This window comes from Pseudomonas sp. FP1762 (assembly GCF_030687105.1).
Classification (GTDB): domain Bacteria; phylum Pseudomonadota; class Gammaproteobacteria; order Pseudomonadales; family Pseudomonadaceae; genus Aquipseudomonas; species Aquipseudomonas siliginis.
This window is the reverse complement of sequence record NZ_CP117458.1, coordinates 2,575,833-2,691,175: the sequence shown is the minus strand read 5'-3', so window position 1 is coordinate 2,691,175 and position 115,343 is coordinate 2,575,833. Positions and strand designations below refer to the sequence as shown.

Sequence of the window (115,343 nt, the reverse complement as noted above, 5' to 3'; positions counted from 1 at the left end):
CCATCTGCCCGCGCGGCAGGGCTTGCAAGGCGCCACGGACGATTTCGGCGACGTGCGAGCCGCAGAACAGCGTCAGGCCCAAGGCTCCGGCCTGAAACGCGCTGATCTGCCAACCGAGCGCCGGCGCCATATAAAAGCAGGCCAGCACCAATACAAACACCGGCGTGCCGCGAATCAGATCGACGTACAGCCGAAACGGCGCGCGCATCCAGAATCTGCCGTAAGTCAGGACCAGGCCGGCAACCACGCCGAGCATGGTGCCCAAGACGATGGCCAGCGCCGAGACCTGCACACTGGTCAGAAAGCCCTGCCACAAAGGCTCGCGCGCGAGCCACAATTCATGCAACCAACTGGGGGATTGGTACATCGCAGCCTCCTATCGGCGGATCGCCAGACGCTGCTCGAGGTAACGCAGCAGCATGGCAATGAGGTAACAGGCCGCGACATACAACGCCGTGGTCACCAGCCAGGTTTCGATCACCCGGTAGCTCTCGACGTTGATCTTGCGCGCGTAATAGGTCAGCTCCGGCACCGCAATCGCAGCCGCCAGCGAGGTGTCCTTGAACAGCGAAATGAAGTTGTTCGACAGCGCCGGCAGCACATTGCGCAGCATCACCGGCACGGTGACGTAAGCCTTGACCTGCCATTCACCGAGACCGATTGCCAGCCCGGCTTCGCGCTGGCCTTTGGGAATGCTCAACAAGCCGCCACGGAAGACTTCGGTCAGGTACGCGCCGGCATACAGCGACAGCGTGATGATGAACGAAGGAATCTTGTCCAGACGAATGCCAAGGCTGGGCAGTGCGAAGTAGATCAACAGAATCAACACCAGGATTGGCGTGTTGCGCACCACCGTGACGTACACCGAGGCCAGCACCCGCAAGGCGCGATGTTTGGAGAGCAATGCAAACGCCATCAGCAGGCCGATCACGCAGCCGATGGCGATCGACACCAGCGCCAGCTGCAAGCCCAGCCCGAGCCCTGCCAGCAAGGTGTCGAAATCGCGCCACACGGCGGCAAAGTTCAACTGATAATTCATGGTCAGCAGTACCTTGAGCGGGGCGACTGAAATCGCCCCACTCTCACGGGATCATTTGAATTCGACTGGGAAACCGATCGCGGGCGACGGCAGATCGACACCGAACCATTGCTTGAAGGAGGCGGCGTAGGTCGGGAACTCAACCCCGGTCATGGCCTCATGCAGCGCGGTGTTGACGAAGTTCAGCCAGTCCTGATCGCCGCGTTTCACCGCACACGCGTAGGTTTGCGGGCTCCAGGCGTAGCTTGGGCTGCGGTAGCGGCCCGGGTTCTGCACCATCAGGTATTTGACCGACGACTGATCGGTTGCGGCGGCATCGGCACGGCCAGAGTTCACTGCCTGATACATCAGGTCGACGCTGTCGTACTGATCGACCTTGGCCTTGGGCAATGCCTGATGCACCAATTCTTCGGCGTAGACGTTTTGCAGCACCGCAACGGTAACGTCATCGCCTGCCCCTTGCAGGTCTTCGATTTCCTTGTACTTGCTGTTGTTCGGCAACAGCAGGCCGACGCCTTCGCGGTAGTACGGCAGAGTGAATGCCACTTGCTGGGCACGGCTGGCGGTGACGGTGATGAACTGGCAGCTCATGTCGACCTTGTCGGTCAGCAGATTGGGAATCCGCGCATCGGACGACTGCACCACGAACTCGACTTTACTCGGGTCGTTGAACAGTCCCTTAGCCACCATCCTGGCGATGTCGATATCAAAACCCTGCAACTTGCCGTCCGCGCCCTGAAAGTGCCACGGCGCATTGGTGCTGCCGGTGCCCACGATCAACTTGCCACGGGCGAGAACACTGTCGAGCTTGCTGTCGGCCGCCTGGGCCAGACCCATGACCGAGGAAGAAGCCGCAAGGACAAAAACACACGCTTGGAACAACGAAGGATGGCGACGCATGGTAAGCACTCCAGAATTGTGTTTATTCCGCTATACCGGAACACGGTTTGTTACTACGGAATAGACAGCAGAAAGTGTGCCACAGGAATCTCGCGAAATCTGTAACTGCGTTGAACGCTTTTGGAATCAACAAGATATGTTTCGTGGACCAAAGGGTTTGGCCCGACCAGGAGCGAAGGAAACACCTGACAAAGCCAGGAAAGGGGTAATGCGTTCCCAACTTGGGTCAGATCGCGCCGTTGTGGTGCGAATCAGGGTGACAGTTGAGCAAAACCCGGTATCAGCGCTTTAGCGCCTGCCTGTAGACATCACCACCCTGCCGTTTCGCGACGGCTATCACCGTGACGACAGCACTTCTCGTGGTTACGCAGTCCACCTGTAATTTCTGACAGTAGACCCCGACATGCCTACTCCTTTAACGTCAAGCAACCTATCCGCTCGTTGAAAAGGACCCTTCGATGAACGTCACCAACACAACTTCCGCGCTGGCCCCGGTTTACCGCAAAGCCCTGAAAACCTGGCGTCCGGTCATTCTTTATTTCGCCAATGAACACTGCCCCGCCTGCGAATGGGCGGGGCCGATCTTTCGGCAGATTGCCGAGCCTTACCGACTGCGCGCCAACATCTATATGCTCAACACCAGCCAATCGCCCAAGCACCCGAATGTCACGGGCACGCCAACCGTGCTGTTCTATAAAAACGGCAGGCTGCTGAAAAAACTCAAAGGTATCGGCACTGAAGAAACCCTCGCACAGGATTTCGCCGTGCACATCGGCAAGACCAAAGCCCGCTTTGCCGCGCGTAAACGGAAGCATGATCTGCCTTGGCTGCGTCAGACACTTCGTACTTTGCGTACCGTCCCACATGGGCGACTACGGAGGATGTACTGAACGAGCCTCCTCAGAGGTATGGAGTGCCTGCCAAATTGCCTTCGCGAGCAGGCTAGCTGCCACATTGAACCGCGTTGCAATGTGGCAGCTAGCCCGCTCGCAAAAAGGCCGGCACAGCTTTTAGAAAACGCAAGTATTACGCGGCAGCGCGCTCCAGCAACACCCGCGTCACCCGCCGCTCTTCCACCGCTTTGACAGTCAGTTGCCAGCCCTCGTATTCCAGTTGATCGCCGGTCATCGGCAAGCGATCCAGCAGACTCATCACCAACCCGGCCATGGTCTGATAGTCCTCCGTCGGCTCGGCATCGAAGCCGGTACGCTGGCGAACGCGAGCCAAGGGCAGCGCGCCGCTGACCAGAAACCCGCCACGCTCTTCGACCACGTCCGGGCCTTCGATTTCGCTGGCATCGGGTAGTTCGCCAGCGATCGATTCGAGGATGTCGGTCATGGTCAATACGCCGACGAAATCGCCAAACTCGTTGACCACGAAAGCGATGTGGGTCGAGGCCGCGCGCATCTGCTCCAGGGCATTGAGGATTGAGTAACTGTCGAGCAGATTGACGGTCTTGCGAGCCAGATGCTCCAGGTTCGGCTCGTTGCCCGCCAGATATTCCTTGAGCAGTTCCTTCTTGTGTACGAAGCCCAGCGGCTCGTCCACCGCGCCATCGCGAATCAGCGGCAAGCGCGAGTAGGACGAATGCATCAACTTCGTGCGAATGGTTTCGGCGTCATCCGCAAGATCAATCAGGTCAACGTCGGCGCGCACCGTCATCAGGTTGCGAATCGGCCGTTCCGCCAGTTGCAGCACACCGCTGATCATCACCCGCTCACGACGGTCGAACAGCTCGGCCACCGGCGCTTCACCGTTGTCCAGCAAGTCGGAGATTTCCTCGCCAACCTCCTCCGCCGCCAGCTTGCGCCCGCCGAGCAGACGCATCACCGCATGTGCCGTGCGCTCACGCATCGGCCGCACGCCCTGCATCGAACGTTTGCGCCGAGCCCGGGCGATCTGGTTGAACACCTCAATCAGGATCGAGAAACCGATGGCCGCGTACAGGTAACCTTTCGGGATATGGAAGCCCAGACCTTCGGCGGTCAGGGCAAAACCGATCATCATCAGGAAGCCCAGGCACAGCATGATCACGGTCGGGTGCGCGTTGACGAAGCGGGTCAGCGGCTTGCTGGCGACGATCATCAGGCCGATGGAAATGATCACGGCGATCATCATCACCGCCAGTTCATCGACCATGCCCACGGCGGTAATCACCGCGTCGAGCGAGAACACCGCGTCAAGCACCACGATCTGCGCCACGATCGGCCAGAACAGCGCGTAGGTCGTGTTGGTCGAGCGCTCGCCGACGTGGCCTTCGAGGCGTTCATGCAACTCCATCGTCGCTTTGAACAGCAGGAACACGCCACCGAACAGCATGATCAGATCACGACCGGAGAAGCTCTTGTCGAACACCTCGAACAACGGTTGCGTGAGCGTAACCAGCCAGGAAATGCTCGCCAACAGGCCCAGGCGCATGATCAACGCCAACGACAACCCGATGATGCGCGCGCGATCACGCTGATGCGGCGGCAGTTTGTCGGCAAGAATTGCGATGAACACCAGGTTGTCGATACCCAGTACCAGTTCCAGCACGATCAGAGTCAACAGGCCTAACCAGGCCGTGGGATCCGCTAACCATTCCATAAAACGTCTCGATCTCTCTACAGTGAATTCAGGCGGCCGGACACGGCGAAGTGCAACGCGAAGGCTCAAGGGCCGCGTTATCAACCATAGTCGGGAGTCGGAAGACGGGATGCTGCGAATGGATCAAGACCGCGCAATATTGCGCTGGAGAATGCTGACTGGGAGGCTCCGAGAGGGTGTTCATGTAGATCCTGAATGAAAAATGGCCTTCGAGCGTACAGGGTCGACTGGTCCGCTCCACAGCGGTAAATCATTTCAAGATCTGTATGAATCAATGTAACCGAAGATTTTCAGCGTTGCCGAAAAAGCCTTCGCGAGCAGGCTCGCTCCCACAGGGTGCGAGCGGTGCGGCGGATTTCAGCGTAGACCCAGCTCATCGATATGCTGATACTGCGCTTGCAGCGCGGTCGCCAGTTCCTTCGCCCGGCCCAGTCGAATCGGCCCGCGTTCGATGTCGATCAGCAATCCCGGGCACGCCAGCACCGGCAACCCCGACAGCTCTTTCAAGCGACCATCGGTCACGATCAGGCAGCGTTGCTGTTCGGCGGGAAAGCGCTTGCGTCTAACCGTCAGCCATTGCTGCGCCTGCTCCAGCGCCGCGAGCAACGGCGTGCCGCCACCAGCGCCCAGACCATCAAGCCAGGTGCTCAGGCCGCTTGAGGCCTTCAAGCCTTGCACCTGCCATTTCGGCGCAGAACCACTGGCGGTCAGCAACGCCAGCCGCGCCCGCTGGCGGTAAGCATCGTCGAACAACTGAGCGAGCAGGCCCTTGGCATCGCTCAAGGCCTGATGGCGACGGGTCGAAGCCGACGCGTCGACGATCACCAGCCAGATTTCATGGGGTGAGCGGGTGCGCTGTTGAAACAGCAAATCGGCGCGGCGCTGAGGGCGGCCGTTGAGCAGCGTGCCCGGCCAGTTCACCGAACCGCTGCTGGCGCTCTGGCGTTGGCCCTGACGACCATTGTCGAGTTGTCCGGCACGGGGTTTGGCATTCGCCCCCGCGTCGGATCGGGGGCGAATGCCTAGGGCTTTTTTGCCTGTGGCGGCCAGCTCGGAACTTCGCGGCGGGCACCGGTGGCTTGCGCCGTTGCCGGCATCTCGCCCCACTGGCCCTGGCCTTCGCCGGATTTGCTGTCTGTGCCTGACGGAGATTGCGCTTGTGATTGGGCGCTGGATGAAGGTTGTTCGCGACGGCGATGGCGCAGGGCAAATTCGGCCACCGCGTCGATATCCTCTTCAGCAATCGCATCGGCCCCACGCCACGCCGCATGGGCGCGAGCCGCGCGCAACCAGACCAGATCAGCGCGCAAGCCATCGACGCCGGCGGCGAAACAACGCTCGGTAATCAACGCCAATGCCGCATCATCCAGCGGGATGGCTGCCAAGCGCTCGCGGGCGCTTTCACAGCGCGAACGCAGGATGTGTTGCTCGCTCGCCCACTGCGCGCAGAACCCTTGTGGATCGCTGTCGAAATCCAGCCGCCGGCGAATGATCTGTCCACGTTCGGCGGGCGCGGTGTGGCCACTGAGGGCAACGTTCAAGCCGAAGCGGTCAAGCAGTTGTGGCCGCAGTTCGCCCTCTTCCGGGTTCATGGTGCCGATCAGGACGAATTTCGCCGAATGTCGATGGGAGATGCCGTCACGTTCGATCAGGTTGGTGCCGCTGGCGGCGACATCGAGCAGCAGGTCGACCAGATGATCGGGCAGCAGATTGACTTCATCGACGTACAGCACGCCACCGTCAGCCTTGGCCAGGACACCGGGCGAAAACTGCGCGCGAGCGCCGCTCAGGGCAGCGTCGAGATCGAGGGTGCCGACCAGGCGCTCTTCAGTTGCGCCCAATGGCAACGTGACAAATTGGCCGCTGGCGAGCAGGTCCGCCAGGCCCCGGGCCAGGGTCGACTTGGCCATGCCGCGCGGGCCTTCTATAAGTACGCCGCCGATTTTCGGGTCGATGGCGGTCAGGCACAGGGCGAGTTTCAAGTCATCGGCGCCGACCACGGCGGAGAGCGGGAAATGCGGGGTGTCGGTCATGGGTTTCTCTTTCGTGGTCGTGGATGGTCGTGACGTTGTGGTGTGTCAGTTGTTGCCCTCACCCTAGCCTCTCCCAGAGGGAGAGGGAACAGACCGTGATGGCCTCTCGAGTTCTGTCGACGTGATGCATCGGGTCGACGCAAATTTCGACAGCGCTAAAAATCGGCCACTTCTCCCTCCGGGAGAGGGCTGGGGTGAGGGTAGCTTTTTAGCGGCTACATATCTTCCTCGATATCCAACAGCAAATTCTCCAGCGCTTCTTTATAAGCCCCCGGCTCCTGCCACATCCCGCGCTGCTGCGCTTCGAGCATGCGTTCGGTCATGTCGCGCAGCGCATGGGGATTATGCTCACGAACAAAATCCCGGGTCGCCGGATCGAGCAAATATGCCTCCGCCAGCAACGCGTACTGATGGTCGTCGATCAACTGCGTCGTCGCATCGAAGGCGAACAGATTATCAACCGTCGCCGCCAGTTCGAACGCGCCTTTGTAGCCGTGACGCTTGATTCCGTCGATCCACTTCGGATTCGCCGCGCGCGAGCGCACCACGCGGTTCAATTCTTCCTTTAAGGTACGAATCTTCGGCAGATCCGGCTGGCTGTGATCGCCGTGATAGCTGGCCGCCGCTTCGCCGCGCAGAGTCTCCACCGCCGCGAGCATGCCGCCCTGGAACTGGTAGTAATCGTTGGAATCGAGCAAGTCATGCTCGCGGTTGTCCTGGTTCTGCAGAACTGCCTGTACCTGGCTCAGGCGCTGGCTGAACTGCTCGCGGGCAGCCGTGCCCTCGTCGGCGCCGCCGTAAGCGTAGGCGCCCCAGTTCAGGTAAACCTCGGCGAGGTCTTCGCGGCTCTGCCACAAACGCCCGTCGATGGCGCCTTGCACCCCGGCGCCGTACGCTCCCGGTTTTGCGCCGAAGATGCGCCACCCGGCCTGACGCCGCGCGGTGTCTTCATCGACGCCCGACTGCAACAGCGCCTGGCGTTCGGCGCGCACCTTGGCGGCGAGTGGATTCAAATCGTCCGGCTCGTCCAGCGCGGCCACCGCTTGCACGGCGGCGTCGAACAGGCGGATGAGATTGGCAAACGCATCACGGAAAAACCCCGAAACCCGCAGCGTCACGTCGACCCGCGGACGATCGAGCAGACTCAGCGGCAGAATCTCGAAATCATCCACGCGCTGACTGCCCGTGGCCCAGACCGGACGCACGCCCATCAACGCCATGGCCTGAGCGATGTCATCGCCGCCGGTGCGCATGGTTGCGGTGCCCCAGACCGACAGGCCGAGCTGGCGCAAGTGATCGCCGTGATCCTGCAAGTGTCGTTCGAGAATCAGCGTTGCCGACTGGAATCCGATGCGCCACGCGGTAGTCGTGGGCAGATTGCGCACGTCGACCGAGTAAAAGTTGCGCCCGGTGGGCAACACGTCGAGGCGGCCACGGCTGGGCGCGCCGCTGGGGCCGGCGGGGACGAAACGACCGCTGAGGGCGTCAAGCAGACCGCGTATTTCGGCCGGGCCGCAAGCATCGAGGCGTGGGGCGACGACTTCGCGCAGATGCTCGAGTATCGAATCAACCTCAGCCCACCCCGCCCCTTGTGGGAGCGAGCCTGCTCGCGAACTCGGTGTGTCATTCAACAATGATTTACCTGACGCACCGCTTTCGCGAGCAGGCTCGCTCCCACAGGGGACATTCAGTGCTTGGCAGATCAGATCTGCGGCAAACAATTCGAGGCGTTCGCGGGTGTCGCCGGCGGTGCGCCAGACTTCTTCGCTGATGGCCTGCAACTCGGTCGGACGCGGGCCGCTCCAGGCATCGGCCAACGCGCAATCCAGCGGATCAAAACCAAGATCAAACGCTTTGGCCAGTGCTCGCAGCAGACTCGACTGCGCGCCCTTGCCGTCACCGCGCGGGATGCGCAGCAACGCCAGCAAGGTGTTGATACGCAAGCGCCCGCTCGGCGATTCGCCAAAAATGTGCAACCCATCGCGAATCTGCGATTCCTTCAAATCGCACAGATAAGTGTCCAGACGCGGCAACCAGATCGCCGCATCGGCATCGCTGTCCAGCGCGGCATCCAGTTGCAATTCGCGGTCGATCTGCGTGTCCCGCACCAGTTGCAGAATGTCGCGTTGCAACTCGCGGGCACGGCGCGGATCGAGCAGTTGCGCCTCGTAATATTCGTCGGCCAGCAGCTCCAGATTGCGCAGCGGCCCGTAGGTTTCGGCGCGGGTGAGCGGTGGCATCAGGTGGTCGATGATCACCGCCTGCGTGCGCCGTTTGGCCTGAGCGCCCTCGCCCGGATCGTTGACGATAAACGGATAGATATTTGGCAGCGGGCCGAGCAACGCATCCGGCCAGCAGTTTTCCGATAGCCCAACGCCCTTGCCCGGCAGCCATTCGAGATTGCCATGCTTGCCGACGTGGATCACGCCGTGGGCGCCGTAGGTGTTGCGCAACCAGAAATAGAACGCCAGATAGCCGTGCGGCGGCACCAGATCCGGGTCGTGGTACACCGCGCTCGGATCGACCTGATAACCCCGGGCCGGCTGGATGCCGACAAAGGTCAGACCGAAACGCAGACCGGCGATCATCAGGCGACCGTCGCGGCACATCGGATCGTTTTGCGGCGCCCCCCAACGCTCGACTACCGCCGCGCGATTCGCCTCCGGCAACGCGTTGAACATTGCCAGGTAATCGTCCATCGCCAGGCTCTGCTGGCACGGGCGCAAGTCGAGACTATCGAGGTCGTTGCTGACGCCGCCGAGCAGTTGCTGGATCAGTTCGGTGCCGCTGGCGGGCAACTCGGCCGTGATCGGATAACCTTCGGCACGCAATGCGCGGAGGATATTCAGCGCCGCCGCCGGCGTATCGAGGCCTACGCCATTGCCGATGCGGCCGTCGCGGGTCGGGTAGTTGGCAAGGATCAACGCGATGCGTTTTTCGCCGTTCGGCACGCGTGCCAAAGATACCCAGCGCCGCGCCAGTTCGGCGACGAATTCCATGCGTTCGGGCTGGGCGCGGTAGCAGACCACATCGGACTGGCTGCGCTCGCTGCGCCAGGCCAGATCCTTGAAGCTGATCGGGCGGCTGATGATGCGCCCGTCAAGCTCCGGCAAAGCAATGTGCATCGCCAGATCACGCGGCCCGAGGCCCTGTTCGCTGTCGCGCCAGCCGGGTTCGTTGTCCTGAGCGCAGATGGCTTGAATCACCGGGATGTTGCGGCGAAACGGGCGCAGATGCGGCGCTTCGGGGCTGGACTGGGCAAAACCGGTGGTGTTGAGAATCACCCCCGCCTCGACTTCATCCAGCCAGTCCTCGACCACCGACAGACAACCTGGTTCTTTCAGACTGGCCACTGCGATCGGCAGCGGATTGAGCCCGGCTGCCTGCAAACGCTGACAGAACACATCGATGAACGCCGTGTTCGCCGCCTGCAAATGCGAGCGATAAAACAACAGCGCCGCCACGGGTTGACCATGCAGCCATTCGGCTTGCCAGTCACTCAGGGCAGCGCTGTTTTTCTGTGGGTGATAAATCGCCGTGCGCGGCAGGGTTTGCGGCTCGCCCCACGAATAATCCCGGGCAAACCATTGGTTGCCCAAGCAGCGGAAGAAATCCAGCGCATTGCCCATGCCGCCTTGACGCAGGAATTGCCAGAGTCGATCGCGCATTTCGGCGCTGACCGTGCTCAAGTCACTGAGCTCGGGGTCCGGGCGGTCATCGCCGGGCACCAGAATCAGTTGCACGCCGCGCTCGGACAACTCGACCAGCCGCTCGACACCGTAGCGCCAATAGGCAATGCCGCCATGCAGGGAGATCAGGATGACCTTGGCGTGGCGCAGCACTTCGTCGACATACAGGTCGACCGAGGAATGATTCTGCACCTGCATCGGATTGGCCAGGCGCAGGCTCGGATAATCATCGGGCAATTGCTGCGCAGCCTCGGCGAGCAGCGCCAGGCTGGAATCGCCGCTGCACAGGATTACCAGCTCGGCGGGGGTTTGTCCGAGGTCGGCAATGTTGTCGTCCGAGACGAATCCGCCGGGCTGAGTCCTGAGCAGGTGCATGGCTTAAACGCTGAGCGCAGCGCGCAACTGCGCTTCGAGTTGCGCGGCATCGAGCTCCTGACCGATCAGCACCAGACGCGTGACGCGCGCTTCTTCGGCGCCCCACTGGCGGTCGAAATGCTTGTCGAAACGCGTGCCCACGCCCTGGATCAACAGGCGCATCGGCTTGTGCGGAATCGCCGCGAAGCCTTTTACCCGCAGGATGCCGTGCTGCACCACCAGTTGCGTCAGCGCATCGAGCAGCAGGCTCTCGTCAGCTTGCGGCAGTTCGATTGAGATCGAATCGAAGGCGTCGTGATCGTGATCGTCGTCATCACCGTCATGGTGGTGATCGTGGTGACTGTGGCGGCTGTCGATGTGCTCCTCGGAGCCGGCACCGAGACCGATCAGCACGTCGAGCGGCAGGCGGCCGTTGCTGGCTTCGATGATTTTTACCGCTGGCGGCAGCTCTTCGGCGACTTCAGCGCGCACCCGAGCCAGATCTTCCGCGCTGGTCTGGTCGGCTTTGTTGAGGATGACCAGGTCAGCACTGGCCAGTTGATCAGCGAACAATTCGTGCAGCGGCGACTCGTGATCAAGGTTCGGATCGAGTTTGCGCTGGGCATCGACCTGATCCGGGAACGCTGCGAAGGTGCCAGCAGCGACGGCCGGGCTGTCGACCACGGTGATCACCGCGTCAACGGTGCAGGCGCTACGGATTTCCGGCCACTGGAAGGCTTGCACCAGCGGTTTTGGCAGGGCCAGGCCCGAGGTTTCAATAAGGATGTGGTCGAGATCGCCGCGACGGGCAACCAGTTCGCGCATTACCGGGAAGAATTCTTCCTGCACGGTGCAGCACAGGCAGCCGTTGGCCAGCTCATAAACGCGGCCGGTGGCCTCTTCTTCGGTGCAGCCGATGGTGCATTGCTTGAGGATTTCACCGTCGATGCCCAACTCGCCAAACTCATTGACGATCACCGCGATGCGCCGGCCCTGAGCGTTGTCAAGCATGTGCCGCAGCAGCGTGGTTTTGCCCGAACCGAGGAAACCGGTGACGATGGTGACGGGGAGTTTGGCCAGTGTTTTCATCGGTATGCCCTTTGGCAAGCGGCGGGCATACGGGACGAGAACCGGCAGCGCGCGTGCACGCCGGAAGCATTCGCCACCGGATCACCCCGCCCGGTTGTAGTGAGAATCTGTGACGAGGCAGGTCTCCTGGCTGACGGCGTTCAGGCGCTGGGCCTGGCGTCCATTGCGCCTTCCCGCTGGCTCATCGGTTGAGCTGGCAGTGGCGTGGCAACGAACATCACCGTTCACAGTTGCGGGGGCAGCCGCGGCTTTGACCGCGTTCCCTTCTTAGCTTCGGCGAGTGCCGAAGAACCTCGAAAGCGCAAGGCTACGCATGGGTCCGTCGTGGGTCAATGGTCGGTGAGTCTGAAACTGGGGGTATATCCGTTGCTGCGGTAACGGCTTCTTATGGTTTCGCTCTTACAGCGAGTCCCTTTTTCAAACGCCAAAAAGGAACCAAAAGGCTTTGCCCCGGCGTACGGCCCGCTCGCTGGGGCTCGGGGTACCTTCGTTACGGGACCGATCCGGGCGCAGCGGCTACGGTTTGCTTCGCTGCACCTCCTTCCGCTGTGTACGACTGCGTCGTACGGTCGCTGCGCTCCCACCCCCGGATCGATCCCGTAACGAAGCCTGCCGAAGGGGCAAAAGATCAAAAGCCAGAGCAAAAGCAAAGGCAAAGGCAAAAGCAAAAGATCGCAGCCTTCGGCAGCTCCTACAGTTGGATCGCGCACCAGCTCAAGAACAGGTCGGCTGTCAGGCCGCCTTCGCGAGCAGGCTCGCTCCCACAAAAGCAAAAGTAAAGCAGCGCAGCCGCCCCACTCAACAATGAGCGCAAGCTCGAGTGCTCTTGATCTTGATCCACCGGCGACGTCGGAAGGCTGAGTGGAGGGATTGATCCGGGCGTGGGAGCGCAGCGACCGTACGACGCAGTCGTACACAGCGAGTGTAGGTGCAGCGAAGCAAACCGGAGCCGCTGCGCCCGGATCAGTCCCGGAGCGAAGGAACCCGAGCCTGCGAGGGCCGAACGTAGGAGCAAGCCTTTTTGGGTACTTTTTCGGCGTTTGGAAAAAGTGCCTCGCCGTAAGGGCGAAACCGTAATCAGCAACACCCGCAGCAACGGATATACACACAAAAACATCAGAAAAATACCCCCACTGCAGTACCGAAAACTCCCGGAAATTGACTAAAAACCCAAACCCATGTTCTCCTGCACACCTTGTTACGGGTGCCCCTCACAGGGTGAAACGGGAAACCGGTGAATCATGTGCTTTACTCAAAGCCATGTCAGTCCGGTGCTGCCCCCGCAACGGTAAGCGAGCGAAGCGTCAGATCCACTGTGCCCCGGCATGGGAAGGTGATGCTTGCAGGTCGGCGACCAGCCAACCCCTCGCGAGCCCGGAGACCGGCCCGCAACACCCAGCACGCGCAAGCGCCGCTGAACACAAACAAACCCGCGGTGGGCGGGCGCTGTTCGAAATCCCTGCGTGCCCGGCCCGCAGGGATTTTCATGCGCTCTGTTTACCCGCTGACATTTCAGAGGGAAGCGCTATGTCGATCATCAGTAACACCGTCAGCCACACTGACCACATCTCCAGCAGCACCACACTCGGCCAACGCGTCGCCGCCGCCCTCTTCGCCTCGATCCTCGGTGCCAGCCTGGTCTGGTTCGCCGGTTTCTCGCACATCGAAGCGGTGCACAACGCCGCCCACGATACCCGCCACAGCGCCGCGTTCCCGTGCCACTGAGGCCTGCCGAAATGATCAAGCGTATCGCGCAAACCGCAGGCTTCACCGGCTTGCTGGCCGCCCTGCTGCTGACCCTGCTGCAGAGTTTCTGGGTATCACCGTTGATTCTGCAGGCCGAATCCTTCGAGAAATCCGAACCGGTCGCGCAAGTCCACGAACACGCCGCCGGCACCGCCGCCCACAGCCATGATGGCGAAGCCTGGGAGCCGGAAGACGGCTGGCAGCGCGTGGTCTCGACCACTGGCGGTAATCTGGTGGTGGCAGTGGGTTTCGCCTTGATGCTCGCCGGCCTGTACACCTTGCGCGCGCCGACCAAGACCTCGCAAGGGCTGCTCTGGGGTCTGGCCGGTTACGCCACGTTCGTTCTCGCGCCGACCTTGGGCCTGCCACCTGAATTGCCGGGCACTGCGGCTGCCGATCTGGCATCGCGGCAGATCTGGTGGATCGGCACCGCCGCTTCGACCGCGGTCGGTCTGGCACTGATTGCCTTCAGTCGTCACTGGCTGATGAAGCTTCTCGGTGTGGCGATTCTCGCCGTGCCGCATGTGATCGGCGCGCCGCAACCGCAGGTGCATTCGATGCTCGCTCCAGAGGCACTGGAAACCCAGTTCAAAATCGCTTCGCAGCTGACCAACGTCGCGTTCTGGCTGGCCTTGGGCCTGATCAGTGCATGGTTGTTCCGCCGCAAAAGCGCAGGCCCATATCAGGCATGACCGATGACCGCGCAGCGCCGACCCTCGTGGTCGGCCTCGGCTGCCAGCGGGGCTGCCCGGCCAGTACGTTGCGTGCGTTACTCGATCAAGCGTTGCAGGCGCACCGCATCGAGCTGCGAGCGGTCAAGGCTTTGGCGAGTATCGACCTCAAGCGCGACGAACCGGGGTTGCTGGAACTGGCCACACAATTGAACCTGCCGCTGCAGTATTTCAACAGTGCCGAACTGGCGCCCTATCAGCAGCGCCTCAGCCATCAATCGCAGATCGCCTTTGAGCGCACCGGCTGCTACGGCGTGGCGGAAAGCGCCGCGCTGGCGCTCGCCGAGCAACTGATTCAGGCGCCGGCGAAACTGCTGATCCACCGGCAGAAATATGCGCAGGCCACACTGGCATTGGCCGGCGCTGCATAAAATCCCGATAATCCCCGCCATTGATCATGAGCACGCTTCATCTGCAGTGTGCCTGCGCCTCTTCACAAGGATTCAACGATGACTGTCTACTTCATCGGCGCCGGCCCCGGCGACCCGGAACTCATCACCGTCAAAGGCCAACGGCTGATTCGCAGCTGCCCGGTGATTATCTACGCCGGTTCGCTGGTACCCGCCGCGGTGCTGGAAGGTCATCAGGCCGAAATCGTGGTCAATAGCGCTGAACTGCACTTGGAACAGATCATCGATCAGATCAAGACTGCCCATGCCCAAGGCCAGGATGTGGCCCGTGTGCATTCCGGGGATCCAGGTCTGTACGGCGCGATTGGTGAGCAGATTCGCTACTTGCGTGAGCTGAGCATTCCTTTCGAGATCATCCCTGGCGTGACCGCCACAGCGGCATGCGCAGCACTGCTGGGCGCCGAGTTGACCCTGCCGGACATTTCGCAAAGCGTGATCCTGACCCGTTACGCCGACAAGACCGCGATGCCCGCCGGCGAAGAACTGGCGAGCCTGGCGCAGCACGGCGCGACCATGGCCATTCATCTGGGGGTCAATCATCTGGAAAAGATACTGGTCGAACTGCTGCCGCATTACGGCGCGGACTGCCCGATTGCCGTTATTCACCGCGCGACATGGCCGGATCAGGACTGGGTGGTAGGTACATTGGCGGACATTGCCGACAAGGTCGAGGCCAAAGGCTTTCGGCGTACGGCGCTGATTCTGGTCGGACGGGTGCTGGGCAGCGAGGTGTTCAGCGAATCATCGTTGTATCGCGCCGGGCATGCGCATCTTTATCGGCCTTGAAGACGCCTTCGCGAGCAGGCTCGCTCCCACAGGTCATTGCATTTCAATGTGGCAGCGAGCCTGCTCGCGAATGGGGCGGCAAAAGTTGCCCATAAAAAAACGGCGCTCACGGGGCGCCGTTTTTCATGTTCGCAGCGAACGCCTTAGTAGTAGGCGTTTTCTTTCTGCGTGTGGTCGGTCACGTCGCGAACGCCCTTGAGCTCCGGAATGCGCTCGAGCAGGGTGCGCTCGATGCCTTCCTTCAAGGTTACGTCGGCCTGGCCGCAGCCCTGGCAACCGCCACCGAACTGCAATACGGCGATGCCGTCCTCGACCACATCGATCAGGCTGACCTGACCGCCGTGGCTGGCCAGCCCCGGGTTGATCTCGGTTTGCAGGTAGTAGTTGATGCGCTCGTTGACCGGGCTGTCGGCATTGACCATCGGCACTTTGGCATTTGGCGCCTTGATGGTCAGCTGGCCGCCCATGCGGTCGGTGGCGTAATCAACGACCGCGTCATCGAGAAACGCTTCGCTGAACGAATCGATGTAGGCGGTGAAGCTTTTCAGCCCCAGCGCGGTATCTTCAGGTTTCTCTTCGCCCGGCTTGCAGTAGGCAATGCAGGTTTCGGCGTACTGGGTACCAGGCTGGGTAATGAAAACGCGGATGCCGATGCCCGGGGTGTTCTGCTTGGAGAGCAGATCGGCCAGGTAATCATGGGCGGCGTCAGTAATGGTAATAGCGGTCATAAAAACTCCTCGCAGGCGTGGGCGCAGTTTACGCCAATCGGCGCGGCTGACAAAGTCCTAGTATTTTTGTCGGGAAAGAATCTCGTAACACGCCTGCGAATCATCAAAGGTTCTCGTACCGATTCATATCCAGCACGCCCTCTTCCACCGGGTCGGTTTCGTGGATGTATTGGCTCAGATCGTAGAAATACAGCCAGAACTGCGGATGACTGCGCCGAATGCCCCAGCGTTCGACGATCTTTTCGAACCGACTGGCATCCCTGGCGTTTTCCATGGCATCGACAAACGCCGGCACCTGCTCGGCCGGTACGTTGAACATGAAGTTCGGGTAACTGCTGAGCACGCCCGGATAGATCGTCAGGGTGTCGAGCCCTGGCTGATAGCGCAGCGACTCACCGAGCAAAAACGCCACGTTGCTGTGGGCGCGGTTGCGCAGCACGCTGTAGACCTCGCGCTTGCCACTGGCGGTTTCAACGCGCAGCAAGGTCGCTTCGGGCAACTGGTCGATGACTTTCAACCCTGCGGCCGGTCGCGAGGCCAGACGGCTCAGGGCCTGCTCGGCGTTCTGCAACGCCGGATCGATATTCGGTCGCGAGCAATAAGCGCCGTCGCAGCGATTGATCGGGTCCGGCCGTGCATTCAGATCGCCGTAGCGCGCCAGCAACTGCATGGCGAAATCGTGTTTCGGGTCTTTTTCGTCGAGTTTCAGCGCGGTCGTTTTGTCGTCATCGATGGCCTCGTAATCGAGCCACATCTTGAATTGGCCGCCGTCCTGGTACCAATCGTTGAGGTAATCCTCACGTGAGTCGGCGGGCATCAGGCGCAGGAAGTTCTGCTCGGCGCCGTTACGGATCAGGTCGAAATACAGACGGGTCTGCGCCTGATGGGAGACGTTGCCGAACACATCGAAGTTGACCGCGAGCTGATAGTAGGTGCGCTCGAGCAGTGGATAGTCGAACAGCCACATGGTTTGCGGCACCTCACCGATAAGCCCCTTGGTCACCGAAGCACTGTCGAAGTGGCGGAAAATGCTCAGCAAGGCGTTGTCGTTGCCGGCCCACAGCGTCGACCAGCTCGGCGCCGGCAGATCGGCATAGCTGTCACGGCGCAGTGCCTCGTATTCGTTGCGCTTGTCGCGATAGTTGCGCCACAGACTCAGCACGCTGCCGACATCGTCGTTCTGCCCCGGCATCGCCAGCAGCGGCGTGGCCTGGCCGCGGTAGTTCGGGTCGGTGATATAGAGATCATGTTCCGGCGCCTGGAACAGCGCCCAGAAGTTGTCGCGGATCACGTCGGTCGCGATCTGCCCACGGCACACCGGCCCGCGAATGAAGGTGCGGACGAAGTATTCAGCGTTATCGAGCATGAACTGATAGCGCGCCTGCGCCGGAATTGCCTCGAAAGTGGCAAACGGATTAGCACGGCTCTGCGGGCCGTAACCCGGCAGCGCATTGACCTGCCAGTTGCCGCTGTAGAACAGGCTTTTGATCCGGGCCATTTTCGCCGCGCTCAGCGGATAAGTGATGTGCGTCTTGTGCACGATCACCCCTTGCACCGGCCACAAGCGGTAATACACCTGCGTGCCCGGGTCGTCGTTGGGGCGGCGCGTGGCGATCAGGTCGATCGGCTGGCCGCTCGGCGTACGCGAACGTACCCACTGGAAATAATGCCCCGGCTCGCCGTCCTTGAAATAGATGTGCGCCAGATACCAGTGCTCGAACAGCCAGCGCCCGACCAGACTTTGCCGAGCACCGGGAGCATTGAGCAGGTTCTCCCACTGCTGGATCTGCATGGCCTCTTTGGCAGTCGGCGCCAGGCTCTGCTCATCAATCGGCGCGCCAGACGCCAGCCAGCGCTGCAAGGTCTGGTATTGCTGGTCGGTCAGACCGGTGACGGCCAGCGGCATACCCTCTTTCGGGTGCGCGCCGGCATATCCGTCGAACTCCGCAGGCATTGCGCATAGATTGTTGCGATTGAGCCCAAGAACAATCTCTTCTGGCAGCTTGGCGTTCGGCGTCAGCGGCGTCTTGTGGCCGAGTTCAAGCATCCGCGCCATCAGCGCGGCCTGACTGCCCTGGGCGTCGAGTACCGAATAGAAGTCTTTCTGCTGCCAGGCGCGCTTGCCGAAGGCGTCGTAAAACAATCGCGTGGTCGGTGCAGCCTGGGTACGTTCGCCGTCATATACCGGCATCTTGCTCGCGCCACGGGCGGCGCCTTCGCCACTGCCGAGATTGAGCTGACAGGCCGAGTCATAGCAGGCATGGCAGGCTACGCACTTTTCGGTGAAGATCGGTTGGATGTCTCGGCTGTAGGAGATGGAAGAAGAAATGGCGGGATCTTGCGCCGCAACGCTCCCGCTCAGGACCAGCAACCATAAACTGATGAAGCGGTGCGGCATGCTGCTGATCTCGATGATAAAAAAAGGCTGCGATTCTACCGTTATGACGCTCGTACCAACATGAGCGATATTCATGCAAAAGCTGCACATGCTCCAAAAGCGCACAGGTTTGCTATGATCGCGCTCCTTCGTAATGGTCTTTCCGAGTAGTCCACATGTCCGATCGCAGCGTCCGCCTTCAAGCTCTCAAGCAAGCCCTCAAAGAGCGCATCCTGATTCTCGACGGCGGGATGGGCACGATGATCCAGAGCTACAAGCTCGAAGAACAGGATTATCGCGGCAAGCGCTTCGCGGACTGGCCGAGCGACGTCAAGGGCAACAACGACCTGCTGGTGATCACCCGTCCGGACGTGATCGGCGGTATCGAAAAAGCCTATCTGGACGCCGGCGCCGACATTCTCGAAACCAACACCTTCAACGCCACGCGCATTTCCATGGCCGATTACGGTATGGAAGAGCTGGCGTACGAGTTAAACGTAGAAGGCGCACGTCTGGCGCGCAAGATTGCCGACGCCAAGACCGCCGAAAACCCGGCCAAACCGCGCTTCGTGGCCGGCGTGCTCGGCCCGACCAGCCGCACCTGCTCACTGTCGCCCGACGTCAACAACCCCGGCTACCGCAACGTCACCTTCGATGAGCTGGTGGAAAACTACACCGAAGCCACCAAAGGCCTGATCGAGGGCGGCGCCGACCTGATCCTGATCGAAACCATTTTCGACACCCTCAACGCCAAAGCGGCGATCTTCGCCGTACAAGGTGTGTTCGAAGAGCTGCACGTCGAATTGCCGATCATGATTTCCGGGACCATCACCGACGCCTCCGGCCGAACCCTGTCGGGGCAGACTACCGAAGCGTTCTGGAACTCGGTAGCGCACGCCAAGCCGATCTCCGTGGGTTTGAACTGCGCCCTCGGCGCCAGCGAACTGCGTCCGTACCTGGAAGAGCTGTCGAACAAGGCCAGCACCCACGTATCCGCGCACCCGAACGCCGGCCTGCCGAATGAATTCGGCGAGTACGACGAACTGCCCTCGCAAACCGCGAAAGTCATCGAAGAGTTCGCCCAGAGCGGTTTCCTCAACATCGTCGGCGGCTGCTGCGGCACCACCCCGGGGCACATCGAAGCGATTGCCAAAGCTGTGGCCGGTTATGCGCCGCGGCAGATTCCGGACATCCCCAAGGCCTGCCGCCTTTCGGGTCTGGAGCCGTTCACCATTGATCGCAGCTCGCTGTTCGTCAACGTCGGCGAGCGCACCAACATCACCGGCTCGGCAAAATTCGCCCGCCTGATCCGTGAAGACAACTACACCGAAGCCCTCGAAGTCGCGCTGCAGCAGGTCGAGGCCGGCGCGCAGATCATCGACATCAACATGGACGAGGGCATGCTCGATTCGAAGAAGGCCATGGTGACCTTCCTCAATCTGATCGCCGGCGAACCGGATATCTCGCGCGTGCCGATCATGATCGACTCGTCGAAATGGGAAGTCATCGAAGCCGGCCTCAAGTGCATCCAGGGCAAGGGCATCGTCAACTCGATCAGCATGAAAGAAGGCGTCGAGCAGTTCATCCACCACGCCAAGCTGTGCAAGCGCTACGGCGCTGCGGTGGTGGTGATGGCCTTCGACGAAGCCGGCCAGGCCGACACCGAAGCGCGCAAGAAAGAGATCTGCAAACGCTCCTACGACATTCTGGTCAACGAAGTCGGCTTCCCGCCGGAAGACATCATCTTCGACCCGAACATCTTCGCCGTCGCTACAGGCATCGAAGAGCACAACAACTACGCCGTCGACTTCATCAATGCCTGCGCCTACATCCGCGACGAGCTGCCGTATGCGTTGAGCTCCGGCGGCGTGTCCAACGTGTCGTTCTCGTTCCGTGGCAACAACCCGGTGCGTGAGGCGATTCACTCGGTGTTCCTGCTCTACGCGATCCGCGCCGGGCTGACCATGGGCATCGTCAACGCCGGTCAACTGGAGATCTACGATCAGATCCCGGTGGAGCTGCGCGACGCGGTCGAAGACGTGATCCTCAATCGCACCCCGGACGGCACCGACGCCCTCCTCGCCATCGCTGACAAGTACAAGGGCGACGGCAGCGTCAAGGAAGCCGAGACCGAAGAATGGCGCAACTGGGACGTCAACAAACGTCTGGAGCACGCGCTGGTCAAGGGCATCACCACGCACATCGTTGAAGACACCGAAGAATCCCGCCAGTCGTTTGCGCGGCCGATCGAAGTGATCGAAGGCCCGTTGATGTCCGGCATGAACATCGTCGGCGACCTGTTCGGCGCCGGCAAAATGTTCCTCCCGCAAGTGGTGAAATCCGCGCGCGTGATGAAGCAGGCCGTGGCGCACTTGATCCCGTTCATCGAACTGGAGAAAGGCGACAAGCCGGAAGCCAAGGGCAAGATCCTCATGGCCACAGTCAAGGGCGACGTGCACGACATCGGCAAGAACATTGTCGGCGTGGTGCTCGGTTGCAACGGCTATGACATCGTCGACCTCGGCGTGATGGTCCCGGCCGAGAAGATTCTGCAGGTCGCCAAAGAAGAAAAGTGCGACATCATCGGCCTTTCCGGCCTGATCACCCCGTCGCTGGACGAGATGGTTCACGTTGCCCGCGAAATGCAGCGTCAGGATTTCCATCTGCCGCTGATGATCGGTGGCGCGACCACCTCCAAGGCGCACACTGCGGTGAAGATCGAGCCGAAGTACAGCAACGATGCCGTGGTCTACGTGACCGACGCCTCGCGCGCCGTCGGCGTGGCAACCCAGTTGCTGTCCAAGGAACTCAAGGCCGGTTTCGTCGAGAAGACCCGCCTGGAATACATCGACGTGCGCGAGCGTACGTCCAATCGCAGCGCACGCACCGAACGCCTGAGCTATGCCGCCGCCATCGCCAAGAAGCCGCAATTCGACTGGGCCAATTATCAGCCAGTGGTACCGACCTTCACCGGCAGCAAGGTGCTCGACAATATCGATTTGAACGTGCTGGCCGAGTACATCGACTGGACGCCTTTCTTCATTTCCTGGGACCTGGCCGGCAAGTTCCCGCGCATCCTCGAAGACGAAGTGGTCGGTGAAGCCGCCACTGCGCTGTACAAGGACGCCCGGGAAATGCTCACCAAACTGGTCGACGAAAAGCTGATCAGCGCCCGTGCGGTGTTCGGTTTCTGGCCAGCCAATCAGGTCAACGAAGACGACATCGAGCTGTACGACGATAACGGCAAGCCATTGGCCAAGCTGCATCACTTGCGCCAGCAGATCATCAAGACCGACGGCAAACCGAACTTCTGCCTCGCCGACTTCGTTGCGCCCAAAGACAGCGAAGTCACCGACTACGTCGGCGGCTTCATTACCACCGCCGGTATCGGCGCCGAAGAAGTGGCCAAGGCTTATCAGGACGCTGGCGACGACTACAACTCGATCATGGTCAAGGCCCTCGCCGACCGCTTGGCCGAGGCCTGCGCCGAATGGCTGCACCAGCAAGTGCGTAAAGAACATTGGGGTTACGCCAAGGATGAAACCCTCGACAACGATGCACTGATCAAAGAGCAATACCGTGGCATCCGCCCCGCTCCCGGCTACCCGGCCTGCCCGGATCACACCGAGAAAGCGGCACTGTTCACCCTACTCGATCCAGAGGCTGCGGAAATGCGCGCCGGGCGCAGTGGCGTGTTCCTCACCGAACACTACGCAATGTTCCCCGCCGCTGCGGTCAGCGGCTGGTACTTCGCCCATCCGCAAGCGCAATACTTTGCGGTGGGCAAGATCGACAAGGATCAGGTGCAAAGCTACACCGCACGCAAGGGACAGGATCTGAGCGTGACCGAGCGTTGGCTGGCGCCGAATCTGGGTTACGACAGCTGAGGCTTGTTGCAAAGCCGATCCGGGAGTTTGCGATTCCCGGATCGGGTCAGCTCCTCAGTCCCGACGCGAGGATGGCCCCGGTTGCGGTGACGCCGGGCGTGTCTGCGAATCCCCTGCTGCGACCCGCGCAAGGTTTACCAGTTCCTGGCGAGACAGCTCCTTGAGTTTGTCGGTGCGTGCCTGCGCCAGCTCGATCTCCAACTGGCTCATCGCTTCCACGTACAGTCTTCGCGAGTCCTCGTCGTTCCACTTGTCTGGATGCGCATCCTCGACTTCTTCCTGACGATGTGTGGCGCTGCGTTCAAGCTCATCGAAGATGGCGGCGTGTCGGTCGCGCATGTAGCGAATCCAGTAATCGCGGGCAATCAAATCCTCGAGGAACAGGTCTGACGCTTCGTCGGCCAGCACAGAAGCGCGTGCCTCGCTCAGCAGTTGTCCCTCGATCGGGGTCCTGTACAACATGTGATCCGGTTGCGCAGGCAGCTCTAACCCGTCGGGCCAGCCGCGCGTCATGCCGATTCGGTACTGCAGACGGATTTCGGCCCGGTCCTGGAACCTGCCAGCTGCTTCCGCCAGCCTGTCGACCCTTTCCAGTCGGAACAGGCGCCGCGTCAGCTCGACCAACGCCATGCCGCGCTGATCAGGCAGATGGCGTGGGATGTCGCGCAATGCGGTGTATTCATAGACCCGCGTTTCCAGCTCACTGAACGACAGTATTCGGCCATCGGGGCAGGTGCCGTGAGTCGCGGAGTTGAAGAAGAGCAACTCGCGCAACTCCGTGTTTTCGCTTGCCGCTTCTATCACCCGCCATACCCGTTGCGTCAGATCAGCGCCCGACACGCTGAAATCGGCAGTGTCGCGCAACATCGACAGCAGGTGAAAGAACGCCTCATGGTTGGGTTCCCGCGCCAATTGCAGCCATAGCGCTTGCCGCGTTTCGCGCGTCTGGGTCCGGGTGTAATTGAGCCAGGTGTTCATTGCCTGCTCATCTGCGTCTTGCTGCGGATTGGCGATGATTTCGTCTGCTTCCACGGCTTCATGCCTGTCCACGCGTCCGGCACCGCCGGCATTACTGTCATCGCTATCGCTACTGTCGGAATCAAAAGGCGTATCGGGCTCGCTTTCGGACGTCGTTTCATACTCGGTAATTGCGCGCTCGAGAGAGGCAAACGAATACCCCATGACGCCACGGTTCGCGTTAGCCGCACTGTAGTCCCTGAGCTGTTCCAGACTCTCGAGAGGCAGTCGGTTTCCGCGCAAGTCGGTGCCTGCCACCAGTCGCTCATGGTTGCCATCCAGCAGCATGTCGGGCAACACGGAAATACGGTTGCCAAGAAGATTGAGAGTTTGCAAATGCTCCAGTGCCTGTACCCCATCAGGCCAGTGGCTTATCGAATTGAGAGACAGATTCAGGCGCTCGATCCGGGTGAGTGCGCTGGCGTTGAATTGGCTCAGTTGGTTATGACTCAGATCCAGCGAACGCAGGCGATTGCCCATTTGCTGCAAAACGCCAGGCGCTTCAGCAAAATAGTTAATGCGTAGCTCCAGATGCTCCAGCCTCTGCAATGTACCGACAGCCTCCGGTAGCCCCTCCAGATTGTTGGAGTTAAGCACCAGCGTGGTCAGTTCAGGGAAAGCGCTGCAAAAATCATTCAGGCTCTGCAAGGAAAACCCTACCGAAGTCAGGTCGAGCGTTCGTACTTGCGTAAACGCGTTCGACAGAGGCGGCAACTCAACAATGTGCAAGCCGCTGAGGTCGAGCTTGCGACCCGCTTCTTCGGTATGACGGGTCAGTCCATCGACCCAGCAATCACGGATTCTCATCGCCGTGAAGACTCTGTCTTGCGTCGAAACCCTCGCGGCCGCCGGCTTGAAGATCCAACCGTTCAACTGACGCGTCAGCGCCTCGTCACTCTCTCGCCAGTCCTTGATCCGGGCATCAATCTGCGCTTCATCCAACCCTGCGCCGCCCAACCGCGCAATACAGTGCTGGGCCTGTTCCTGGGAAAGGTCCGGATTCAATTCCCGCAACCGCCTGACCAGACCTGCGCTACCTTCAGCCGCAGATGACGCAGTACGCAGCGGTAACAGAAACTCGTGGATCCGGGAAAACGCGGTGCCTGGCACCGAGGTGTTCGCAGCGACCAGGTAGCCGGCCGGCTGACTTTCATAGCTTTTCAATGCACCTCGAGGCAAACCGTTGCTCGCCTCGATACGCCCGCGCGCCGTCGTCAGAGCTGCCTCTGCCTCAGCGCTGAACGGGTTCCCGGTCAGATGGCTCTTGAGCAATACGCTGTCGATGGCAAGAACACGCTCGGGCAGCGAATCGAGGCTGTTGTCTCGCAGATCCAGCCACTTCAACCCGGACAGATTTTCCGCCCCCGCTGGCCACGTTTGAAGGCTATTGCCACTCAAATCCAGCACTTCAAGCTTCGGCATGGCCGTCACGTCCAGCGCCGTCAAACGGTTGCGCCGCAAGTTCAGAAACTCAAGCGCCTTGAGCTCGGCGAACTGGCTTTGAATTTCCCCCGTAGAGGTGATCTGGTTGCTGGACAGGTCCAGCCGCGTCAGCTGCGCAAAATCCGCCGGTTTCACCGGCAACTCGGTCAATCCGCAGCCTGTGATTTGCAGCGTCTGCACGCCGCTGAACGCTTGCAGAAAAGCCTGAATCTGTCCAGCCGGCACGTTCAACCGATCCAGACGTAAGGTCTGCACATGGGAAAATGTACCGGCCGGCAATGGCACAAGCTCGCTGATGGCCGCGCCATGGTTCAAACCGTCTGTGTCAGACAGCTCGAATACCAGAGAATCGTCCCCCAGGTCGAGCAGGCGATAGCGTTTGCGTACGCTCGCGCGCCAGTTTTCCTCAAGCTCACGCACCACCGCGCTGTTCGGCGGCGACTGCCAGCGCGGCTCGCGTGCAGCGCCACGCAGGCCATCGGACGTCGTCGGTTGATAAAACCGGCGGAAGATCCCGGCGTGTTCCAGGCGCAGCAGTTCGATCGCTTTCAACCGGGTTTCCGGGGTATTCCAGACAGTCATGATGTGCTCAGGCAACGGATCGAGAAAGCGGCCTTCACCCGTCAGGAATTTCAGTTCACCGAGGCAGTACTGGCGGACCATCAAGTTCAGGTCCATCAGATGCCCCATGGACCCCGAATAATTTTTGACGTACTCGAATGCAGGTTTGAATGCCTCATGGGAGAAGTTCGACCAATTCAGTGACAGGCCCGCCCACAGTTTTTCATGGCCGGTATAGAGCGCTGGAGGAATGGAAGCGATTGACGTCCGAAACAGATCCAGCCTCTGCAGCTCGGGAAGCGCTTGTACCGATGCTGGCCATTGCGTCATGCCGGGTGCTTCGATCTTGAGTCGTTTCAGGTGTTTGAGCGCGGCCAGTTCCAGTGCCGGCGGGTTCTCGTCAATGAATCCTTGAAAATCGAGTTCAAGGGCTTCGAGCGAGGTCAACATTTTCACCCGCTGAGGGAAATCTGTGGCCATTGCCGGGGCCGAGGTCCTCAGCTTGAGCGTTTTCAATGCAGGCATCCTGGCTAAGCTTGCGGGCAGAGAGGACAGCGACTGCTGGTGCATACCCAAATCAAAATAACTCTCGCGCTCACCCAGCGAGAGTTTTTCCAGGCCGGGAAACAGGGCAAGAAAAGCGTCGGCATTGCCATCAGTAATGCCATCTCCGCGAAGGGACAATTTACGCACGTGGGAAAAGTCTGCTGTCAGCGCGGGCAAAGCATCGTAAGTCACCAGGCGCAGTTGATCCGCATTGGGCACTTCATCGACCAAAAGGGCATTGCGCCAACTGGTTTTAAGCGCTTGCGCGACCAGCAGATTCTGAACAGTACCGGAAGGTTCCCAGGGAGCCATCGCGTTGGTCCCCGCCCACTCGTCCAGTGTTGCCTCAAGTTGTTGCCACTCTTCGCGTCGCGATTGCAACCACCGAAAAATCTCCCGGTTGTTTCTGCCCGCACGCACCTGCTCAAGGATCAATCCACTGGCCTGCTGATCGGTGAGGCCCGGGTAGAGGTTGCGCAGGTCGGCAACCAGATTGCGCTCCAGCCAACCCGCTCTTCCGCTGGCGGGATAGCCGATCAACGCTTCGTTTACCCGTACCGGCGGTCTCATCCACTGCGCTGGCTGTTCCAGCAATGCGGCCGCCATGCCGTGGTGCTGGTCAGCGTGGGCGATGATTTTCTTTTGCAGTTCGGCCGACTGACTGACCTCGGGCACCCCCAGGGCGCGCCGCGCGTGATCCGGCAGAGCGTGCATGAGAGAGGCATAAAAGTTGTCGCCGTGGCGTGGCAGGCTGTTGAGCGTTTCGCCTCGGTCGTTGAATGCCTGAAATTGCTGGCCGCTTTTGATCAGGTACTTTCTCTCGAAGGCCGTCTGGCTGCCAATGCTCTCAAGCAACGGACCGCTGTCGCTGCCCTCGCGTATTTCAAGGCGCAAGTTGTCCGGCCAGCCGGGCAACCGTTCAAGCGTGTGCAACGCCAGGCATCGACTGTCCGCCGAGGCAATATTCTCGCTGCGCAGCCCCGCATATGCCCGCACCTGCCGGCTGCGGCGCGCATACCAGCGAGCTTCCTCCAGCATGCGCAGCGGTATGGGACGAGTTGAGCCGAGCCGTTGCAGTTCATCCGGCCGCGCCTGCGCCAGCACTTGCTGTGCAGCTGACTCACTGAGTCCCGGACAGGCGTTCTGCAATTGCCTGACCTGATCGGCGACAGGCTCGGTGCCCTGATAAATACTGTCGTAAATGGCCGATTGGCGGGTTTGGGCATAGGCCGCAATTTGCTTGGCGAGTTCTGCAGGTCTCGCTTCTCGAACCCGCGCACCTTCACCTCCGAGCAGGTGGACGATTTCCGATTCATCCAGTCCGCCCAGAACAAGCTGCGGCAGGTTGCCGCTGAGGACGTCCGCCCGGGAAATCCGGATCGGCGCCTTGACCCCGACACCCCGCACCCGATATCCGCCGCCATACTTGACGGATCTGCCGGTCAGTTGCGTCCCCTCAAAGACTTCCAGTACGCGATTGGCCGGCCAGCGCGGCATGTCAGTGACCAGTGGCAGGGCATACAGATACTTGTCATCGACCGGCGCCCCACCCTCCAGTTGCTCAATGACTTGCGCGGCTTGTGCATCGGTTTTCAACAAGCGCATGGCCTGAATCAGCTCCGGTGGCGGCACTCCATGGTCGAGGTGCATCTTGCGCAACATATCGTCGCTGACGCCGCTGATATCCATCGCGTTGAGCAGCTCCGTATCGGATAGCGACTCGCAGATGTGGCCCATGCGCCGCAACAGCGTCAGACGATCCCATTCCAGAGGACGTTCCAGGGTATGGCGCCACGCTCCATGGCCATTACTTTGCAGAACAGGTTGATAGGCTGCAGGATCGGTCGGGTGCTTGATGCGCCACTGGTTGATCGAGTCGTCGAAGACCTGCTCATACACCTTGTTGTCCTGACGGATCCAGGTTTTGCCATCCACCGCATACTGCCCGGAAGGATTCGGGGTCAGGTGTGCGTCAAGGACAACAGCGGCCTCGTAGCCGCTGAGATCAGGTTTCCACAGGCGGGTTTCGCCATTGGGTAACGTGACCGGACTCAACTGTTCGATGACCGGTACAGCCCTGGCGGCCGAGAACTTCCTTACACCTGCTCCAACACCCGCCATCACGGCAACCTGAGCGAGATTCTCGGCCACGTCGACCAGGTGATCCCTGGCGGCCCTGCGATCACCTTCACTCCACTCGATAGCGCCTTCAAGGGTTTCATACAGCAGTTGTCCCGCCATCACGACCATCATTGTTTCGCCCAGCACAGGCACGAACATCGACACCAGATTCAAGCCCAGCATGCCGATCTGCATCAGATGGGCCAGTTTGGCATCTCGTGCGTTCGCATCGACATCGGCAGTGGGTACCGCGTGGCTTCGCGCGTCGGCCAACACCTTGGCGCGATTCTGCGCATAAAGGTATTGCCACAAGTCCTCGTTGGGCGCCCAAAGCCCCCTGCCCTTGCGTTCGACTGTCGAAGGCGCGATGTACGGATCAACCGCCGGCTCCCACTTGACCGTGCGTTCGGGCGGAATCTGTTCGATGGTGGTGAATGTAGAACCACTGGTAAAACCCTGTACGAAGGCCAGCCAAGGGGAACGCAGAACGTCCCAGGCATCGCCAGGTGAGTCGGCTGCCTTTTGCCTGAACTGGCTGAAATAATAGGGGCGCTGATCATAGGGCAGGAACTGACTGAAAAAACGCTGGTAGGCGGTGGGCTCTGCGCTGGTCTGTTGCGACGCATCACGTGCGGTGAGCAAGCGCTCGAGCTCTTCGCGCATTTGCTCGAACGTGTAGCGCTTGAGCGGATGTTCCGGGTCGTTGGGGATGTAAAGGATCAGTTCATCGGTGTAACGATATTTTTCGCAGATGACGAAAGCCACGCACCCGGTCAGCCTTTTTTTCATCAGGCCGAGGTCCTGGAACCAGACTTGCTTGCGCCCCATCCACGGGTGCATTTCGCCGTCGATGACCGAGAGGATCATCGCGTGATCTGCCGCCTCGATGTCATTGCGCAATAGCGCCTGTTCGGCTGCAGCGCGCATCGCTGCCTTCTGGCTGGCGATGAAGCGTTCGCTGAGCACCGCCGCTGCCACCGCTTCCCCCGGATGGAAAAATCCCTGCAGGTATGTCTGGTATTGCTGGCCGATATCCAGATTGCGGCAAAGGTGCAAAAACTGGCTGACCGTGAGGCCTGTGTCGACGTGCTTGAATGTGTCCGCAGCAGGCGTCGCCACAACAAAACCGGAGCTCGAATGATAAGTATCTTCACATTCGTCAGCTTCGAAGTTGTGCAGCGAGGCTTCCAGCAGCGTGATCTTGAGAACCTCGAACGAGGCCAATACGGTTCTCTGAATACCCATTTCGACCGGGCGCCGCAGACATAACAGGGTTTTGTCTACATCGATTTCCAGCGCGTATTGGTCCTTCAAGGCTTTGATCAATAACGGCCTGGCGAATGTTTCGACATCCACGAATTTCGCCATGCTTTTGTCGAGACTGTTCTGGGCAATGACGCTGGCCTTGAAAGTCTCGTCGAGGGTTTTGCGCTGGGCCGGCGTCGCATTCTGATACCAGGACGGTAACGCGGTCGGAACCGCCTTGAGCGCCTCGCGCCGATGCGGCAAAGCGCTGGTCAACCATTGCGGGATCGATGTCTCGAGAAACTCGCCGTGCAGGCTTTGTGTTGCGATGAGTTTTGCAGACCGGTTGGGGGCTGCCTGCTGAGCGGTGGACGCAGGCTGCGTCGACACTGGTTCGGGGGGGATAACGTTCATGGTCACTCCTTTTTCATGGAGCGGTCAGCAAACCATGTCGCGTTATCGCTTCTGCGTTATCCGGGTATCGCTCAAACTTGTCCGGGCTGCTTCGATGGCATCCCGGACCCAGCGGATTGGCTATGCTTCAGGAGGATGACTTTTCGCAGAGGGATTTATGGACGATCCAATCGACAACAAACCGCCGAGTTTCTGGCAGATGCTGCACAGCGTCATGGCGGCGGCGTTCGGGGTGCAGAGCGGCAAGAACCGGGAAAGGGATTTTACCCACGGCAAACCCAGTCACTTTGTGATTCTGGGAGTTTTGTTCACGGCGGTGTTCGGCCTGACGCTGTTTGCCATCGTCAAGCTGGTGCTGTATCTGGCCGGGGTGTGATGGCACTGAACAGGCATCTGCCACAGGTTATCCGGGCCTTGGGAGAACGGCCCGGAAGCGCGGATGTTACTGGTGACTGACCCAGAAGACCGCTGTTCCTACTACGAGAATGATCAGGAACAAAATGGCCCACGCGTCGACACTGCTGTCGCTTTTTCTGGCTTTGGTCGGGTTGCTCATTGCATCGCCTCTTGTCGGTTTTATCGGTGATTGCACAAAGACTCGATCACAGTTAAGACGATGATTGTCCGCACGACAAATGTGGATTAGATGACCGGCATTCGCGTTAGGCGATTTGGTTCTTTACATATACTCAAACATCACTTTTGCGCATAACTGCAAACGGGTATATTGCCCCGGCTCCGTGACGGAGTGCGCGGCCGTGCGCGCAGAATTGCAGAGGCAACATCGGACTCCAGCAAGCGAAAACGCAGCGTTTTCCGAGAAGCCCAAGCCTGAGAACAGGACTTATATGTACGTATACGACGAGTACGATCAGCGGATCATCGAGGACCGCGTCAAGCAGTTCCGTGATCAGACCCGACGCTATCTGGCAGGTGAGCTGAGCGAAGAAGAATTCCGCCCCCTGCGCCTGCAAAATGGCCTGTATATCCAGCGTTTCGCGCCGATGTTGCGCGTGGCCGTGCCTTACGGCCAGCTGACTTCGCGTCAGGTGCGCATGATGGCGAAGATCGCCCGCGACTACGACAAGGGCTATGCCCACATCAGTACGCGGCAGAACGTGCAGTTCAACTGGCCGGCGGTTGAAGACATCCCGGACATCCTTGCTGAACTCGCGACCGTGCAGATGCACGCCATCCAGACCAGCGGCAACTGCCTGCGCAACGTCACCACCGACCAGTTTGCCGGCGTCGCCGCCGATGAAGTGATCGACCCGCGTCCATGGTGCGAAATCGTCCGTCAGTGGACCACGTTCCACCCGGAATTCGCCTACCTGCCGCGCAAATTCAAGATCGCCGTCAACGGTTCGACCAGTGACCGCGCAGCCATTGAAGTCCACGATATCGGTCTGGAACCTGTCTATAACGCTGCCGGCGAGCTGGGCTTCCGAGTGCTGGTCGGCGGTGGCCTCGGTCGTACGCCGGTGGTTGGCGCATTCATCAATGAATTCCTGCCGTGGCAAGACCTGCTGAGCTATCTCGACGCCATCCTGCGGGTGTACAACCGCTACGGCCGTCGCGACAACAAATACAAGGCGCGGATCAAGATCCTCGTCAAGGCGCTCACGCCTGAGGTGTTCGCGCAGAAAGTCGACGCGGAAATGGAGCACCTGCGCGGTGGCCAGACCACGCTGACCGAGGCCGAACTGCATCGCGTCGCCAAGCACTTCGTCGATCCGGACTACAAGACCCTCGACAACCAGACCGCGCAACTGGCCGATCTGGACAAAGAGCATCCGGGTTTCGCCCGCTGGCGCAGCCGCAACACCCTGGCGCACAAAAAACCGGGCTATGTCGCTGTGACGCTGTCGTTGAAGCCGACCGGCGTTGCCCCGGGCGACATTACCGACAAGCAGCTCGACGCCGTCGCCGATCTGGCCGAGCGCTACAGCTTCGGTCAACTGCGCACCTCCCACGAGCAGAACATCATTCTCGCCGATGTCGAGCAGAGCCAGTTGTTCACCCTGTGGGGTGAGTTGCGTGAAAGCGGTTTCGCCACGCCGAACATCGGCCTGCTGACTGACATCATCTGCTGCCCCGGTGGTGACTTCTGCTCGCTGGCCAACGCCAAATCGATTCCGATTGCCGAATCGATCCAGCGCCGTTTCGATGACCTGGATTACCTGTTCGACATTGGCGAACTGGACCTGAACATCTCCGGCTGCATGAACGCCTGCGGTCACCACCACGTTGGCCACATCGGCATCCTCGGTGTGGACAAGAAAGGCGAAGAGTTCTACCAGGTTTCCCTCGGCGGCAGCGCCAGCCGTGATGCGAGCCTGGGCAAGATCCTCGGCCCGTCCTTCGCACAGGAAGCCATGCCTGACGTGATCTCGAAGCTGATCGACGTGTACGTTGAACAACGTACCGAAGACGAGCGCTTCATCGACACTTATCAGCGTATTGGCATCGACCTCTTCAAGGAACGCGTCTATGCAGCGAATCATTAAGAACAACGAAGTCGTCGACGAAACCTGGCACCTGTTGCCGAAGGATTTCAACATCGATGAGATCAGCAACTGCGACGATCTGATCGTTCCTCTGCAGTTGTGGCGCGAGCACAGCCGCATGCTCAAGGCCCGCGACGGCGGTCTGGGCGTGTGGCTGGATGCTGACGAGGAAGCCGAAGAAATCGGTGAAGACGTCGGTGAGTTCCAGGTAATCGCGCTGAATTTCCCGGCGTTCACCGATGGCCGCAGTTACTCCAATGCCCGTCTGCTGCGTGACCGTTATGGTTTCAAAGGCGAGCTGCGCGCGATTGGCGACGTGCTGCGGGACCAGCTGTTCTACATGCACCGCTGTGGCTTCGACGCCTTTGCCATTCGCGCGGATAAAGACCCGTACGAAGCACTGGAAGGTCTCAAGGACTTCTCGGTGACCTACCAGGCCGCCAGTGACGAACCGCTGCCGCTGTTCCGTCGGCGCTAAGCCAGCGGGTTTATTGCGGACACAAAAACGCCGGTCATTGACCGGCGTTTTTTTATGCCTGGTGTTTACCAGAAACGTTGCTGAGTAAGACGACTCCACCAGCTCAACAGCACGCGGTCTACCGAACCGCTGGCGGCCATGCCGATGCGTTCCTGCAGGCTTTTTCGCTCGGCGTAGTGCAGGTGATAAACCTCAGCCTGTTTGGCTTTCTGCGCCAGGTATTCATCGCTGGTCTTGAGCTCATCCACCAGTTGGTTTTCCAGCGCAGCGATACCGAGCCACACCTCACCGGTAGCCACCTCATCGATCGCCAGTTGCGGGCGATAACGGGCTACGAAGTTTTTGAACAAGCGATGGGTGATGTCGAGGTCTTCCTGGAACTTCTCGCGGCCCTTTTCGGTGTTTTCGCCAAACACGGTCAGGGTGCGCTTGTACTCACCAGCGGTCAGCACTTCGAAATCGATATCGTGCTTTTTCAGCAGGCGATTGACGTTAGGCAATTGCGCGACCACGCCGATCGAACCGAGGATGGCGAACGGTGCACTGATGATCTTGTCGCCGATGCAGGCCATCATGTAACCGCCGCTGGCCGCGACCTTGTCGATACAAACTGTCAGTGGCACGCCCGCATCACGGATTCGCGCAAGTTGAGACGACGCCAGACCGTAGCTGTGCACCATGCCGCCGCCACTTTCCAGACGCAGGACTACTTCGTCCTTCGGCGTGGCCAGGGTCAGCAGTGCGGTGATCTCGTGGCGCAGGCTCTCGGTGGCGGAAGCCTTGATATCGCCGTCGAAGTCGAGCACGAACACCCGGGCTTTGGTCTCAGGCTTGTTCTTCTGTTTTTTCGCGCTTTTTTCCGTTTTCGCTTCGCCCTTGCGCAATGCCTTGAGCTGATCCTTGTCGAGCAAGGTCTGCTCCAGGCGTTCACGCAGCCCCTTGTAGAAATCGTTGAGCTTGCTGACCTGCAACTGCCCTGCCGATTTGCGCCGGCCTTTGCTGCGCAACGCGGCGAAACTGGCGAGCACCACCAGTATGGCGATCACCAGTGTGACGGTCTTGGCCAGAAAGCTGGCGTATTCGGTGAAAAAATCCACAGAGACTCCTCAAAGCAATGCGTGACGGTGTATTACACGCGGAATGGCTCCAGCATACCCATGCGTCGGCTCGTCGGCCAGCCGTGAAACCTCTGGCAACACGCCTGTAACGGGCATTTCAAACAAGCGTATGTTTTTTCATTGACAGCCTTACGCCATCCTCATAACCTCGCCTGACCTTCAACGTACCGGGACGACGCGGACGTGGGCAGCATCTACTTGATACGACATGGCCAGGCCTCCTTTGGTGCAGACGATTACGACGTGCTGTCGCCGACCGGTGTGCGTCAGGCAGAAATCCTCGGCCAGCACCTCGCCGACCTCGGTATCAGCTTTGATCGTTGCCTTGCCGGTGATCTGCGCCGCCAACAGCACACCGCCAGCAGTGCACTGGAGCAATTCAGCGCCAGAGGCCTGCCGGTTCCAGTCCTCGAAACCGATTCCGCTTTCAACGAATTCGATGCCGACGCGGTGATCCGCGCCCTGCTCCCGGCCATGCTGCCGGAAGAGCCGGAAGCCCTCGACATCCTGCGCAACGCCGCGCAGAACCGTGGTGAATTCCAGCGCATCTTCGCCCTGATCGTCGAGCGCTGGCTTGCTGGCACCTACGACACACCCGGACTGGAAAGCTGGCTGGGCTTCGTCGAGAGGGTTCAGGCCGGTTTGCACCGCATCCTCGATCTGGCGGAAAAGAACCAGAAAATTGCCGTGTTCACCTCCGGCGGCACCATCACTGCCCTGCTCCACCTGATTACGCAAATGCCTGCCAGACAGGCCTTTGAATTGAACTGGCAAATCGTCAACACCTCGCTCAACCAACTGAAGTTTCGTGGTCGCGAGGTGGCTCTGGCTTCCTTCAACAGTCACGCACACCTGCAACTGCTGAAGGCCCCGGAACTCATCACTTTTCGCTGAGTCCGGCTTACTGTGACCCTGGCTGTAACCACCCAGCTCCCATGACCAAGAAAGGATCGAACCATGACCTCCGTAGCTGATGCCGTAAAAGCAATGCAAGCCAAGTTCAACCCAGCCGCCGCTGCCGGTCTGGACCTGGTCTTCGGTTTCAACATCACCGACGAAGACAAGCAATACGCACTGATCGTCAAAGACGGCACCTGCAACATTCAGGAAGGCGAAAACCCGGACGCCAACTGCACGCTGGTGCTGGATAGCGAAACCCTGAAAGGTATCGTCAGCGGCGAGACCGACGGCATGCAGGCCTTCATGAGCGGCAAGCTGCGCGTTGAAGGCGACATGATGCTGTCGATGAAACTGTCCGAGCTGTTCCCTTCGTAAGAAGCTTCTTGGTAAAACACAAATCCCGCTTATTGGCGGGATTTGTCGTTTCAACCATTGAAGACATGGCAACGTGAGTTAACGCTTGGCTGAAGCCGTCCCATCAAGCTCTTTTTTTACCTGGAGGTATGCCGCCTCTTCATCACTTTTTTCGATCAGATTCGAAGCCATCGAGCGGGGCAGGAGTTTCTTTTCTGTCACGTCCCAATCGATCGTAACGACCACGGTCTTGTTTGCAAACGTGATGAAAAGCCAATAGGAATCCACCGGCCTGTCAGGCTCGGCAAATGAACTATAGGCATACCGTATCTGGCGGTGCAGGTCCGGCGTATTCAGAATGAGGTCTTCGGTGTCCAACTTCGGAAACTGTCGCCCTACAGCGAATAACGCTTCGGTCAAGAGAACATCATTCTCAATATGTCGCAAACTTTCAGGCTTATTGCGCAGCATGGTCACTGGGCTCTCTTCAGGCGGAGTACCCATGAGACGCGGGCGATACATACCTGAACTGAACCACCGGCTGGCGTCGAAACGGTTTTCTTCCGGACTCCACGGGCCGTAATACATCATTACTTTGGCTGGCATCTGGGCTTCCTTGGCGTAAATAAATAGTCCTGCAAAGCTGACAGCAATCAACAAGACACATAAGACGTGACGTTTGCCTATAAACTTCAGGAGCGTCATAGCGGTTTATAGGCAAGCAGGTGTTTGGGTACGCCGTCCGGTGTATCACCTGATCGAACGTCACGATGTGCGCCTAAGGCATCCAGCGGAAATCCAATCTTTCGTTCATACAATGCTCGGCTGTCATCGTGCGCCAGCAAATTGCGCTCTTCTTCAGAGACTGTTGGCGTCGGCGCCTGCGGCGCCTGTTCATCAGGTAATTGCGCCGTTGGGTCTTTGAGGGTCTTGCGATGTTCGATCAGCTTTCGTTCATAAGCGGTTTTTCGACTCAAATAATTCCGCATCGCTCGCCCATCAGCTGCTTCTCTTTCACGAATTCCCGGCACAGATCCCCGTTCCGCGGCAGTACCATAAGTCGTGTCGTAGTTGCTGCGTCTTGGAAATGCCCACACGGTGGTCCGGGTAGCATTAGCAAGAATCTGCGCCAGGCTGCGCTCGTAATGAGGATCTTCTGTTTCATTGACCTTGAAGTCGGCATCGATACCCAAACCTGTGCGACAAGCGTAGGAGTGAATTTTCGCACCATAGGCAAACGCTTCGGGTTTGAACATATACGCCTGTGCATCACGCAGACGGTAGCTATCGTTTTTATCCAGCTCGTAGCCCAACTCGATACTGCCCACCACACCATGGGAAAAAAAGTCGAGCTGTTTGATCTCGCGCCCGCGGCGTTGCCGAGCTGCGATGAAATCCACAAGACCGGATATCGAGTCCATCTCTCGGTACTGGGCCCCGTGCTGATTTTCGACAACGTCCTTCAAAGCCGTCAGCAAGTTCTCCGGATAGTCATTTTTGAAAATCAGAAATACACGCTGGATCGTGAAGTTTGGAGTGCCGGTTGGATACTTTGTGAGTTGGCGGATACCCTGATTGATAAAGCGCATCTTGTTGCCCTTCTGGCCACGAACCTTTTCATAAAGGGACATGTAAGACGCACCCACAACCGTTACGTAATCCTGTGCCAGCGTACCTTTCACTTGGGTCGTTGTATGTCGATCGCTTGTTCGAGCTTGATTCTTTTTGGGGGCTGCCACCTGCCACCTCCCTTAGTAATCTAGGCCGAGCGCATCGAGATGGGCGGCGGCTTCCTTACCCCACTGCACAACTATCGAAGTCGGGTTGGCCGTAAACACTCGCGCGGCGTTACCATGACTGTCGGTATGGCCTACGAGACGCTGCCCGTCACCCGTTTCGATGCAATAGAGCATGTCGGGAATAGCTTCGCCAGTGGCCTCATCAACCAGTTGGAAGCGCTCGCTGTGTTTAGGAACAGTGATAATCGGGGAGAAAGGTGCGGAACCGACCTGGGTGCCGACAAAAACGTCGCCAGAGCCCGTGATTATCATGCCTCCGTGGGCCGTCGCACTGCCCAAGAAAGCAATAGGCTTGCCATTGATCAAAATATTGCTGATGCCTTCGGTGACAGTGTCTCCGCACGCTGTGGTGTCTCCGACACGCAAAACTGGCATTCCATTGATGTTTACATCACCGGAACCGCTGTTACTGGGATTGGTGCCATGGCCTGTGATCGGGCATGCATTAAGATCGCTGAGTCGAGCGGCAGGCTTTGCCATCTTTAACTTCCTTGTAGTAAGCGTGGGCGCGAAATGTACCGGATCTTTATATTGGTTGAAAGCTTCAATCCAGACGTAGAATGCGAGCCGCCGCGAATGTAGCTGGCAGCGACTCATCGGCCCTTGATCGCTCCCGGAACCTGGAAATTGTCGTGTCGGATTCGCAGGCCCACACAAATCCGATCAACCCTCCTGCAACAACCGCGTATCCAGCCCAAACCGCTCTTGCGAAACCATCCTGAACTGACCTTCCGCCAGATCGCAACTCACCAGCAAATTCCACGAGTGTCGGGTGGCCACCGATGGCACCAGAACAAATGGATGTTCAGCCAGCAGTGCGTCGGCAAACTTTCGCTGGTTGGGCGAGGTTTTGATCGGCGTGAGCCAATGCGGATTGGGCACATCTTCCGGTTGCACGATTCTGACGCTGGCGTCGTGGGTGATTTCAAAACAGGTCAACACATAGGGTTCCTGATCAAGCGCATCGAAGCTGCCATGGGCGGCCACCTCCAGTATCGCCGTGGAGGGGTCGACCGACGCATAAACGACTCTGCGGCCGGGCGTATTCCAGCGGCCGCCGTCCCGTTTCGATCCGAGGCCGCTATCCCAGGTCTCGCTGTACACCTCGCGATCCAGCCGCCAGGCGTACCAGCGATCATCCCAGGGCAAGGGATTCATTGATAAACCCCGTATTTGATCTGGTTCAGATACTCCTCCACCATCCTGAAGCCCAACGCATGTCCAACCAGATCGAGCGGCACATATCCGTAGAAGTAAGTGGCGCGGTGTTCCAGCCATGATTCGGCCTTGGCCTGACGCCCGAACACCTCGATGGCCAGTTCCAGCGCAGCGGCATATTGGTAGGCGATCACGCTCTGCGGCGTGTCCAGGCGCACCGACGCGCCTTCCTTGAGCAGGCGTCGCACGGTTCTCACGGATTTGCCGGTGATACGTTTGACCATCTCTCCCTGTTGGTACAGCTCGGAGGTTGCGATCATGTTCACCACATCAAGCAGCTCAAATCCTTCGCTTGTGCAGCGCAGGATGAGCATCGGATCGTCGCCGGTGTCCTGCCCACGCAACAGCAACTCCAGAGGTTTGCCCTCGAGCTTCTTCAAGCCCGTGAGCCGGGGCACTTTGGCGCTCGGCATGGCAACGTCCTCCGAGGGACACCTGGCGCGATCGTCGCGCCAGTAATGGCGAGGCGAGTAAGCAGGCGTATGGCTTTCAATCAGTGGGATTCGCATAGTCCATCCTTTGTCCGGGTCCAGAGCGATCTGTGCGCTCGATGACTTCAATGTCAGGACTGATCCTATAGACCCGGCGTCCGACGACCAACCTGAAAAAGTCGTCAGAAATATCCCCAAACCTGATCAAAACGCTCCTGTTTCCGTAGGACTGAAACGCAATTTTCAGCGGTTCAGTCCATTGCTGCTTTCAAGTTGGGGAGAGGGACTTTTGACTTACAATGCGCTCCACCTCCAGACACCGGCCCTGCCCCATGGACATCGACCTCGCCCGCACTTTCCTCGAAATCGTCCGCCACGGCAGTCTTGCCGCCGCCGCGCAGAAGCTGTTCGTCACACAAACGGCGATCACCGCACGGGTGCAGAAACTCGAAGGCCAGCTGGGCAGTACGCTGTTCGTGCGCAATCGCGCCGGGGCGAAGTTGACGGCCAATGGCGAAGCGTTCGTGGTCTACGCCAATCAACTGGTGCAGACCTGGGAAGCCGCGCGCCGCGACTTGCCGCTGCCCGAGGGTTATCACAACGTTCTGCACATTGGCGGTGAGGTCAGCCTGTGCAACCCGTTGATGCTCAGTTGGGCGGCGGAACTGCGCGAGAAAATCCCCGGCCACGCACTGCGCATGGAAATTCGCGACGGCGAAAATCTTTTGCGTCAGCTCGAACTCGGTGTGCTCGATGCGGCGCTGGTTTATCAACCGGAATACTGGCCGGGATTGCAGGTCGAGCAAGTGCTGGAGGAAAAACTGATTCTGGTGCGCGCGCCCGAGCGTCCGGAGCCTTACGTCTACATCGATTGGGGACCGGACTTTCGTCGTCAGCACGACGCCGCCCTGCCGGAAAAAGCCAAAGCCGCGCTGAGCTTCAACCTTGGCCCACTGGCCCTGCAATACATCCTCGAACATGGTGGCAGCGGTTATTTCCGTACCCGGGTCGTGCGCACTTATCTGGAGACCGGCGCGCTGGAAGCCGTCACCAAAGCCCCGGAATTCGGTTATCCGACCTATCTGGTGTATTCCCGCGATCGCGACTCGGCAGTGCTGCAACAGGCCTTCGATCTGTTGCGCGAGGTGATCCGCACCGATGATGACTGGTCGCAGCGCTGGAACCCGTTGAGCTGACGGGCGGCTTCAGTCCAGAGCATGGCGCTTAAGGCCGCAAGGTTCGCCCTGCACAAGTCAGCGGATCGGCTAATCTGCCGGGTATAACAACAATACCCGCAGGTGAAAGCGTTGAGGCAGACCACCGAGGCATTCCGCAGCCGCTACCGTGCGGCCATTCATCCTTTATACAATCCGTGGTTGCATGGCGCGTTCGTGTTGCTGTTCGGCATTTTCACCGTCGCTGCGTTCTGGCGCACGGTGCATTCAGTGAGCTGGCTGGAATGGCTGACAGTGCCGCTGAGCCTGTTGTTGTTCAACTTCGGCGTGTACATGGTCCATCGTCATTTAGGCCATCACAAAAAAGCTTTCGCAAAGATGTTCTACGCACGACATGCCGGGGACCATCACAGCTTTTTCACCCCCGGCCATATGACCTACGACAGCGCGCGGGACTGGCGAGTGATTCTGTTTCCAGCCTGGCTGATCGTCATTCATACGCTATTGATCACCCTGCCCCTCTGGTGGCTGCTCGCGCAGGTCAACGCCAATGTCGCCGGGCTGTTTGCCGGGTGCATGGTGTTCGGTTATCTGCTCTATGAGGTATTCCATGCCTGTGAGCATCTGCCGCCGCAGAATCCGTTGACTCGTTTGCCGTGGATTCGCCAGATGCGCCGTCTGCACGAACTGCATCACCGCCGCGAGCGCATGCAGGAGCGCAATTTCAACATCGTTCTGCCCTTGATGGACTACCTGTTCGGCACGCTGTACCGCGAGCCGGAACCCGCCCCTTTGAGTTATTCGAAAATGCCCATGACGCGCATGCAGCACCAGATCGATATCGCCGGCGAACCGGTCGCCGTGCTGGCTTATGCCGCCAGCGTCAGTCATTGGCCGGACTGGCATCCCTCCTCATTGAAGATTGACGGTCCGCAAGGTCCACTGCATGCCGGTGCACGTTTCGAAGAGGACATCCATGCCGGCGGACGTGCCGGTCACTTGCGCTGGGAGGTTACTGAATATCTGCCGGGCCGGCGCTGGTGCGCACGCGCGCAAAGTGATCAGGGCTTGTCCCTGCGGTTGACTTACGAGTGCTCAGCGGAGGCTGGCGGCACGCGTTTCGTGCGCACGCTGGAATATCGCTTTGACGGTTTGCTCATGCGTCTTGCCAATCGCCTGCTGCTCAAGCGGCGCATCGAGCGCGAATCTGCCGCATCCATGCTCGCCCTGCGCGACATGGCTGCGCAGTTTATCGGCGCGGCGAGGGCCAGCGCGTGAAATTACGTTATGTGCTGTGCCTGCTGATCGTTCTCGTCATCGCCTTCTTGTTGTTGCTGCCGACCAAGGTCGAACCGGTCGCCTGGACGCCGCCACCGGCGCCCTCGCTGAAAGACGGGATCTACGCGGACAACCAGCGCCTCAAAGCTGTGGCGAAGGTCGGGCCGAGCGACATCGAAGGGCCTGAGGCGTTGCTACTGGAAGACGAATTCCTCATCACCGGATTGCATGACGGCAGGCTCATCCGTAACAGCCTCGACGGTACGCAGCGCAAGGTCCTGGCCGACACCGGTGGCCGTCCACTGGGCCTGGCCCGTCATCCGAACGGCATGCTGGTAGTTGCCGATGCGGTCAAAGGCTTGCTGTCGCTGGATGCGCAGGGCCGCGTGATTCCGTTGACCACGGAGGCCAACGGCGTGCCATTTGGATTTACCGATGATGTAGCGGTCGACAAGTCAGGCCACTACGCCTACTTCAGCGATGCCTCGAGCCGTTGGGGCTATGGTCATGACGGCGAGGCGATCATTGAGCACGGCGCCGACGGACGTCTGCTGCGCTACGACTTTCAAACCGGCAAGACCAGCGTCTTGCTCGACAAGTTGCAGTTTGCCAATGGCGTCACTCTTGGTCCGGACGAGGCCTATGTGCTGGTCAATGAAACCGGCGCTTATCGCATCAGCCGCTACTGGCTGAGCGGGCCGAAGGCCGGTACCCATGATGTGTTCATCGACAACTTGCCAGGGCTTCCGGACAACCTCTCGTTCAATGGCAGCAATCGCTTTTGGGTAGCGCTGTATGCGCCGCGCAATGCCTTGCTCGATGGCACCGCTGAACACCCGTTCGTGCGCAAGATGATCGTGCGGGCGTTGACGGTTTTGCCCAAGCCTGTCGAAAAGCGCGGGTTTGTGCTGGGACTGGACCTGGACGGCAAGGTGATTGCCAATCTGCAGGACGCGAGCGAAGGCAATTATTCGCCGATTACCACGGTGCGCGAATATGGGCAGTGGTTGTATTTCGGCTCGTTGAAGGCGAGGCATATGGGGCGGATGGGGTTGGATGCGGCGCTTAAGTGAGCCAGCGGGATTTGCGGGGGAATGGACTTGCGCCTTCGCGAGCAGGCTCGCTCCCACAGGGGAAACGAATTCCAAATGTGGGAGCGAGCCTGCTCGCGAAGGCGGTCTGTCAGTTGCCGGACCGGTCGAACTTCTCCGGATCTTCATCCTCCGGCAGTTCTTTCACGGTTTTTTCCGGATGCGCTGTGGTATGCGCCGGGCTGTTCGGTTCAGGGCGGGTAGGAATCGGGTCGAAACCACCCTGCTCTTCACTGGGGAATTTGGGGTCGTTCATATGGCACCTCGCAACGAGTCGATGGTTTGCAGACTCTGCACATTGGAGGTGCCATTGGCCGTAGCCGTTCCCTTTAGAAAATGACCACGGGTCGGGGGACTACTGTCCCGTCAGCGGCTGCCCGGCGAGTTGAGCAACGATCTGTTCCTTGACGATCACGCGCTTCTCTTTGAGCTTTTTCAATTCGTCGTCAGTGGGGGCGTCTGACTGGGCGTTCTCGGCCTCGACCACTTCAGCATCCACCTCGAAATACTTGTTGAGCAGCGAATCCAGCTTCGCATCCTCGGAGCGTTTTTGCTCGATCTCTTCCTTTTTGCAGCCCAGGTCCTGATACAGATCATGTGAAACCGGCATGAAACACCTCCATCAAATTGATCGACAACCAGCGCGATCGATGCGCTGACTCGTTATCAGCATGGCCTTGCGCAATGGCTTCTGTCGACACCCTGTCAGACCAGCGGTTGCCGTTCGTCGCCCTGTCGTAAATGCGATAAAACCTTTGGCGTTTGCGTTCGCTCCATTGGATAACGCTCACAAAAACCTGCGTGGAGATACCCAATGGACGGATTCAACCTGCGTCATCTCGCTCTGGCTGTTGCACTGTCTGCCGGCATGGGCAGCGCCTTTGCCGCAACCGACAACGACTTTGTCGACAATGCCGCCGCTGGTGGCATCGCCGAAATCGAAACCAGCAAGCTGGCACTGGAAAAAAGCCAGTCAGCTGACATCAAAGCCTTTGCCAATCAGATGATCACCGATCACAGCAAAGCCAACGATGAGCTGGCAGCAATTGCCAAGGCCAACGACATCGAAGTCCCGGACACCACCACCCTGGTCAAGCAGGCCAAGGAAAAAATTCTCGACATGCGCGATGAATCCTTCGATGCGGCCTACGCCAACAACCAGGTCAAGGCTCACGAAGAGACCATCGAGCTGTTCAAGAAGCAGGCGAACACCGTGACCGATGACAAGGCCAAGGGCGCTACTGAGCTGAAAGCGTTCGCGCAGAAGATGCTGCCAGCGCTGGAAAAACACCTGGCCCACGCCAAAGAGCTGCAAGCCAAACATCCGAGCAAGTAACCGGCCGGCAATAAAAAGGCCGCATCCTTCGATGCGGCCTTTTTGCGTTTCAGCGATCAACCGCCATCGGTGTCGATATCGGCGTCAGTGCTTTCGCCCGGTTCAGGACGGTCCGGGTCAGGCTTGAAGCCGGGGCTGAAATCGTTGCTGTTGTCGTTGTGATGCTGCTTTTGATCGACCTCGGCAGCCGCGCTGTCCGCCTGCCCTTCTTCAGCCGGCGCGGGAGTATTTTGCCCCGGTGTTTGCGGGTCGATGGCCGGGTCGTTGCGGTTAATTGACTCTGAGGACTGATTTTGCTGTTGCGGAGCTTGCTCGTTCATATCCACCTCATTCATAGTCCTGCCTCCTTCTTCCAGCACGACTGGAAAACGTCGGGCATGCAGATTCGAAGCCTGACGCCGCAGATTCGTTCAAAAGATCGTTGCCTGCCGCCACGCCGACTAGAGTTACCGGGGCGTTCGACGCGGCAGGCAGAAAAATTCATCGCTAGCTGAACAACTATTTCAAGCGGTAAATGTCAGTCAAATCGCGCCGGTCATTTCGCCGAGCCGGCCCATATACGTAACGGAGCGACACGCACATGGCAGCACTGCAGAACAGCACAGTTGAAGCAATCAAGAACAACCAGACTCAGCTGTTGAGCGAGTGGACCAAACGCCTCGAAGCCAGCGGCGCCACACGCAACCTCAAGGAACACGACCTCGCTCAGCAAACCCGCGACTTGCTGGGCCTGCTCTTGGCGGGTCTGGAAAACGGCAACGGCAGCAAGATTGCCGCTGCGGGTTGGGAGGATACCCGTCAGTTCCTTGAAAAACTGTCGCAGAGCCGCGCCCTGCTCGGCCAGGATTCCCAGCAAACCGCCAATTTCATCTTTGCCCTGAAAGGCCCGTTGTTCGCCCTGCTGCAAAACCATTATCAGGACCAGCCGGCACTGCTTGCCGAGCAATTGCTGGAAGTCTCCGAATTGCTCGACACCGTCGGTATGCACACCATCGGCACCTTCCAGAAATCCCGTGAAGCGGTGATCAAGCGTCAGCAGGAAGAGCTGCTGGAACTGTCGACTCCGGTGGTCAAGCTGTGGGATGGCGTCCTCGCCCTGCCAATGATCGGCACCCTCGATTCGCAGCGCACCCAAGTAGTCATGGAATCGCTGCTGCAACGCATCGTCGACACCGGTTCGGAAATCGCCATCATCGACATCACCGGCGTGCCGACCGTTGACACCCTGGTCGCCCAGCACCTGCTGAAAACCGTGACCGCAATCCGTCTGATGGGCGCCGATTGCATCATCAGCGGCGTGCGTCCGCAGATTGCGCAAACCATCGTGCACCTGGGTCTGGATCTGCAAGGCGTAGTGACCAAGGCCAACCTGGCCGACGCATTGAAACTGGCCCTGACCCGCTTGGGTGTCAGCCTCGTCAAGACGGCTTGACCATGGAACGTATTCCGATTCTTCAAATGGGCGATATCTTGCTGGTGACCATTCAGGTCGACATGCATGACCAACTCGCCCTGACCCTGCAGGACGATCTGTCCGAGCGCATCAGCCGGACATCCGCCCGGGGCGTGCTGATCGACATCACGGCGCTGGACATGGTCGATTCGTTCATCGGGCGCATGATCGGCGACATTTCCGGGCTGTCGAAAATCATGGACGCCAAAACCGTGCTGGTCGGCATGCAGCCGGCAGTGGCGATCACGCTCGTTGAGCTGGGCATGACTTTGCCAGACGTGAGCACCGCCCTGAACGTCGAACGCGGGATGAAACTGCTGCGGGAACGAGTACTTGCACAATGACCGTGCGCAGTAGCGGTACGCAACCCATTCTCATTGAACAGGACGTAGTGCTGGCCCGCCAGACCACGCGCAAACTCGCCACCGAATGTGGCATGCGCCTGATCGACCTGACCAAACTGGTGACCGCTGTCAGTGAGCTGGCGCGTAACACCATGGTCTATGGCGGCGGCGGCGACATGGACTGGCAGATTCTCGAGGAAAACGGCCGGGTCGGTTTGCGCATCACCTTCCGCGACGAAGGCCCTGGCATCCCCGACATCAAACTGGCGATGACCGACGGCTGGACCTCCGGCAGCGGGTTGGGCCTTGGCCTGACTGGCGCCAAGCGCCTGGTCAATGAATTCGAACTCGACACTGAGCCCGGCAAAGGCACGCGCATTACGATCACACGATGGACATGAATATCACCGGGTCGTTGACCCAGGTTCTGCCGATCGAGGACAGCAGCCAGATCGGCCACGCGCGGCGCACCGCGCAGAAACTCGCCGAGCAGCATGGCTTCGACGAAAACGATGCCGGCCGCGTGGCGCTGGTCGCGACCGAACTGGCCAGCAACGTACTCAAGCACGCCCAGCGTGGTGAATTTCACCTGCGTGTACTGGCTCGGCCGGATAACGGCTTCGGCATCGAAATGCAGACCGTGGATCGGGCGCAGGGTTTTGACCTGGATGCCTGTCTGGCCGATGGCTTTTCCACTGGCGGCACACAAGGCATCGGCCTCGGCGCCGTATCGCGGCAGACCAATGTCTTCGATGTCTACGCCGATCACCGTGGCGCGGTGTTGCTGGCGCGGATCTTTGCGCGCAGCGACCGTCAAGCTGATATCCGCTTCGGAGCCAGCCAGCATTCGCTGCATGCCGACCCAGCCTGCGGTGATGTCTGGCATCTGGCGTATGAAGGTTCACGGATCAGCGCGCTGGTGGTCGATGGCCTCGGCCATGGCGAAGACGCCGAACGTGCCGGCCTGGCCGGTGCCCGGGCATTCGCCCGGGCACCGTTTGCCGATCCTGTGGTATTGATGGAAGACCTGCATCAGGAAATGCTCGGCACGCGCGGTGGCGCCGTCGCTTTCGCGCAGTTTGACAGCCAGCGCGACGGCCTGACGTTCGCCGGTGTCGGTAACATCGGCGCCAGTCTGCTGGAGCCTGGCAAATCCCGCGGTCTGGCCTCACACCCCGGTATCGTTGGTGGCCAGTACCGTAAAGCCAAACCCTTTGACTATGCTCACGTGAACGGACATTTATTGATCATGTACAGCGACGGCCTACAGTCCCGTTGGAATCTTGCAGACTACCCCGGCCTGGTGCATCGCCATCCTGCCGTGATAGCCAGCGTCCTGCACCGCGACTTTTGCCGTGGTCGCGATGACGTGACGGTGCTGGTCGTGGCTCTGGAGGCCGACCATGGCTGAATCGACTCACTTGAGCCACGCCGAACAGGCGGCGCTCATCGCTCAGTTGCAGCGCGAAACCACTGCCCTGCGCGAAGAACTCGATGAAACCAACCAGGGTGTTCTGGCGCTGTACGCCGAGCTCGACAATCAGGCCGAAGAACTGCGTCAGGCATCGGACCTCAAGAGCCGTTTCCTGTCGTACATGAGCCATGAATTCCGCACGCCGCTGGGCTCGATACTGAGCATCAACAGTCTGCTCGCTGACGAACTCGACGGTCCGCTCAGCCCTGAACAGCACAAGCAGGTAGCCTTCGTCAGCACCGCTGCCCGCGAGCTCAGCGACATGGTTGATGACCTGCTCGATCTGGCGAAGATCGAAGCCGGGCGCATCAGCATTTCCCCGGCCTGGTTCGACATGTTCGACCTGTTCTCCGCCCTGCGCGGGATGTTCCGGCCAATCGTCGACGCCTCGGCGGTGGATCTGATCTTCGAAGAGCCACTGGGCCTGCCGCGCCTGTATACCGATGACAAGAAGCTCGGGCAGATCCTGCGCAACTTCATTTCCAACTCACTGAAATTCACCACCCGTGGCGAAGTGCGGGTATCGGCGCGAATGGAAGGTGAAGACAAAGTGCGCTTTGCCGTCAGCGACACCGGCATCGGCATCGCGGCCGAACTGCATGACACGCTGTTCGAAGACTTCTCCCAAGTCGATTCGCCATTGCAGAAACGTCTGCGCGGCACCGGTCTGGGTCTGTCACTGTGCAAGCGTTTCGCCGCCCTGCTCGGCGGTGAAGTCGGGGTAGACAGTACGCCGGGCGTCGGCTCGACGTTCTTTGTCATCATCCCGCTGGCAATCGCTCTGGAGAACGTCGATGAATCGTGACATCCGCCTGTTGATCGTCGATGACAACGTCGCCACCCGTTACGCCCTGCGCCGGCGCCTGGAGAACCATGGCTACACGGTGCTCGAAGCCGGCACCGGCAGCGACGGACTGGCCCTGATCGAGAGCGAAGCCCTCGATGCGTTGATCCTCGACGTCAACCTGCCGGACATGAGCGGTTTCGACATCGTCCGCCTGCTGCGCGCCGACCCGGGCACCGCGCTGCTGCCAGTGATTCATGTGTCAGCGGCGTCGATCCAGACCGGCGATATCATCACTGGTCTCAACGCGGGTGCCGATGCTTATCTGATTCACCCGGTCGACCCCGATGTGCTCTTGGCGACCCTGCGTACCCTGCTGCGGGTGCGTGACACGGAAAATGCCCTGCGCGAAAGCGAGGCGCGTTTCCGCGAGATTTTCGCCAACGTCTCGGCACCGATCGCCGTGCTCGACACCAATCTGAAAGTGCATGAGTGCAATCACGCCTTTGCCCAACTGATCGTCGATAACCGCGACCCGCAGGCGCTGCGTGAATGCTTTGCCGAAGATCAATGCTCGATCCTCGATGAACTGCGTCTGCGTCTGGTCGACGGCGAGCGCTGGAAAGGCACGCTGAACATGCGTGTGCAGGGCGAGATTCGCGAGACGCAATGGCAGATTTCGCCATATCGCACGCCAGAGCTGAGCCTGGTGTTTGTTGAAGACGTCACCGAGCACCGCCATCGCGAGCGCTCGCATCTGGCGCGGCTGGATGACACCACCACGCAGCTGGCCAAGGAAGTCGCCGAGCGCGTGCACGCCGAAGCGCAATTGCTGCAAGTGCAGAAAATGGATGCGCTGGGCAAGCTCACCGGCGGTATCGCCCACGACTTCAACAACCTGCTGACCGGGATCATCACCAGCCTGGAACTGATCCAGAAACGCGTGGCCGATGAGCGTCTGGACAAGGTGCAGTTCTATACCGAAGCAGCGCTGAACTCAGCCATGAGCGCGGCCTCATTGACCCATCGTCTGCTGGCATTTGCCCGTCAGCAGCCGCTCGATACACGGCCGGTGGACATCAACGAGCATGTCCGCTCGCTGGAAGAATTGCTGGTGCGCACCATCGGCGAGCGCATCACCCTCAAGCTGGAACTGACCAACAAACCGGCGATTGCGCTGGTCGACCCGGTGCAGCTGGAAAGCGCGGTGCTCAACCTGGTGATCAACGCCCGCGATGCCCTGCCCTCGGGCGGCAATATCTGGGTCAATACTTACGCCGCTTATTCCCATGGCGATCCGAATCTGGCCGATGGCGCGTACGTGGCGCTGTCGGTACGCGACGACGGCACCGGCATCGAACACAACGTGATCGACAAGGTGTTCGAACCGTTTTTCACCACCAAGCCTTTAGGCCAGGGCACCGGGCTCGGGCTGTCGACGATTTACGGTTTTGCCCGTCAGTCGGGCGGTGACGCGCACATTCGCAGCGTCGCCCGACGTGGCACCGAAGTGACCATCATGCTGCCCGGCACCAACGACCCGACCGGGGCCGATGCGCCTGTGCCCGTGCCTGACGCGAAAGGCAGTGGCGAGCATGTGCTGATCGTCGAGGACATGGCCACGGTGCGCTTGTTCGTCACCGAAGTACTGGAAGATGCCGGCTATCGCTGCACGCAAGCGGCGGATATCGAATCGGCGCTGGAGCGCTTGCAGAATGACCCATCCATTAACCTGCTGCTGACCGACGTCGGCCTGCCGCGCATGAGCGGCCGTGAACTGGCGGATGTTGCCCGTGGCTGGCACGAAGGGCTGCCGATCCTGTTCATGACCGGCTACGCCGAAACCGCGCTCAACCGCCAGGTCTTCCTCGGCACCGGCATGGACATGCTGGTCAAACCGTTCCAGATCAGTGAACTGCTCGACAAGGTCCGCCGTACGCTGGATTGCGCCTGAACTGGCGCCATCGCTGGCAAGCCAGCTCCCACAGGGGGCATCAGTGTGCGCAGATTTTCGGCAACAACTTGAATTCCTGTGGGAGCTGGCTTGCCAGCGATGGCGGCCAGCAAGGCGCTGCAGTTATCGGCTCAAAGCCCGAGCCAGAAACGGCGCAGTCTTGCTCTTCTTGCTCGCCGCGACTTTCTGCGGTGTGCCGGCGGCGACGATCCTGCCGCCCTGATCGCCGGCCCCGGGGCCGATGTCGATCACCCAGTCACTCTGCGCGACCACGCGCATTTCGTGTTCGACCACAATCACCGTGTGCCCCGCCGTTACCAGCGTATCGAGTTGTTCCAGCAACCGATCGACATCTCTCGGGTGCAATCCCGTGGTCGGTTCATCCAGTACATACAAGGTCGCGCCACGCTGGCTGCGCTGCAACTCGGTCGCCAGTTTGATCCGCTGCGCTTCACCACCGGACAGTTCCGTGGCCGGTTGCCCCAGGCGCAGATAACCCAGGCCGATATCGCGCAGCACTTCCAGCGAACGACGAATCCCCGCCTGCTCGGCAAACACCGCCACCGCCTCATCGACGGTCAGTTGCAGCACCTGGGCGATGCTCAAGCCCTGCCAGAGAATCGCCAATGTCTGCGGGTTATACCGCGCTCCGTGGCAGGTCGGGCACGGCGCATACACGCTGGGCATGAACAGCAATTCCACACTGACAAAACCTTCGCCCTCACACGTGGCGCAACGGCCCTTGGCGACGTTGAAAGAAAACTGCCCGGCATCATAGCCCGCCGCTTGTGCCTCAGGTGTCGCGGCGAACAGCTTGCGCACGTTGTCGAACAAGCCGGTGTAAGTCGCCAGATTGGAGCGCGGCGTGCGTCCGATGGGTCTCTGATCAACCTGCACCAGCCGTTTGATCGACTCCAGGCCGGCGCTGATCTGCCCGGTGCTGGGCGGCGGCGTGTCATCTTCCAGGCTCGGTTCTTCTGACTCGGCCTCTGCCACCGGACGGCCCAACTGCGCGCCGACCAGTTCCAGCAAGGCCTGACTGACCAGACTCGATTTGCCAGATCCCGATACGCCGGTCACCGAGGTGAAACAGCCCAAAGGGAATTCGGCGCTAAGATTATTCAGGTTATTGCGCGTCACGCCGTCGAGCTTCAGCCAGCCGCTCGGCTTGCGCGCGGCGCGCTCAGGGCGTTGATTTTCGGCAAACAGATAAGCGCGGGTCTGCGAATCTGCAATATCAGCAAGTCCCGCAGGCGGACCGCTGTACAGCACGCGCCCGCCCTTTTCGCCCGCCTCCGGGCCGACGTCGATCAGCCAGTCGGCAAGGCGCATGGTTTCGACATCGTGTTCGACCACAAACAGCGTATTGCCGTCAGCCTTCAAGCGCTGCAACGCCTCGAACAACGCCTCGCCATCCGCCGGATGCAGACCGGCAGACGGTTCGTCCAGGACATAAATCACCCCGAACAGCTGCGAACCCAATTGCGTGGCCAGGCGCAAACGCTGCAACTCGCCAGACGACAAGGTCGGCGTACTGCGTTCCAGCGCCAGATAACCCAGGCCGAGATCGGTCAGGGTGCTGACCCGCTCCAGCAAATCCTCAGCGATGCGCTGCGCCGCCAAGCGTTTCTCCAGCGACAGATTCGGCGTGTGGCGCACGTCCGGTGCGCTGGCATGACCGCTGGCGCCATGGGCGACCCGCTGCTGACGAGCCTCGCGGGTTTGCGCATGGCTGAGGGTGTCGCCGCTCTCCTCGGCCTGTTCCAGATAATTTGCCGCTGCTACAGGCCGCAGCACTTCGGCCACTTGCAGCAACGGCATCTGCGACAGCTCACCGATGTCGTAGCCGGCAAAGGTCACCGACAACGCCTCGCGCTTGAGCCGTTTGCCCTCGCACAATGGGCACGGGCTACCGCGCATGAACTGTGAAACACGCTTCTTCATCAGCGCACTTTGCGAGTGAGTGAAGGTGTGCAGGATATAGCGCCGGGCGCCGGTGAAGGTGCCCTGATAACTCGGTTCCATCTTGCGCTTGAGCGCGACGCGGGTTTCTTCCGGGGTCAGCCCGGCGTACACCGGCACCGTCGGCGTCTCTTCAGTGAAGAGAATCCAGTCGCGCTGCTTTTTCGGCAGTTTTTTCCACGGAATGTCGACATCGATGCCCATGGTCACGAGGATGTCGCGCAGGTTCTGCCCCTGCCACGCCAAGGGCCAGGACGCCACGGCGCGCTGGCGGATGGTCAGGTTCGGGTCCGGCACCATCAGCGCTTCGGTGACTTCATAGACGCGACCAAGTCCATGACACTCCGGACAGGCGCCCTGCGGCGTGTTCGGTGAAAAATCCTCGGCATACAGCATTGACTGCCCCGGCGGGTAACTGCCGGCCCGGGAATAGAGCATGCGGATCAGGCTCGATAACGTCGTCACGCTGCCCACCGACGAACGCGCGCTTGGCGTGCCGCGCTGTTGTTGCAGAGCGACGGCAGGCGGCAGTCCTTCGATGGAATCGACATCCGGCACGCCGACCTGATCGATCAGCCGCCGCGCGTAGGGCGCCACCGATTCGAAATAACGCCGCTGGGCCTCGGCGTAAAGCGTGGAAAACGCCAGCGACGACTTGCCCGAACCCGAGACGCCGGTGAACACCACCAGCGCATCACGCGGAATATCGACGTCAACGTTCTTCAGGTTATGTTCGCGGGCGCCGCGCACACGAACCATGCCGGCGGGTGCTTTGGAATTGCGCTTGGAAATCATCGGCCTGCCTTGATTGAAAAACTGGGCAGCGCTCGGCATCAGGTGCCGAGCACCTCGCAAATCATCTGCAGTAAGGCTTGCGGGCTGTAGGGTTTGCCGAGCAGATGCGTATCGGGGCTGAGCTGGTGGTCGCGGGAAATGATGTCGCGGGTATGCCCGGAAGTGAACAGCACCGGCACTGGCGGCGTCTGCACCTTGGCCCAGGCAGCTAGATCGGAACTCTTGATCAGGCCGGGCATGACCACGTCGGTGAAAATCAGATCGATCTCGATGCCTTCCAGCAACATCTGCATGGCCACGTCGCCATTGCCGGCGGTCATCACCCGATAGCCTTCTTCGCGCAGCAACTCGACCGCCGAAGCGCGCACCGCGTCATTGTCTTCCACCACCAGAATGGTTTCGTGGCCGCCGCTCTTGCGCTCGCCGACACTGGCGGTCTCTTCACGAACCGGACGCCGACTGCGCGGGAAATACAACTGCACCCGCGTGCCTTCGCCGAGCTTGCTGTCGATCTCGACGTGACCGCCACTCTGTTTGACGAAGCCAAAGACCATGCTCAGACCGAGGCCAGTGCCCTGCCCGTCGGCCTTGGTGGTGAAGAACGGTTCGAAAACCTGTTCCAGCATTTGTGGGGCAATGCCCACGCCGGTGTCGGTGACCGCCACGCGCACATACTCACCGGACGCGATGCCCTTGCCGACGCAGTATTCGCTGTCCAGACAGACATTGGCGGCACTGAGGCCGATAACGCCCTCGCCCTTCATCGCGTCGCGGGCGTTGATGGCCAGGTTGAGAATCGCGTTTTCCAGTTGGTTGCGGTCGACGTTGATGTGCCAAGGCTGCGGCGGCAGTTGCACGTCGATCTGAATGGTTTCGCCCAATGCACGTTGGAGCAATTCGCCGACGCCTTCGAAAATCTGCTCAGGGTTGCACACGGCCGGTGACAGCGGTTGCCGCCGGGCAAATGCGAGCAATTGCGAAGACAGTTTGGCACCGCGTTCGACCGCCGCCAGCGAAGCCACGACCCGGCGTTGTACGTTGGCATTGTTGGGCTCATGTCGGGCGAGCAGATGCAGGTTGCCGGCGATGACTTGCAGCAGATTGTTGAAGTCGTGGGCAACGCCACCGGTCAGGCCGCCGATGGCTTCGAGCTTCTGCGATTGGCGAAGTTGTTCCTCGGCTGCCAGCCGCGCATTCACTTCGGTGGCCACGCGCTGTTCGAGATTACGGGTGAATTTGAGCAGTGATTCTTCGGCGTTTTTGCGCTCATGGATGTCGATCAGCACACCGGGAAAGCGAAACGGCTTGCCTTGCTCATCGAACTCGCAGGCACCACTGGCCAACACCCACAGGTACTGGCCGTCGGCCCGCTGCACGCGGTATTCAGCGTTGTACGGCTCGCCAGTGCGCACGCTATGGGCAACTCGCTCCTGCACCCACCGATGATCTTCGGGATGGATGCGCGATTCGGCGATGTCTTGTTGCAGATCGCTCAGGTCCTGATCCGGCGGGTAGGAAAAGGTGCGGGCGAAACGTTCGTCAGCAGAGAAGCGATTGTTCTTGATGTCCCAGACAAACGAGCCCAGCAGTGCGCCGGCATTCAGCGCCAGACGCACGCGCTCGTTGTCGGCGCGATAGGCATCTTCGGCCGCCTGACGCAGGCGCTCGGAATGCACCAGTTCGGTGGTTTCGACCACCATCGCCATGACGCCGCCGGGCACGCCTTCGTCGTTGGCCACCGGGCTGTAATACAAGTCCATCCAGACGTCTTCGGGCACGCCGTCGCGCAGCAATACCAGCTCTTTGTTGCGATAGGACAAGGTGCCGCCGGCCAGGCAAGTGTCAACGACGTGGCGGTTGAATTCGGCGACTTCCGGCCAGCCCAGCTCTACCGGCACGCCAAGCAGATAGGGATGGCGGCCACCGGCGAATTCGGAGTAGGCGTCGTTGTAGATCATGTAGCCGGCATGGCCCCAGAGCATCACCATCGGCAGCGGCGAAGCCAGCATCAGCTGCACGGTGTTACACAGGCTGGCCGGCCAGTCGGCGAGCGGACCCAGTTCGGTGAGGCTCCAGTCGAACGCACGGATGCGTCCGGCCATTTCGCCTTTCCAGCCCTCACAGCCGTGGCTTTCGGATAAAAACTGCATCGCCTGACTCAGTGTCCTTTTTTGCGGTTTTCCGATCTATCGCAACCCTACAACGACGCGACGCCCGTGTGTTTCGAGGCCCTGAAAACGCATTGGTTTCATTGGAGGTATAGCCGATTTGCGACACAGGGCCATTCAGACGCCAATCAAGTGTTTGAGTGGGTGATAGCCGGTTTTCATTTTTGCAGCAACGTCGAGAATCGCCTTCTCGATTCCGTTGAGGTGCGTGCAGGTCAGCTCGATCGCGGCGCTCTGATTACCGGCCTCGATGTACTCGAGCAAACGCAGGTGTTCATCGTCGCGGCAGGCTTGATGACTGTCGTCATCGAGCGCGGCGGCATACAGCGAAGCGCGCGAGATGAGCTTCTGGAACCAGTCGAGCAGCACCGGATTGTTCAGGCTGCGCGCCAGTTTGAGGTGGAACTCGCCGAGGAGATGGATCAACCGTTCATGGTCGCCGGCCGCATGGGCGGCATCCTCCAGCAACAAGTGCTCACGCAGATCCTGCATGGCAACGCTGTCTTTGCGCCGGCAAAGTTCGGTGACGATGCCGATTTCGATCAGCCGCCGGGTTTCGAACAGCGAACGCAGCTCTGCGTCACTGGGCAGCGACACCGATGCACCTTTGTTGGGCTCAGTGGTGACCAGACCATCGGCTTCCAACTGCTTGAGCGCAGCACGCACCGACGTGCGGCTGACATTGAACAACTCGGCCAGCGAGGCCTCACCCAGCTTCATGCCCGGGCGCAACGAACGCTTGCTGATCGCCGCGTAAACCCCTTGGTAGACGCGATCGACCGTGGTTTCCAGTTTCTTTTCGCTCATTCGAACACTCCTTTGGCGTCGGGCAATTCATCCTGGCAGTGGCTGGCCATGGAGTTGATCGGGTTCCCGTACCGGTGTGAAGCGCAGAATATCTGCCTTCGGCCCAAAGGTGCAGCCTTTTGATTTATCTCGATTTTGGATAAACAGCCAAAACCTGTGGGAGCGAGCCTGCTCGCGAAGGCGGCGGCACGTTCGACATCGTCATTGCCTGACACTGCGCTTTCGCGAGCAGGCTCGCTCCCACACTGATACGGGGTAAATCCACCAACTTCATCGCAACCAAATTCCCTGTGGGAGCGAGCTTGCTCGCGAAGGCGGCGACACGTTCGACATCGTCATTGCCTGACAGCCCGCATTCGCGAGCAGGCTCGCTCCTGCAAGGGTCAGTCACTGATGACTCTACATCTATTTCCTGCTTCGTCATTCGGCTAAACCACACTTTGCTCAAACGATCAGCAAGGGGTTGTCAACTGTCAGGTTTGACAGTTTACGACCGGCTACTGTCAGCATAGGTTGGAGATATGTTGCTGGACCGATTCGTATAAACGGCACCCGTTGCCAAGGAGCTGCACATGCTGACGGAACACGTTCTCCCACAAACCAGAACCAATCCTTCCTCCGGTACGGTTTCCACTGATGTAATAGGTGAACCGGCGTTCACTGCCGATGGACTCAACTTCGCTTATGACTATTACACCACCGATAAAAAACTGCGCCTGACCCTCAGCGCCGTTCAGACAATTGAAGATGAACAAGGAAACACCGTCATCAGAGGCATTGAGATGGTGTTCAATCCCGACATGGTCAGTGGCACCCATGCCATCAAGGATGGGAAGTACTCTGCCACATGGTGGAAAATGCGGGCCGATGGCGCTGAAACCTTATTTCAGACGTACAACGCTGACAGTGGCTCGGTTAGTCTGTCCTTTGATCACGAACGGGAACTCTATGAAGGTAGCTTCTCCTTTGAATCCAATGGGCCCGGTTCCGCCAGTGCAATCATCAAGTCGGGCAGCTTTTCTATCAAAGGGCGGGACAATTTCACCCTGTGACCGCTGATGATCCGTTAGGAAGCGCTCAAGTTGGTGAGCCACCCAAACCGATGCAGATGCGAGATTGCGCCCGGTTGTAGTGAGTCGCTCGACACTCGTCTTGACGGATTGATCGCTGACGCAAGCGTGGGTGTTTGATCAGTGGAAATCCCGGCTCTGCACGTGAATGCCGTTGAGCAGCGGGCTAAGGTCGCTCATGCGCCCGGCGATCAGGTGGCGCACATCGCCTTCGCGTTCCCAGCGGCCGTCGACCTTGAGCAATTGCGACCCCACCAGCACTTGGCGCTGACGCTCGGCCAGGTCACGCCAGACCACCACGTTGACGTTGCCGAACTCGTCTTCCAGGGTCACGAACGTCACGCCGCTGGCCGTACCGGGGCGCTGTCGGCCGGTGACCAGACCGGCCACGCTGACCGGCCGGCCATGTTCGATATCCATCAATTCCCGCGAGCTGCGGCAACGCCGGGCCTGCAACTCGCCACGCAGCAATGCCAACGGGTGCGGCCCCAGCGTCGTCCCCACCGTGGCGTAATCAGCATGCAGGTCTTCGCCAACGCTGGGTTTGGGCAGGACGATTTTGACTTCCTCTTCGTTGGGCAGGCCGGCGAACAGGCCGAGTTGTTTCTGCACCCCGGCCACTTCCCAACGCGCACGATGACGGTGCCCGGCCAGACCGCGCAAAGCGCCGGAGTCTGCCAGCAAGGCCTGCGCACGACTGTCGACGGCGGCGCGCTCACCCAGGTCAGCGACATCGGCAAACGCCCCGTGTCGGCGCGCGGCTTCGATGCGCCGTGCGTCCTCTTCGCGAAAACCCTTGATCATGCGCAGGCCCATGCGAATCGCCGGTTGCCCGGCACTCAGCGGCTCGAGGCTGCAATCCCAGTCGCTGGCGCGCACGTCCACCGGACGGATCTGCAATTGGTGCCGCCGCGCGTCCTGCAGAATCTGGTCCGGACTGTAAAAGCCCATCGGCCAACTGTTGATCAATGCGCAGGCGAACGCCGCCGGCTCGTGACACTTGAGCCAGCAACTGGCGTAGGTCAGCAAAGCGAAACTGGCGGCATGGGATTCGGGGAAGCCGTAACTGCCGAAGCCCTTGATCTGCTCGAAGATCTGCGCAGCGAATTCCGGTGTGTAGCCGTTCTTTTTCATGCCGGCGGCGAGGCGCTCCTTGTGCGGCTCCAGTCCGCCATGGCGCTTCCACGCGGCCATGGAACGGCGCAGTTGATCGGCCTCACCGGGGCTGTAGTCGGCAGCGACGATGGCGATCTGCATGACCTGTTCCTGAAACAGCGGCACGCCCAGGGTTCTTTTGAGTACGACTTCGAGCGCCGGCGACGGATAGGTTTCCGCCTCTTCGTTATTACGTCGGCGCAGATACGGATGAACCATCCCGCCCTGAATCGGCCCGGGACGGACAATCGCCACTTCGATGACCAGATCGTAGAAAGTCTTTGGCTTCAGGCGCGGCAACATCGACATCTGCGCCCGCGACTCGATCTGGAACACGCCGACGGTATCGGCGCGACTGATCATTTCGTAGGTCGGTTTGTCTTCAGGTGGAATCGTCGCGAGTGTCAGGTTCAGATCACGATGCCGGCGCAGCAGGTCGAAGCAGCGGCGAATCGCACTGAGCATACCCAAGGCGAGAATATCCACCTTGAGCAGGCCGACCGCATCGAGGTCGTCCTTGTCCCATTGGATGATGGTGCGGTCGGCCATTGCCGCGTTTTCTACCGGCACCAAGGTGTCCAGCGGTTGCTCGGAAATCACGAAACCGCCGGGATGCTGCGACAGGTGCCGGGGGAAGCCGATCAGTTGCCCGGTCAGGCTCAGCACCCGGCGCAGCACCGGACTGTCCGGGTCGAAGCCGCCTTCGCGCAAACGTTCCAGCGGCGGCGTTTCATCGCTCCAGCGCCCGCAGCAATCGGCCAGCGCGTTGATCTGATCCGGTGGCAGGCCGAGGGCCTTGGCCACATCGCGCACGGCACCGGTGGCGTGATAGGTGCTGACCACCGCGGTCAGCGCCGCACGCCGCCGGCCATAACGGTTGAACACGTATTGCAGGACTTCCTCGCGGCGCTCGTGCTCGAAATCGACATCGATGTCCGGCGGCTCGTTGCGCTCTTTGGACATGAAGCGTTCGAACAGCAGCGTAGTACGATCCGGATCGATCTCGGTGATGCCCAAGGCAAAACACACCGCCGAGTTGGCGGCCGAACCACGGCCCTGACAGAGGATGTTCTGCGTGCGGGCAAAGCGCACCACGTCGTGCACGGTGAGGAAGTAGCTTTCGTAGCCGAGTTCGGCGATCAATTGCAGCTCGTCATCGATCTGCTTGAGCACCTTGGCCTGAGGCCCTTTCGGCCAGCGCCAGGCAATGCCCTCCTCGGTCAGATGACGCAACCAGGAACTGGCATTGTGGCCCTCGGGCACCAGCTCTTTCGGATATTGATAGCGCAGCTCGCTCAGATCGAAGGTGCAGCGTCTGGCCAGTTTTAGCGACGCTTCAAGCAAGTCCGGCGGATACAGTGCGCGCAGCTCATCGAGGCAACGCAAATGCCGCTCGCCATTGGGATGCAGGCGCAAACCCGCTTCGGCCACGGGGACGTGATGACGGATCGCGGTCATGGTGTCCTGCAAGGCACGGCGCCCCCGGGTATGCATGTGCACATCGCCGCTGGCCACGGCTGGAATCTGCAGCTCAGCCGCCAGAGCCAACAATGCCGCGAGCCGCTGCTGATCGTTCTGCCCGCGATGCAGTTGCACCGTGAGCCACAGGCGGTCGCCGAAGGTTTGTTTCAGCCAGCACCCTTCTTCCCGGTCATCCACTGAATCCGGCACCCACAACACCAGCAAACCCGGCAGCGCTTCGGCGAAGTCTTCGCGCAGCAGCTGATACTGCCCTTTCTGCGTACGCCGCCGGGCCTGGGTGATCAAGCCGCACAGGGCCTGATAACCAGCAAGGTTTTCCACCAGCAGTACCAGTTTCGGGCCGTTGTCGATGCGCACCTCGCTGCCGATGATCAGCGGCAACTCGACGGACTTTGCCGCTTGCCACGCACGAACGATGCCGGCCAGGGTACATTCGTCGGTGATCGCCAGCGCCTGATAGCCGTGCTTTTTCGCCCGCTGAAACAGCTCCAGCGCGCTGGAGGCACCGCGCTGGAAACTGAAATTCGACAGGCAATGCAGTTCGGCGTAATCGGCACTCATGCGAACCAGCCTTGCAGCCACAGCGGGCCGCCCTCACCCACAGCGCGCCAGGCCCAGCCCTGCTGACCGGCGCGGTTCTGGATCAGGTAGTAATCACGCCGCACGTCGCCACCGTCCCACCAACCGGATTCGATGCGCTCCGGCCCCATGAGAATCCGCGCCGAACCTTCCGGCACGCTCTGCGGTTCGTTGAGCAGCCAGCCCGGGCGCTGGACGCTGGGCAAACCTGTGCAAAGGTGTTTATCGGCAGCGTTCTGCCATGCGCACTCGGGGCGATGATCGGCCTGAAAGCGCAAGCCCTGCACGGCGTCATCACCCAGCCGTGCGCGCAGACGTTCGCGCAATTGCTCCCAGGGCAAGGTCTGCTGCGGGCGGTCGTCGAACAGTTCCTGATACTGCGGAACGAAACTCGGCAGGTCTTCGGCGCGCAAGCGAAAACCACGCACCGGCGCCTCGACCTGGACTTGCTCCAGCCGGCCACGGGCCAGTTCAAACAGCATCGCCGCGTCACGCTCGGCACTGAGCAGGCCGACCTTGATCACCGTGTCCGGCAGCCCTGCGTGTTCCAGATGCAGGTCAAAACGCTGCACGCCACTGTCGCGCCCACAGAGGAACGCCGACAGGTCGCCGGTCAAGCGCCGTAACGGGAACAGCAAGGCTTGATGGGATTGCACGTCGAAATTCAGTTCGATGCGGATATCGAAACGGTCTGGCGGCAGATAGAACGCCAGCGCCAGCGGGCGTGCGCCGAACAGCGTGTCGAGGTGCTTGAGCATCTGCGCTTCGAAACGCCGGGCCAGTGCCTGGCGTGGCAGGCTTTGCACCTGACTGAGATTGCGCAGGCCCATGCGCGACAACGCCGTGGCGACATTCGGCTCCAGCCCCACACGATCAACCGGCAATTGCCCGAGATGATGCTGCAAGGCTTCGCTGTCCGGCACCACCAGGCCATCGTAGGCATTGGCCAGCACTCGTGCCGCCACCGGGTTCGGCGCGGCGACGATGCGATGGCGAAAGCCCAGATCTTTCAATTCCTGGCGCAGGCGAGCTTCAAATTGCGGCCAGGTACCGAACAGTCCGAGGCTGGATTCGATCTCGAACACCACGGTACGCGGGTAATGCACGCTGACCTGCGCGCTGAAGCGATAGGCCCACGCGGCGAGAAACTGCTGCCAGTGCTCGACCTCGGCCACCTCGTAATCGGCGGTGGCAAAGCCTTTGCTCATGGCTTGCGCGGCGGTCATCGACATGCCGGGGCGCAGGCCGAGTTTGCGCGCCGCCGGATTTACCGCTTGCAGCACTCGGCGTTGGGCCGGACCGCTGAGCAGCACCAACGGCTCTTCAGGGTCGGGCCGCTGACGCAGCACAGCGTCGAGGGCCAGTTGCGGAAAGAGAATACATACCCAGCGCATGACGATCAGTGCCCCACGGCAAAGGCAATCGGCGCCGCACGCGCCAGCCCGCCACGGCATTTGAGTACGCGGAGTTGCGCCGGTTTGGCATCGATGGCTATGCGCAACGCTGCCGGTGACGGGTTGACCGCCTCGCTCAACGGGCGCCAGGCAAAGGCCAGGGTCTGGCCGGTTTCCGCCGCTACCTGCAAACGCCGCAAGGCTCGGTCATCGGCCTTGTTCGGCCAGCACAGCACCGCGCCGCAACTGCCCGAGCGCAGACACTGCTCCGCCGCCCACAAGGCATCGCGTTCGCTGGCCTGAATCACCGACAACTGGCGCAAATCGACCCCGGCATTGGCCCAGGCCTGCGGGTACGGCACGAACGGCGGCGCCACCAGCACGATGCGCTCACCGGCCGCGGACAATCGCGCCAGGGTTGGCCAGACCAGTTGCAGCTCGCCGACACCAGGGCCGGCGAGAAGGATTTCGCTCAGCGCCGCTTCCGGCCAGCCGCCGCTGGGCAGAGCTGCGTCCAGTCCCGCATGCCCGGTCGGCTGCGGACTCGCCGCCGGTGGCGCAGGCCTGCCGCGCCAGACCTGGCCGCCATTGAACAGCGTATCCAACGCAACGACGGCGCCCATCAGCCTTGCCTCACCAGACCACAGAACACGCCTTCAATGGCCAGATCCTGATCATCACGCACGACAATCGGCTTGTACGCCGGGTTGCGCGGCAGCAGGCGCACTTCATCCCCGACCCGTTCGAAGCGTTTGATGGTGACTTCACCGTCCAGACGCGCAACGACGATCTGGCCGTTCAGCGCCTCGGGATTGCGCCGTACACCGACCAGATCGCCGTCGAGGATGCCGTCCTCGATCATCGAGTCGCCCTGCACCCGCAGCATGTAATCCGGGGTGCGGGAGAACAGCGCCGGGTCGAGCAGCAAACGGTTATGGATATCGGCATCGGCGCCAATCGGCGCGCCGGCGGCCACACGACCGAGTACGGGGATCTCCAGCAGCTCCGGACGCGATGGCTGGCCGAGCAAACGAATGCCCCGGGCCTGATGCGGATTGACCTCGATGAAACCGGCTTCGGTGAGCGCCAGCACATGCTTGCGCGCCACGCTGCGCGAGGCAAAACCAAAAGCCTCGCTGATTTCAGCGAGGCTTGGGGGCTGACCGTGCTCAGCGATGCGATCGCGGATAAAGGTCAGAATGGCGGTACGGCGGGGAGTCAGATTAGTCATGGAGTACATTTGTACTCCTGTGGGAATTTCCTGACAAGAACCGCCAGTCGGCGCATGCCGACGCAGGGAGCTGCAATCGGATCAATCTGTGAACACAGTCCCTGTGGGAGCGAGCCTGCTCGCGAAAGCGTAGTGTCAGGCGACGATGATGTGAATGTGCCGACGCCTTCGCGAGCAGGCTCGCTCCCACAGGGGGCCAGGAAAATTCAGGAATTCAGTTGCGCCAGGTACTCCCACGGATAAATCCCGCGTTGATGCCCGTCGCTGAACACCAGTTGCACACCATAACCCTGCGGGTTGAGTTCGATCAGGCGCACGCGATCATCAACCAGCGGCGTGACACCGCGCAGGCGAAATGCGCGGCATTGCGAGCAAGGGCATTGCCGGCGCAGATCGGCATGCTTGAGCAGCGATTCGCGCCCGTCCGGCCAGCTCAGGTGTAACGTGCGCTCACTCTGCGAGTTGCCCACCGACAGCGGATTCATTGCAGCTGACTCAACGCGATGCGCACGGCTTTGCGCACTTCCGGGTCGCCGTCGTCCTGCGCCGCCTGTAACGCGGCCACGGCGCCGCGATCGTTCAATTCACCGAGGGCCAGCGCGGCTTCCTTGCGCAGATTGCTGATGCGGTGGCCGAGGGTGTCGATCAGCGCGTCCAGCGCCGGGACGAAGCGCAAGCGGCCGAGGCTGCGAGTGGCGCGCAGGCGCACTTGCCAGTAATCATCGCTCAGCGCTTCGACCAAGGCCGGGCCGGCGTCGCTGTGGCCAACCTTGCCCAGCGTGGTCGCGGCTTCTTCGCGCACTTGCCAAGCCTGATCTTGCAAGGCCTGGCGCAACGCCGGCAATACTTCGGCGCCACTGGCCAGACCGAGCGCGCCGGTCGCGGCGCGGCGCACTTCGGTGTCCGAGTCGTCGCTGGCCAGGCGCGCCAGGGCTGGCAGCGCGTCGAGCTGTTTGAGCCAGCCGAGCACACCGACCGCTTCGCGACGGACATTGGCATCGGTGTCCTCCAACGCGGCGACGGCAGCCGACGCGGCCTCGGCGAAGCGCAATTCGCGTAACGCCCGAAAGGCGGCGATGCGCACACTGACATCGGCATGTGCGGTCCACGGCAGAATGACCCGCCCCGCCGCCGCAGTCTTGAGCAGGCTCAGGCTTTGCGCCGCCGCCGATTGCACGGCGGGCGCCGGATCCGTCAGCGCTTCGCACAAGGCTTGCACGACCGCTTCATCCTCCCACGCTTCGAGCAATCGTGCGGCTTCAGCGCGAACGTCCTCGGCGGGATCCTGGCGCAGTCGATCAACCAGCAAGAGCAAGCCATCCGGCTCCTCCAGATCGGCCAGATCAATCAGGGCAATGCGCCGCACGCCAGCGTCTTCAGCCGTCAGGCGCGGTTGCAGGGCGAGGATGTCTTCGTTGTCGGTCACAGCAAAAATAGAGGTCATAGGGCAAATCGCGGCAAAGGGTTTTCAGGAGGCAGGCCGAGCGGATTGAGGCGCGGCAGCGGTCGGTCATTGTCGTGGCGCAGCAGGTCGAGGCAGTGGCGTTTCAGTCGAGCGAACTCGGGGCTGGTCACCAGTTCACTGGTACGCGGGCGTGGAAAGTCCAGAGGCAAGTCTTCGATGATTCGCCCCGGTCGCGCGCTCATCACCAGCAAGCGGTCGGCGAGAAACAGCGCCTCGTCAATGTCGTGGGTGACGAAAACCACCGTGGTGCGGATGCGCGTCCAGATGTCCAGCAGCAGTTCCTGCATGTTCAAACGGGTCAGCGCATCCAGCGCGCCGAACGGTTCGTCCATCAGCAACAGTCGCGGGCGATTGACCAGCACCCGGGCGATTTCTACCCGTTGCTGCATGCCCCCGGAGAGCTGATCGGGCCAGCGCTCGGCAAAGCCTTCGAGGCCGACCAGTTTGAGAATGTCGTCAGCGGCTCGATGCCGCTCAGCCTTGCCGACCCCGCGCATCTTCAGGCCGAAGGCGACGTTGTCGCGCACCGTGCGCCACGGGAACAGCGTGTGGTGCTGAAACACCATGCCGCGCTGCGGCGACGGGCCGGCCACCGCGCTGCCGTCGACTTTCAAGCTGCCGGTACTGGCATTCAAGTGTCCGGCCAGGGCGCCGAGCAAGGTCGACTTGCCGCAACCGGAGGGGCCGAGAATGCACACGAACTGGCCGGATTCGATCTGGCAATCGAGGCCCTGCACCGCTTCGAAGGCTTCGCGGCCCTGGCCGAGGACGATGGACAACTGGCGAATGTCGATCCGCCCTGCCGGGGTTTGCATCACGCTCATCAGGCTTTGCCTCGCGGTCGATGCCAAGGCGTGAACAAGCCGCCCAGGCGTTTGATCAGCCAACTGCTGCCCATGCCCAACACGCCGATCAGGAGCATGCCGACGACAATGTCGGCGTAGTTCTGAATGGTGTAGGACTCCCAGGTGTAGTAACCGATGCCGAACTGCCCGGAGATCATTTCCGCCGTCACCAGACAGAACCACGACGTGCCCATGCCGATCGCCAGGCCAGTGATGATGCTCGGCGCAGCGCCCGGCAGGATTACTTCCAGCAGAATCGCCCGACGCCCTGCCCCGAGGCTCTTTGCCGAGGCGATCAGGCGTGGATCAACGCCTTCGACGCCGTGCACGGTGTTGAGCAGGATCGGGAACAGCGCGCCAGTGAAGGTGATGAAAACCATCGACAACTCCGAGGACGGAAACATCAGGATCGCCAGCGGAATCCACGCCACGGCGGGGATCGGGCGCAGGACTTCCAGCGGTGGCAGCAGAATGTCTTCAGCCCATTTCGAACGGCCGATGGCCAGGCCCAGGGCGATGCCGAGGATCAACGCCGCCACGTAACCGGCGAAGACCCGGCCGAGGCTGCTGCTCAGGTGCTGCCAGAGTTTGCCGGAGTCGCCCAGGCCCAGTGCGGCTTCGATCACCGCCAGTGGCGTCGGCACGTTGGCAAAGGTGACCAGGCCGAGGTTCCAGTCGTGGCTGGCGGCGAGTTGCCAGAAGAGCAGGCAGAGCAGCAGTGAGGCGGCTCTTGATGTCCAGCGCAACGGTGTTTTCATAGTCCGGTTTCCAGTTCGGGTTCTGTGTGATGGCTGAGATTTACCCCCTCACCCCAGCCCTCTCCCCCAGGGGGGCGAGGGGGAAAGGGAGCCGATTTGCGTGCTTTTCACGACCTGAGTTCGACTCGGTACTAAACGTCGGCGTATCTCACCAACAACTCGGTCAGTCCCCTCTCCCTCAGGGAGAGGGTTAGGGTGAGGGGCTTTTGATCTCAGCGCTTGCAGACCTCAGTTCGACTCGGTACTTCACGTCGGCGTATCTCTCACCAACAACTCGGTCAGTCCCCTCTCCCTTTGGGAGAGGGTTAGGGTGAGGGGCTTTTGATCTCAGCGCTTGCAGACCTCAGTTCGACTCGGTACTTCACGTCGGCGTATCTCTCACCAACAACTCGGTCAGTCCCCTCTCCCTTTGGGAGAGGGTTAGGGTGAGGGGCTTTTGATCCTCAGCGCGCAGCAACAACCTGCGCAGTCGCATCGCTGAAGTCGAACACCTTGCCACCGTGCGCCGCAGCGTAGTGCTGGGCCTGGCCCTTGAGCAGAAATGCGCTGAGGCGACCCTTGGCATCGCTGGCAAACCACGCCTGTTCAGCGAGCAACTTGATCCCGCTGTCACTGGCCTGCGCATACACCGCACGAATGTTCTTGCCCTCCTGCTTCAACCCCGCCAGCGCGGTGAACGCCGCTTCAGCCGAGCCGTAACGGCGGACTTTTTCCTCACCGCGCACCCAGATTTCCGCGACATGGCTGACGTCGGTGATGGCTCTGCCCGTCGCCGCATCCACGCCCGGCAATGGCGTCTGCGCGTAGTTGGCCAGTTGCGCGGTGTAATCGAGGTTCGCAGCCTTGAAGGCGGCGCGGATGTACTGGTCGTCGATGAAGCTGTTCAGGTCGAGACCGCGATCGGCTTTCTTCAGCAGCTTCAAGGTATCGATGGCGGTACCGACAGCCTGGCGGTATTCAGGTTTCCAGCTCAGGTCGCGGGTTTGCACGCCCAACGGGCCATGGAACAGGTAGTTGACCTCGGCATCGACCCCGGTGACCTTGGCGATCAGTTCGCTGTACTTCTCCGGTTCGGCGGCGAGCAGTTGGTTGGCTTCGATGCTCGCGCGCAAATAGGCGACGACGATTTCCGGATACTTTTTCGCGTAGGCCTGATCCACCAGTGCGCCATGGAAAGTTGGCGCGTTGGCCTGGGCGCCGTCATAGATCTTGCGGGCGAAACCACGGCTCGGGAACAGCTCGGCGAAGGGCACGAAATCGGCGTGGGCGTCGATCTTGCCGGCCTGCAATGCCGAGCCAGCGACTTCCGGTGGCTGGGCGATGATGTTGACATCCTTGAGCGGGTCCCAGCCCTGCTCTGCCACGGCGCGCAGCAACATGCCGTGAGCCGTCGAGGCGAACGGCACCGAAATGGTCTTGCCCTTGAGTTCGCTGAGGCTTTGCACCGACGAAGCGCTCGGCACGACGATGCCGTTGCCGCTGCCCTTGATGCTGCCCGACAGCACGCTGATGAACAGGCTGTGCTTGCCCGCCGTTTCGAACGCCACACCGTTGAACGCACCGGGGAAATCGGCCATGGCGCCAAAGTCGAGTTTGCCGGCGACCATCTCATTGGTCAGCGGCGCGCCACTGGTGAAATTCTTCCACTGCACGTCGTACTTCGCGTCTTTGTAGGCGCCATCGTGGGGCAGGTATTTTTCCAGCAGCCCCAGTTCCCTGATCAACAGGCCGCCGGCGGCGCAGTTGATGGTGGTGTCCTGAGTGCCGATGGCGATGCGGATGGTTTCGGCCGAGGCCGACAAGGTGAATGAAGCCAGTACCAGACCGGCGAGTGCTGCACGCAACATGAGTGTTTCCCCTCGAATCATTTGTTTGAAGTTCGTCTCCGCCGCGATCAGGGCGCGGTGGGAAACGAGGGGTGTTTTGCATTCAGCGTCCGGGGCTCACCGGATGGCTATTGGATAATCACAATTGCAATGTGGGAGCGAGCCTGCTCGCGAAGGCGGCGGGTCAGTCACCATCATTGTTGAATGAACGATTGCTTTCGCGAGCAGGCTCGCTCCCACAATGGATTTGGGGTCAACGCAACAAATAGGGGATGTCGACCTTCACCGCCCCCGTCGGGCAATCCTTCTCGCACGGCATGCAGTACCAGCATTCATCGAACGCCATGTAGGCCTTTTGCGTGGCCGGGTTGATCGCCAGCAGGTCCATCGGGCAGACGTCGACGCACACGGTGCAGCCCTTTTCGGCGATGCATTTGTCCTCGTCCACGGTGACCGGGGCGTTGGAGCGGAAGAAGATTTCCTGAGCTTGATAAGCCATGGTTCGGACTCTCTTTCTAGTGATGCATCAAGCGGCGCAGGCGCCGACCCGCAGGCGGTCGTAGGCCTGCATTTCCTCAGCATCGAGCGGGATGATGTAAGGCTCGACGGCTTTCTTGAAACTGGTCATGCGCCCGTCCTCGCCCTTCTTCAGATGGCAATGGCAGAACCACTCGGTGTCGTTGCGTTGCGGGTGATCGACGCGATAGTGGTACAAGCCCCAGCGGCTTTCAGCGCGGAACAACGAAGCGCGGGCGGCCATTTCGGCACAGTCGCGGATTACGCTGGTTTCAATGGCGCGCATCAGTTCGTGAGCGTTGTTGGCCTTCATCTGCTCGAGATCGCGCTCGATGTCGCTGAAGCGCTGCAGGCCGATCTGCATTTTTTTGGTCACTTTCGGCGGTTGCAGGTAGTCGTTGACGAAGCGGCGCAGCTTGTATTCCACCTGCGCCGGTGGCAGGCCGTGTTCGCGGTCGAGCGGCGCGTAGACCCGGGCTTTCTCCTTGGCGATCTGCTCGCTGTCCAGTGCGGAAAACTCGCGACCGGCGACAAACTCCGCCGCGTTGTGCCCGGCGAACCAGCCGTAAGTGAACGCGCCAAGCATGTAATTGTGCGGCACCGCAGCCATGTCGCCGGCCGAATACAAGCCTTTCACTGAAGTCTCGGCACGCTCATTGACCCACACGCCGGACGCCGAGTGGCCGCTGCAAAAGCCGATTTCCGAAATGTGCATTTCAACCATCTGCGTGCGGTAGTCGGTGCCACGGTTGGCGTGGAACTGGCCACGGCTCGGGCGCTCATTGCTGTGCAGGATTTCCTCGATGTTCTGGATGGTTTCCTCGGCCAGGTGATCGAGTTTGAGGAACACCGGACCGTTGCCGCTCTCCAGTTCCTGATGGAATTCCCACATCATCTGCCCGCTCCAGTAGTCGCACTCGATGAAGCGTTCGCCCTTGTTGTTGGCGGTGTAGCCACCCAGCGGGCCGGTGACGTAGGCACAGGCCGGGCCGTTGTAATCCTTGATCAACGGGTTGATCTGAAAGCACTCGAGATTGGCCAGTTCGGCGCCGGCGTGATAGGCCATCGCGTAGCCGTCGCCCGCATTGGTCGGGTTCTCGTAGGTGCCCATCAAGTAGCCAGACGATGGCAGACCCAGGCGTCCGGCCGCGCCGCAGGCGAGAATCACTGCTTTGGCCTTGATCACATGGAAGTCGGCGGTGCGGCAATCGAAGCCCATCACTCCGTTGATCGCGCCCTCCTCGTCGGTCAACAAACGCGTGCATACCAGGCGATTGGTGATGCTCACCCGCGCACGTTTCAACTGCCGATACAGGACTTTCTTGATGTCGTGCCCTTCCGGCATCGGCAGCACATAGGCGCCCATGTGGTGGACCTTTTTTACCGCGTAGTCACCGGTCTCGTCTTTCTCGAACTTAACGCCCCAGCGGTCGAGTTGTTCGATGGTTTCAAAACTGTGCGTCGCATAGGCGTAGACCGCCGCCTGATTGACGATGCCGTCGTTGGCGATGGTGATTTCCTTGGTGTACTGCTCCGGCGTCGAGTGGCCGGGGATGATCGCGTTGTTCAGGCCGTCCATGCCCATGCTGATCGCGCCGCTGCGCTTGACGTTGGCCTTGTCGACCAGCAAAACGCGCAAATCGCGGTTCTTCTCTTTGGCCTTGATCGCCGCCATCGGCCCGGCCGTGCCGCCGCCAATCACGACGATGTCGTATTCCTGTTCTAGAACGTTGCGGGTCATGCCTGCTCCCCTTTTTGCCGGTCGATCCGCAGGCGGTACTGGAACGCATCGCCACGGTAATAAAGGTGTTCGAAGTCCAGCGGCTGGCCGTGGGCATCGTGGGTCAGGCGCTCGATGCGCATGATCGGCGAGCCCGCTTCGACGCTGAGTGCCTGGGTCAGGTCGCTGTCGGCCAGCACCGCATCGATGGCCAGATCGGCGTGGCCGAGGGCGATGCCGCAGTCGTTTTCCAGAATCAGAAAGATGTCGCGGGTGACCAGATCGGCCTTCTCCAGCCGCTCGCCGACGTCTTTGGGCAGGTAGGTGATTTCCAGCGAGATCGGCTCGCGGTTGATCAGGCGCACGCGTTTGATCTGCGCGACGATTTCACCCTCGGCCACCTGCAGACGCTCGGCCACACGCTTGTCGGCCGGAATGAATTTGAAACTGCGCAGGCGGTTGATCACTTCATAACCGCGCCCGGTCATCGACTCGGCGAGGCCTTGCAGGCTGCTGACGTTCTGAAAGGTTTTCGGCTTGGCGACGAAGGTGCCCTTGCCATGGATTTTGAAGATCAGCCCTTCTTTCTGCAGATCGCCCAAGGCCTGGCGCACGGTGATGCGGCTGACTTTGAACAGCGCACCGAGTTCGCTTTCGGAAGGCATTTGACTGTCTTGCGGGTATTCACCGTCGAGAATCCGCGCACGCAGAACGTCGCGCAGTTGGGTGTGCAGCGGAACGCTACTGAGGGAGAGAACGTTATCGGTCATTGTCGGATCACTTGTTATAACGAGTTATGACGTGATCTTAGAGACGTTATGAAGAGGTTGAGAAATATTGTTTGGGCATAACCTTAGATGCGTGTTGCGCCGGAAGACCTGTGGGAGCGAGCCTGCTCGCGAAAGCATTCTGTCAGTCATTACCCCCGTGACTGACACACCGCATTCGCGAGCAGGCTCGCTCCCACCGGGGATCGTGAGCTATTCAGCGTTTGAGTATCCGGTCCATGACCCAATCGGTCTTGACGGCTTGCTCGGCCACGGCGGGATGCTGTGAATCACCACGAATATGCGCATTCATCCCCAGCACGTGATGCCACTGGATATGCTCATGGTGGGCGATTTCCAGGCTGATCTGCTCATCGGCAAACAGCTGCACCGGATGCTCGTCAAACACCGAAAAACCGATCCGCCCTTTGCTGCCGATAATCTCGACGCGATCTTCACGGCGGTCCGCAACAAAGTTCCAGCAGCCCATGCCCAGCGCCCCGGAGGCAAATCGCCAAGTGGCGCTGACCGCATCTTCCGCCGCGTACAGACCCGCCTGACGCGCGGTGAAACCGGCGACTTCAACGATGTCGCCAAGCAAATACTGGAACAGGTCCAAGCCATGGCTGGCCAGGTCGGCAAAGTAGCCGCCGCCCGCCACCGCCGGGTCGGTGCGCCAATTATCGCGACCCTCAAGATCAGCCGGCGACGGTGCTTTGGTCAGTGTCCAGCTCAGATGGCGGACATCGCCGATGCGCCCCTCCTCCAGCCATTGCCGCACCTGAGCGAAGCGCGGCAGCGAGCGGCGGTAATACGAGACGAACAAGTGCAGACCGGCAGCGGCAAACGCTTGCTGCATCTCGCGGCTTTGCCCGGCGTTGAGCGCCATGGGCTTTTCCACGCAGCAATGCTTGCCGGCGGCGGCGACTTTCAGGCTGTAGGCCTGGTGGCTGTCGGGCGGTGTGGCGATGTACACCGCGTCGACTTCGGGATCGTTGATCAGCGCGTCGACGTCGGTATAAACGCGGCTGATGCCGTGGCGCGCGGCGTAGTCGGTCACCGCTTCGAGGCGTCGGCCCATCACCGCGACCAGTGCCGAACCGGGCGCCTTGTAAAAGGCCGGCCCGCTCTTGCGTTCAGCGACGCTACCGCAACCGATCATGCCCCAGCGCACCACGTTCATATGCAGTCCTCAGCCGATGCGCAGCGCGCGCAGATCAAGGCGTCCGTCCTTGAGCGGCGGGCACCAGTAGTAGCCGCCGGTGATTGGCCGGCTGATCTGGTACAAGCCATCGGCAATACCGTCTTCCAGACCGCTCATACGGCGCAGCTGCGCTTCGAAGGCATCGAGGGAGAAACCGAAAGCGAGGAACATCAAACCGGCACGATCGCCTTCGATCCACGGCATCGAACGGCGCACGACGAACGCTTCCGGCGCAAAGCTTTCCTGCGCGGTGCGTTTCACGTGGGCGGAGATCGGCGCGTCGTCGATTTCTTCGTTATCGCTCAAGCGCCGCCCCATGATGTCGTCCTTGGCCCCGGCAGACAGGCGATGAAAACCCTTGAGGTCGTGCTGCCATTGCTGGATCGCGGCGAAGCTGCCACCGACCAGCCCGTCAGCGCCGGAGCTCAGCAGCGCGGCGGCGACAGCGGCGTCATCGTGGGGGTTTTCCGTGCCGTCCTCATAACCGGTGAGGTCGTGGCCCTCCATGTGGCGGAAGGCTTCCTGCATCTCGACCAGACGCAAGGCCGGAGCCAGCGCGGCTTCGATAGCGTTGCAGCGGTTGAGCAGCTCACCACGGTCAACACCGTGCAGCCAGATCCACAGGGCATGCTGGGTCGACGGGTTATTCACGCCAACGCCGGTCAGCGCCGGGAAGCTGCGCAGGCCAGCGATTTCGACATTCAGCGCCTTGGTCAACGACTCACCAAAGCCAACCACCGCCGACTTGCCATCCACCAGCATCAGCAGGCTGTCGATCGCTTGCGGCAAGGCTTCAACCGACGCCAGGGCGAAAAACAGATGACGTGCTTGCGCAGGAACAGGGGTAGCGAGAATGCCCGGCTGGTAGTAACTCATGTGAACTCCTTGAAAAAGTGCGCGGAGTTTACCTGTAGCCGGATCGTTTGTGTGGGTAACGAGAGCGTCGTCGTTCAGCGCTCACCGCCTTCGATCAACGCCTTCAAAGCCAGCGCATCGGCGGTGGCGGCACCGCTGGCGGTGTTGTCGAAGATGCACCAGATGTGTTTGCCCTCGGCACTGGCGCGCAGCAGGTTCCGGGCAAGCTGTTGCAGATAGGCCGCTTCATAAGCGCTGTGATAAATCCGAGGCGAGCCGTGCAGGCGCCAATACTGCAGGCCTTGCCAGCCACCCGGCGCGGTGTCGCTGCTGATCCGCGAGGGATCGACCACCGCTTGGGCGATTTGCAGATCGACCAGCATCGCTTCAGCGCCAGTCCACGATTCGTGTCGCGGTTCCAGCACCACACTGCCTTTGAACCGCTCGCGCAGGGCACGAAAAAACGCCTCGGCCACCGGCGCATCGAAGGCAAGTTTCGGTGGCAATTGCACCAGCAAGCAGCCGAGGCGATCACCCAAGCCCTGGCATTGCCCGAGAAACTCATCGAGCGCGGCCGCGCTGTCCGCCAGCCGCTGTTCATGGGTGATGAGCTTCGGCACTTTCACTGCGAAGCGAAAGTCCGGCGCCACCGAATAGGCCCAGCGCTCGTAGGTCTGGCGCCGATGCGGGCGGTAGAACGAGCTGTTGATTTCCACACAGTTGAAGCGCGCGGCGTAGCGTTGCAGGTGCGTGCCTTCGGCGGGGAATGCCGGCCAGTGCTCGCGACCGAGACTCCAGCCGGCGCAACCGATAAAGATCGCTGGCTCGTTCAAGCGCCCACCGTCATTTCTTCCCGGGCAACACGGCGCCGAGCACCTGCTTGGCGGTCTGCACAATCACCCCGGCTTCATCCGGATCGCCCTTTAGCAGGGTCGTGGCGAATTTCTTCGCTTGCTCAAGCTTGATGTGCGGCGGCAACGGCGGCACGTTCGGGTCGGTCTTGAACTCGATCAGCACCGGCACTTCCGAGGCGAGTGCCTGTTCCCACGCAGCGGCGACCTCTTCTTCACGATCAACAAAAATGCCCTTGAGGCCAATGGAGATCGCGAACAGGTGATACGGCACATCGGGAATGCTCTGCGACGCTTCGAACTTCGGATCGCCCTCCATCACCCGCTGCTCCCAGGTAACCTGGTTGAGATCCTCGTTGTTGAACACCGCGCAGATCCATTTCGGGCTGTGCCATTGCCGCCAGTATTTGGCGACGGTGATCAGCTCGGCCATGTTGTTCATCTGCATCGCGCCATCGCCGACCAGGGCAATGACCGGGCGTTCCGGGTAGGCAAATTTCGCCGCGATCGCATACGGCACCGCCGCGCCCATCGAGGCCAGGCCACCGGACAACGAGCATTTCATGCCGCGACGGATTTTCAGGTCACGGGCGAACCAGTTGGCGCAGGAGCCGGAGTCGCTAGTGATGATTGCCTGCTCGGGCAAGCGCGGTGACAACTCGTAGACCACTCGTTGCGGGTTGACCGGATCGGCTTTGGCCATGGCGCGTTTTTCCAGAGTTTTCTCCCAACTCCCGCGCCAGCCTTCGATCTTCTTGCGCCATTTGTTCGAAGTCTTCTGTTCCAGCAGCGGCAGCAACGCGGCGAGGGTTTCTGCAGAGTCGCCGACCAGATTGACCTCCATCGGATAACGCAGGCTGAGCATGTCCGGCTGCAAGTCGATCTGCACGCCGCGCGCCTGGCCTTCCTTGGGCAGAAACTCGGAATACGGGAAGCCCGAACCGATCATCAGCAAGGTGTCGCACTCGCTCATCAGCTTGTAGCTGGGCTCGGTGCCGAGCAGGCCGATGCTGCCGGTGACCCACTGCAAGTCATCGGGGAGTGCCGCTTTGCCCAGCAAGGCTTTAGCGACACCGGCACCGAGTTTTTCTGCCACGGCGATGACCAGGTCGGTCGCCTCCAGCGCACCGGCACCGACCAGAATCGCGACTTTCTCGCCACTGTTCAGTACCTCGGCGGCGCGTTGCAGATCGGCGGCATAAGGAACGACTTTCGGCTTGCTGTAGCCGACGCCGGAATGCGCGGTGCCATGGGCGCGCGCCGGTTGTTCGTAAGGCAGATCCTGCAAGTCATTGGGCAGAATCAGCGCGGTGACGCGGCGCTCGCCGACCGCAGTGCGCACCGCGCGATCAAGCAGATGGCGCACTTGCGATGGCGCCGAAGCCTGCTGCACAAACGCACCGGCGACATCCTTGAACATCGACACCAGATCCAGCTCCTGCTGGTAGTGACTGCCCAGCGCCGTGCGCGCCTGCTGACCGACAATGGCCAGCACCGGCATGTGATCCATGCGCGCGTCGTAGAGGCCGGTGATCAGGTGCGAAGCGCCGGGGCCGGAAGTAGCGATGCACACGCCCAGCTCGCCGGTGAACTTGGCGTGGGCCGAGGCCATGAACGCGGCCATTTCTTCATGCCGCGCCTGGACAAATTCGATTTTGCCTTTGGCCCGGCTCATGGCGCCGAACACGCCGTTGATGCCATCCCCCGGATAACCAAAAATCCGCGTCACGCCCCATTCGCTGAGCCGCTCAACCAGAAAATCACCAACTGTCATCGTCATCTTGACCCTCGCCATTTACCGCTGCATGGACATGTAAGGGTCTGGACAGCCCAGTGCGCGATGAAGTTTCGCTGGATTGCACGGGCATGGGCTCAGGCACCTTGTTTGCGCGGCAATGATTTTTTGAGGCGATTGCCCTGCGCTGCGGTCGACTGATAAATCGAGCGAAGGAGGATTGACCATGACTGAAGTGCAAACCCTGCTGCTTCAACGCAATGACTGGGTGCCGAACAATCCGCGTCTGCCAGTGCTGATCTACCGCAGCGCGATTGCCGTTGAAGGCGACGATCCGGCGGCACGCTTCGAGCAGACGTTCGGCGCCAATGGCTGGCCGGCGCAATGGCGCTACGGCATTTATGACTATCACCACTATCACACTGAAGGCCACGAAGTGCTTGGCGTGGCGGCCGGTCAGGCACGGTTGATGTTGGGCGGGCCTGACGGCCAAGCCGTCGACGTCAGCGCCGGGGGATGTGCTGTTGCTGCCTGCCGGAACCGGGCACTGCAATCTGGGATCGAGTGAGGATTTTCTAGTGGTGGGTGCTTATCCGCCGGGGCAGCAGGCGGATATTTGCCGGGCCGCGCCGAGTGATGCGCAGTTGGCGCGGATTGCGGGGCTGGCGTTTCCTGAGACAGATCCGGTGCAGGGAGTCGGGGGTGCGGTTGGGCGGTATTGGAGCCATTAGGCGCGGCGACCCTGCCGACGCTTTCGCGAGCAGGCTCGCTCCCACGGGAGATTTGTGCCTGACTCCGAACCTGTGGGAGCTGGCTTGCCAGCGATTGCGGTGGGTCAGCCAATATTGATGCTGGATGTGCCGCCGTCATCGCTGGCAAGCCAGCTCCCACAAGGTAGTGTTCTCAATCCTTTCGAGATACGGTGTCTACCTGTTCTCTCCCAGCATCGACGAGGTCCGTTTCATGAGCAATGCGTCTTACGTTCCGCCCAAGGTCTGGAAACACGAAGCCCCGTCCGGCGGCCACTTCGCCAGCATCAACCGGCCGATCGCCGGGCCGACCCACGACAAGGAACTGCCGGTCGGCAAGCATCCGTTGCAGCTGTATTCGCTGGCCACGCCCAACGGCGTCAAGGTCACCATCATGCTCGAAGAGTTGCTCGCACTCGGGCACAGCGAGGCCGAATACGATGCGTGGCTGATCCGCATTGGCGAAGGCGATCAGTTCTCCAGCGGCTTTGTCGAGGTCAACCCGAACTCGAAAATCCCGGCGCTGCTGGACCGCAGCGTCGAGCCGCCGATCCGGGTGTTCGAGTCCGGCTCGATCCTGCTGTATCTCGCGGAAAAGTTCGGCGCCTTGCTGCCCAAGGATCCGGCCGGTCGCACCGAAACCCTCAACTGGCTGTTCTGGCAAATGGGCTCGGCGCCGTACCTGGGCGGCGGTTTCGGGCATTTCTACGCGTATGCGCCGGAGAAGCTCGAATACCCGATCAACCGCTTCACCATGGAAGCCAAACGGCAGCTGGATGTGCTCAACCGCCGTCTCGCCGACAACGCCTATCTGTCCGGCGACGATTACACCATCGCCGACATTGCCGTGTGGCCCTGGTACGGGCAACTGGTGCGCAACAACGTTTACTCGGCGGCGGAATTTCTCGCCGCGCACGAGTACATCCATGTGCAGCGCTGGGCGGAAGAAATCGCCAAGCGGCCAGCGGTCATCCGTGGGCAGCGAGTGAATCGCACCTGGGGTGATGAAGACAGTCAGGTGCCGGAGCGGCATGAGGCGAAGGATCTGGACTGATTTCAAAAAAACCGCATAACCCTGTGGGAGCGAGCCTGCTCGCGAAAGCGTCGTATCAGACAACGCATCTGTTGAATGACACACCGCCTTCGCGAGCAGGCCCGCTCCCACATTTGTTTGCGGAAGCCATCAAACCCAATTGTGAAAAAATCATTAACTAACTGACTCGTACGGGTTTATTCCCCCGGAAACTTCCGACATACTAATGCGAATAATTCTTACATTCACTCGCATTAGTTTCGTTTGGGTAAATCTTGGGGAAGCAGATAGATGTCGTTTCACACCATTCACCGCCGCTCGAACCTTTCACCTAACCTCCTCGCACTCGCCATCGGCATGGCCAGCATCGCTCCTGCGTTGGCTGAAGAAACCGCAGCCACTGCGCCAGCCAATGGCCCGCTGGAACTGCAAGCGACCGAAATCGGCGCTACGCAGATGAGCAGCACCACCGAAGACACGCAGTCCTACACCACCGGCCCGATGCAGACCGCGACCAAGCTGTCGCTGACCATGCGCGAAACGCCGCAGGCGGTGACGGTGATCACTCGCCAGCGCATGGACGACCAGAACATGACCAGCGTCAACGACGTGGTGCGCGGTACGCCGGGGCTGTTCCTCAGCGAGGCCAGCGGCCCGGGCCGGCAGACTTACAAGGCGCGCGGTTTCGACATCGACAACATCATGTACGACGGCCTGCCCAGCTCGTATTCGCCGTACACCCTGGCGGTGCAACCGAACCTGGCGATGTTCGACCGGGTGGAAATCGTCCGTGGCGCGACCGGCCTGGTGACCGGTGCCGGCAACCCGTCGGCGGCGATCAACATGGTCCGCAAGCGTCCAACCGCTGATCAGCGCGTAACCCTCACCGGCGCCGCCGGCAGCTGGGATGACTACCGTGGCGAAGTCGATGCCTCCAGCCCGCTGAACGAAAGCGGCACCCTGCGTGGCCGGGTAGTGACGTCGTATCAGGGCGCGGACAGTTTCCGCGACAAGGAAGAAAACGATCACGGCCTGTTCTACGCCATCGGTGAAGCCGACCTTAGCGACAGCACCACGGCGACCCTCGGTTTTTCCCGGCAGAACGACCAGACCAACTATTTCTGGGGCGGCCTGCCGATCGGCGAAAACGGCCACCACCTCGACCTGCCCCGCTCCACCTACCCGGGCACCGATTGGGAAAACCGCAAGCTGCAGGTCGACACCGTGTTCGGTGAAGTCGAACACCGTTTCGCCAATGACTGGAAACTGCACCTCGGCGGCTCGACTTCGACAACCGAAGGCGAATTCTCCGGCACGTACCTGTCGCGTTACGACGGCCCGCTGGAAACCACCGCCTACCAATCGCACCACACCGACAAGCAACGCGCCTTCGACGGTTTCGCCAGCGGCCCGTTCGAAGCGTTCGGCCGCACTCACGAACTGGTGGTCGGCGCCAGCAACCGCGTGTACGACGCCACCACCAAGGAATACTCGCCCTACGACACCGGTCTGCCGATCGCCGCGCCCAAGCCTGACTTCGTCCGCAGTGGCAAGTCGCGTAACGTCACCACCCAGGACGCGGTTTACCTGACCACGCGCTTGAGCCTGGCCGACCCGCTGACGTTGATCCTCGGCAGCCGCCTAGACTGGTATGACTACGACGATCGCAGTGCCGACGGTGACTTCAAGGTCACGCGCAACCTGACCCGTTACGCCGGCCTGATCTACAAACTCGATGACCATCACTCGGTCTACGCCAGCTACACCGATATCTTCACCCCGCAAACCCAGAAGGACCTCGGCGGCAAAGTGCTCGAGCCGATCGTCGGTGAAAACTACGAAGTCGGAATCAAGGGCGAATATTTCGACGGCGCGCTGAACGGCAGCGTGGCGGTGTTCCAGATGGACCAGACCAACCGCGCCACCCAGGCGGCGACCCAGCTCGGCTGCCCGGAACTGACCTGCTACGAAACCTCCGGCAAGGTTCGCGCCCAAGGCGTGGACATGGAACTGCAAGGTGCGCTGACCGAGCAATGGCAAGTCGGCGCCGGCTACACCTACACCCGCGCCCACTACATCAAGGACGAAAACCCGGCCAACAATAACCAGAAATTCGACACTGACATGCCGGAGCACCTGTTCAAGGTCTCCACCGTGTACCGCTTCAAAGGCCCGCTGGAAAAACTGCGCGTGGGCGGCAACGTCTACTGGCAGAGCCGCATGTACAACGACATCGCTCTGGCCAATGGCGGCAGCTATCGTCTAGAACAGGGCGGCTACGCGGTCACCGACCTGATGGCCGGTTATGAGGTCAACAAGCACCTCGACCTGCAGGTCAACGCCAACAACATCTTTGACCGCAAGTACTATTCCTCCATCGGCACCGACGTGACCTGGGGCTCGACCGATAACTACGGCACCCCGCGCAGCTACATGATGACGGCCAAGTACAAGTTCTGAGGCGATAGCGCTCAGCAAGCACCACACAGAGCGCCGGGAGTTTTCCCGGCGCCCTTTTTTGCAGGTTCATTAGGCATGTCCGGCGTTTACCGATAGTCTCTGGCGACACTTTCGCGAAGCGCCGGCCATGCCCCAGACAGATTTCTCCTCCGACCTCGAAGCCATCGGCAGCATTGACGCCGTGCCGGTGATCCTGAGCATGGTCAAGCACATCACCGGTATGCGCTTCGCCGCCGTAGCGCGGGTCACCGAGAGCAAGTGGATCGCCTGCGCCGTGGATGATTCGATTGACTTCGGCCTGTTGCCCGGCGGCGAACTGGTACTGGAATCGACGATTTGTCATGAGATTCGTCAGCACCATCAGCCGGTGATCTTCGGCCATGCCAGCCAGCACCCAGTTTTCTCCACGCACCACACGCCGAAAACCTATGGTCTGGAAAGCTACATTTCCATTCCGATCATCAAGGCCAATGGCGAGTTTTTCGGCACGCTGTGCGCCATTGATTCGGTGCCGGCGAACCTCGCCGACCCAGCCATCGAAAAGACCCTCACGCTCTTCGCCCAACTGATTGCGATGAGCCTGGATACCCAAGGCCATTTGCACGCGACCAAAACCGCGCTGGCCGATGCCAACGAAATGGGCCGTCTGCGCGAGCAATTCATCGCCGTACTGGGCCATGACTTGCGCACGCCACTCAGTGCCATCCGCATGAGTGCAGATCTGCTGGAAAGCAAAGTCGAGGACAAGCGCTCGCGCACGCTACTGTCGGCGATTCGCACCAGCTCGGTGCGCATGGGCGTGCTGATCGAAAACATCCTCGACTTCGCCCGGGGTCGGCTCGGCAGTGGCATCCCGGTGCAGCGCAAACTGGTCGATGACTTGCAGCAAACGCTGCGCCAGACCCTTGAAGAAATCCAGGTGGCGTATCCGCAGGCGAAGTTTATCGATTCGCTGGAGGTGCCTGCCGGGGTCTATTGCGACCCGCTGCGGATCAGCCAGTTGTTATCGAATCTGCTGGGCAACGCCGTAACTCACGGTTCCATTGCCGAGCCGATCTTGCTCAAGGCGTTTGCCGAGGGCGACGAGATCGTCATTTCGCTGACCAACCAGGGCACGCCGATCCCGCCTGCGCTGATGCCGCTGCTGTTCGAACCGTTTTCCCGTTCCGAAGCAGGCCAGCGTCATGAAGGGTTGGGACTGGGCTTGTACATCGCCGGGCAGATTGCCAATGCGCACAACGGCACCTTGAGCGTGACATCCGACCGTGAAACGGGCACCTGTTTTGTCGCGCGCTTCCCTGCCCGCTTCAAGTGGGTCTGAGCGCCGCTCTAAGTATTCAGTGGCGTCTGCGGCGTGTCCGGGTTGAGCTGGCGGCGGCGGAACTGCCCCGGTGGCTGGCCATGAATCTGGCGAAACCGCCGGGAGAAATAGGCCTCATCGGCGAACCCGCACAACCGCGCCACTTCGCCCACCGAGCGCGTACTGTTGAGGAGGAAGTTGCGCGCCGCGTGCATGCGCCGCTCCAGCACCAGCTCGGTGAACGTCTTGCCGATCTCCTTGCGCAGCCAGTGCGTCAGGTAGGTCGGCGACAGATAGGTCGCAGCGGCGACTTTGATCAGGTTGAGATCAGGATCGGCGATGTTCTTCCGCAAGTATTCGAACATCCGGCTCAAAGCGTCGCGACGGCTGTTCTCGGCGGCATTCTCTTCCGCCAGGCGCTTGAGCGGCTCGGCATAGAGAAAACACACGCTGCCGATCATCTGCAGCAACAAGCCCTTGAGCATTTCCCGCGTGCCGAACTGACGGTTCTCATCGAGTGCGCGCATCTGTTCGATCAGGCCGCAGACCTGAGCGAAATCCTCATCGCCCAAAATGAAATCCAGATGCTCCTGAAAGCGGAACGGTGACAGTTCAGGCGCGAGCAGGATTGACACCTCTTCCAGATCCATCGGGTCGCACTGTAGATGCGGCAAGAGGAACGTCTGGGAAAAATTGATGACGATGAAATTGCTGTCTGCGGGATGCGGAATCACATGCACGCGGTGCGGCAGGATGAACGCCAGAGTGTTGCGCGGGAACGGCCGCTGCACGCTGCCGATGTGCTGCACGGTGTCGCCACCGAGGTTGATCTGGATCTGGAAATACTCATGCCGGTGAGGCGCGGTTTCGGCGCGCCGACCCTTTTTGTCGCGAATGTAGAAATCGGTCAATTCGCTGCGTTGCTGCATGACGTAGGTCGGGATACGGCTGAGTGAAGACATGGGCGGGAGGTCCTCCGGGCAGTGAGGTGGCGCCTGTCATCTTGCAGGGTTGGGCGGTGGGCGGCAATGAGTCATACGATGACGCCGGCTTTTTTGAAAGAAGCCTCGCGATGAGCCTGTCCAAAAACCGCATTACTGTGAAAATACAGATAGTCCTTATTTTTCAGTTATTTATGATTTAAACCTGATCTTTATTCTCAAGACAAATCGTATTTATCTTTTTGGACACGTTCGCCAAACCCACTTTCTTCAAGAAAAAACGTTCTAACCCATCGGTTGATTTAGAACCGTTGTACGACCACTGTAATGACCAACGCAGCCCAACCTCTTTCAAAAACAATCAAAGGTGCGCACGTCATGATCCTGCTATTTCCCCTCGCCGCCCCGCCCGACCTCCCCTTGAAACCAATTGCACAAAGACGTTCCTGAACGTCTGAAACCCAGGCTGCAACCCGTTCGATTGCCTTGCCCCACACGTTGCGGGCAACGGCATCGGCTGCTCGAAAAATCTCGACTCTTCTAACAATAACGAGGTCTCCGCATGTCCAACTCCCATTCTTCCAGTGCCACGGTGCCGCCGGTGATTGCCGGTGCACGCGATGCCGTTTCGGCGCAGCGCCTGCCTACCCGGCGGCGCTGGTTCATGCTGTCGCTGCTGCTGATCGCGACGATCATCAATTACATCGACCGGGTGAACATCTCGATCGCCGCGCCGTTCATGGCCAAGGACCTGGGCCTGGACAAGATCGAAATGGGCCTGATCTTTTCCGCCTTCGCCTGGACCTATGCGCTGGCACTGGTGCCGGCCGGCTTCATCGCTGATCGGTTTGGCTCGCGCTTTACCTACGGCGTTTCGCTGATCAGTTGGTCGACCGTCACCGTTTGCCAGGGTTTCGCCACGGGGTTTGCCTCGCTGTTCGGCCTGCGCCTGGCGGTCGGCGCCATGGAAGCCCCGGCTTTTCCGGCCAACAGCCGCGCGGTGACGGTGTGGTTCCCGGCGCGGGAACGCGGGATGGCCAGCAGCATTTACGTGTGCGGTCAGTACCTCGGCACGGCGCTGTTCACCGGCGCGCTGCTGTGGCTGGCGACCACCTTTGACTGGCGCCACGTGTTCTACAGCACCGGCGCACTCGGCATCGTCTTCGGTGTGCTGTGGCTGTACCTGTATCGCGATCCGCTGAACTGCAAGAAGGTCAGCCAGGAAGAATTGAAGTACATCGAAACCGGCGGCGGCCTGGTCAAGAGCAGCCAGGAACGCACCCGCTTCAACTGGCGGCAGATCGCCGAGCTGTTCAGCTACCGGCAGATCTGGGCGATCTGCATCGGCAAATTCGCCAGCACCTCGGCGCTGTACTTCTTCCTCACCTGGTTCCCGACCTACCTGATCGAAGAACGCAAACTGACCATGATCAAGGCCGGGATCTTCGCCGTGCTGCCCTTCGTCGGTGCGACGGTGGGGATTCTGCTGGCCGGCATCGTTTCCGACCTGCTGATCCGTCGCGGCTACTCGATGTCGTTTGCGCGCAAGTTGCCGCTGGTGGTCGGTTCGATGCTGGGCATGTCGATCGTGCTGGTGAATTTCACTGACTCCAACCTGATCTGCATCGCCGTGCTGACCATCGCCTTCTTCGCCCAAGGCATCGCGTCCTCGTCGTGGGCGGCGGTGTCGGAAGTCGCGCCGAAAGAGCTGATCGGCCTCACCGGCGGCATTACCAGCCTGGCGGCGAATATCGGCGGCATCGTCACGCCGATCGTGATCGGCGCCATCGTCCACGCCACCGGCACCTTCGCCTATGCCTTCTGGTTTATTGGCGGCGTGGCGTTGATCGGCACCCTCTCCTACTCGTTACTGCTCGGGCGCCTGTATCGCATCGAGCTGAAGGTGCGCTGAGGCAAGAACCCGGATTTGTCCAAACGCAGGCGGCTTTCGTCCAACTTCGCCGACGCCAGCCGCCGTACGCTGCCCTTTCAAACAGGATGACCCGCAGGATGAACATGACTGAATACGTCTTTACCCCGGATCTGCCCGTGACTTTGCCGGTACTCGGCACCGAGCAGCGCTTCCCCGTTGGCCGGGTGTTCTGTGTCGGCCGCAACTACCCATGGCCGGACACTCAAGGCCAGTCGCGCCAGCCGCCAGTGTTTTTCATGAAACCGGCAAGCTGCGTGGTCGACGCCGTCGGCGACATCGCCTTCCCCTCAGTGTGCGAGGACTTCGTTCACGAAATCGAACTGGTCGTAGCCATCGGTGAAGGCGGCGCGAATATCCCTGAAGATCAGGCTCTGGCCTACGTGTGGGGCTACGCCGCCGGCCTCGACCTGACCCGCCGCGATGTGCAACGCGCAGCCAAGAGCAACGGCTTGCCGTGGGAAGGCGCCAAGGTGTTCGACGGCGCCGCGCCGATGACTGCCGTCGTCCCGGTGAGCCGCAGCGGCCATCCCGAGGGCGAGTTGTGGCTGAACGTCAACGGCGAAGAACGCCAGCGCGACAATCTCGACAGCCAGATCTGGTCGGTCAGTGAAGTAATCGCGCGCATCTCGCAATCCGTGGCCCTGCGCGCCGGCGACCTGATCATGACCGGCAGCCCCGCCGGCGTTGACAGCCTGCAACCGGGCGACGTGATCAGCGCTGGCATAGACGGCATCGGCCACCTGGAAATGCGCGTCGGCCCACGGCCCTGATTCCAGCGGATTGAGAAAAAAGGAGAACAACACTATGACGACCCCTTTGAAAGTTGCGCTGGTGACCGGCGCTGGCAGTGGCATCGGCCGCGCCGTGGCGCTGGGCCTGATGGCCGACGGCTTCACCCTCGTGCTCGCCGGTCGCCGGCCCGAGCCCTTGCAAGCGCTGGTCGAACTGGCGTTGAGCCAGGGTCACCAAGCACTGGCGGTACCCACCGACGTGCGTGATCCGGCCAGTGTCGATGTGCTGTTCGCGACCATTGCCGAGGTCTACGGGCGCCTCGATGTGGTCTTCAACAACGCCGGCGTCAACGCCCCCGCCGTGCCGCTGGACGAGCTGACCTTCGAGCAGTGGCGCAACGTGATCGACACCAACCTCAACGGTGTCTTTCTCTGCGCTCGCGGCGCCTTCGGGCTGATGCGCAAACAACAACCACAGGGCGGACGAATCATCAACAACGGTTCGATCTCGGCACACACACCGCGCCCGCTCAGCAGCGCCTACACCGCGAGCAAACACGCGGTGCTCGGCCTGACCAAATCCCTGGCGCTGGACGGCCGTGAATTCAACATCGCCTGCAGCCAGATCGACATCGGCAATGCCCTGACGGAAATGTCGGTGCGCATGACCAAAGGCGTGCGCCAGGCCAATGGCAGCATCGCCGTCGAGCCGATGGTCGACGTCAAACACGTCGCCGATGCAGTGCGCTACATCGCCGGCCTGCCGCTGTCAGCCAACGTCCTGAACATGACCGTCATGGCCAGCGCCATGCCGTTTGCCGGCCGCGGTTGAGCCGGCCTTTTTATTGCGTAACGAGGTAGCCATGAAGCCAGAAATCCTGCAACTGAGCCCGATCCTGATCCCGGAAATCAACGCGCGTCTCGACGAACTGTTCACCGTACGCCGCTACTTCCAGCAAACGGACAAACCCGCCTACATAAAGGAACACGGCGCCAACATTCGCGGCGTCATCACCGGCGGCCACACCGGCATCAGCCAGGCGCTGATGGCGCAACTGCCGAAACTGGAAGTCGTCGCGGTCAACGGCGTCGGCACCGACGCCGTCGATCTGGCCTACGCCCGCGATCGCGGCATCCGCGTCACCGCCACCATCGGCGCCCTCACCGAAGACGTCGCCGACCTCGCCATCGGCCTGCTCATCTCGGTCTGCCGGGGCCTGTGCACCAGCGACCGCTACGTGCGCTCCGGCCAATGGCCACAAAGCCCAACCCCACTCGCCCCGCTGCCCTTGGCCCGACAAGTCTCCGGCATGCGCATCGGCATCGTCGGCATGGGCCGCGTCGGCCGCGCCATCGCCACCCGCGCCGCCGCCTTCGGCTGCCCGATCAGCTACACCGACCTGCAACCGATGAGCGACGTCCCCCACACCTTCGTCGCCGACCTCAAACAACTGGCCCGCGACAGCGACGCCCTGATCCTCGCCGCCGCGGCGGACAAGGGCGAAGCGATCATCGACGCGCAAGTGCTGCAAGCGCTGGGCAAGGACGGTTATCTGATCAACGTCGCCCGGGGCAAACTGGTGAATGAGAAGGCTCTGGTTGCCGCGCTTGCGGCTGGCGAGATTGCCGGGGCTGGGCTGGATGTGTTTGTCGATGAACCGAATGTGCCGGAAGCGTTGTTTGCTAATGAACAGGTGGTGCTGCAACCGCATCGGGCCAGCGCAACATTGCAGACTCGCACGCGGATGGGGGAAATGGTGGTGGCGAGTCTGGTTGATACGTTTGCGGGGAAAGTGCCGGTTGGGTGTGTGACGGGGTAAATGGTTGTTTGGGATAGGCTGCAGATTGCGTTGAGTCAGTGAAACCCAGCCCCCTCACCCCAGCCCTCTCCCCCCAGGGGGCGAGGGGGAAAGGGAGCCGATCTTCGTTGAATTCAAGAACGAGCTCGACGCAGAGTCTCAGGTCGGCGCATCTTCGACAAACACCTCGACCAAGTCCCCTCTCCCTCTGGGAGAGGGTTAGGGTGAGGGCCGTCCCTGGAGAAACCGGATCGCAAGACAAAACAACACTCCCCAATCATCATCGTGTTGCCTGATACACAGCCATCGCGAGCAGGCTCACTCCTACAGTTTTGATCGGATGCATTCAGTGAGAAAACGGTCGGCTGTCAGGCCGCCTTCGCGAGCAAGCTCGCTCCCACAGAAAAGCGAAAGCAAAAGCAGACCCCACCGCTTTTCACCACTCAATACAATGAGCGCAAGCTCGAGTGGCTCTTGATCTTGGAGCCCGTCGGCAGGCTGAGTGGAGGGATTGATCCGGGTGTGGGAGCGCAGCGACCGTCTGGCGCAGCCAGACACAGCGGAAGGAGGTGCAGCGAAGCAAACCGGAGCCGCTGCGCCCGGATCGATCCCGGAGCGAAGGAACCCCGAGCCCCAGCGAGCGGGCCGAACGTCAGGGCGCAGCCTTTTGGTTACTTTTTGCTGGGCCGGCATTCCGGCGTTTGAAAAAGTGACCCGCTGTAAGAGCGGAACCGTAATCAGCCACACCCGCAGAAACGGATATACACCCAAAACCCGAAGAGCATGGTCGGCCCAAAGGCCGCCAAGTCCAAAAAAAAGCCCCACAACCGAAAACCAGTGTGGGGCGAAAAAATTGGTTGGTTGCGGCCAACCAAAGGAGCTCTGTCAAAACCCGTCAAGCGCTCAGATCAAATGCACTCCTGAGCCGCCCGCTCAAAACTCGAAGGCAACAAATTCGACGCCAGCAAATGCCGCTCATAAATGAACACCTTGCCACCCTTCCCCGCCTTGTACGCCTCCAGCACGTTGTCCGCCGACACCTTGCTCGGCACCACAATCCGATAACTGCGCTGACTCTGCGAAACCGTCGGATTCAACGCACTGCCCTGCAACTTCGGCACCACGCAATCGGCGTACTGCGCCGGCGTCTTGCTGGTCTGCAAGGTCAGGGTCGGATCGTTCGGCGCCGAAGCACAACCGCCGAGCAACAGGGAAACAAAAGCCATGGCTGGCACGAATAAAGGACGCATGGAGTAAATCCTGAAAATAAAGGTTCGGTTCAACCGGCAACAGTTCGACTTCACGGCGCCGCCGTTGCCATTTACGTTTTAAGAATCAGCTCGACGCCACCAGGGCCTTGAGCGACACATCGAATTGCTTCAGCGCGTTGAGTTGCAGGTCACGCTGCTGATTGATCTGCGCGGCGATTTGCGGCGCCGCCTGGTTGTGCACCCACACCGAAGGCAATTCTTGCTCGATCGCCCCCTCGGCCTTGCCGATGTACTGCAGATCGGCGTCGTAGAACCGTGCAGAGAAGCGCGCCTCGACCAGGCTGTTGCGCTGAGTCAGCAAGCGGTTGAAGGTATCGAGCTTGACCACCACATCCGGATGGGCCTGAAGCAGCACATCCAGATTGTCGTAAACGGTCACCGAGACGAACTGTCGCCGCAGCGAACTCACCAGCCAGTCGAGGGCCAGTTCTGGGTCGGAGCTGCCGACAAAGGCGTCGCGGATTCGCGAGTCCAGTGCGTCTTTGGCGCCGTTCAGCGCCATGTCGTGGTAACGCTCCAGGTATTGCAGGTTCTGCAAGGTGTTTTCGCTCAACAACACACCCACGGTCTGCGTGTGCTGCAGGGCCGAGGCGCTGGCGGCGATGGGTTGCAGGTGACACGACCGGGCGTCGTCTGCGTAAGCCGGTGCGGTAACTACCCCGCCCATCAGCAGGGCGATCATTGCCAGTCGAGTCAGAATGTTCATCGCGCAATTTCCTTGAGCTGCGTCTTCGATGGAGGCGATTTTCCGCCGATCGCCGCCAAAGCAGAACTTGCGTTTCTTGATGGTCACTATTACTTCCAGCAATAGTTGCGTGTCGCGCAGACTGATGCACACTGGATACATCCAAGAAAAATGATGAGGGTCTCGCCTTGAGAACGTTCGATCTGATCCGTGACGCCGTGCTGCCCGAATATCGCGACCGCGTAGCCGAATACCTGGTGCAGTACGAAAGCGTCCTGCTGGACAAAAACACCCGCGATGCGCAATTGATCCGCGATACCGCCCAGCAACTGCGCGGTTATCTGCGCGGCCTCAATACCACGCGGGTGCTGGGCATGGCCTATTGGGAAGAGCTCGATCGCCGCGTGGTAGACACCTGGCTAAGCCCGCAAGAGTGACCGCTGAAGCGCCAGTGGTCTGCCCGGCAACGCGCCCCCTGCGAAAAACCTGACCAAACGCTTACAATCGCAGGCCTATTGCCATACAGACAGGCCTGCCCGGAAATGCCGCTCGACCCGCCAACGATGCTGACCATCACGATCGCCCTCGCAGCCGCTGCCGCGCTGTACCTGGCGGTCGAGTGGCGCAGCATCCGTGAGCCTTCGCTACTGTTCTGGAGCGCCGGTTTCGCCACCATCACCATCGGTTCCACCCTCGCTCTGCTACGCAGCAGCGGCTTTCTGCTGCTGGGCATCTGGTTCGCCAACGGCCTGCTGGTGACCGCGCATTTCTTTTTCCTGCTCGGTGTGGCGCGCTTCACCCAGACCCGACTATCGCCGGCGTGGTACCTGATTTTCGCAACCTGGCTGATCATGTTGACGTTGCCGGACGGGCCGCTGTGGTCCAAGGCCATGCTGGTAGCCAACTCGCTGCTGGTGGCGATCCCGACGCTCAAGGCCAGTTCGCTGCTGCGCCCGCACGGCAAGTCGTTGAGCGTTGGCGCGGTGCAATTGCGTTATGTGCTGCTTGGCCACGGCATCTTTTATGTGGCCAAGGCCCTGACCGTGGTGATCCCCGGCACACTGATCGATCTGGCGGCATTTCGCGGCGAGATCATTCAGATCTCGCTGGTCGAAGGCGCGATGGCGATCATGTTGATCGCCCTGTCGATGACCGGCACCGAGCGTTATCGCCGGGAAAAGCAGATCGCCCGCCTCGCCGAGCGCGATCCGCTCACGGCCCTCTACAACCGCCGCGCCTTGGAAAAGCGTACGCCACGCCTGCTGGCCGGCGTATCCGCGCAAAGACCGGGTGCGTTGCTGTTGATCGATATCGACAACTTCAAACTGGTCAACGACCAGTACGGGCATATCGCCGGCGACCGCTTGCTGATTGCCTTGAGCGAAATGATCCGTGCCCAGCTTCCGGCCAATGCGTTGACGGCGCGGCTGGGTGGCGATGAGTTTCTGATGCTGCTCAACAACGCGTCAGCCGAAGCTATCCTTGAACTGGGCAACGCCTTGCGCGAACAGTTTCTGGCCTTGGCGTCGCACACCTATCCCACGTCCGCTGCGGTGACTTTGAGCATCGGCGCCACCCTGTTCGACAAACCGCCGGCCAGTCTCGCGGCGCTGATCGAACTTGGCGATGCCGCGCTCTATGAGTCCAAACGCGGCGGCCGCAACCGCTTGCGCCTGTCCGGCCTCGCCACTCCAGGATGAAACCCGCCATGTCCAGCCACGACACCCCGCTGCAAGACCTCGCCGCCCCCGAAGGCGTTTGTTACGGCTGCGGCGGCCGCAATCCGCAAGGCCTGCACGTGAAAAGTCGGTGGGATGAGGATGGCCACCACGTCATCGCCGAGCATCTGCCCGAAGCTCAATACTGCGGCTGGCCGGATCTGGTTTACGGCGGGCTGATTGCCATGCTCGTCGACTGTCACTCCAACTGGACCGCCATGGCCTGGCACTACCGCGCAGAAAACCGCGAAGCCGGCAGCCTGCCGCGCATCGACTGCGTGACTGGCAACCTCGGGATCAAATTCATCAAACCCACACCGATGGGCGTGCCGCTGCTCTTGCGCGCGCGAGTCGAAGGTGAAGTCGGGCGCAAGACCCGGGTGATTTGCGAGGTGTATGCCGGGGAAGTGCTCACGGCGGTGGGTGATTCGGTGTTTGTGCGGGTGGATACGGGGCAGTTGGCGGATGCAGCGCATGGCCGCAAAAGCCAAAGCCCCTCACCCTAGCCCTCTCCCAAAGGGAGAGGGAACTGACCGAGGTGCTTGGTGCAGATACGCCGACCTGGGAAACCGAGCCGAACTCAAATCTTGAAAAAACCCCCACCCTAGCCCTCTCCCAGAGGGAGAGAGAACTGACCGAGGTGCTTGGTGCAGATACGCCGACCTGGGAAACCGAGTCGAACTCAAATCTTGAAAAAACCCTCACCCTAACCCTCTCCCAGAGGGAGAGGGGATTGACCGAGGTGTTTGGTGGAAATAGGCCGACCTGGGAAACCGAGTCGAACTCAAATCTTGAAAAAACCCTCACCCTAGCCCTCTCCCAAAGGGAGAGGGAATTGACCGAGGTGTCTGGTGGAAATACGCCGACCTGGGAAACCGAGTCGAACTCAAATCTTGAAAAAACCCTCACCCTAGCCCTCTCCCAAAGGGAGAGGGAATTGACCGAGGTGTCTGGTGGAAATACGCCGACCTGGGAAACCGAGTCGAACACAAATTCTGAAAAGCTTGAAAATCGGCTCCCTCTCCCTCGGGAGAGGGCTGGGGTGAGGGGCTGCGGTTCAAGCCACGCAGCCACACTCGAGCCGAAAGCGAAACGTTCTGAGCCAGCTCTTCAACGCGACAAAGCCGCCACACCACCCCGCGCCGCGTGCAGCTTTTTATAGCTTTCGATCAAGCGCAAATGCCGATCCAGCCCTTCCAGCTTCATGCTCGTCGGCGTCAAACCGTAAAAACGCACACTGCCATTCACCGAACCAATCGCAGCATCCATACGCTCGTCACCAAACATCCGACGGAAGTTGGCCTCGTAGTCTTCCAGCTCGAGATCCTCGTCCAGCTCCATCTCCAGCACCACATTCACTGCCTGATAGAACAAGCCGCGCTCTACGGTGTTGTCGTTGTATTGCAGGAACGCCTCAACCAGATCCTTCGCCTCGTCAAACTTCTGCAGCGCGAGGTAGATCAGCAGGCGCAGTTCCAGAATCGTCAGCTTGCCCCACGGCGTGTTGTCATCGAACTCAATGCCGATCAGCGTGGTGATATCGGTGTAGTCATCCTGCTCGCTGCGCTCCAGGCCTTGGACCAGATTGCGCAGGCCAACCTTGCTGAGGTTGTGCAGATTGAGGATGTCGGCACGGAATTGCAGGGCTTTGTTGGTGTTGTCCCAGATCAGGTCTTCGATCGGGTAGATCTCCGAGTAATCCGGCACGAGGATGCGGCAGGCCTTGGCGCCGATGTGCTCGTAGACCGCCATGTAGACTTCCTTGCCCATGTCTTCGAGGATGCCGAACAGGGTCGCGGCTTCTTCGGCGTTGGAGTTTTCGCCTTGGCCTGAGAAGTCCCATTCGACGAATTCGAAATCTGGTTTGGCGCTGAAGAAGCGCCACGACACCACACCGCTGGAATCGATGAAGTGCTCCACAAAGTTGTTCGGTTCGGTCACTGCCTGCCCCGAGAACGTCGGCTGCGGCAAGTCATTGAGGCCTTCGAAGCTGCGGCCCTGGAGCAGTTCGGTCAGGCTGCGTTCCAGCGCGACTTCCAGGCTCGGGTGCGCGCCGAAGGAAGCGAAGACGCCGCCAGTGCGCGGATTCATCAGGGTCACGCACATCACCGGGAATTCACCGCCCAGCGAGGCGTCCTTGACCAGCACAGGGAAGCCCTGCTCTTCAAGGCCTTTGATGCCGGCGAGGATGCTCGGGTATTTTTCCAGTACCTCTTGCGGTACATCCGGCAGGGCCATTTCGCCTTCGAGAATTTCGCGTTTGACTGCGCGCTCGAAAATTTCCGAAAGGCACTGCACCTGCGCTTCGGCCAAGGTGTTGCCGGCGCTCATGCCGTTGCTCAGGTAGAGGTTTTCGATCAGGTTCGACGGGAAGTACACCACTTCACCGTCCGACTGGCGCACGAACGGCAGCGAGCAGATGCCGCGCTGCGTGTTGCCGGAGTTGGTGTCGTACAGGTGCGAGCCGCGCAGTTCGCCGTCGCGGTTGTAAATGCCAAGGGTGTAGTCGTCGAGAATCTCGCTTGGCAATTCGTCTTTCGGACCCGGCTTGAACCACTTCTCGTCCGGATAATGGACGAATTCGGCATTGGCGATGTCTTCGCCCCAGAACTGGTCGTTATAGAAGAAGTTGCAATTGAGGCGCTCGATGAACTCGCCCAGCGCCGACGCCAGTGCGCCTTCCTTGGTCGCGCCCTTGCCGTTGGTGAAGCACATCGGCGAATGCGCATCGCGGATATGCAGCGACCAGACGTTGGGCACGATGTTGCGCCACGAGGCGATTTCGATCTTCATGCCGAGGTCGGCGAGGATCTTCGACATGTTGGCAATGGTCTGTTCCAGCGGCAGGTCCTTGCCGGCGATGTAGGTGCCCGCCTGGGAATCGGACTGCGGCATCAACAAGGCCTGGGCATCGGCGTCGAGGTTGTCGACTTCTTCGATGATGAACTCAGGGCCGGTCTGCACCACTTTCTTCACGGTGCAACGGTCGATGGAACGGAGGATGCCCTGGCGATCCTTGTCCGAGATGTCGGCGGGCAATTCGACCTGGATCTTGAAGATCTGGTTGTAGCGGTTTTCCGGGTCGACGATGTTGTTCTGCGACAGGCGAATGTTCTCTGTCGGAATATTGCGGGTGTCGCAGTACAGCTTGACGAAGTAAGCCGCGCACAAGGCCGACGACGCCAGGAAGTAGTCGAACGGCCCCGGTGCCGAACCATCACCCTTGTAGCGAATTGGCTGATCGGCGATCACCGTGAAGTCGTCGAACTTGGCTTCAAGTCGAAGGTTGTCGAGAAAGTTGACCTTGATTTCCATGCGGGATTACCAGAATACGGCTAAACGAATGGCGGCCATTATCCGGTTTTTGTGCGGGAAGTCTCGCCCTTTCGGGATTCGCCGCTGGCCGGCGGTTCTGGAAATTCCAACGGATTCGCTACACTTTGAAAAAATCCAGGCGATACCAATAACAACAATCTGAACATTGTGCGCTCGCCATTGTTCTAGATTCAGAAGACACCGGATCAAGGACGAGCACATGGCCGTTATTCTCCCTGCGCAGCCAATCCCCACCCCGCAACGCGCCGTGACCCGGCGCCTGGCCATCGCCGTTGGCGCACTGTTTGTCGCAGGTGTCATTGCCGCGATCAGCACCTTGCTTGGCATTGCCAATACCCTCGACGCGAAGGATCTGGAACAGAACCAGTTCTATTCCGTGCGCGCCGTGGAAAACCGCATCACCGCGTCGAAAAACTACATCACCAGTTACGCCTACTGGACCCGCGCCTATGAGGCCTTGAGCGGGCCGATCGACGTCGATTGGGCCTATACCGAACAGAACATGGGCAAGACACTGTTCACCAGCGACGGCTACGACGGCGTGTTCGTCCTCGATCGCAATCGCACCAAGTACGCGGTGATTCGCGGGCAGATGGTTGAAACCGACGTATCCAGCGTACTGCAAGCGCCCGCCTCGGCGTTGGTCGAGCAGGTGCTGAGTCAGCCTGACCTGACCAAGCCGATCAGTAGCTATTCATTGTTCGAAGGCTGGCCGGCGTTGATCACCGCTGCCGCGATCATTCCCAACGACGAGCGCCCGCTGGATGAACTGAGAAACACCTCGGTGCTGGTGTTCGTCGACAAGCTGACCCCGACCAAACTGCGCAAAATCGGCAGCGGTTATGGCCTGACGAACCTGACCCTGGTCCCGGACGACACCATTGAAAAAGGCCATCCAAGCGTGCCGCTCGACAGCACCGGGTACAGCCTGGTCGCCGACCTGCAACGGCCCGGTCAGCAATTGTTGTGGACGCTGGTGCCGCCGCTCGGCGCGACGTTTCTGGTGCTGATGCTGCTGACGGCATACTTTTTCCGCCACGCCCTGCGCTCTTCGCAATACGTCGACAACAGTATCCATGCGATGCAGGCGTCGAATCAGGCCCTTGAAGCCGCCAATCATGCGCTCGAAGCCAGTGAAGAACGCTTTCGCGCCGTGGCCGAAGCGGCGTCGGACTGGATCTGGGAAGTTGATGATCAGTTGGCGCTGACCTATCTGTCGGCGCGCTTCAGCGAAGTCACCGGCTACCCGCAAGCCCTGTGGCTGGGCCAGGACATCGGCGAATTACTGACTTGCGACACCACGCCACTGGAGCTGTGGCTGCGCAAACTCAGCGAAGAAAACAGCGCCGGCGATTTGCGCTGCACTTATCGCGATCACTCCGGGCAGCCACGCCACTGCCGGCTCTCGGCGCGGCCGATTTTCGACAAGGACAGCGTCGTCGGCTATCGCGGTACTGCCAGCGATATCACCGACGAAGTCGCCGCCCATGCGCAGATCCAGCACCTGTCGATGCATGACGCCCTGACCGGTCTGCCCAACCGCAACAAACTGGCGCGTTATCTGGATGAAGTACTGATATTGAAAGAACACTCGCCACCGCTGTCGCTGCTGATGATCGATCTGGACAACTTCAAACCGATCAACGATTCCCTCGGCCATCCTGCCGGTGACGCGGTACTCCAGGAAGTCGCCACGCGTCTGCGCGAATGCACCCGCGAGCACGACCTCGTCGCCCGCCTCGGTGGTGATGAATTCGTCGTGGTGCTCAATGGCATGGACAGCCATAACGAGATCGACAAATTCTGCACACGGCTGATCGGCAGCCTGCATCAGCCGATCCTCTACGAACAGCATCCACTGCATATCGGTGCCAGTGTCGGCATCGCCCTGAGTCGTCGGCACGGTTTCGTCGCCAGCGATCTGATCCGCTACGCCGACATCGCTCTGTATCAGGCCAAGTCCGACGGCAAGAACACCTGGTGCTATTTCGAAGCGCACATGAGCGACCAGATCCAGACGCGCCGGCAAATGGAAGATGACCTGCGCCATGCGCTCAAGCACAACGAATTCGTCCTGCACTATCAGCCGCGCTACAAGGTCGATGGCAAACACATCGTTTCGGTGGAAGCGCTGGTGCGCTGGCAGCATCCGACCCAAGGGTTGCTCGGACCGGACGTGTTCATTCCGCTGGCCGAGCAGACCGACCTGATCGTCCCGCTGGGCCGCTGGGTGCTGCGCGAAGCCTGCGAAACCGCGCTGGAATGGCCCCATGACATTCTGCTGTCGGTCAACCTCTCGCCTGCGCAGTTCGCCCTCAGCGATGTCGTCGAGGATGTTCGTGAAGTGCTGGTGGATACGCGTTTCCCGGCCAGCCGTCTGGAGCTGGAGATCACCGAAAACGTGATGCTCAACGACACCGACGGCGCGCTGACCACCATGAATCAGCTCAAAGAGCTCGGCGTGCGTCTGAACATGGACGACTTCGGCACCGGCTATTCGTCGCTCGGTTATCTGCGCGCCTATCCGTTCGACGGAATCAAGATCGACAAACGCTTCATCGCCTCAATCAGCAGCGGCACCAACGACCGTGCCGTGGTGCAAGCGATCATCGGTCTGGGCAAAGCTATGGGGCTGACGGTGACGGCCGAAGGCGTCGAGACCGAGGAGCAACTGGCGATTCTCGGCAAGGATCAATGCAACGAGGTGCAGGGTTATTTCATGAGTCGGCCGATCGACAAGGCGGCTTTTGCTGATCTGCTACGAGCCTCGCGACTGTCGCTGGTGAGCAAAAAAGGTCGGGTAACGTGAATCTCAACCATCGTTGGCAACGCGCACCTTGCCGCTGAACACGCGGAAACCGAAGGTGTTGTAGGCCAGCGTGATGGGGATCAGCACGGCGAATCCGACCAGCATGAAGATCTGGCTGGTGGGGCTTGAGGCTGCTTCGCTCAAAGTCAGATCCGGCGGAATGATGAAGGGAAATAGCGCGACCAGCATCACCGCGAAAGCCAGGACGAAAACGCCCAATGCGGCGAACAGCGGGATGGAGTCGAAGCGGCTGTGAAAGCCTTTGCTGAATATCCATCCTAGAGCACAGAGGATGACCCCTGCCGGCAACCACAGCCGAATTTCGGCAAGCCGCCGGGCATATTGCGGCTGCAACGTCGCCGTCCATGCGATCAGCACCAGCAATAACGCCACGACGACCAGCGCCAAGACGCGGGCCTGGCGGGCCGAGTGCTGCTGCAATTCATCCAGGGTCCGCCAGTACAACCAGCACGTCCCCAGCCAGACGTAACCGAGCACCAGCACCAAACCGCAAAATACCGGGAAAGGATTCAGCCAGTCGCGGCCATCGCCAATGTACTGACCGCCCTGATGCGCAACGCCTTGCACGAGAGTGCCGAGCACCATGCCTTGGACCAATCCGGTCAGCAGCGAAGCCAGGGCCAACACGCCGTCGACGATGCGCTTGCGTCGCTCGTTCGGTGCGTAATCGCGAAACTCCAGCGCCATGGCCCGCGCGATCAAGGCGAGGAACATCACGATAAAAGGCACGTACAAGGCCGGTAGCAAGATCGCGTACGCCAGCGGAAACAACGCCAGCAGCCCGCCGCCGCCGAGCACCAGCCAGGTTTCGTTGGCGTCCCACACCGGCAGAATCGACACCGCCATGGCTCGTCGCTGGTGTTTGCAATCCGTGAGGCCCATGAGCATGCCGACGCCCAGATCGGTGCCGTCGAGCACCACGTAGTTCATGACCGAGAACGCCAGTGCGGCGGCGCACAACAGAGTCAGCCAGTCCGTGTCCATGTCTGCTATTCCTCAGTGCCCGGTTTCGTCGGCAAGGGTGGGCTGCGGCCCGGGTTGATCCTGCTGTGGCGGCTCGCGCAACAGGCGCAGCAACACCCACAGACCGATGCCGAAGATCAGCAGATAAAACAGCAGAATCAGCCACGTCGACCCGACGACTTGAGCCCTGGACACCGATGACAGACTGTCCGCCGTGCGCATCAATCCGTAAACCGTAAACGGCTGTCGCCCCACTTCGGTGACGACCCAGCCGCTGAGCATCGCCAGAAACCCCGCTGGCGCCAGCAGCACGCACGCGCCCAACCACCGGCGCGCCGTGTACAGGCGATTACGTCGGCGCAGGATCAGGCTGACCACACCCTGCCCGAGCATCAACAGGCCCAGCCCGACCATCAGCCGGAACGCGAAAAACACTGGCGCCACGGGCGGGATGTCCTCAGCCGGAAATTCATCAAGCGCGGCGATGGTGCTGGTCAGGTCATGCTGCAGGTACAGGGAACCAATGCGCGGAATCGCCACCTCCCAGTGGTTGCGGCGCTCTTGCATATCCGGCCATGCGAACAGCCGCAGTGGCTCCCCTGCCCCTTGGGCCGGGCGCGTCCATGAACCTTCGATCGCCGCCACTTTCTGCGGCTGAGCTTGCAAACTGTGCCGGCCATGCAGATCCCCGACGACAATCTGCACCGGCATCAGCAGCGCAATCACCCACAGCGCCATGGAGAATTGCAGGCGAGCACGCGGATTTTCCGGGGCCTTGCGCAATTGCCAGGCACTGATCCCGGCAATCAGCGTCGCGCTGCCGATGAACACGGCAAGCAGCATGTGCGCCAAGCGATAGGGAAACGAAGGATTGAAGATGATTGCCCACCAGTCCTCGGCAAGGAAACGCCCGTCCGCGCCAATCGAATAGCCGGCCGGGGTTTGCATCCAGGAGTTGGCAGACAGAATCCAGAACGCGCTGATCAGCGAGCCCACCGTCACCGCGCACGTGGCAAAAAAGTGCAGACGCGGGCCGACTTTCTTCAAGCCGAACAGCATGATGCCAAGGAAACCCGCTTCGATGAAAAACGCCGCCATCACTTCATAGAACATCAGCGGACCGAGGACATCACCGGCCTGCACCGACAGCCGCGACCAGTTGAGGCCGAACTGATACTCCAGAATCAATCCCGACGCCGTGCCCACCGCAACGTTGAGGGCGAATACCTTGAGCCAGTAACGATAAACATCCAGATAAACCTGGCGCCCGGTTTTCAACCACAACGCTTCCAGCACCATGAGGAAATTCGCCAGACCGATGCTGAACGCCGCCAGCACGATGTGAAAGCTGATCGTGATTGCGAACTGAGCGCGGGCGGCCATCAGGGCCGAATCAACAGGCTCCATCCATCAGCCGCTGTAGAACACAGCCAGCTTGTTGCCTTCGGGGTCGCGCAGATAGGCCACGTAAAAGTCCGGCGTATAGGCTTCGCGCGTGCCCGGCGGTCCTTCATTGCTGCCGCCACTGTCGAGCCCGGCCTTGTGCACCTGATCGACCTGGTGCCGCGAGTCGGCGCGAAACGCCGGCATCATGCCGTTGCCGGGTGTCGCCGGCTCACCATTGAACGGTTGCGAGATGTGCACACTGCCGGGGCCGTTGGACTTGTCGATGCAATCGGGCAGGTAAAAACAGTAGTGTTCTTCGCGATCATGCCGGTAGCCCAGCGGCGTCAGAATCGCCTTGTAGAAAGCTGCCGAACGCTCGACATCGTTGGCGCCGATAAACAGATAACTGAGCATGGGACGTCCTCCGATGACAGCTGTCAGCGCTGTGGCTGTTCTTGGTTCAAGGTGAACACGTTGCCGGCGTCACGCACCAACTGGCGCCATTCGGCACTGGTGATCAGGCCTTGCTCCTCCATCTGATCCGCAGCCTTGAGCAGCTCGTCATATTGCTGTTCCGGATCCAGATCGCCCTCGGCCTGCTCTGCCATCTTGCGCCATGCCGCCAGTGATGCCTGCTTTTGCTGATCGAACATACCAGTATCTCCTGAGGGACTTACCCGGTAGAAAAATCAGCGAGAGAGAGGTTCAGGGCAGACGACGGATGGACGGTTGATGCGCAAAACCTTGTCGGAGTGAGCCTGCTCGCGATAGCGGTATATCTGTCAAATTAAATTTGAATGTTCCTCCGTCATCGCGAGCAGGCTCACTCCCACAGAAAAGCAAAATCAAAAGATCGCAGCCTTCGGCAGCACCTACAGTTGGATCGCGTACCACCTCAAGAACAGGTCGGCTGTCAGGCCGCCTTCGCGAGCAGGCTCGCCTACAAAGCAAACGCAAAGCAGCGCAGCTGCCCGCGGCGAAGCCGCACCACTCAACAATGAGCGCAAGCTCGAGTGCTTTTGATCTTGACTCACCGGCGACGTCGGAAGGCTGAGTGGAGGGATTGATCCGGGCGTGGGAGCGCAGCGACCGTACGACGCAGTCGTACACAGCGAGTGTAGGTGCAGCGAAGCAAACCGGAGCCGCTGCGCCAGGATCGATCCCGGAGCGAAGGAACCCGAGCCTGCGAGGGCCGAACGCAGGAGCAAAGCGTTTTGGTTACTTTTGGGCGTCTGCAAAAGTGACCCGCTGTAAGAGCGGAACCGCCAGCCGCAACACCCGAAAAAACGGATATACACCCAAAACCCCAAGAGCCTGGTCGGCCCAAAGGCCGCCACGCCCAAAAAACCCGCAAATGTCAAAACCGCTCCGCCACCCGCTTGTACGCATAATCCGGCTCCCGGTACTTGCCCGGCTTCTGCCGTTTCGGCAACTCGACCTTGTCGCGCTTCACCTCTTCATAGGGGATGCGACTGAGCAGATCAGTGATGATGTTCAGCCGCGCACGACGTTTGTCATTCGAGTCGGCAACCCTCCACGGCGCCCAATCGGTGTCGGTGTGCTTGAACATTTCGTCCCGCGCCCGTGAGTAGTCATACCAGCGGCTGTAGGATTTCAGATCCATGGGTGTCAGTTTCCAGATCTTGCGCCCGTCATTGATTCGCGCTTCGAGCCGGCGGGTCTGTTCCTCCGGACTGACCTCAAGCCAGTACTTGAGCAGGATCACCCCCGAATCAACGATGGCGTTCTCCACCCAAGGAATCGACTTGAGAAACTTGTCGGCCTGCTCCTCCGTACAAAAACCCATGACCCGTTCGACACCGGCGCGGTTGTACCAACTGCGGTCGAAAATCACCACCTCGCCGCCCGCCGGCAGATGCGGCAGATAGCGCTGTACATGCATCTGACTTTTTTCTCGATCGGTTGGCGCCGGTAATGCCATCACGCGGAACACCCGTGGGCTGACGCGTTCCGTGATCGCCTTGATCACCCCGCCCTTGCCCGCACCGTCGCGGCCTTCGAAAACAATACACACCTTGACACCTTTGGCGATGACCCACTCCTGCAGCTTGACCAGCTCAACGTGGAGCTTGCGCAGCTGTTCGAGATAGTCCTTGTTTTTCAAGCGCGGACGTTCGATTGCCTTTGCAGGTTTCTTCTTGTCTTTCGCCATGAACCTGTCCTCGCGCTTCAACAGCCCGCTGAATTTGTTTATTGACCCGAAGGGCCTGATCCGTGAGGTTAGTTCACGCCCGGTTGTTTGCCATTGCCGGGCAAAAAAGCCCTGTCGCCATGTGTTTCCTGAGGTTGTTCCGACGTCGCACTGTTCATTGCCCGATCCCCTGTTTGCTGGAGTTTTTTCGATGCCGTCGTCCAAATCATTGCCCACTGCCCTGCTCGGTCTGGCCCTGGCCTGCCCGGCGATGGCCGAGACCCAAGGTCTGGAGCTGGGGCAAGTGCTGATTTCGGCAGATGAGCGCAGTGGCAGCGATGCAGCGGTCGAAGAAGCGCGGGAACGCCTTGAGCAGGTTCCCGGCGGCACCAACGTGGTCGACATGCGCCAGCCGTTGCAGGGCCGCGTTGCCAGCAATCAGGATGTGCTGGCCTATCAGCCGGGGGTGTATGCACAGTCGGCGGGCAACGAAGGCGTGAAGATTTCCATCCGTGGTTCAGGTATCAACCGCGCACCCGGCGCCCACGCCTCGGGGCTCTACACGATGCTGGATGGCTTGCCGCTGACCGGCCCCGGCGGCACACCTTATGAATTGCTCGAGCCGTTGTGGGTCGACCATGTCGAAGTGCTGCGCGGCGCCAACGGCTTCGATCGCGGCGCGCTGGCACTGGGCGGCGCTATCGATTACGTCAGCCACACCGGTTACACCGCGCCAAAGCTGCACGTGCGCTACGCCACCGGCAGCCATGGCTATCAGCAGCGCCAGGTCAGCTCCGGGCAAGTGCTGGGAGATTTCGATTACTACGTGTCCCTGACCGATGCCAACGCCGACGGCTATCAGGACCACACCGCCAGCGAGAGCAAAGGCCTGGTCGCCAACTTCGGCTATCGCTTCAACCCGAGTCTGGAAACCCGCTTCTACTTCCGCTATCGCGAAACCGATAACGACCTCGCCGGTCGCGTGACCAAGCATTCCATCGAACACAGCCCACGGGCAGCCAACCCGGCGTATGTGGCGCGCGATGACAGCCGCAAGCAGCCCGGCAGTACCTTCATCGGCAACAAGACCACGTTCTATCTCGACGACGATTCGAGCATCCAGACCGGCCTCGCCTACCACGACTACCCGATGGATTTGCGCGAAGGCCCGAACCGGCTGAAGGTGGCTTACACCGACGTTAGCGGCACCTTCGACTACAAGCGCCGCGACACTTTGTTCGGTATGGAAAGCCGCAGCAACGTCGGCCTGCGCGTGACCAAGCACCTGCCCAACGATGGCGCCAGCGAGTTCGTGCGCATCCCGAGTGGCAACACCGCCAGCTATGCCCCGGGCACGCGGATGCGCAACTTCACTTATCAGGGTTCGGACACCGTTCTGCATTTCGGCAATGACCTGGAAATTGCCGACGACCTGTGGCTGACCACCGGCCTTGCCGCCATCTACACCCGCCGCGAAAGCGCCGTGACCTATCCGCAGGGCGGCGGCAAAACAAGTCTCAGCGACTGGGACTATGCACCGCGCATCGGCCTGCGCTACCAGATCACCCCGGACGAGCAAGTGTTCGGCAACCTCAGCCGCTCCGTCGAAGCACCGCACCCGTGGTCGCTGATCTACAGCTCCAACGTGCGCTTCCCTGCCGGCAACGGCGCCGCCACCGGCACCCAGCGCGACCCGGTCGAGCTGCAAAACCAGACTGCAACCACTCTGGAACTCGGCGGCCATGGCGACAGCCATTTGGGCGAATGGAGCCTGGCCTGGTACTTCGCCCAAGTTCGTCACGAACTGCTCTCAGTACTGCCGGACGCCAACGCCGTCACGCCCTACGAACTCAACGCCAGCCCGACCGTGCACCAGGGCATCGAGGCCAGCCTCAACAGCAAACTCTGGACCGCCGCCGACGGCCGCCAGTTGAGCTTGCGCCAGGCCTACACCTTCAGCGACTTCCACTACCGCGACGACGAACGCTTCGGCGACAACCGCTTGCCGGGCCTGCCGATGCATTATTACCAGGGCGAACTGCGTTACGACTGGCCGCAGGGTTTCTTCGCCGCCGTGAATACGCAACTGGTGTCCAAAGTTGCCGTGGACTACGCCAACAGCTACTACGCCGACCCCTACGCCCTGTTCGGCGCCACCCTGGGCTACAACGCCCCGAAGGGCGACTGGCAAGGTTGGGTGGACATGCGCAACCTGACCGGCAAGCGTTATGCGGCAACGGTCACGCCGGGGTATGACGACAAAGGTCTGGATGCTGCGCGGTCGACTCCGGGTGAAGGGATGGGGGTTTATGTTGGGGTTTCGTGGAGTTTGCTATAAGACCCAACGCGAAATTCAAATGTGGGAGCGAGCCTGCTCGCGAAAGCGGTGTATCAGCCGTGAGTTATTTCAACTGACACGACGCCTTCGCGAGCAGGCTCGCTCCCACAGTTGGCTTTGTGGTGTTGGTTAGAACGACGCAGGATTCGAATCTCTGGACGAGTATCATCGTGACAGCACGTCTCCTCGGACCGACCAGATAATCATCGCTCTCCATTGAAAATAACGGACTGACCTCATGGATACTTCCCAAGAAAACCCACTGGAAACATCACTGCGACTGGCCGCGGACGAACCCGCGCATCGCCCTGAGTTCTATCGCACACTTCTGGATTCCACCGTCTACATCCTCGGTACCGCCGGTGGGGTGCAGGGTCATGTCAATCTCGAAGCCGGCAGCAACATCAGCATCGCCCATTGGCAGAAGCCCGATGGCACGCCTGTCATTCCGTGCTTCTCCTCGCTGCCGACGCTGCAACAATCCATCGACAGCGAACAGAGTTATGTGGAGATACCGGCACGATCATTGTTCGAAATCACTCTGGGCGCGCTGCTCTTTCTCAATCCGAAGTCGCCGTACGGCAAGGAATTCATTCCGGATGAAGTGCAACGCCTGCTTTCGGGCGAAATAGGCCGGCCGGCCATGCAGCGCACCGTTGAAAAAGAAACCAATGTTTTGCTCGGACAGCCTTCCGAGTATCCAACGACGATGGTGCATTCGCTCTCGCAATTGCTGGCCAAACATCCCAATGTGACACGCGCATTCCTGGCGTTGATGCACGACCCATCGGTTGATGACAAACCGCACCTGATCGTCGGCATCGAAGCGGATGGCGATATCGAACAGGTCATGCGCGAAGCCGGCAATGTCGCCGGGGACACAGCCCCTGATGGCGGGCCAGTTGATTTTTGTCGCGTGCTGACGGGACAAGCCGGGCTGAGTGATTACTTCCTCAAGGAGACCAAACCGTTCTACGAGCGCAAGTCGCCAAGCAAGCTGCGTTCGTTCTTTGGCTTTGGTTGAATACGATCTGACGAAGATCGCAGTCGCCTGCATGTCGCTTGATCAGCGAGCCAGTGGTCGATTCTGATGAGCGTAACCTTGGATTCTCTCAACCCGCCCTCATAACAGTGGGTATCCCCCCATCGTCTCGATAGGAAGCACACACCATGACCACTCAATCCGAAACTGCCATTCTCGCCGGCGGCTGCTTCTGGGGCATGCAGGATCTGTTGCGCCGCTATCCGGGTGTGCTGAAAACCCGCGTCGGCTACACCGGCGGCGATGTGCCGAATGCGACCTATCGCAATCACGGCAACCACGCCGAAGCCATCGAAATCGAGTTTGATCCGGCCGTGATCAGCTACCGGCAGATCCTTGAGTTCTTCTTTCAGATCCACGACCCGAGCACGCCCAACCGTCAGGTCAACGATCTTGGCCCGAGCTACCGGTCGGCGATCTACTACCTCAACGACGAGCAGCGCGCCGTCGCTGAAGACACCGCCGCCGACGTCGACGCATCGAAATTGTGGCCGGGCCGAGTGGTTACGGAAATAGAACCGGCCGGGCCATTCTGGGAAGCGGAACCCGAGCATCAGGATTATCTGGAGCGGATTCCGAACGGCTACACCTGCCACTTCATCCGGCCGAACTGGAAACTGCCCAAGCGCGGTTGAAGAGAGGGATCGGCGGGGCTTCAGTGCTTCGCCACCGCCCCGCCCTGATCACATCACAAATGCACTGGCAAAGCCGCCGAACCCGGCTCCGGCACATCGACATTGACCTTCAGGGCAATCAGCAGCGCGGCCAGCAACATCAGAATTCCAGCTGCTACAAACACGCCATTGATGCCGCTGAAACTGAACACCGAACCGCCGGCGGCGGCGCCTGCGGCAATCGCCGACTGCACCGATGCGACGACCATGCCGCCTGCGCTTTCGGCCTGATCGGGTATCGATCGCGCCACCCAGTTCGACCATGCCACCGGCACGCCACCGAAGGCCATCCCCCACAGAGCCAGAAGCAACGCCTGCCCGGTGAGCGACGCCGGTAACCCGACCAACGCCAGAGCAGCAACGCCCACCAACACCGGCATCAGCACCAGTGTTGCGCGTGGATTGCGCTGCAACAGCCAGCCGGCGAACAGCGTGCCGGCAAAGTTCGCCACGCCGAAACCGAGCAGCATCAGCGCCAGCGTCTGCGCGCCGACTCCGGTGGTGCTTTCCAGAAATGGCCTGATATAGGTGAACAACGCGAAGTGGCCGGTGTGCACCAATACACAGCCGAACATGCCAATGGCAATGCCCGGTCGCAGCAACACCTCAAGCACCGTACGCAGGCGTGACGGTCGATGTGGCGCCAGACTCGGTAACGTGAACATTTGAAAGACCAGCGTCACCACGCCAACCGCCGCAGCTGCGAAAAACGCACTGCGCCAGCCAAACTGGCCGCCGAGATAGCTGCCCAATGGCACCGCGACCACGGTCCCCACGGCGATCCCGCTGAAGATAATCGACAGCGCCCGTGGCAGCACCGCCGCCGGCACCAGGCGCATCGCCACGGCCGCCGCCATGCTCCAGAATCCGCCCAGAGCTATGCCCAAAAGGATGCGCATGATCAGCAACACTGCGAGGCTCGACGACAGCGCCACCAGCAGATTCGACGCGATCATCAGTACCGAGAAACCGAGCAAGACCAGCCGCCGATCAAGACTGCGCGTCAATCCAGGTACGAGCAATCCGGCAAAGAGCGCCACCACTGCGGTCACCGTCACTGCTTGCCCGGCCAGGGCTTCGCTGACGCCAAGGTCGAGCGCCATCGGCGTCAGCAGGCTGGCCGGCAGATATTCTGCGGTGAGTAAACCGAACACACCCATCGCCAGTGAGAAAACCGCCATCCACGCAGGAACCATCGGCTCCTCTTCAGCTCGCCCATCACCTACACGTTCATTCATTTCCAGACTCCCTCGGACATTTCGAGAGGGCAGTCTATTGACGGCAAACCGGATGATCTATGATGCGCAGTCTTGAACTTTTGATCGAAACCCCGAACATGAGCAGCACTGATTCCTTTTCACTGTCATCAGACCTGATCACAGAATTGCTGCGCAGCATGCGTCTGCGTGGCGTGCAGTATCGGCGGATCCACGCCAGTCCGCCGTATGGTCTGGGTTTCAGCGACAAATCCGGCCATGCGTATTTCCACTTCGTTGCCGCTGGATCGACGGTGTTGCGACTGGAGGACGGCAGCCTTTACGAGTTGGCGGCGGGCAATGCGGTATTCATTGCCCATGGTGCCGCGCACCAGTTGCTGTCACACCCAAACGCCGAAGTGCAGGACATTGACAGCGCCGTCGCCGCGCCACTCGGCGATACGGTCTGCGCGGTGCAGGTCGGTCACAGCGCCGTTTCGCCCGATAGCGCCCTGCTCTTCAGTGGCTGTATGGAGTTCGAGCTCGGCAGCCTGCAGGGCCTCGGTCGGCTGATGCCGGGACTGATGCTGATCGACGCCGGCGGCCAGCGTTATCCGGGACTCATGCCGATTCTTGCGACCATGGAACGCGAAGTCAGCGCAGCGCGCATCGGCTTCGCCGGCATTCTCGCTCGCCTTGCCGACGTAGTGGCGGCAATGATTGTTCGTGGCTGGGTCGAATGCGCTTGCGGCAATGCCTCCGGTCTCGTCGCAGCCCTGCGCGACCCTCGTCTGGCGAAAGCTTTGCTGGCCCTGCACCAACAACCGGGGCGCGACTGGAGCGTCGCCGAGCTGGCAACGCTGTGCAACACCTCACGCTCGGTCTTCGCCGAACGCTTCCAGACCACCCTCGGCACCCCGCCGCTGCGCTACGCCACCGAACTGCGCATGCGCCTGGCCAGTCAGTGGCTGACACTGGAAAGACTGCCGATCGAAGAAGTGGCGCAGCGCTTGGGCTACACCTCCCAAGCGGCGTTCAGTCGTGCGTTCAAGCGGATAACGGGAAGCTCACCGGGAGCGAGTCGGCGCCAGCGCGCACTGTAGAAATTGCGTTAACAGGGCGGCAATGAATCCGAGCCGCCCTCACCGCTGGATTTTCCCCAGCCCCGCGCCCACCCGCTCAGCAGCCTGCAAATCCCCGCGCGCCTCCAACTCCTGCGCCACTTGCCGCAACTGCTCAACCGTCAATCCCACATTCAGACTGATCTTCAAATGTGACTCCAGCTGCGATTCCACCCCAGCCATTGCCGCCAGCGCGCCAACCGTCGCCAGTTCCCGATCCGTCCATGCCAGGTTGTCGCGGGCGAAGATGTCGCCGAACAAGTGCACTTTCAGGAACTGATCGATCGCCGGGGCGAATTCGAAGAGCGGGCCGGACACTGGCGCGCCGACCAGACGGGTCTGATTGTCGGTGCCGAGTTCGGTAAGTGCATACCCCGACGGAACCGGGCCGGGCTCTCGTCCGGGCGCGTCTTCAATGCCCCGCGCGGCGCGTTCCTGCACAACCTTCATTAGCAAGGACAAGGCGTTGAGGCTGCGTGGGAACCCGGCGTAGGCGTACAGCTGCACCAGAACTTCCTTGGTTTCGCTGATGCTCAACCCGGCATCGAGGCCGCGATTGAGTGCGTCGTGCAAACGCGGCATGTCGCCGATTGCAGCGTTGGCGGCAATCGGGGCGATCGCCAGTTGCTTAAGCGTCAGAGGTTGTTCTTGCATGATCGGTTTCTCCGGTGATCGGGAAGGATTGGCGCACAGAGGATTCACGCAGGCTGCGCTGGCGAGGACCGCGCAGCCGAGAGCCACAATGCGCAGAAGGCGCGGCTGATGCAGGTTTTTCAGCTTCATCAATGAATCTCCTCACTCATCCAGCGTGAACGTCACCCGCACATCGCCACGCCCCAAGGTCTCGGCCAAGTCCTGCGGCCGGTCGATGCGACCAAGGCGCGAATAGCGGTAAGACGAATCGAAGGTTTTGTAGAAGACCACCAACGTATCGTCGCCATACAAAAGGAAATCGCCGTTGTGGATCGTGCCCGGCCGATAGGGCTGCGTGGGCAAGGGCGGCTGCACGGTGGCGTATTTTTCGTTGCTGTGCAGGTCGACCATGTTCAGGCTCAGCGGCAATCGCGTGAGCAATTGCCGAGTGCTCGGGTTGTCCTCAAGAGCAATGGCAAAACGGTGTTCTCCGACGGTCATCCACATCGTGGTCTCCTCCGGGTTAGCAGCAGACTGAGCAAAGGGCAGCCATGCCATCAGTACGAATCCCTTCCAGCCGTTGGCAAAAATCCGCATCGCTTTGCTCCGTCGCGTTGAAAGTTACTTCAGGTTGCTCTTGAAGAACTGCGTCAGCTTGGCAAAAGGAATCAGCTCGGCCCGGTCGTACAGATCGACATGACCGGCATTCGGCACAATCACCAGTTCTTTCGGCTGCCCCGCCAACCGGAACGCCTCTTCGCTGAACTCACGGGAGTGCGCATCGGCACCGGCAATAAACAACATCGGGCGCGGCGAGATGCTCTCGATATCGACGAATGGATAGAAGTTCATGAACTTGGTGTTGCTGCTCAGCGTCGGGCGCGTGGTCTGTTGCGGCGTCGAGCTGGCCGGGGTGAATTCGCCGCGCGGGGTGCGGTAGAAATCGAAGAATTCACGCTGGATCGGATGGGTGTCGGCCTTCAGTTCCAGCACCGTGCCGCCGGTGTATTCGACCTTGCCGCCAGTGAACTCGGCGTAACGCTGCTCGGCCGCTTGCGCAATGATCTGCTTGCGCTGCGCAAGGCTTTGCGAATGCTTTAGGCCGTCACGGTTGGCGGCGCCCATGTCGTACATGCTGACCGTGGCGATGGCTTTCATGCGCGGGTCGATTTTCGCCGCGCTGATCACGAAGCTGCCGCTACCGCAAATGCCCAACACGCCGATGCGCTCGCGGTCGATGAATGGCCGTGTGCCGAGGTAATCGACGGCCGCGCTGAAGTCTTCGGCGTACATATCCGGCAGCACGGCATTGCGCGGCGCGCCCTCGCTTTCGCCCCAGAACGACAGATCCAGCGACAAGGTGACAAAGCCCTGCTCCGCCAGTTTCTGTGCGTACAGATTGGCGCTCTGCTCCTTTACCGCGCCCATCGGATGACCAACGATAATCGCCGCGCTGCGGGCTGCCGGGTCGAGTCCTTTAGGGACAAACAGGTTGCTGAAGCTGACCTTCTGCGCGGTCACCTTGTCGCTTTTGAAGAAATTGTCGGCACCGTGGGACATGTCAGCTCCGAATGCAGTGAATGAACTCAGGAGAAACCCGAGCAGTATGAACAGTCGTTTCATGGGGGCGTCCTTGATCGAGAAGCCAGGCGTGGCCGGGATGAAGGTATTGTTGCGCAGGCTCTAGGCTTTGATTAGCTAATGAGTGCTTAATGCGGTTATAAACACTGCTAATCAATAAACCTGAGCATTGCGCCATGGCCAAACCCAATTTCAACGACCTGCTCGCCTTCGTCACCGTTGCCCGCAGCGGCAGCTTCACCCGCGCGGCGGTGCAACTGGGCGTGACGCAATCGGCGGTGAGCCAGGTAGTCTCGGCGCTGGAAGCGCGTCTGAAAATTCGCCTGCTGACCCGCACTACGCGCAGCGTGTCACTGACCGCGGCCGGCGAACGCTTGCTGCACACCGTGGGTCATCGTTTCGATGAGATCGAAGCCGAGCTGGACGCCCTGACCGAGTTGCGCGACAAGCCCGCCGGCACGGTGCGCATCACCTGCGGCGACAACATCATCAAGACCACTCTGCTGCCCAAGCTGACGCCACTATTGCTGCAATACCCGGACATCAAGCTCGAGTTCGATATCAACTACGGTTTCCGCGACATCGTTGCCGATCGCTTCGATGCCGGCGTGCGTTTCAGCGATACCGTCGCCCAGGACATGATCGCCGTACCGATCGGCCCGCCACTGCGCATGGCCGTGGTCGCGTCGCCCAGCTACTTCGCCCAGCACCCCGCCCCGCAACATCCGCGCGATCTGGCGGCGCACCGTTGCATCGACATCCGTTTTCCGACCTACGACGGCGTCGATGCATGGGAATTCGAGCGTCAGGGCAAAAAGTTGAAAGTGCGAGTCGACGGGCAACTGGTGTTCAACTCCACCGTGCACATCGCCGACGCGGCTGTGAACGGGTTAGGGATTGCCTACCTGCCTGAAGACGAGTTCGGTACGCATCTGGCTGAAGGGCGTTTGGTCAGGGTGCTGGAAGACTGGTGCGAACCGTTCGGTGGCTTCCACCTCTACTACCCCAGCCGCCGCCAACCGTCGCCGGCGTTTTCACTGGTGGTGGATGCGTTGCGCGTGGTCAGAGACCCAGCCCCGTTGTAGGAGCGAGCCTGCTCCGATAGCGTCGGCACATCCAACAGAGTAAGTGCCTGACCCAGGGCTTTCGCGAGCAGGCTCGCTCCCACAGGGTTTTGCGTCAGATCCCGGAAATCAATCGATTCACAAATCCATTGTGGGAGCGAGCCTGCTCGCGAAGACGCCAGACCAGGCAAATCATCTCTGCATGCCACCCCGCGCGCGCCTCACAACTTCGACACATCCCCGGTAGCCTCGGCAATCGTCGCCAAGGTTTCCTCCATGCTGGCGATGTCTTCATGCAGCTTTTGAAACACCAGATCCAGCGACTCGGGAGCGTCCACGGTCTGATGGCCACGCAGCGACTCGACGCTACTGCTCTCTACGTGTTGAAGAATGTCCACGCTTTCTCGCAGTGCCAACAGCTGATCAAAGATCGCGGCAATCTGCGCCTGGCTGCAAGTGCTCATCGCTTCCCCGGCTTACAGATCAGTGATCTCCATCCCAGACATGTGATGACCATAAATCAGCCCCTTCTAAAGAAACGATGAACACAGAAAACAACAGCCTGCTCAGCCTTTGGTTTTTCGCGGATCGGCAGCGCGCGGTAAAGTGCGTTCTTGCGTGAATGATCAAGACCGATGATGGATTGACCTTGAGCAGTTCAGAGAGTTTGAAAGAATTAATCCCGACTCAATACGCGAACTCGTGGCCCAATTCGCTCTCCATCCACGCCAGAAAACGCCTCACCCGTGGAAAGCTCGAATGCGCCTTGGGATACACCAAATGGTGCGCCGCCACCGCAGCACTCAGTGATTCAGGCGCTACTTCAACCAACGTGCCCGCTGCCAGATACTTCTGCGCAAGCAATGTGCTTTCCAGCGCGAAACCCAAGCCATGACTCGCCGCTTCCAGCGACATGTACGAGCGATCGAAGCTCAATGCGTAAGGCCGTTCCGGACGCGCCAGACCATGCTGGGCAAACCATTGCGGCCATTTGAGCAGAGTGGCTTCCGACAGAATCAGATCGCACTCCAGCAGATCCGACGCGCCGCGTACCGGGCGTTGCGCGAGCAGTTTCGGTGAGGTCAGCACCGCGAACGTCTCGTTCCTGACCGTGCGCACCTCATAGCTTGGCCAGTTCGGCAGACCATGGCGGATATCGACGTCGATCTTGTCGCGACTGAAGTGCAGCGATTCATAGGAGCACGACAGATTGATCTGTATGTCCGGATGACTCGCACGAAACGCTTCCAGGCGCGGCATCAGCCAGAGCAGGCCGAAGCTTGGCGATGAGTGCAAGCGCAGGCAATCGAGGCTGACATCGCTGGCCGCACGCTCGGTGGCAACGGCGAGACTGTGCAGAATCCCGGAGACTTCCTTGAGGTATTGCTCGCCGACCGGCGTCAGCGAGACGCCACGGGCAGCACGGACGAATAATTGCCGGCCGATCATCCCTTCCAGTTTCGCCAGTTGATGGCTGACTGCCGAGGGTGTCAGGTCCAGCACTTCCGCCGCTCTGGCGACGTTGCCGAAGCGCGCGGTTTGTTCGAAGGCCTGAATTGCTTTCAGCGGTGGCAGGATGATCGATGCCTCAGTGTCTGAGCGCATAGGGACTCCGTGGTGATTTCTTGTGATGTACGGACCGGTTTCATTCAAGCATTTGCGAAACGGTCTGACGAGTGCTGAATTTTTTTCAGCATTGAGTGACTTCCGCGTTATTGCTCACGCTCGCCCCGGAGGACAAGCTGAGTCATCGGTTACTTACACACCGACCCAATAAAAACAATTCGAGGGAATCCTCCATGCTTCTTCAAGGCAAAGTCGCAATCATTACCGGTGCCGCATCTGCCCGTGGCATTGGCCGCGCTACCGCCAGCACATTTGCGCAACACGGCGCTCGCGTGGTCATCCTCGATCTGGATGCATCCGCAGCACGTGACGCCGCCGCAGCACTGGGCGAAGGTCATCTGGGCCTGGCGGCCAACGTGGCCGACGAAGCGCAGGTTCAGCAAGCTGTCGCCGCCATCATCGAGCACTTCGGGCGCATCGATATCCTCGTCAACAACGCCGGCATTACCCAGCCACTGAAGACTCTGGATATTCGCCCTTCGGACTACGACAAGGTGCTGGACGTCAGCCTGCGCGGCACTTTGCTCATGTCCCAGGCGGTGATTCCGCTGATGCGCCAACAGTCTTCCGGCAGCATCGTCTGCATGTCGTCTGTGTCTGCCCAGCGCGGCGGCGGCATCTTCGGTGGCCCGCATTACAGCGCGGCCAAGGCCGGTGTGCTGGGGCTGGGCAAGGCCATGGCGCGGGAATTGGGGCCGGACAATATCCGCGTCAACTCCATCGCCCCGGGCCTGATTCACACCGACATCACCGGCGGCCTGATGCAGGATGACCGCCGCCACGCCATCATCGAAGGCATTCCGCTCGGGCGCCTGGGTCAAGCGCAGGACGTCGCCAACGCCGCGCTGTTTCTGGCCAGCGACCTGTCCGCTTATCTGACCGGCATCACCCTCGATGTGAACGGCGGCATGCTGATTCACTGAGTAACTCTGGGCGGGCCTGCGTGGCCCGTGCGGTTCTGGATCGATGACGCAGCCGGGCCTGATGGCCTGGCGGTCAATAAAAACAAGAGATCAGACCATCATGACTACCCTGTCGCTCGAAGCGGTTTCGACCGTGCGTTCTTCTGCCTATCGCAAAACGGCCTGGCGGCTGATGCCGTTCCTGATGCTTTGCTACCTGTGCGCCTATCTGGACCGGGTCAACGTCGGTTTCGCCAAACTGCAAATGATGAACGATCTGGCCCTCAGCGAAACAGTCTACGGACTGGGCGCCGGGGTGTTTTTCATCGGCTATTTCCTTTGCGAAGTGCCCAGCAACATCATCCTGCACAAGGTCGGCGCGCGAGTGTGGATTGCGCGGATCATGATCACCTGGGGCATCGTCTCGGCGCTGTTTGCCTTCGTCGAAACCGCCTGGCAGTTCTATGCCCTGCGCTTTCTCCTCGGGATTGCCGAAGCCGGTCTGGCGCCGGGCCTGCTGCTCTACCTCACCTACTGGTTTCCGTCCTATCGGCGGGCGCGCATGACCGTGTTGTGGTTTATCGCCATTCCGCTGTCAGGCATGGTCGGTGGCCCGCTTTCGGGCTGGATCATGAACCACTTTGCCGGTGTGCACGGCTGGGCCGGCTGGCAGTGGATGTTCGTTTTGGAAGCGGTGCCCACCGTGCTCGTCGGCCTGCTGGTACTGAGTTATCTGAAGGACGGCGTGCATCAGGCGACCTGGCTCAATGACGAAGAAAAAGCGCTGATCACTCGCGAGCTGGCCGAAGACGACCAGCAAAAGGTCACCCATGCCTCGGTCGGCGAGTTCATCCGCGACCGGCGCTTGTGGCTGCTGGCGGCGATCTACTTCTGTGTGGTGATGGGCCAATACGCGATCACCTTTTGGCTGCCGACACTGGTGCGTAACGCAGGGGTTTCCGACCCGCTGCACATCGGTTTCCTGACCAGCCTGCCTTACCTGTGCGCCATCGCCGCCATGCTCCTGGTCGGCCGCAGTGGCGACAAACATCGCGAGCGCCGCTGGCACCTGATCGTGCCGATGATCGCCGGTGCGATCGGCTTGAGCCTGGCAGCGATGATGGGCGGCAATCCGACCTTGTCGATCCTCAGCCTGTGCCTGGCCGCCTCCGGCATTCTATCCGCCACCTCGTTGTTCTGGATGCTGCCCACCACGCTGCTCGGCGGCGTGTCTGCGGCGGCCGGCATCGCCGCGGTCAACAGCTTCGCCAACCTCGCCGGATTCTGCTCGCCCTATCTGATCGGCTGGATCACTACCCTGACCGGTTCCAGCGCCATCGGCATGTACCTCATCACCGGGGTGCTGTTCCTCGGCGCGAGCCTGGTCCTGCGTATTCCCGCCGCTTTGGTCAATCGTTGAGTCAACGGAGTTTCATCATGACGACTAATCTTGCACACGCTGCATCGCTGAGCCTGACCCAGCGCGCGCACAACATTCGCCGCCATGCATTGCGCATGGGCCAGGTTCAGGGCCAGGGCTATGTGGGCCAGGCCCTCGGCGCGGCTGACCTGCTGGCGGTGTCTTACTTTCATGCGATGAATCATCGCCCCGCAGATCCCGAATGGGAGCAGCGCGATCGCTTCTATCTCTCCATCGGCCACTACGCCATTGCGCTGTACGCAGCGCTGATCGAAGCCGAGATCATTCCGCTCGACGAGCTGGAAACCTACGGTTCGGATGACAGCCGCCTGCCGATGTCGGGCATGGCCGCCTACACCCCGGGGATGGAAATCACCGGCGGTTCGCTGGGTCAGGGCCTGGGTATCGCGGTCGGTGCCTGCCTGGGCCTCAAGCGCAAAGGCTCGGCCTCGTTCGTCTACAACCTGCTGTCCGATGGCGAACTCAATGAAGGCTCGACCTGGGAAGCGGTGATGTCGGCTTCGCACTGGAAACTCGACAACCTGATCGCCATAGTCGACGTCAACAACCAGCAGGCCGACGGTTACTCCAGCGAGATTCTTTCGTTCGAACCCATTGTCGATCGCTGGCAAGCCTTCGGCTGGTTCACCCAGCGCGTCGACGGCAATGACCTCGACGCCCTGGTCGCTGCATTCGATGCCGCCCGCAATCACCCCGGCGGGCAACCGCGCGTGATCATCTGCGACACGAAAATGGGCAAAGGCGTGCCGTTTCTGGAGAACCGGGAAAAGACCCACTTCATTCGCGTCGAAGAGCACGAATGGGACCTGGCACTGAGCAACCTTGAAGAAGGAAAAGACCAATGAGCAATGCCGCCAACACTGCGCCTTCGACTGCTACTGGCGCGCCGGTGAAAAAGCGCCTGACCACCTCGGCGATGATTGCCTCGATTGCCTCCGAGGGCCAGGCGACCCGCTCGGCACCGTTCGGCCATGCGCTCGCGGCGCTGGCAGATCAGCGCGCGGACATCGTCGGTCTCTCTGCGGACCTGTCCAAGTACACCGACCTGCACATTTTCGCCAAGGCGCATCCGGAGCGTTTCTATCAGATGGGCATGGCCGAACAGTTGCTGATGAGCGCTGCGGCGGGCATGGCGCGTGAGGGTTTCGTGCCGTTTGCCACCACCTACGCGGTGTTCGCTTCACGCCGCGCTTACGACTTCATCTGCATGGCCATCGCCGAGGAAAACCTCAACGTCAAAATCGTCTGCGGTTTGCCCGGCCTCACTACCGGCTACGGGCCGAGCCACCAGGCCACCGATGATCTGGCTATTTTCCGCGCCATGCCCAATCTGATGATTGTCGACCCGTGCGATGCGCTGGAAATCGAACAGGCCGTGCCGGCCATCGCCGCTCACCAAGGCCCGGTCTACATGCGTTTGCTGCGCGGCAATGTGCCGTTGGTGCTGGACGAGTACGGCTATCAATTCGAGATCGGCAAGGCCAAGACTCTGCGCACGGGCAACGACGTGCTGATCATCTCCACCGGGCTGATGACCATGCGCTCACTGGAAGCTGCCAAGCAATTGCAGGCCGACGGCATTGATGTGGCCGTGCTGCACGTGCCGACCATCAAGCCGCTGGATGAGCAAACCATTCTCGCCGAAGCGCGTAAATCCGGGCGTCTGGTGGTCACAGCCGAGAACAGCTCGATCATCGGCGGTTTGGGCGAGGCGGTTGCCGGGTTGTTGTTGCGCAATGGCGTGACGCCCACCTTCAGACAGATCGCGTTGCCCGACGCCTTCCTCGACGCCGGTGCCCTGCCGACGCTGCATGATCGCTACGGCATTTCGACGCCGGCTGTCTGCGCGCAGATCAA

Annotated in this window: 97 protein-coding genes, 1 pseudogene and 2 riboswitches (2 of these 100 cut by a window edge); of the genes and pseudogenes, 44 read left to right on the top strand and 54 right to left on the bottom strand. The window is 60.5% G+C overall.

The window, feature by feature from the left end; all coding sequences use genetic code 11:
* The 3 genes in view from PSH90_RS11890 to PSH90_RS11880 are tightly spaced (at most 51 nt apart) and all read right to left on the bottom strand, a layout consistent with a single transcriptional unit that may run on beyond the window.
* A protein-coding gene (locus tag PSH90_RS11890) for an amino acid ABC transporter permease (protein ID WP_041478712.1) crosses the window boundary here: on the bottom strand, positions 1–367 show its 5' portion. The gene continues 296 nt to the left of window position 1, outside the view; only the first 367 of its 663 coding nucleotides appear in the window; the start codon lies at positions 365–367; its stop codon lies off the left edge, out of view.
* A 9-nt stretch (positions 368–376) separates the two neighbouring features.
* Positions 377–1,039, bottom strand: coding sequence for an amino acid ABC transporter permease (locus PSH90_RS11885; RefSeq protein ID WP_024012746.1), 663 nt, complete (start codon positions 1,037–1,039; stop codon positions 377–379).
* A gap of 51 nt (positions 1,040–1,090) precedes the next feature.
* Positions 1,091–1,939: a transporter substrate-binding domain-containing protein gene (locus tag PSH90_RS11880; RefSeq protein ID WP_305382858.1), complete on the bottom strand. Its 849-nt coding sequence runs from the start codon at positions 1,937–1,939 to the stop codon at positions 1,091–1,093.
* Between the two features lie 458 nt (positions 1,940–2,397).
* On the opposite strand from PSH90_RS11880, the gene PSH90_RS11875 reads away from it, so the two are divergent.
* Positions 2,398–2,829: a co-chaperone YbbN gene (locus PSH90_RS11875; protein WP_305382857.1), complete on the top strand. Its 432-nt coding sequence runs from the start codon at positions 2,398–2,400 to the stop codon at positions 2,827–2,829.
* Positions 2,830–2,965: 136 nt separating this feature from the next.
* Here the strand turns inward: PSH90_RS11875 and PSH90_RS11870 are convergent, their stop codons facing one another.
* The 5 genes from PSH90_RS11870 to cobW form a co-directional block, all read right to left on the bottom strand.
* Entirely contained in the window at positions 2,966–4,525 is a 1,560-nt protein-coding gene (locus PSH90_RS11870) for a TerC family protein (protein ID WP_041478708.1), read from the bottom strand.
* Between the two features lie 357 nt (positions 4,526–4,882).
* Positions 4,883–5,575 carry a VWA domain-containing protein gene (locus tag PSH90_RS11865; RefSeq protein ID WP_305383126.1) on the bottom strand — a complete coding sequence of 231 codons (693 nt, stop codon included), beginning with the start codon at positions 5,573–5,575 and terminating at the stop codon, positions 4,883–4,885.
* Positions 5,548–6,558: an ATP-binding protein gene (locus tag PSH90_RS11860; RefSeq protein ID WP_252883707.1), complete on the bottom strand. Its 1,011-nt coding sequence runs from the start codon at positions 6,556–6,558 to the stop codon at positions 5,548–5,550. The genes PSH90_RS11865 and PSH90_RS11860 overlap by 28 nt, the downstream gene beginning before the upstream one ends.
* Before the next feature lie 215 nt (positions 6,559–6,773).
* Positions 6,774–10,622, bottom strand: a complete 3,849-nt coding sequence (cobN, locus tag PSH90_RS11855) for a cobaltochelatase subunit CobN (RefSeq protein WP_305382856.1) — start codon at positions 10,620–10,622, stop codon at positions 6,774–6,776.
* 3 nt (positions 10,623–10,625) lie between these two features.
* Complete coding sequence (gene cobW / locus PSH90_RS11850) at positions 10,626–11,690, bottom strand: cobalamin biosynthesis protein CobW (RefSeq protein ID WP_305382855.1); 1,065 nt, start codon at positions 11,688–11,690, stop codon at positions 10,626–10,628.
* Between the two features lie 98 nt (positions 11,691–11,788).
* Positions 11,789–12,001, bottom strand: a riboswitch (cobalamin riboswitch).
* Between the two features lie 874 nt (positions 12,002–12,875).
* A riboswitch (cobalamin riboswitch) is annotated at positions 12,876–13,095 on the top strand.
* A gap of 122 nt (positions 13,096–13,217) precedes the next feature.
* Here cobW and PSH90_RS11845 point away from each other — a divergent pair.
* The 4 genes from PSH90_RS11845 (at position 13,218) to cobM (ending at position 15,363) form a co-directional block, all read left to right on the top strand.
* Positions 13,218–13,415 carry a CbtB domain-containing protein gene (locus PSH90_RS11845; protein WP_016774486.1) on the top strand — a complete coding sequence of 66 codons (198 nt, stop codon included), beginning with the start codon at positions 13,218–13,220 and terminating at the stop codon, positions 13,413–13,415.
* Between the two features lie 11 nt (positions 13,416–13,426).
* Positions 13,427–14,128 (top strand): CbtA family protein, encoded by a 702-nt coding sequence (locus PSH90_RS11840; RefSeq protein WP_122751413.1) that lies wholly within the window; start codon positions 13,427–13,429, stop codon positions 14,126–14,128.
* Positions 14,125–14,538, top strand: coding sequence for a cobalamin biosynthesis protein (locus tag PSH90_RS11835; protein WP_122507089.1), 414 nt, complete (start codon positions 14,125–14,127; stop codon positions 14,536–14,538). Before PSH90_RS11840 ends, PSH90_RS11835 begins: the two co-directional genes overlap by 4 nt.
* Before the next feature lie 78 nt (positions 14,539–14,616).
* Positions 14,617–15,363: a precorrin-4 C(11)-methyltransferase gene (gene cobM, locus PSH90_RS11830; protein WP_305382854.1), complete on the top strand. Its 747-nt coding sequence runs from the start codon at positions 14,617–14,619 to the stop codon at positions 15,361–15,363.
* Positions 15,364–15,506: 143 nt separating this feature from the next.
* On the opposite strand, the gene nfuA is transcribed toward cobM, so the two are convergent.
* Together nfuA and PSH90_RS11820 are read right to left on the bottom strand one after the other, a co-directional pair.
* On the bottom strand, positions 15,507–16,091 hold the full coding sequence (nfuA, locus tag PSH90_RS11825; protein WP_003225494.1) for a Fe-S biogenesis protein NfuA: 585 nt from the start codon (positions 16,089–16,091) through the stop codon (positions 15,507–15,509).
* Between the two features lie 103 nt (positions 16,092–16,194).
* On the bottom strand, positions 16,195–18,489 hold the full coding sequence (locus PSH90_RS11820) for a fatty acid cis/trans isomerase (protein WP_305382853.1): 2,295 nt from the start codon (positions 18,487–18,489) through the stop codon (positions 16,195–16,197).
* Positions 18,490–18,644: 155 nt separating this feature from the next.
* On the opposite strand from PSH90_RS11820, the gene metH reads away from it, so the two are divergent.
* Complete coding sequence (gene metH / locus PSH90_RS11815; RefSeq protein WP_305382852.1) at positions 18,645–22,355, top strand: methionine synthase; 3,711 nt, start codon at positions 18,645–18,647, stop codon at positions 22,353–22,355.
* Positions 22,356–22,409: 54 nt separating this feature from the next.
* Here metH and PSH90_RS11810 read toward each other — a convergent pair whose 3' ends face one another.
* Entirely contained in the window at positions 22,410–29,411 is a 7,002-nt protein-coding gene (locus PSH90_RS11810) for a dermonecrotic toxin domain-containing protein (protein ID WP_305382851.1), read from the bottom strand.
* 448 nt (positions 29,412–29,859) lie between these two features.
* Here PSH90_RS11810 and PSH90_RS11805 point away from each other — a divergent pair, with 448 nt between their 5' ends.
* From PSH90_RS11805 to PSH90_RS11795, 3 genes are all read left to right on the top strand, one after another.
* The gene (locus PSH90_RS11805; protein WP_041478699.1) at positions 29,860–30,078 is read left to right on the top strand and encodes a DUF2970 domain-containing protein; all 219 of its coding nucleotides are present in this window, start codon (positions 29,860–29,862) and stop codon (positions 30,076–30,078) included.
* Positions 30,079–30,550: 472 nt separating this feature from the next.
* Entirely contained in the window at positions 30,551–32,209 is a 1,659-nt protein-coding gene (locus PSH90_RS11800; RefSeq protein WP_056785207.1) for a nitrite/sulfite reductase, read from the top strand.
* Complete coding sequence (locus PSH90_RS11795; RefSeq protein WP_041478697.1) at positions 32,193–32,687, top strand: DUF934 domain-containing protein; 495 nt, start codon at positions 32,193–32,195, stop codon at positions 32,685–32,687. Before PSH90_RS11800 ends, PSH90_RS11795 begins: the two co-directional genes overlap by 17 nt.
* 65 nt (positions 32,688–32,752) lie before the next feature.
* Here the strand turns inward: PSH90_RS11795 and sohB are convergent, their stop codons facing one another.
* Positions 32,753–33,784, bottom strand: coding sequence for a protease SohB (gene sohB, locus PSH90_RS11790; RefSeq protein ID WP_305382850.1), 1,032 nt, complete (start codon positions 33,782–33,784; stop codon positions 32,753–32,755).
* A 204-nt stretch (positions 33,785–33,988) separates the two neighbouring features.
* Here sohB and PSH90_RS11785 point away from each other — a divergent pair, with 204 nt between their 5' ends.
* Both PSH90_RS11785 and PSH90_RS11780 read left to right on the top strand, forming a co-directional pair.
* On the top strand, positions 33,989–34,699 hold the full coding sequence (locus PSH90_RS11785; protein WP_041478696.1) for a histidine phosphatase family protein: 711 nt from the start codon (positions 33,989–33,991) through the stop codon (positions 34,697–34,699).
* Positions 34,700–34,762: 63 nt separating this feature from the next.
* Positions 34,763–35,080 carry an SCP2 sterol-binding domain-containing protein gene (locus PSH90_RS11780; RefSeq protein WP_041478695.1) on the top strand — a complete coding sequence of 106 codons (318 nt, stop codon included), beginning with the start codon at positions 34,763–34,765 and terminating at the stop codon, positions 35,078–35,080.
* A gap of 78 nt (positions 35,081–35,158) precedes the next feature.
* Here PSH90_RS11780 and PSH90_RS11775 read toward each other — a convergent pair whose 3' ends face one another.
* The 5 genes from PSH90_RS11775 to PSH90_RS11755 form a co-directional block, all read right to left on the bottom strand.
* The gene (locus PSH90_RS11775) at positions 35,159–35,665 is read right to left on the bottom strand and encodes a hypothetical protein (protein ID WP_305382848.1); all 507 of its coding nucleotides are present in this window, start codon (positions 35,663–35,665) and stop codon (positions 35,159–35,161) included.
* 95 nt (positions 35,666–35,760) lie between these two features.
* A complete protein-coding gene (locus PSH90_RS11770; RefSeq protein WP_150635534.1) occupies positions 35,761–36,798 on the bottom strand; it encodes a hypothetical protein in 1,038 nt (345 codons plus the stop codon).
* A 12-nt stretch (positions 36,799–36,810) separates the two neighbouring features.
* The gene (locus PSH90_RS11765) at positions 36,811–37,338 is read right to left on the bottom strand and encodes a PAAR domain-containing protein (protein WP_041478692.1); all 528 of its coding nucleotides are present in this window, start codon (positions 37,336–37,338) and stop codon (positions 36,811–36,813) included.
* 183 nt (positions 37,339–37,521) lie between these two features.
* A complete protein-coding gene (locus PSH90_RS11760; RefSeq protein WP_016774476.1) occupies positions 37,522–38,016 on the bottom strand; it encodes an RES family NAD+ phosphorylase in 495 nt (164 codons plus the stop codon).
* Positions 38,013–38,489 (bottom strand): MbcA/ParS/Xre antitoxin family protein, encoded by a 477-nt coding sequence (locus PSH90_RS11755; protein WP_122610537.1) that lies wholly within the window; start codon positions 38,487–38,489, stop codon positions 38,013–38,015. Before PSH90_RS11755 ends, PSH90_RS11760 begins: the two co-directional genes overlap by 4 nt.
* Before the next feature lie 350 nt (positions 38,490–38,839).
* On the opposite strand from PSH90_RS11755, the gene PSH90_RS11750 reads away from it, so the two are divergent.
* The 3 genes from PSH90_RS11750 (at position 38,840) to PSH90_RS11740 (ending at position 42,033) form a co-directional block, all read left to right on the top strand.
* Positions 38,840–39,703, top strand: a complete 864-nt coding sequence (locus tag PSH90_RS11750; protein WP_056785192.1) for a LysR family transcriptional regulator — start codon at positions 38,840–38,842, stop codon at positions 39,701–39,703.
* Positions 39,704–39,814: 111 nt separating this feature from the next.
* Entirely contained in the window at positions 39,815–40,960 is a 1,146-nt protein-coding gene (locus PSH90_RS11745; protein WP_305382847.1) for an SRPBCC family protein, read from the top strand.
* Entirely contained in the window at positions 40,957–42,033 is a 1,077-nt protein-coding gene (locus tag PSH90_RS11740) for an SMP-30/gluconolactonase/LRE family protein (RefSeq protein WP_305382846.1), read from the top strand. The genes PSH90_RS11745 and PSH90_RS11740 overlap by 4 nt, the downstream gene beginning before the upstream one ends.
* A gap of 109 nt (positions 42,034–42,142) precedes the next feature.
* Here PSH90_RS11740 and PSH90_RS11735 read toward each other — a convergent pair whose 3' ends face one another.
* Both PSH90_RS11735 and PSH90_RS11730 read right to left on the bottom strand, forming a co-directional pair.
* Positions 42,143–42,307 (bottom strand): hypothetical protein, encoded by a 165-nt coding sequence (locus tag PSH90_RS11735; RefSeq protein WP_016774471.1) that lies wholly within the window; start codon positions 42,305–42,307, stop codon positions 42,143–42,145.
* Between the two features lie 99 nt (positions 42,308–42,406).
* Positions 42,407–42,661: a DUF465 domain-containing protein gene (locus PSH90_RS11730; protein ID WP_305382844.1), complete on the bottom strand. Its 255-nt coding sequence runs from the start codon at positions 42,659–42,661 to the stop codon at positions 42,407–42,409.
* A gap of 204 nt (positions 42,662–42,865) precedes the next feature.
* Here PSH90_RS11730 and PSH90_RS11725 point away from each other — a divergent pair, with 204 nt between their 5' ends.
* The gene (locus PSH90_RS11725) at positions 42,866–43,387 is read left to right on the top strand and encodes a DUF4142 domain-containing protein (RefSeq protein ID WP_305382842.1); all 522 of its coding nucleotides are present in this window, start codon (positions 42,866–42,868) and stop codon (positions 43,385–43,387) included.
* A 56-nt stretch (positions 43,388–43,443) separates the two neighbouring features.
* Here the strand turns inward: PSH90_RS11725 and PSH90_RS11720 are convergent, their stop codons facing one another.
* Entirely contained in the window at positions 43,444–43,707 is a 264-nt protein-coding gene (locus PSH90_RS11720; protein WP_041478793.1) for a hypothetical protein, read from the bottom strand.
* A gap of 260 nt (positions 43,708–43,967) precedes the next feature.
* Between PSH90_RS11720 and PSH90_RS11715 the strand changes: the two genes are divergently transcribed.
* Genes PSH90_RS11715 through PSH90_RS11690 form a run of 6 tightly spaced genes read left to right on the top strand, consistent with a single transcriptional unit; the run spans position 43,968 to position 49,396 of the window.
* Positions 43,968–44,819 carry an STAS domain-containing protein gene (locus tag PSH90_RS11715; RefSeq protein WP_041478684.1) on the top strand — a complete coding sequence of 284 codons (852 nt, stop codon included), beginning with the start codon at positions 43,968–43,970 and terminating at the stop codon, positions 44,817–44,819.
* Positions 44,820–44,821: 2 nt separating this feature from the next.
* Positions 44,822–45,184: an STAS domain-containing protein gene (locus PSH90_RS11710; protein ID WP_056785183.1), complete on the top strand. Its 363-nt coding sequence runs from the start codon at positions 44,822–44,824 to the stop codon at positions 45,182–45,184.
* Positions 45,181–45,585: an anti-sigma regulatory factor gene (locus PSH90_RS11705; protein WP_016774465.1), complete on the top strand. Its 405-nt coding sequence runs from the start codon at positions 45,181–45,183 to the stop codon at positions 45,583–45,585. Before PSH90_RS11710 ends, PSH90_RS11705 begins: the two co-directional genes overlap by 4 nt.
* Positions 45,582–46,595: an ATP-binding protein gene (locus PSH90_RS11700; protein WP_305382841.1), complete on the top strand. Its 1,014-nt coding sequence runs from the start codon at positions 45,582–45,584 to the stop codon at positions 46,593–46,595. Before PSH90_RS11705 ends, PSH90_RS11700 begins: the two co-directional genes overlap by 4 nt.
* Positions 46,588–47,463 (top strand): sensor histidine kinase KdpD, encoded by an 876-nt coding sequence (locus PSH90_RS11695; protein ID WP_041478682.1) that lies wholly within the window; start codon positions 46,588–46,590, stop codon positions 47,461–47,463. The genes PSH90_RS11700 and PSH90_RS11695 overlap by 8 nt, the downstream gene beginning before the upstream one ends.
* Positions 47,453–49,396, top strand: coding sequence for a response regulator (locus PSH90_RS11690; RefSeq protein ID WP_305382839.1), 1,944 nt, complete (start codon positions 47,453–47,455; stop codon positions 49,394–49,396). Before PSH90_RS11695 ends, PSH90_RS11690 begins: the two co-directional genes overlap by 11 nt.
* Before the next feature lie 123 nt (positions 49,397–49,519).
* Here the strand turns inward: PSH90_RS11690 and PSH90_RS11685 are convergent, their stop codons facing one another.
* The 3 genes from PSH90_RS11685 to PSH90_RS11675 form a co-directional block, all read right to left on the bottom strand.
* Positions 49,520–52,153, bottom strand: coding sequence for an excinuclease ABC subunit UvrA (locus tag PSH90_RS11685; RefSeq protein ID WP_305382837.1), 2,634 nt, complete (start codon positions 52,151–52,153; stop codon positions 49,520–49,522).
* 38 nt (positions 52,154–52,191) lie between these two features.
* Positions 52,192–54,303, bottom strand: a complete 2,112-nt coding sequence (locus tag PSH90_RS11680; RefSeq protein ID WP_305382835.1) for an ATP-binding protein — start codon at positions 54,301–54,303, stop codon at positions 52,192–52,194.
* Between the two features lie 135 nt (positions 54,304–54,438).
* Positions 54,439–55,128 carry a GntR family transcriptional regulator gene (locus PSH90_RS11675; RefSeq protein WP_016774461.1) on the bottom strand — a complete coding sequence of 230 codons (690 nt, stop codon included), beginning with the start codon at positions 55,126–55,128 and terminating at the stop codon, positions 54,439–54,441.
* 572 nt (positions 55,129–55,700) lie between these two features.
* Here PSH90_RS11675 and PSH90_RS11665 point away from each other — a divergent pair.
* On the top strand, positions 55,701–56,180 hold the full coding sequence (locus tag PSH90_RS11665) for a hypothetical protein (protein ID WP_305382833.1): 480 nt from the start codon (positions 55,701–55,703) through the stop codon (positions 56,178–56,180).
* A gap of 138 nt (positions 56,181–56,318) precedes the next feature.
* Here PSH90_RS11665 and PSH90_RS11660 read toward each other — a convergent pair whose 3' ends face one another.
* The 16 genes from PSH90_RS11660 to PSH90_RS11585 form a co-directional block, all read right to left on the bottom strand.
* Positions 56,319–59,396, bottom strand: a complete 3,078-nt coding sequence (locus tag PSH90_RS11660; protein ID WP_305382832.1) for an error-prone DNA polymerase — start codon at positions 59,394–59,396, stop codon at positions 56,319–56,321.
* On the bottom strand, positions 59,393–60,808 hold the full coding sequence (locus tag PSH90_RS11655) for a DNA polymerase Y family protein (protein WP_041478677.1): 1,416 nt from the start codon (positions 60,806–60,808) through the stop codon (positions 59,393–59,395). Before PSH90_RS11655 ends, PSH90_RS11660 begins: the two co-directional genes overlap by 4 nt.
* A 5-nt stretch (positions 60,809–60,813) precedes the next feature.
* On the bottom strand, positions 60,814–61,431 hold the full coding sequence (gene imuA, locus PSH90_RS11650) for a translesion DNA synthesis-associated protein ImuA (RefSeq protein ID WP_041478676.1): 618 nt from the start codon (positions 61,429–61,431) through the stop codon (positions 60,814–60,816).
* Positions 61,431–62,048: a transcriptional repressor LexA gene (gene lexA, locus PSH90_RS11645; RefSeq protein WP_041478675.1), complete on the bottom strand. Its 618-nt coding sequence runs from the start codon at positions 62,046–62,048 to the stop codon at positions 61,431–61,433. Before lexA ends, imuA begins: the two co-directional genes overlap by 1 nt.
* Before the next feature lie 197 nt (positions 62,049–62,245).
* Positions 62,246–62,524 (bottom strand): DUF971 domain-containing protein, encoded by a 279-nt coding sequence (locus PSH90_RS11640; RefSeq protein WP_305382830.1) that lies wholly within the window; start codon positions 62,522–62,524, stop codon positions 62,246–62,248.
* A complete protein-coding gene (locus tag PSH90_RS11635; protein WP_076563220.1) occupies positions 62,521–63,483 on the bottom strand; it encodes a HEAT repeat domain-containing protein in 963 nt (320 codons plus the stop codon). Before PSH90_RS11635 ends, PSH90_RS11640 begins: the two co-directional genes overlap by 4 nt.
* Positions 63,480–64,328 (bottom strand): ABC transporter ATP-binding protein, encoded by an 849-nt coding sequence (locus tag PSH90_RS11630; RefSeq protein WP_305382828.1) that lies wholly within the window; start codon positions 64,326–64,328, stop codon positions 63,480–63,482. Before PSH90_RS11630 ends, PSH90_RS11635 begins: the two co-directional genes overlap by 4 nt.
* Positions 64,328–65,107, bottom strand: a complete 780-nt coding sequence (locus PSH90_RS11625; protein WP_305382827.1) for an ABC transporter permease — start codon at positions 65,105–65,107, stop codon at positions 64,328–64,330. Before PSH90_RS11625 ends, PSH90_RS11630 begins: the two co-directional genes overlap by 1 nt.
* 443 nt (positions 65,108–65,550) lie before the next feature.
* Positions 65,551–66,975 carry an ABC transporter substrate-binding protein gene (locus PSH90_RS11620; RefSeq protein ID WP_305382825.1) on the bottom strand — a complete coding sequence of 475 codons (1,425 nt, stop codon included), beginning with the start codon at positions 66,973–66,975 and terminating at the stop codon, positions 65,551–65,553.
* 211 nt (positions 66,976–67,186) lie between these two features.
* Entirely contained in the window at positions 67,187–67,432 is a 246-nt protein-coding gene (locus PSH90_RS11615) for a ferredoxin family protein (RefSeq protein ID WP_003225615.1), read from the bottom strand.
* A gap of 27 nt (positions 67,433–67,459) precedes the next feature.
* On the bottom strand, positions 67,460–69,190 hold the full coding sequence (locus PSH90_RS11610) for a fumarate reductase/succinate dehydrogenase flavoprotein subunit (protein WP_305382824.1): 1,731 nt from the start codon (positions 69,188–69,190) through the stop codon (positions 67,460–67,462).
* Positions 69,187–69,939: a GntR family transcriptional regulator gene (locus PSH90_RS11605; protein WP_056785156.1), complete on the bottom strand. Its 753-nt coding sequence runs from the start codon at positions 69,937–69,939 to the stop codon at positions 69,187–69,189. The genes PSH90_RS11610 and PSH90_RS11605 overlap by 4 nt, the downstream gene beginning before the upstream one ends.
* 214 nt (positions 69,940–70,153) lie before the next feature.
* A complete protein-coding gene (locus PSH90_RS11600; protein WP_305382823.1) occupies positions 70,154–71,119 on the bottom strand; it encodes a Gfo/Idh/MocA family protein in 966 nt (321 codons plus the stop codon).
* Positions 71,120–71,128: 9 nt separating this feature from the next.
* A complete protein-coding gene (locus PSH90_RS11595) occupies positions 71,129–72,016 on the bottom strand; it encodes a Dyp-type peroxidase (RefSeq protein ID WP_076563227.1) in 888 nt (295 codons plus the stop codon).
* A 74-nt stretch (positions 72,017–72,090) separates the two neighbouring features.
* Entirely contained in the window at positions 72,091–72,828 is a 738-nt protein-coding gene (locus PSH90_RS11590) for a DUF72 domain-containing protein (RefSeq protein WP_305382822.1), read from the bottom strand.
* A gap of 10 nt (positions 72,829–72,838) precedes the next feature.
* On the bottom strand, positions 72,839–74,626 hold the full coding sequence (locus PSH90_RS11585; RefSeq protein ID WP_305382821.1) for a thiamine pyrophosphate-requiring protein: 1,788 nt from the start codon (positions 74,624–74,626) through the stop codon (positions 72,839–72,841).
* 181 nt (positions 74,627–74,807) lie between these two features.
* Here PSH90_RS11585 and PSH90_RS11580 point away from each other — a divergent pair.
* The 4 genes and pseudogenes from PSH90_RS11580 to PSH90_RS11560 all read left to right on the top strand — a co-directional run bounded on the left by PSH90_RS11580 (position 74,808) and on the right by PSH90_RS11560 (position 80,144).
* Positions 74,808–75,312: pseudogene (locus tag PSH90_RS11580) on the top strand (cupin).
* A gap of 232 nt (positions 75,313–75,544) precedes the next feature.
* On the top strand, positions 75,545–76,384 hold the full coding sequence (gene yghU, locus PSH90_RS11575) for a glutathione-dependent disulfide-bond oxidoreductase (RefSeq protein ID WP_305382820.1): 840 nt from the start codon (positions 75,545–75,547) through the stop codon (positions 76,382–76,384).
* A 270-nt stretch (positions 76,385–76,654) separates the two neighbouring features.
* The gene (locus PSH90_RS11565; RefSeq protein ID WP_305382819.1) at positions 76,655–78,823 is read left to right on the top strand and encodes a TonB-dependent siderophore receptor; all 2,169 of its coding nucleotides are present in this window, start codon (positions 76,655–76,657) and stop codon (positions 78,821–78,823) included.
* 127 nt (positions 78,824–78,950) lie between these two features.
* Positions 78,951–80,144: a GAF domain-containing sensor histidine kinase gene (locus PSH90_RS11560; protein ID WP_305382817.1), complete on the top strand. Its 1,194-nt coding sequence runs from the start codon at positions 78,951–78,953 to the stop codon at positions 80,142–80,144.
* A gap of 8 nt (positions 80,145–80,152) precedes the next feature.
* On the opposite strand, the gene PSH90_RS11555 is transcribed toward PSH90_RS11560, so the two are convergent.
* Positions 80,153–81,085, bottom strand: coding sequence for an AraC family transcriptional regulator (locus PSH90_RS11555; protein WP_305382815.1), 933 nt, complete (start codon positions 81,083–81,085; stop codon positions 80,153–80,155).
* A 541-nt stretch (positions 81,086–81,626) separates the two neighbouring features.
* On the opposite strand from PSH90_RS11555, the gene PSH90_RS11550 reads away from it, so the two are divergent.
* The 4 genes from PSH90_RS11550 (at position 81,627) to PSH90_RS11535 (ending at position 85,548) form a co-directional block, all read left to right on the top strand.
* Positions 81,627–82,976, top strand: coding sequence for an MFS transporter (locus PSH90_RS11550; RefSeq protein WP_056785134.1), 1,350 nt, complete (start codon positions 81,627–81,629; stop codon positions 82,974–82,976).
* 98 nt (positions 82,977–83,074) lie between these two features.
* Positions 83,075–83,767, top strand: coding sequence for a fumarylacetoacetate hydrolase family protein (locus tag PSH90_RS11545; protein ID WP_305382813.1), 693 nt, complete (start codon positions 83,075–83,077; stop codon positions 83,765–83,767).
* 34 nt (positions 83,768–83,801) lie between these two features.
* A complete protein-coding gene (locus PSH90_RS11540; protein WP_305382812.1) occupies positions 83,802–84,560 on the top strand; it encodes an SDR family oxidoreductase in 759 nt (252 codons plus the stop codon).
* A gap of 31 nt (positions 84,561–84,591) precedes the next feature.
* Positions 84,592–85,548, top strand: coding sequence for a 2-hydroxyacid dehydrogenase (locus tag PSH90_RS11535; protein WP_305382811.1), 957 nt, complete (start codon positions 84,592–84,594; stop codon positions 85,546–85,548).
* A gap of 887 nt (positions 85,549–86,435) precedes the next feature.
* Here the strand turns inward: PSH90_RS11535 and PSH90_RS11530 are convergent.
* Together PSH90_RS11530 and PSH90_RS11525 are read right to left on the bottom strand one after the other, a co-directional pair.
* Positions 86,436–86,777, bottom strand: a complete 342-nt coding sequence (locus PSH90_RS11530; protein WP_041480431.1) for a hypothetical protein — start codon at positions 86,775–86,777, stop codon at positions 86,436–86,438.
* A gap of 85 nt (positions 86,778–86,862) precedes the next feature.
* Complete coding sequence (locus tag PSH90_RS11525; protein ID WP_305382809.1) at positions 86,863–87,504, bottom strand: ATPase; 642 nt, start codon at positions 87,502–87,504, stop codon at positions 86,863–86,865.
* Positions 87,505–87,671: 167 nt separating this feature from the next.
* Here PSH90_RS11525 and PSH90_RS11520 point away from each other — a divergent pair, with 167 nt between their 5' ends.
* From PSH90_RS11520 to PSH90_RS11505, 4 genes are all read left to right on the top strand, one after another.
* Complete coding sequence (locus tag PSH90_RS11520) at positions 87,672–87,920, top strand: hypothetical protein (protein ID WP_056785124.1); 249 nt, start codon at positions 87,672–87,674, stop codon at positions 87,918–87,920.
* Between the two features lie 105 nt (positions 87,921–88,025).
* On the top strand, positions 88,026–89,183 hold the full coding sequence (locus PSH90_RS11515) for a GGDEF domain-containing protein (RefSeq protein WP_305382808.1): 1,158 nt from the start codon (positions 88,026–88,028) through the stop codon (positions 89,181–89,183).
* Between the two features lie 8 nt (positions 89,184–89,191).
* Complete coding sequence (locus tag PSH90_RS11510) at positions 89,192–89,707, top strand: PaaI family thioesterase (protein WP_305382807.1); 516 nt, start codon at positions 89,192–89,194, stop codon at positions 89,705–89,707.
* Positions 89,708–89,739: 32 nt separating this feature from the next.
* On the top strand, positions 89,740–90,363 hold the full coding sequence (locus PSH90_RS11505) for a hypothetical protein (protein WP_305382806.1): 624 nt from the start codon (positions 89,740–89,742) through the stop codon (positions 90,361–90,363).
* On the opposite strand, the gene PSH90_RS11500 is transcribed toward PSH90_RS11505, so the two are convergent.
* A complete protein-coding gene (locus tag PSH90_RS11500; RefSeq protein ID WP_305382805.1) occupies positions 90,312–92,516 on the bottom strand; it encodes an OsmC domain/YcaO domain-containing protein in 2,205 nt (734 codons plus the stop codon). The genes PSH90_RS11505 and PSH90_RS11500 overlap by 52 nt on opposite strands.
* Before the next feature lie 220 nt (positions 92,517–92,736).
* Here PSH90_RS11500 and PSH90_RS11495 point away from each other — a divergent pair, with 220 nt between their 5' ends.
* A complete protein-coding gene (locus PSH90_RS11495; RefSeq protein WP_305382804.1) occupies positions 92,737–95,346 on the top strand; it encodes an EAL domain-containing protein in 2,610 nt (869 codons plus the stop codon).
* A gap of 3 nt (positions 95,347–95,349) precedes the next feature.
* Here PSH90_RS11495 and cydB read toward each other — a convergent pair whose 3' ends face one another.
* From cydB to ppk2, 5 genes are all read right to left on the bottom strand, one after another.
* Entirely contained in the window at positions 95,350–96,351 is a 1,002-nt protein-coding gene (gene cydB / locus PSH90_RS11490; RefSeq protein WP_305382803.1) for a cytochrome d ubiquinol oxidase subunit II, read from the bottom strand.
* Between the two features lie 12 nt (positions 96,352–96,363).
* The gene (locus PSH90_RS11485) at positions 96,364–97,713 is read right to left on the bottom strand and encodes a cytochrome ubiquinol oxidase subunit I (protein ID WP_305382802.1); all 1,350 of its coding nucleotides are present in this window, start codon (positions 97,711–97,713) and stop codon (positions 96,364–96,366) included.
* 27 nt (positions 97,714–97,740) lie between these two features.
* The gene (locus tag PSH90_RS11480; RefSeq protein ID WP_150635567.1) at positions 97,741–98,130 is read right to left on the bottom strand and encodes a VOC family protein; all 390 of its coding nucleotides are present in this window, start codon (positions 98,128–98,130) and stop codon (positions 97,741–97,743) included.
* Between the two features lie 23 nt (positions 98,131–98,153).
* Positions 98,154–98,369 carry a hypothetical protein gene (locus tag PSH90_RS11475; RefSeq protein WP_095179697.1) on the bottom strand — a complete coding sequence of 72 codons (216 nt, stop codon included), beginning with the start codon at positions 98,367–98,369 and terminating at the stop codon, positions 98,154–98,156.
* 704 nt (positions 98,370–99,073) lie between these two features.
* Complete coding sequence (gene ppk2 / locus PSH90_RS11470; protein WP_056785103.1) at positions 99,074–99,889, bottom strand: polyphosphate kinase 2; 816 nt, start codon at positions 99,887–99,889, stop codon at positions 99,074–99,076.
* Between the two features lie 190 nt (positions 99,890–100,079).
* Between ppk2 and PSH90_RS11465 the strand changes: the two genes are divergently transcribed.
* The 3 genes from PSH90_RS11465 (at position 100,080) to msrA (ending at position 103,883) form a co-directional block, all read left to right on the top strand.
* Entirely contained in the window at positions 100,080–102,206 is a 2,127-nt protein-coding gene (locus PSH90_RS11465) for a TonB-dependent receptor domain-containing protein (protein ID WP_305382801.1), read from the top strand.
* 238 nt (positions 102,207–102,444) lie between these two features.
* Positions 102,445–103,230, top strand: coding sequence for an enhanced serine sensitivity protein SseB (gene sseB / locus PSH90_RS11460; protein WP_305382799.1), 786 nt, complete (start codon positions 102,445–102,447; stop codon positions 103,228–103,230).
* Positions 103,231–103,376: 146 nt separating this feature from the next.
* Positions 103,377–103,883 carry a peptide-methionine (S)-S-oxide reductase MsrA gene (gene msrA / locus PSH90_RS11455; protein WP_305382797.1) on the top strand — a complete coding sequence of 169 codons (507 nt, stop codon included), beginning with the start codon at positions 103,377–103,379 and terminating at the stop codon, positions 103,881–103,883.
* 53 nt (positions 103,884–103,936) lie between these two features.
* Here the strand turns inward: msrA and PSH90_RS11450 are convergent, their stop codons facing one another.
* Positions 103,937–105,160 (bottom strand): MFS transporter, encoded by a 1,224-nt coding sequence (locus PSH90_RS11450; protein ID WP_305382796.1) that lies wholly within the window; start codon positions 105,158–105,160, stop codon positions 103,937–103,939.
* A gap of 62 nt (positions 105,161–105,222) precedes the next feature.
* Between PSH90_RS11450 and PSH90_RS11445 the strand changes: the two genes are divergently transcribed.
* On the top strand, positions 105,223–106,221 hold the full coding sequence (locus tag PSH90_RS11445; protein WP_305383125.1) for an AraC family transcriptional regulator: 999 nt from the start codon (positions 105,223–105,225) through the stop codon (positions 106,219–106,221).
* 39 nt (positions 106,222–106,260) lie between these two features.
* Here PSH90_RS11445 and PSH90_RS11440 read toward each other — a convergent pair whose 3' ends face one another.
* From PSH90_RS11440 to PSH90_RS11430, 3 genes are all read right to left on the bottom strand, one after another.
* Positions 106,261–106,893 (bottom strand): carboxymuconolactone decarboxylase family protein, encoded by a 633-nt coding sequence (locus PSH90_RS11440; protein WP_224787239.1) that lies wholly within the window; start codon positions 106,891–106,893, stop codon positions 106,261–106,263.
* A gap of 141 nt (positions 106,894–107,034) precedes the next feature.
* Positions 107,035–107,469, bottom strand: a complete 435-nt coding sequence (locus PSH90_RS11435; protein WP_224787240.1) for a cyclophilin-like fold protein — start codon at positions 107,467–107,469, stop codon at positions 107,035–107,037.
* Positions 107,470–107,493: 24 nt separating this feature from the next.
* Positions 107,494–108,495: an alpha/beta hydrolase gene (locus PSH90_RS11430; RefSeq protein ID WP_305382795.1), complete on the bottom strand. Its 1,002-nt coding sequence runs from the start codon at positions 108,493–108,495 to the stop codon at positions 107,494–107,496.
* A gap of 134 nt (positions 108,496–108,629) precedes the next feature.
* Between PSH90_RS11430 and PSH90_RS11425 the strand changes: the two genes are divergently transcribed.
* Complete coding sequence (locus tag PSH90_RS11425; protein ID WP_095179691.1) at positions 108,630–109,538, top strand: LysR family transcriptional regulator; 909 nt, start codon at positions 108,630–108,632, stop codon at positions 109,536–109,538.
* Between the two features lie 200 nt (positions 109,539–109,738).
* Here the strand turns inward: PSH90_RS11425 and PSH90_RS11420 are convergent, their stop codons facing one another.
* Entirely contained in the window at positions 109,739–109,981 is a 243-nt protein-coding gene (locus PSH90_RS11420) for a hypothetical protein (protein WP_305382793.1), read from the bottom strand.
* 223 nt (positions 109,982–110,204) lie between these two features.
* Positions 110,205–111,122, bottom strand: a complete 918-nt coding sequence (locus PSH90_RS11415) for a LysR substrate-binding domain-containing protein (protein WP_252877962.1) — start codon at positions 111,120–111,122, stop codon at positions 110,205–110,207.
* Between the two features lie 194 nt (positions 111,123–111,316).
* Here PSH90_RS11415 and PSH90_RS11410 point away from each other — a divergent pair, with 194 nt between their 5' ends.
* The 4 genes from PSH90_RS11410 to PSH90_RS11395 all read left to right on the top strand — a co-directional run.
* Complete coding sequence (locus PSH90_RS11410; RefSeq protein ID WP_073474913.1) at positions 111,317–112,066, top strand: SDR family NAD(P)-dependent oxidoreductase; 750 nt, start codon at positions 111,317–111,319, stop codon at positions 112,064–112,066.
* Between the two features lie 100 nt (positions 112,067–112,166).
* Entirely contained in the window at positions 112,167–113,465 is a 1,299-nt protein-coding gene (locus tag PSH90_RS11405; RefSeq protein ID WP_041480451.1) for an MFS transporter, read from the top strand.
* Positions 113,466–113,482: 17 nt separating this feature from the next.
* On the top strand, positions 113,483–114,331 hold the full coding sequence (locus PSH90_RS11400; protein WP_150635577.1) for a transketolase: 849 nt from the start codon (positions 113,483–113,485) through the stop codon (positions 114,329–114,331).
* Positions 114,328–115,343, top strand: partial view of a transketolase family protein gene (locus PSH90_RS11395; protein WP_056785075.1) — the 5' portion only. Its footprint extends 13 nt past the window's final position; the window shows 1,016 of its 1,029 coding nt (coding positions 1–1,016); it begins with the start codon at positions 114,328–114,330; the stop codon falls past the right edge of the window. Before PSH90_RS11400 ends, PSH90_RS11395 begins: the two co-directional genes overlap by 4 nt.

Excerpts from the sequence above, each read along its gene's own strand:
- PSH90_RS11425 (WP_095179691.1), top strand. The coding sequence starts at position 108,630 with ATGGCCAAACCCAATTTCAACGACCTGCTCGCCTTCGTCACCGTTGCC.
- PSH90_RS11805 (WP_041478699.1), top strand. The coding sequence starts at position 29,860 with ATGGACGATCCAATCGACAACAAACCGCCGAGTTTCTGGCAGATGCTG.
- PSH90_RS11620 (WP_305382825.1), bottom strand. The coding sequence starts at position 66,975 with ATGATTCGAGGGGAAACACTCATGTTGCGTGCAGCACTCGCCGGTCTG.
- PSH90_RS11435 (WP_224787240.1), bottom strand. The coding sequence starts at position 107,469 with ATGCGGATTTTTGCCAACGGCTGGAAGGGATTCGTACTGATGGCATGG.
- PSH90_RS11480 (WP_150635567.1), bottom strand. The coding sequence starts at position 98,130 with ATGCTCAGTTATCTGTTTATCGGCGCCAACGATGTCGAGCGTTCGGCA.
- PSH90_RS11685 (WP_305382837.1), bottom strand. The coding sequence starts at position 52,153 with ATGATTTCCAAGCGCAATTCCAAAGCACCCGCCGGCATGGTTCGTGTG.
- PSH90_RS11680 (WP_305382835.1), bottom strand. The coding sequence starts at position 54,303 with ATGCAGTTTTTATCCGAAAGCCACGGCTGTGAGGGCTGGAAAGGCGAA.
- PSH90_RS11625 (WP_305382827.1), bottom strand. The coding sequence starts at position 65,107 with ATGAAAACACCGTTGCGCTGGACATCAAGAGCCGCCTCACTGCTGCTC.
- PSH90_RS11655 (WP_041478677.1), bottom strand. The coding sequence starts at position 60,808 with ATGCGCTGGGTATGTATTCTCTTTCCGCAACTGGCCCTCGACGCTGTG.
- PSH90_RS11410 (WP_073474913.1), top strand. The coding sequence starts at position 111,317 with ATGCTTCTTCAAGGCAAAGTCGCAATCATTACCGGTGCCGCATCTGCC.
- PSH90_RS11595 (WP_076563227.1), bottom strand. The coding sequence starts at position 72,016 with ATGAGTTACTACCAGCCGGGCATTCTCGCTACCCCTGTTCCTGCGCAA.
- PSH90_RS11415 (WP_252877962.1), bottom strand. The coding sequence starts at position 111,122 with ATGCGCTCAGACACTGAGGCATCGATCATCCTGCCACCGCTGAAAGCA.
- PSH90_RS11610 (WP_305382824.1), bottom strand. The coding sequence starts at position 69,190 with ATGACCCGCAACGTTCTAGAACAGGAATACGACATCGTCGTGATTGGC.
- PSH90_RS11475 (WP_095179697.1), bottom strand. The coding sequence starts at position 98,369 with ATGTTCGATCAGCAAAAGCAGGCATCACTGGCGGCATGGCGCAAGATG.
- PSH90_RS11660 (WP_305382832.1), bottom strand. The coding sequence starts at position 59,396 with ATGAGTGCCGATTACGCCGAACTGCATTGCCTGTCGAATTTCAGTTTC.
- PSH90_RS11835 (WP_122507089.1), top strand. The coding sequence starts at position 14,125 with ATGACCGATGACCGCGCAGCGCCGACCCTCGTGGTCGGCCTCGGCTGC.
- ppk2 (WP_056785103.1), bottom strand. The coding sequence starts at position 99,889 with ATGGCGAAAGACAAGAAGAAACCTGCAAAGGCAATCGAACGTCCGCGC.
- yghU (WP_305382820.1), top strand. The coding sequence starts at position 75,545 with ATGAGCAATGCGTCTTACGTTCCGCCCAAGGTCTGGAAACACGAAGCC.
- nfuA (WP_003225494.1), bottom strand. The coding sequence starts at position 16,091 with ATGACCGCTATTACCATTACTGACGCCGCCCATGATTACCTGGCCGAT.
- PSH90_RS11875 (WP_305382857.1), top strand. The coding sequence starts at position 2,398 with ATGAACGTCACCAACACAACTTCCGCGCTGGCCCCGGTTTACCGCAAA.
- PSH90_RS11445 (WP_305383125.1), top strand. The coding sequence starts at position 105,223 with ATGCGCAGTCTTGAACTTTTGATCGAAACCCCGAACATGAGCAGCACT.
- PSH90_RS11840 (WP_122751413.1), top strand. The coding sequence starts at position 13,427 with ATGATCAAGCGTATCGCGCAAACCGCAGGCTTCACCGGCTTGCTGGCC.
- PSH90_RS11725 (WP_305382842.1), top strand. The coding sequence starts at position 42,866 with ATGGACGGATTCAACCTGCGTCATCTCGCTCTGGCTGTTGCACTGTCT.
- PSH90_RS11485 (WP_305382802.1), bottom strand. The coding sequence starts at position 97,713 with ATGGCCGCCCGCGCTCAGTTCGCAATCACGATCAGCTTTCACATCGTG.
- PSH90_RS11870 (WP_041478708.1), bottom strand. The coding sequence starts at position 4,525 with ATGGAATGGTTAGCGGATCCCACGGCCTGGTTAGGCCTGTTGACTCTG.
- metH (WP_305382852.1), top strand. The coding sequence starts at position 18,645 with ATGTCCGATCGCAGCGTCCGCCTTCAAGCTCTCAAGCAAGCCCTCAAA.
- PSH90_RS11885 (WP_024012746.1), bottom strand. The coding sequence starts at position 1,039 with ATGAATTATCAGTTGAACTTTGCCGCCGTGTGGCGCGATTTCGACACC.
- PSH90_RS11550 (WP_056785134.1), top strand. The coding sequence starts at position 81,627 with ATGTCCAACTCCCATTCTTCCAGTGCCACGGTGCCGCCGGTGATTGCC.
- PSH90_RS11755 (WP_122610537.1), bottom strand. The coding sequence starts at position 38,489 with ATGCCGAGCGCCAAAGTGCCCCGGCTCACGGGCTTGAAGAAGCTCGAG.
- PSH90_RS11735 (WP_016774471.1), bottom strand. The coding sequence starts at position 42,307 with ATGAACGACCCCAAATTCCCCAGTGAAGAGCAGGGTGGTTTCGACCCG.
- PSH90_RS11465 (WP_305382801.1), top strand. The coding sequence starts at position 100,080 with ATGCCGTCGTCCAAATCATTGCCCACTGCCCTGCTCGGTCTGGCCCTG.
- cobN (WP_305382856.1), bottom strand. The coding sequence starts at position 10,622 with ATGCACCTGCTCAGGACTCAGCCCGGCGGATTCGTCTCGGACGACAAC.
- PSH90_RS11600 (WP_305382823.1), bottom strand. The coding sequence starts at position 71,119 with ATGAACGTGGTGCGCTGGGGCATGATCGGTTGCGGTAGCGTCGCTGAA.
- imuA (WP_041478676.1), bottom strand. The coding sequence starts at position 61,431 with ATGGGCGCCGTCGTTGCGTTGGATACGCTGTTCAATGGCGGCCAGGTC.
- PSH90_RS11880 (WP_305382858.1), bottom strand. The coding sequence starts at position 1,939 with ATGCGTCGCCATCCTTCGTTGTTCCAAGCGTGTGTTTTTGTCCTTGCG.
- PSH90_RS11560 (WP_305382817.1), top strand. The coding sequence starts at position 78,951 with ATGCCCCAGACAGATTTCTCCTCCGACCTCGAAGCCATCGGCAGCATT.
- PSH90_RS11530 (WP_041480431.1), bottom strand. The coding sequence starts at position 86,777 with ATGCGTCCTTTATTCGTGCCAGCCATGGCTTTTGTTTCCCTGTTGCTC.
- PSH90_RS11820 (WP_305382853.1), bottom strand. The coding sequence starts at position 18,489 with ATGCCGCACCGCTTCATCAGTTTATGGTTGCTGGTCCTGAGCGGGAGC.
- PSH90_RS11715 (WP_041478684.1), top strand. The coding sequence starts at position 43,968 with ATGGCAGCACTGCAGAACAGCACAGTTGAAGCAATCAAGAACAACCAG.
- PSH90_RS11640 (WP_305382830.1), bottom strand. The coding sequence starts at position 62,524 with ATGAATCCGCTGTCGGTGGGCAACTCGCAGAGTGAGCGCACGTTACAC.
- PSH90_RS11860 (WP_252883707.1), bottom strand. The coding sequence starts at position 6,558 with ATGACCGACACCCCGCATTTCCCGCTCTCCGCCGTGGTCGGCGCCGAT.
- PSH90_RS11690 (WP_305382839.1), top strand. The coding sequence starts at position 47,453 with ATGAATCGTGACATCCGCCTGTTGATCGTCGATGACAACGTCGCCACC.
- PSH90_RS11540 (WP_305382812.1), top strand. The coding sequence starts at position 83,802 with ATGACGACCCCTTTGAAAGTTGCGCTGGTGACCGGCGCTGGCAGTGGC.
- PSH90_RS11500 (WP_305382805.1), bottom strand. The coding sequence starts at position 92,516 with ATGGAAATCAAGGTCAACTTTCTCGACAACCTTCGACTTGAAGCCAAG.
- PSH90_RS11635 (WP_076563220.1), bottom strand. The coding sequence starts at position 63,483 with ATGACCTCTATTTTTGCTGTGACCGACAACGAAGACATCCTCGCCCTG.
- PSH90_RS11510 (WP_305382807.1), top strand. The coding sequence starts at position 89,192 with ATGTCCAGCCACGACACCCCGCTGCAAGACCTCGCCGCCCCCGAAGGC.
- PSH90_RS11495 (WP_305382804.1), top strand. The coding sequence starts at position 92,737 with ATGGCCGTTATTCTCCCTGCGCAGCCAATCCCCACCCCGCAACGCGCC.
- PSH90_RS11605 (WP_056785156.1), bottom strand. The coding sequence starts at position 69,939 with ATGACCGATAACGTTCTCTCCCTCAGTAGCGTTCCGCTGCACACCCAA.
- PSH90_RS11720 (WP_041478793.1), bottom strand. The coding sequence starts at position 43,707 with ATGAACGAGCAAGCTCCGCAACAGCAAAATCAGTCCTCAGAGTCAATT.
- PSH90_RS11400 (WP_150635577.1), top strand. The coding sequence starts at position 113,483 with ATGACGACTAATCTTGCACACGCTGCATCGCTGAGCCTGACCCAGCGC.
- PSH90_RS11675 (WP_016774461.1), bottom strand. The coding sequence starts at position 55,128 with ATGAGCGAAAAGAAACTGGAAACCACGGTCGATCGCGTCTACCAAGGG.
- PSH90_RS11705 (WP_016774465.1), top strand. The coding sequence starts at position 45,181 with ATGACCGTGCGCAGTAGCGGTACGCAACCCATTCTCATTGAACAGGAC.
- lexA (WP_041478675.1), bottom strand. The coding sequence starts at position 62,048 with ATGTACTCCATGACTAATCTGACTCCCCGCCGTACCGCCATTCTGACC.
- PSH90_RS11710 (WP_056785183.1), top strand. The coding sequence starts at position 44,822 with ATGGAACGTATTCCGATTCTTCAAATGGGCGATATCTTGCTGGTGACC.
- PSH90_RS11535 (WP_305382811.1), top strand. The coding sequence starts at position 84,592 with ATGAAGCCAGAAATCCTGCAACTGAGCCCGATCCTGATCCCGGAAATC.
- PSH90_RS11780 (WP_041478695.1), top strand. The coding sequence starts at position 34,763 with ATGACCTCCGTAGCTGATGCCGTAAAAGCAATGCAAGCCAAGTTCAAC.
- cydB (WP_305382803.1), bottom strand. The coding sequence starts at position 96,351 with ATGGACACGGACTGGCTGACTCTGTTGTGCGCCGCCGCACTGGCGTTC.
- PSH90_RS11405 (WP_041480451.1), top strand. The coding sequence starts at position 112,167 with ATGACTACCCTGTCGCTCGAAGCGGTTTCGACCGTGCGTTCTTCTGCC.
- PSH90_RS11630 (WP_305382828.1), bottom strand. The coding sequence starts at position 64,328 with ATGAGCGTGATGCAAACCCCGGCAGGGCGGATCGACATTCGCCAGTTG.
- PSH90_RS11430 (WP_305382795.1), bottom strand. The coding sequence starts at position 108,495 with ATGAAACGACTGTTCATACTGCTCGGGTTTCTCCTGAGTTCATTCACT.
- cobW (WP_305382855.1), bottom strand. The coding sequence starts at position 11,690 with ATGAAAACACTGGCCAAACTCCCCGTCACCATCGTCACCGGTTTCCTC.
- sseB (WP_305382799.1), top strand. The coding sequence starts at position 102,445 with ATGGATACTTCCCAAGAAAACCCACTGGAAACATCACTGCGACTGGCC.
- PSH90_RS11420 (WP_305382793.1), bottom strand. The coding sequence starts at position 109,981 with ATGAGCACTTGCAGCCAGGCGCAGATTGCCGCGATCTTTGATCAGCTG.
- PSH90_RS11800 (WP_056785207.1), top strand. The coding sequence starts at position 30,551 with ATGTACGTATACGACGAGTACGATCAGCGGATCATCGAGGACCGCGTC.
- PSH90_RS11545 (WP_305382813.1), top strand. The coding sequence starts at position 83,075 with ATGAACATGACTGAATACGTCTTTACCCCGGATCTGCCCGTGACTTTG.
- PSH90_RS11750 (WP_056785192.1), top strand. The coding sequence starts at position 38,840 with ATGGACATCGACCTCGCCCGCACTTTCCTCGAAATCGTCCGCCACGGC.
- PSH90_RS11760 (WP_016774476.1), bottom strand. The coding sequence starts at position 38,016 with ATGAATCCCTTGCCCTGGGATGATCGCTGGTACGCCTGGCGGCTGGAT.
- PSH90_RS11845 (WP_016774486.1), top strand. The coding sequence starts at position 13,218 with ATGTCGATCATCAGTAACACCGTCAGCCACACTGACCACATCTCCAGC.
- PSH90_RS11765 (WP_041478692.1), bottom strand. The coding sequence starts at position 37,338 with ATGGCAAAGCCTGCCGCTCGACTCAGCGATCTTAATGCATGCCCGATC.
- PSH90_RS11730 (WP_305382844.1), bottom strand. The coding sequence starts at position 42,661 with ATGCCGGTTTCACATGATCTGTATCAGGACCTGGGCTGCAAAAAGGAA.
- PSH90_RS11775 (WP_305382848.1), bottom strand. The coding sequence starts at position 35,665 with ATGCCAGCCAAAGTAATGATGTATTACGGCCCGTGGAGTCCGGAAGAA.
- PSH90_RS11615 (WP_003225615.1), bottom strand. The coding sequence starts at position 67,432 with ATGGCTTATCAAGCTCAGGAAATCTTCTTCCGCTCCAACGCCCCGGTC.
- PSH90_RS11695 (WP_041478682.1), top strand. The coding sequence starts at position 46,588 with ATGGCTGAATCGACTCACTTGAGCCACGCCGAACAGGCGGCGCTCATC.
- PSH90_RS11585 (WP_305382821.1), bottom strand. The coding sequence starts at position 74,626 with ATGACGATGACAGTTGGTGATTTTCTGGTTGAGCGGCTCAGCGAATGG.
- PSH90_RS11700 (WP_305382841.1), top strand. The coding sequence starts at position 45,582 with ATGAATATCACCGGGTCGTTGACCCAGGTTCTGCCGATCGAGGACAGC.
- PSH90_RS11810 (WP_305382851.1), bottom strand. The coding sequence starts at position 29,411 with ATGGCGAAATTCGTGGATGTCGAAACATTCGCCAGGCCGTTATTGATC.
- PSH90_RS11440 (WP_224787239.1), bottom strand. The coding sequence starts at position 106,893 with ATGCAAGAACAACCTCTGACGCTTAAGCAACTGGCGATCGCCCCGATT.
- PSH90_RS11525 (WP_305382809.1), bottom strand. The coding sequence starts at position 87,504 with ATGAACATTCTGACTCGACTGGCAATGATCGCCCTGCTGATGGGCGGG.
- PSH90_RS11515 (WP_305382808.1), top strand. The coding sequence starts at position 88,026 with ATGCCGCTCGACCCGCCAACGATGCTGACCATCACGATCGCCCTCGCA.
- cobM (WP_305382854.1), top strand. The coding sequence starts at position 14,617 with ATGACTGTCTACTTCATCGGCGCCGGCCCCGGCGACCCGGAACTCATC.
- PSH90_RS11565 (WP_305382819.1), top strand. The coding sequence starts at position 76,655 with ATGTCGTTTCACACCATTCACCGCCGCTCGAACCTTTCACCTAACCTC.
- PSH90_RS11450 (WP_305382796.1), bottom strand. The coding sequence starts at position 105,160 with ATGAATGAACGTGTAGGTGATGGGCGAGCTGAAGAGGAGCCGATGGTT.
- PSH90_RS11665 (WP_305382833.1), top strand. The coding sequence starts at position 55,701 with ATGCTGACGGAACACGTTCTCCCACAAACCAGAACCAATCCTTCCTCC.
- msrA (WP_305382797.1), top strand. The coding sequence starts at position 103,377 with ATGACCACTCAATCCGAAACTGCCATTCTCGCCGGCGGCTGCTTCTGG.
- PSH90_RS11555 (WP_305382815.1), bottom strand. The coding sequence starts at position 81,085 with ATGTCTTCACTCAGCCGTATCCCGACCTACGTCATGCAGCAACGCAGC.
- PSH90_RS11795 (WP_041478697.1), top strand. The coding sequence starts at position 32,193 with ATGCAGCGAATCATTAAGAACAACGAAGTCGTCGACGAAACCTGGCAC.